At 37.5% G+C, this 115,343-nt stretch carries 118 protein-coding genes, 1 other RNA gene and 1 pseudogene (1 of these 120 running past the window's edge); 62 read left to right on the top strand and 58 right to left on the bottom strand.

Going from position 1 to position 115,343, the window contains the following annotated elements; all coding sequences use genetic code 11:
- Window positions 1-987 carry the final stretch of a TonB-dependent receptor gene (locus HHL23_RS02080; RefSeq protein ID WP_169233166.1) on the top strand. 1,452 nt of this gene lie to the left of the window's left edge, so only the last 987 of its 2,439 coding nucleotides appear in the window; its start codon lies beyond the left edge, outside the window; its stop codon occupies window positions 985-987.
- A gap of 1 nt (window position 988) precedes the next feature.
- A complete protein-coding gene (locus HHL23_RS02075; RefSeq protein WP_169233165.1) occupies window positions 989-2,173 on the top strand; it encodes a PepSY-associated TM helix domain-containing protein in 1,185 nt (394 codons plus the stop codon).
- 529 nt (window positions 2,174-2,702) lie between these two features.
- Here HHL23_RS02075 and HHL23_RS02070 read toward each other — a convergent pair.
- Window positions 2,703-4,190 carry an aminotransferase-like domain-containing protein gene (locus HHL23_RS02070; RefSeq protein ID WP_169233164.1) on the bottom strand — a complete coding sequence of 496 codons (1,488 nt, stop codon included), beginning with the start codon at window positions 4,188-4,190 and terminating at the stop codon, window positions 2,703-2,705.
- Window positions 4,191-4,255: 65 nt separating this feature from the next.
- On the opposite strand from HHL23_RS02070, the gene HHL23_RS02065 reads away from it, so the two are divergent.
- The 5 genes from HHL23_RS02065 (at window position 4,256) to bioA (ending at window position 9,041) form a co-directional block, all read left to right on the top strand.
- Entirely contained in the window at window positions 4,256-4,879 is a 624-nt protein-coding gene (locus HHL23_RS02065) for a hypothetical protein (RefSeq protein ID WP_169233163.1), read from the top strand.
- A complete protein-coding gene (locus tag HHL23_RS02060) occupies window positions 4,872-5,972 on the top strand; it encodes an aminotransferase class I/II-fold pyridoxal phosphate-dependent enzyme (RefSeq protein ID WP_169233162.1) in 1,101 nt (366 codons plus the stop codon). The genes HHL23_RS02065 and HHL23_RS02060 overlap by 8 nt, the downstream gene beginning before the upstream one ends.
- Window positions 5,973-6,010: 38 nt before the next feature.
- Window positions 6,011-6,625 (top strand): dethiobiotin synthase, encoded by a 615-nt coding sequence (gene bioD / locus HHL23_RS02055; protein ID WP_169233161.1) that lies wholly within the window; start codon window positions 6,011-6,013, stop codon window positions 6,623-6,625.
- 2 nt (window positions 6,626-6,627) lie between these two features.
- Window positions 6,628-7,614 carry a biotin synthase BioB gene (bioB, locus tag HHL23_RS02050; RefSeq protein WP_169233160.1) on the top strand — a complete coding sequence of 329 codons (987 nt, stop codon included), beginning with the start codon at window positions 6,628-6,630 and terminating at the stop codon, window positions 7,612-7,614.
- A 107-nt stretch (window positions 7,615-7,721) separates the two neighbouring features.
- Complete coding sequence (bioA, locus tag HHL23_RS02045) at window positions 7,722-9,041, top strand: adenosylmethionine--8-amino-7-oxononanoate transaminase (protein ID WP_169233159.1); 1,320 nt, start codon at window positions 7,722-7,724, stop codon at window positions 9,039-9,041.
- Here the strand turns inward: bioA and HHL23_RS02040 are convergent.
- Window positions 9,001-9,321: a winged helix-turn-helix transcriptional regulator gene (locus HHL23_RS02040; RefSeq protein ID WP_228464568.1), complete on the bottom strand. Its 321-nt coding sequence runs from the start codon at window positions 9,319-9,321 to the stop codon at window positions 9,001-9,003. The two genes, bioA and HHL23_RS02040, sit on opposite strands and share 41 nt — an antisense overlap.
- A gap of 86 nt (window positions 9,322-9,407) precedes the next feature.
- Here HHL23_RS02040 and HHL23_RS02035 point away from each other — a divergent pair, with 86 nt between their 5' ends.
- The 6 genes from HHL23_RS02035 to HHL23_RS02015 all read left to right on the top strand — a co-directional run bounded on the left by HHL23_RS02035 (window position 9,408) and on the right by HHL23_RS02015 (window position 13,807).
- The gene (locus tag HHL23_RS02035; protein WP_169233158.1) at window positions 9,408-10,172 is read left to right on the top strand and encodes an MBL fold metallo-hydrolase; all 765 of its coding nucleotides are present in this window, start codon (window positions 9,408-9,410) and stop codon (window positions 10,170-10,172) included.
- Window positions 10,173-10,292: 120 nt separating this feature from the next.
- A complete protein-coding gene (locus HHL23_RS02030) occupies window positions 10,293-11,000 on the top strand; it encodes a DUF421 domain-containing protein (RefSeq protein ID WP_169233157.1) in 708 nt (235 codons plus the stop codon).
- Between the two features lie 81 nt (window positions 11,001-11,081).
- Window positions 11,082-11,309, top strand: a complete 228-nt coding sequence (locus tag HHL23_RS22410; RefSeq protein ID WP_228464566.1) for a hypothetical protein — start codon at window positions 11,082-11,084, stop codon at window positions 11,307-11,309.
- Window positions 11,291-11,902, top strand: coding sequence for a helix-turn-helix domain-containing protein (locus HHL23_RS02025; RefSeq protein ID WP_228464564.1), 612 nt, complete (start codon window positions 11,291-11,293; stop codon window positions 11,900-11,902). The genes HHL23_RS22410 and HHL23_RS02025 overlap by 19 nt, the downstream gene beginning before the upstream one ends.
- Before the next feature lie 262 nt (window positions 11,903-12,164).
- Window positions 12,165-12,728, top strand: coding sequence for a DapH/DapD/GlmU-related protein (locus HHL23_RS02020; protein ID WP_169233156.1), 564 nt, complete (start codon window positions 12,165-12,167; stop codon window positions 12,726-12,728).
- A 104-nt stretch (window positions 12,729-12,832) separates the two neighbouring features.
- Window positions 12,833-13,807, top strand: coding sequence for an alpha/beta hydrolase (locus tag HHL23_RS02015; RefSeq protein WP_169233155.1), 975 nt, complete (start codon window positions 12,833-12,835; stop codon window positions 13,805-13,807).
- A 57-nt stretch (window positions 13,808-13,864) separates the two neighbouring features.
- Here HHL23_RS02015 and HHL23_RS02010 read toward each other — a convergent pair whose 3' ends face one another.
- Window positions 13,865-15,070: a CynX/NimT family MFS transporter gene (locus tag HHL23_RS02010; RefSeq protein ID WP_228464560.1), complete on the bottom strand. Its 1,206-nt coding sequence runs from the start codon at window positions 15,068-15,070 to the stop codon at window positions 13,865-13,867.
- 72 nt (window positions 15,071-15,142) lie between these two features.
- Here HHL23_RS02010 and HHL23_RS02005 point away from each other — a divergent pair, with 72 nt between their 5' ends.
- On the top strand, window positions 15,143-15,925 hold the full coding sequence (locus HHL23_RS02005) for an AraC family transcriptional regulator (RefSeq protein WP_169233154.1): 783 nt from the start codon (window positions 15,143-15,145) through the stop codon (window positions 15,923-15,925).
- Between the two features lie 66 nt (window positions 15,926-15,991).
- Here the strand turns inward: HHL23_RS02005 and HHL23_RS02000 are convergent, their stop codons facing one another.
- The gene (locus tag HHL23_RS02000) at window positions 15,992-16,336 is read right to left on the bottom strand and encodes a mannan-binding lectin (RefSeq protein ID WP_034725582.1); all 345 of its coding nucleotides are present in this window, start codon (window positions 16,334-16,336) and stop codon (window positions 15,992-15,994) included.
- A 452-nt stretch (window positions 16,337-16,788) separates the two neighbouring features.
- On the opposite strand from HHL23_RS02000, the gene HHL23_RS01995 reads away from it, so the two are divergent.
- Window positions 16,789-16,905 (top strand): helix-turn-helix domain-containing protein, encoded by a 117-nt coding sequence (locus HHL23_RS01995; RefSeq protein ID WP_169233153.1) that lies wholly within the window; start codon window positions 16,789-16,791, stop codon window positions 16,903-16,905.
- Here HHL23_RS01995 and HHL23_RS01990 read toward each other — a convergent pair.
- On the bottom strand, window positions 16,899-17,510 hold the full coding sequence (locus tag HHL23_RS01990; protein WP_169233152.1) for a Crp/Fnr family transcriptional regulator: 612 nt from the start codon (window positions 17,508-17,510) through the stop codon (window positions 16,899-16,901). The genes HHL23_RS01995 and HHL23_RS01990 overlap by 7 nt on opposite strands.
- Window positions 17,511-17,850: 340 nt before the next feature.
- Between HHL23_RS01990 and HHL23_RS01985 the strand changes: the two genes are divergently transcribed.
- From HHL23_RS01985 to HHL23_RS01965, 5 genes are all read left to right on the top strand, one after another.
- A complete protein-coding gene (locus HHL23_RS01985) occupies window positions 17,851-18,459 on the top strand; it encodes a hypothetical protein (RefSeq protein ID WP_169233151.1) in 609 nt (202 codons plus the stop codon).
- A gap of 77 nt (window positions 18,460-18,536) precedes the next feature.
- The gene (locus tag HHL23_RS01980; protein WP_228464558.1) at window positions 18,537-18,713 is read left to right on the top strand and encodes a hypothetical protein; all 177 of its coding nucleotides are present in this window, start codon (window positions 18,537-18,539) and stop codon (window positions 18,711-18,713) included.
- A gap of 166 nt (window positions 18,714-18,879) precedes the next feature.
- Entirely contained in the window at window positions 18,880-20,685 is a 1,806-nt protein-coding gene (locus HHL23_RS01975; protein WP_169233150.1) for a hypothetical protein, read from the top strand.
- A 236-nt stretch (window positions 20,686-20,921) separates the two neighbouring features.
- Window positions 20,922-21,866, top strand: a complete 945-nt coding sequence (locus HHL23_RS01970) for an aldo/keto reductase (RefSeq protein WP_169233149.1) — start codon at window positions 20,922-20,924, stop codon at window positions 21,864-21,866.
- Window positions 21,867-22,080: 214 nt separating this feature from the next.
- Window positions 22,081-23,349 carry a hypothetical protein gene (locus HHL23_RS01965; RefSeq protein WP_169233148.1) on the top strand — a complete coding sequence of 423 codons (1,269 nt, stop codon included), beginning with the start codon at window positions 22,081-22,083 and terminating at the stop codon, window positions 23,347-23,349.
- A gap of 128 nt (window positions 23,350-23,477) precedes the next feature.
- On the opposite strand, the gene HHL23_RS01960 is transcribed toward HHL23_RS01965, so the two are convergent.
- The 3 genes from HHL23_RS01960 to HHL23_RS01950 form a co-directional block, all read right to left on the bottom strand.
- On the bottom strand, window positions 23,478-25,322 hold the full coding sequence (locus HHL23_RS01960) for a chloride channel protein (protein WP_169233147.1): 1,845 nt from the start codon (window positions 25,320-25,322) through the stop codon (window positions 23,478-23,480).
- A gap of 379 nt (window positions 25,323-25,701) precedes the next feature.
- Window positions 25,702-26,505, bottom strand: coding sequence for an SDR family oxidoreductase (locus tag HHL23_RS01955; protein WP_169233146.1), 804 nt, complete (start codon window positions 26,503-26,505; stop codon window positions 25,702-25,704).
- A gap of 82 nt (window positions 26,506-26,587) precedes the next feature.
- Window positions 26,588-28,264, bottom strand: a complete 1,677-nt coding sequence (locus HHL23_RS01950; RefSeq protein WP_169233145.1) for an FAD-binding dehydrogenase — start codon at window positions 28,262-28,264, stop codon at window positions 26,588-26,590.
- Window positions 28,265-28,414: 150 nt separating this feature from the next.
- On the opposite strand from HHL23_RS01950, the gene HHL23_RS01945 reads away from it, so the two are divergent.
- Entirely contained in the window at window positions 28,415-28,849 is a 435-nt protein-coding gene (locus HHL23_RS01945) for a rhodanese-like domain-containing protein (protein WP_169233144.1), read from the top strand.
- A gap of 1 nt (window position 28,850) precedes the next feature.
- A complete protein-coding gene (locus tag HHL23_RS01940; protein ID WP_169233143.1) occupies window positions 28,851-29,357 on the top strand; it encodes a TlpA family protein disulfide reductase in 507 nt (168 codons plus the stop codon).
- Between the two features lie 81 nt (window positions 29,358-29,438).
- Here HHL23_RS01940 and HHL23_RS01935 read toward each other — a convergent pair whose 3' ends face one another.
- Both HHL23_RS01935 and HHL23_RS01930 read right to left on the bottom strand, forming a co-directional pair.
- Window positions 29,439-29,606 (bottom strand): lmo0937 family membrane protein, encoded by a 168-nt coding sequence (locus HHL23_RS01935; RefSeq protein WP_139222110.1) that lies wholly within the window; start codon window positions 29,604-29,606, stop codon window positions 29,439-29,441.
- Window positions 29,607-29,828: 222 nt separating this feature from the next.
- Window positions 29,829-29,975 (bottom strand): hypothetical protein, encoded by a 147-nt coding sequence (locus HHL23_RS01930; RefSeq protein WP_169233142.1) that lies wholly within the window; start codon window positions 29,973-29,975, stop codon window positions 29,829-29,831.
- A gap of 157 nt (window positions 29,976-30,132) precedes the next feature.
- Between HHL23_RS01930 and HHL23_RS01925 the strand changes: the two genes are divergently transcribed.
- Complete coding sequence (locus HHL23_RS01925; RefSeq protein ID WP_228464556.1) at window positions 30,133-30,600, top strand: NUDIX hydrolase; 468 nt, start codon at window positions 30,133-30,135, stop codon at window positions 30,598-30,600.
- A 5-nt stretch (window positions 30,601-30,605) separates the two neighbouring features.
- Here the strand turns inward: HHL23_RS01925 and HHL23_RS01920 are convergent, their stop codons facing one another.
- On the bottom strand, window positions 30,606-31,133 hold the full coding sequence (locus HHL23_RS01920) for a hypothetical protein (protein ID WP_169233141.1): 528 nt from the start codon (window positions 31,131-31,133) through the stop codon (window positions 30,606-30,608).
- 160 nt (window positions 31,134-31,293) lie between these two features.
- On the opposite strand from HHL23_RS01920, the gene HHL23_RS01915 reads away from it, so the two are divergent.
- Window positions 31,294-31,632, top strand: a complete 339-nt coding sequence (locus HHL23_RS01915) for a MerC domain-containing protein (RefSeq protein WP_169233140.1) — start codon at window positions 31,294-31,296, stop codon at window positions 31,630-31,632.
- 108 nt (window positions 31,633-31,740) lie between these two features.
- Window positions 31,741-33,138 carry an alkaline phosphatase gene (locus HHL23_RS01910; protein ID WP_169233139.1) on the top strand — a complete coding sequence of 466 codons (1,398 nt, stop codon included), beginning with the start codon at window positions 31,741-31,743 and terminating at the stop codon, window positions 33,136-33,138.
- 32 nt (window positions 33,139-33,170) lie between these two features.
- Here HHL23_RS01910 and HHL23_RS01905 read toward each other — a convergent pair whose 3' ends face one another.
- From HHL23_RS01905 to HHL23_RS01895, 3 genes are all read right to left on the bottom strand, one after another.
- Window positions 33,171-33,833 carry a hypothetical protein gene (locus HHL23_RS01905; RefSeq protein ID WP_169233138.1) on the bottom strand — a complete coding sequence of 221 codons (663 nt, stop codon included), beginning with the start codon at window positions 33,831-33,833 and terminating at the stop codon, window positions 33,171-33,173.
- Between the two features lie 10 nt (window positions 33,834-33,843).
- Window positions 33,844-35,994, bottom strand: coding sequence for a patatin-like phospholipase family protein (locus HHL23_RS01900; protein WP_169233137.1), 2,151 nt, complete (start codon window positions 35,992-35,994; stop codon window positions 33,844-33,846).
- 257 nt (window positions 35,995-36,251) lie between these two features.
- Window positions 36,252-36,854 (bottom strand): DNA-3-methyladenine glycosylase, encoded by a 603-nt coding sequence (locus HHL23_RS01895; RefSeq protein ID WP_169233136.1) that lies wholly within the window; start codon window positions 36,852-36,854, stop codon window positions 36,252-36,254.
- Window positions 36,855-37,006: 152 nt separating this feature from the next.
- Here HHL23_RS01895 and HHL23_RS01890 point away from each other — a divergent pair, with 152 nt between their 5' ends.
- Window positions 37,007-37,360 (top strand): hypothetical protein, encoded by a 354-nt coding sequence (locus tag HHL23_RS01890; RefSeq protein WP_169233135.1) that lies wholly within the window; start codon window positions 37,007-37,009, stop codon window positions 37,358-37,360.
- A gap of 15 nt (window positions 37,361-37,375) precedes the next feature.
- On the top strand, window positions 37,376-37,813 hold the full coding sequence (locus HHL23_RS01885; protein WP_169233134.1) for a hypothetical protein: 438 nt from the start codon (window positions 37,376-37,378) through the stop codon (window positions 37,811-37,813).
- Between the two features lie 78 nt (window positions 37,814-37,891).
- Here HHL23_RS01885 and HHL23_RS01880 read toward each other — a convergent pair whose 3' ends face one another.
- From HHL23_RS01880 to HHL23_RS01870, 3 genes are all read right to left on the bottom strand, one after another.
- Entirely contained in the window at window positions 37,892-38,458 is a 567-nt protein-coding gene (locus tag HHL23_RS01880) for a YciE/YciF ferroxidase family protein (protein ID WP_169233133.1), read from the bottom strand.
- Window positions 38,459-38,641: 183 nt separating this feature from the next.
- Window positions 38,642-38,881: a hypothetical protein gene (locus HHL23_RS01875; RefSeq protein ID WP_169233132.1), complete on the bottom strand. Its 240-nt coding sequence runs from the start codon at window positions 38,879-38,881 to the stop codon at window positions 38,642-38,644.
- A 10-nt stretch (window positions 38,882-38,891) separates the two neighbouring features.
- The gene (locus HHL23_RS01870) at window positions 38,892-39,119 is read right to left on the bottom strand and encodes a glutathione synthase (protein ID WP_169233131.1); all 228 of its coding nucleotides are present in this window, start codon (window positions 39,117-39,119) and stop codon (window positions 38,892-38,894) included.
- A 277-nt stretch (window positions 39,120-39,396) separates the two neighbouring features.
- Here HHL23_RS01870 and HHL23_RS01865 point away from each other — a divergent pair.
- Window positions 39,397-39,987 (top strand): annotated as a pseudogene (locus HHL23_RS01865) (exodeoxyribonuclease III); the annotation flags it as partial.
- 135 nt (window positions 39,988-40,122) lie between these two features.
- On the opposite strand, the gene HHL23_RS22405 reads toward HHL23_RS01865, so the two are convergent.
- From HHL23_RS22405 to HHL23_RS01855, 3 genes are all read right to left on the bottom strand, one after another.
- Complete coding sequence (locus tag HHL23_RS22405; RefSeq protein WP_317174662.1) at window positions 40,123-40,413, bottom strand: alpha-ketoglutarate-dependent dioxygenase AlkB family protein; 291 nt, start codon at window positions 40,411-40,413, stop codon at window positions 40,123-40,125.
- Window positions 40,414-40,479: 66 nt separating this feature from the next.
- Window positions 40,480-40,734, bottom strand: a complete 255-nt coding sequence (locus HHL23_RS22400) for an alpha-ketoglutarate-dependent dioxygenase AlkB family protein (protein WP_228464554.1) — start codon at window positions 40,732-40,734, stop codon at window positions 40,480-40,482.
- 22 nt (window positions 40,735-40,756) lie between these two features.
- Window positions 40,757-41,539 carry an XRE family transcriptional regulator gene (locus HHL23_RS01855; protein WP_169233130.1) on the bottom strand — a complete coding sequence of 261 codons (783 nt, stop codon included), beginning with the start codon at window positions 41,537-41,539 and terminating at the stop codon, window positions 40,757-40,759.
- Between the two features lie 440 nt (window positions 41,540-41,979).
- On the opposite strand from HHL23_RS01855, the gene dinB reads away from it, so the two are divergent.
- Together dinB and HHL23_RS01845 are read left to right on the top strand one after the other, a co-directional pair.
- On the top strand, window positions 41,980-43,125 hold the full coding sequence (gene dinB / locus HHL23_RS01850; protein ID WP_169233129.1) for a DNA polymerase IV: 1,146 nt from the start codon (window positions 41,980-41,982) through the stop codon (window positions 43,123-43,125).
- A 21-nt stretch (window positions 43,126-43,146) separates the two neighbouring features.
- Window positions 43,147-46,200 carry a DNA polymerase III subunit alpha gene (locus HHL23_RS01845; RefSeq protein WP_169233128.1) on the top strand — a complete coding sequence of 1,018 codons (3,054 nt, stop codon included), beginning with the start codon at window positions 43,147-43,149 and terminating at the stop codon, window positions 46,198-46,200.
- A gap of 78 nt (window positions 46,201-46,278) precedes the next feature.
- Here the strand turns inward: HHL23_RS01845 and pdxR are convergent, their stop codons facing one another.
- From pdxR to HHL23_RS01830, 3 genes are all read right to left on the bottom strand, one after another.
- Complete coding sequence (pdxR, locus tag HHL23_RS01840) at window positions 46,279-47,742, bottom strand: MocR-like pyridoxine biosynthesis transcription factor PdxR (RefSeq protein ID WP_169233127.1); 1,464 nt, start codon at window positions 47,740-47,742, stop codon at window positions 46,279-46,281.
- Window positions 47,743-47,878: 136 nt separating this feature from the next.
- A complete protein-coding gene (locus tag HHL23_RS01835) occupies window positions 47,879-48,322 on the bottom strand; it encodes a carboxymuconolactone decarboxylase family protein (RefSeq protein WP_169233126.1) in 444 nt (147 codons plus the stop codon).
- Window positions 48,323-48,388: 66 nt separating this feature from the next.
- On the bottom strand, window positions 48,389-48,835 hold the full coding sequence (locus tag HHL23_RS01830) for a DoxX family protein (RefSeq protein ID WP_169233125.1): 447 nt from the start codon (window positions 48,833-48,835) through the stop codon (window positions 48,389-48,391).
- A 263-nt stretch (window positions 48,836-49,098) separates the two neighbouring features.
- Between HHL23_RS01830 and HHL23_RS01825 the strand changes: the two genes are divergently transcribed.
- The 6 genes from HHL23_RS01825 to HHL23_RS01800 all read left to right on the top strand — a co-directional run bounded on the left by HHL23_RS01825 (window position 49,099) and on the right by HHL23_RS01800 (window position 52,805).
- Window positions 49,099-49,425: an ArsR/SmtB family transcription factor gene (locus HHL23_RS01825; RefSeq protein WP_169233124.1), complete on the top strand. Its 327-nt coding sequence runs from the start codon at window positions 49,099-49,101 to the stop codon at window positions 49,423-49,425.
- A gap of 59 nt (window positions 49,426-49,484) precedes the next feature.
- Window positions 49,485-49,958, top strand: coding sequence for a DUF6428 family protein (locus HHL23_RS01820; RefSeq protein ID WP_169233123.1), 474 nt, complete (start codon window positions 49,485-49,487; stop codon window positions 49,956-49,958).
- 29 nt (window positions 49,959-49,987) lie between these two features.
- Window positions 49,988-50,605, top strand: a complete 618-nt coding sequence (locus tag HHL23_RS01815) for an arsenate-mycothiol transferase ArsC (RefSeq protein ID WP_169233293.1) — start codon at window positions 49,988-49,990, stop codon at window positions 50,603-50,605.
- 15 nt (window positions 50,606-50,620) lie between these two features.
- On the top strand, window positions 50,621-51,652 hold the full coding sequence (gene arsB, locus HHL23_RS01810) for an ACR3 family arsenite efflux transporter (RefSeq protein WP_169233122.1): 1,032 nt from the start codon (window positions 50,621-50,623) through the stop codon (window positions 51,650-51,652).
- A 334-nt stretch (window positions 51,653-51,986) separates the two neighbouring features.
- The gene (locus HHL23_RS01805; RefSeq protein ID WP_169233121.1) at window positions 51,987-52,259 is read left to right on the top strand and encodes a bacteriocin-like protein; all 273 of its coding nucleotides are present in this window, start codon (window positions 51,987-51,989) and stop codon (window positions 52,257-52,259) included.
- A gap of 117 nt (window positions 52,260-52,376) precedes the next feature.
- Window positions 52,377-52,805 carry a terpene synthase family protein gene (locus HHL23_RS01800; protein WP_169233120.1) on the top strand — a complete coding sequence of 143 codons (429 nt, stop codon included), beginning with the start codon at window positions 52,377-52,379 and terminating at the stop codon, window positions 52,803-52,805.
- A gap of 419 nt (window positions 52,806-53,224) precedes the next feature.
- On the opposite strand, the gene HHL23_RS22710 is transcribed toward HHL23_RS01800, so the two are convergent.
- The gene (locus tag HHL23_RS22710; RefSeq protein WP_262889202.1) at window positions 53,225-53,359 is read right to left on the bottom strand and encodes a hypothetical protein; all 135 of its coding nucleotides are present in this window, start codon (window positions 53,357-53,359) and stop codon (window positions 53,225-53,227) included.
- On the opposite strand from HHL23_RS22710, the gene HHL23_RS01795 reads away from it, so the two are divergent.
- The 8 genes from HHL23_RS01795 to HHL23_RS01760 all read left to right on the top strand — a co-directional run bounded on the left by HHL23_RS01795 (window position 53,325) and on the right by HHL23_RS01760 (window position 58,171).
- Window positions 53,325-53,834: a DMT family transporter gene (locus HHL23_RS01795; RefSeq protein WP_228464584.1), complete on the top strand. Its 510-nt coding sequence runs from the start codon at window positions 53,325-53,327 to the stop codon at window positions 53,832-53,834. The two genes, HHL23_RS22710 and HHL23_RS01795, sit on opposite strands and share 35 nt — an antisense overlap.
- 38 nt (window positions 53,835-53,872) lie before the next feature.
- A complete protein-coding gene (locus HHL23_RS01790; RefSeq protein ID WP_228464552.1) occupies window positions 53,873-54,022 on the top strand; it encodes a nuclear transport factor 2 family protein in 150 nt (49 codons plus the stop codon).
- Between the two features lie 133 nt (window positions 54,023-54,155).
- Window positions 54,156-55,082 carry an MBL fold metallo-hydrolase gene (locus HHL23_RS01785; RefSeq protein WP_228464550.1) on the top strand — a complete coding sequence of 309 codons (927 nt, stop codon included), beginning with the start codon at window positions 54,156-54,158 and terminating at the stop codon, window positions 55,080-55,082.
- Between the two features lie 447 nt (window positions 55,083-55,529).
- Window positions 55,530-55,853, top strand: a complete 324-nt coding sequence (locus HHL23_RS01780) for an ArsR/SmtB family transcription factor (protein ID WP_169233119.1) — start codon at window positions 55,530-55,532, stop codon at window positions 55,851-55,853.
- Window positions 55,854-55,992: 139 nt separating this feature from the next.
- Window positions 55,993-56,451: an SRPBCC family protein gene (locus HHL23_RS01775; protein ID WP_169233118.1), complete on the top strand. Its 459-nt coding sequence runs from the start codon at window positions 55,993-55,995 to the stop codon at window positions 56,449-56,451.
- Between the two features lie 111 nt (window positions 56,452-56,562).
- Window positions 56,563-57,141 carry a YdeI/OmpD-associated family protein gene (locus tag HHL23_RS01770; protein WP_169233117.1) on the top strand — a complete coding sequence of 193 codons (579 nt, stop codon included), beginning with the start codon at window positions 56,563-56,565 and terminating at the stop codon, window positions 57,139-57,141.
- Window positions 57,142-57,158: 17 nt separating this feature from the next.
- A complete protein-coding gene (locus HHL23_RS01765; RefSeq protein WP_169233116.1) occupies window positions 57,159-57,557 on the top strand; it encodes a DoxX family protein in 399 nt (132 codons plus the stop codon).
- Window positions 57,558-57,613: 56 nt separating this feature from the next.
- Window positions 57,614-58,171, top strand: a complete 558-nt coding sequence (locus HHL23_RS01760) for a DUF4256 domain-containing protein (RefSeq protein ID WP_169233115.1) — start codon at window positions 57,614-57,616, stop codon at window positions 58,169-58,171.
- Window positions 58,172-58,323: 152 nt separating this feature from the next.
- On the opposite strand, the gene HHL23_RS01755 is transcribed toward HHL23_RS01760, so the two are convergent.
- Window positions 58,324-59,283, bottom strand: a complete 960-nt coding sequence (locus tag HHL23_RS01755; protein WP_169233114.1) for a hypothetical protein — start codon at window positions 59,281-59,283, stop codon at window positions 58,324-58,326.
- A gap of 223 nt (window positions 59,284-59,506) precedes the next feature.
- On the opposite strand from HHL23_RS01755, the gene HHL23_RS01750 reads away from it, so the two are divergent.
- On the top strand, window positions 59,507-60,007 hold the full coding sequence (locus HHL23_RS01750; protein WP_169233113.1) for a hypothetical protein: 501 nt from the start codon (window positions 59,507-59,509) through the stop codon (window positions 60,005-60,007).
- 96 nt (window positions 60,008-60,103) lie between these two features.
- Window positions 60,104-60,424: a hypothetical protein gene (locus HHL23_RS01745; protein ID WP_169233112.1), complete on the top strand. Its 321-nt coding sequence runs from the start codon at window positions 60,104-60,106 to the stop codon at window positions 60,422-60,424.
- Between the two features lie 70 nt (window positions 60,425-60,494).
- Here HHL23_RS01745 and HHL23_RS01740 read toward each other — a convergent pair whose 3' ends face one another.
- On the bottom strand, window positions 60,495-61,529 hold the full coding sequence (locus HHL23_RS01740; RefSeq protein WP_169233111.1) for a threonine aldolase family protein: 1,035 nt from the start codon (window positions 61,527-61,529) through the stop codon (window positions 60,495-60,497).
- Window positions 61,530-61,614: 85 nt separating this feature from the next.
- Here HHL23_RS01740 and HHL23_RS01735 point away from each other — a divergent pair, with 85 nt between their 5' ends.
- Window positions 61,615-62,268, top strand: a complete 654-nt coding sequence (locus HHL23_RS01735) for a metal-dependent transcriptional regulator (RefSeq protein WP_169233110.1) — start codon at window positions 61,615-61,617, stop codon at window positions 62,266-62,268.
- Between the two features lie 151 nt (window positions 62,269-62,419).
- On the opposite strand, the gene HHL23_RS01730 is transcribed toward HHL23_RS01735, so the two are convergent.
- Genes HHL23_RS01730 through HHL23_RS01720 form a run of 3 tightly spaced genes read right to left on the bottom strand, consistent with a single transcriptional unit; the run spans window position 62,420 to window position 65,461 of the window.
- Entirely contained in the window at window positions 62,420-63,559 is a 1,140-nt protein-coding gene (locus tag HHL23_RS01730) for a hypothetical protein (protein WP_169233109.1), read from the bottom strand.
- A 27-nt stretch (window positions 63,560-63,586) separates the two neighbouring features.
- The gene (locus HHL23_RS01725; protein WP_169233108.1) at window positions 63,587-64,489 is read right to left on the bottom strand and encodes a TssN family type VI secretion system protein; all 903 of its coding nucleotides are present in this window, start codon (window positions 64,487-64,489) and stop codon (window positions 63,587-63,589) included.
- A 54-nt stretch (window positions 64,490-64,543) separates the two neighbouring features.
- Window positions 64,544-65,461 (bottom strand): type VI secretion system baseplate subunit TssG, encoded by a 918-nt coding sequence (locus HHL23_RS01720; RefSeq protein WP_228464548.1) that lies wholly within the window; start codon window positions 65,459-65,461, stop codon window positions 64,544-64,546.
- Between the two features lie 399 nt (window positions 65,462-65,860).
- Between HHL23_RS01720 and HHL23_RS01715 the strand changes: the two genes are divergently transcribed.
- From HHL23_RS01715 to HHL23_RS01685, 7 genes are all read left to right on the top strand, one after another.
- A complete protein-coding gene (locus HHL23_RS01715) occupies window positions 65,861-66,652 on the top strand; it encodes a S1/P1 nuclease (protein WP_169233106.1) in 792 nt (263 codons plus the stop codon).
- A 185-nt stretch (window positions 66,653-66,837) separates the two neighbouring features.
- Window positions 66,838-67,362: a hypothetical protein gene (locus tag HHL23_RS01710; RefSeq protein ID WP_169233105.1), complete on the top strand. Its 525-nt coding sequence runs from the start codon at window positions 66,838-66,840 to the stop codon at window positions 67,360-67,362.
- Between the two features lie 152 nt (window positions 67,363-67,514).
- On the top strand, window positions 67,515-68,381 hold the full coding sequence (locus HHL23_RS01705; protein WP_055859010.1) for a sigma-70 family RNA polymerase sigma factor: 867 nt from the start codon (window positions 67,515-67,517) through the stop codon (window positions 68,379-68,381).
- A gap of 281 nt (window positions 68,382-68,662) precedes the next feature.
- Window positions 68,663-69,256 carry a hypothetical protein gene (locus HHL23_RS01700; protein ID WP_169233104.1) on the top strand — a complete coding sequence of 198 codons (594 nt, stop codon included), beginning with the start codon at window positions 68,663-68,665 and terminating at the stop codon, window positions 69,254-69,256.
- Between the two features lie 4 nt (window positions 69,257-69,260).
- A complete protein-coding gene (locus tag HHL23_RS01695) occupies window positions 69,261-69,758 on the top strand; it encodes a GNAT family N-acetyltransferase (RefSeq protein ID WP_169233103.1) in 498 nt (165 codons plus the stop codon).
- Between the two features lie 19 nt (window positions 69,759-69,777).
- The gene (locus HHL23_RS01690; protein ID WP_169233102.1) at window positions 69,778-70,896 is read left to right on the top strand and encodes an FAD-dependent monooxygenase; all 1,119 of its coding nucleotides are present in this window, start codon (window positions 69,778-69,780) and stop codon (window positions 70,894-70,896) included.
- A gap of 274 nt (window positions 70,897-71,170) precedes the next feature.
- Window positions 71,171-73,216 carry a S9 family peptidase gene (locus HHL23_RS01685; RefSeq protein ID WP_169233101.1) on the top strand — a complete coding sequence of 682 codons (2,046 nt, stop codon included), beginning with the start codon at window positions 71,171-71,173 and terminating at the stop codon, window positions 73,214-73,216.
- A 186-nt stretch (window positions 73,217-73,402) separates the two neighbouring features.
- On the opposite strand, the gene HHL23_RS01680 is transcribed toward HHL23_RS01685, so the two are convergent.
- The 8 genes from HHL23_RS01680 to HHL23_RS01645 all read right to left on the bottom strand — a co-directional run bounded on the left by HHL23_RS01680 (window position 73,403) and on the right by HHL23_RS01645 (window position 86,557).
- Window positions 73,403-76,186, bottom strand: coding sequence for a multicopper oxidase domain-containing protein (locus tag HHL23_RS01680; RefSeq protein ID WP_228464547.1), 2,784 nt, complete (start codon window positions 76,184-76,186; stop codon window positions 73,403-73,405).
- A gap of 88 nt (window positions 76,187-76,274) precedes the next feature.
- Window positions 76,275-76,748, bottom strand: coding sequence for a DUF3347 domain-containing protein (locus tag HHL23_RS01675; RefSeq protein WP_169233100.1), 474 nt, complete (start codon window positions 76,746-76,748; stop codon window positions 76,275-76,277).
- Window positions 76,749-76,861: 113 nt separating this feature from the next.
- The gene (locus HHL23_RS01670; protein ID WP_228464545.1) at window positions 76,862-77,242 is read right to left on the bottom strand and encodes an HYC_CC_PP family protein; all 381 of its coding nucleotides are present in this window, start codon (window positions 77,240-77,242) and stop codon (window positions 76,862-76,864) included.
- Between the two features lie 188 nt (window positions 77,243-77,430).
- On the bottom strand, window positions 77,431-79,635 hold the full coding sequence (locus HHL23_RS01665; RefSeq protein WP_169233099.1) for a TonB-dependent receptor plug domain-containing protein: 2,205 nt from the start codon (window positions 79,633-79,635) through the stop codon (window positions 77,431-77,433).
- 44 nt (window positions 79,636-79,679) lie between these two features.
- Window positions 79,680-80,489 carry a 3-deoxy-8-phosphooctulonate synthase gene (gene kdsA / locus HHL23_RS01660; protein ID WP_169233098.1) on the bottom strand — a complete coding sequence of 270 codons (810 nt, stop codon included), beginning with the start codon at window positions 80,487-80,489 and terminating at the stop codon, window positions 79,680-79,682.
- A 364-nt stretch (window positions 80,490-80,853) separates the two neighbouring features.
- On the bottom strand, window positions 80,854-81,384 hold the full coding sequence (locus tag HHL23_RS01655; protein ID WP_169233097.1) for a DUF1697 domain-containing protein: 531 nt from the start codon (window positions 81,382-81,384) through the stop codon (window positions 80,854-80,856).
- A 107-nt stretch (window positions 81,385-81,491) separates the two neighbouring features.
- On the bottom strand, window positions 81,492-82,982 hold the full coding sequence (locus tag HHL23_RS01650; RefSeq protein ID WP_228464543.1) for a hypothetical protein: 1,491 nt from the start codon (window positions 82,980-82,982) through the stop codon (window positions 81,492-81,494).
- An 89-nt stretch (window positions 82,983-83,071) separates the two neighbouring features.
- Window positions 83,072-86,557, bottom strand: coding sequence for a glycosyltransferase family 117 protein (locus HHL23_RS01645; RefSeq protein ID WP_169233096.1), 3,486 nt, complete (start codon window positions 86,555-86,557; stop codon window positions 83,072-83,074).
- A gap of 222 nt (window positions 86,558-86,779) precedes the next feature.
- On the opposite strand from HHL23_RS01645, the gene HHL23_RS01640 reads away from it, so the two are divergent.
- The 4 genes from HHL23_RS01640 to HHL23_RS01625 all read left to right on the top strand — a co-directional run bounded on the left by HHL23_RS01640 (window position 86,780) and on the right by HHL23_RS01625 (window position 92,603).
- The gene (locus tag HHL23_RS01640) at window positions 86,780-87,817 is read left to right on the top strand and encodes a PLP-dependent cysteine synthase family protein (RefSeq protein WP_169233095.1); all 1,038 of its coding nucleotides are present in this window, start codon (window positions 86,780-86,782) and stop codon (window positions 87,815-87,817) included.
- A gap of 77 nt (window positions 87,818-87,894) precedes the next feature.
- Window positions 87,895-89,157 carry an aminotransferase class I/II-fold pyridoxal phosphate-dependent enzyme gene (locus HHL23_RS01635; protein WP_169233094.1) on the top strand — a complete coding sequence of 421 codons (1,263 nt, stop codon included), beginning with the start codon at window positions 87,895-87,897 and terminating at the stop codon, window positions 89,155-89,157.
- A 73-nt stretch (window positions 89,158-89,230) separates the two neighbouring features.
- Window positions 89,231-90,136: a DMT family transporter gene (locus HHL23_RS01630; RefSeq protein WP_169233093.1), complete on the top strand. Its 906-nt coding sequence runs from the start codon at window positions 89,231-89,233 to the stop codon at window positions 90,134-90,136.
- A gap of 274 nt (window positions 90,137-90,410) precedes the next feature.
- Entirely contained in the window at window positions 90,411-92,603 is a 2,193-nt protein-coding gene (locus HHL23_RS01625; RefSeq protein WP_169233092.1) for a B12-binding domain-containing radical SAM protein, read from the top strand.
- Window positions 92,604-92,679: 76 nt separating this feature from the next.
- On the opposite strand, the gene HHL23_RS01620 is transcribed toward HHL23_RS01625, so the two are convergent.
- From HHL23_RS01620 to atpD, 3 genes are all read right to left on the bottom strand, one after another.
- Window positions 92,680-93,501 (bottom strand): hypothetical protein, encoded by an 822-nt coding sequence (locus HHL23_RS01620; protein WP_169233091.1) that lies wholly within the window; start codon window positions 93,499-93,501, stop codon window positions 92,680-92,682.
- 80 nt (window positions 93,502-93,581) lie between these two features.
- Window positions 93,582-93,863, bottom strand: a complete 282-nt coding sequence (locus HHL23_RS01615) for a FoF1 ATP synthase subunit delta/epsilon (RefSeq protein ID WP_169233090.1) — start codon at window positions 93,861-93,863, stop codon at window positions 93,582-93,584.
- 96 nt (window positions 93,864-93,959) lie between these two features.
- Complete coding sequence (gene atpD / locus HHL23_RS01610) at window positions 93,960-95,468, bottom strand: F0F1 ATP synthase subunit beta (protein ID WP_169233089.1); 1,509 nt, start codon at window positions 95,466-95,468, stop codon at window positions 93,960-93,962.
- Between the two features lie 214 nt (window positions 95,469-95,682).
- Here atpD and HHL23_RS01605 point away from each other — a divergent pair, with 214 nt between their 5' ends.
- Window positions 95,683-96,603: a bifunctional riboflavin kinase/FAD synthetase gene (locus tag HHL23_RS01605; RefSeq protein ID WP_169233088.1), complete on the top strand. Its 921-nt coding sequence runs from the start codon at window positions 95,683-95,685 to the stop codon at window positions 96,601-96,603.
- Here HHL23_RS01605 and HHL23_RS01600 read toward each other — a convergent pair.
- The gene (locus tag HHL23_RS01600; RefSeq protein WP_169233087.1) at window positions 96,600-96,953 is read right to left on the bottom strand and encodes an MmcQ/YjbR family DNA-binding protein; all 354 of its coding nucleotides are present in this window, start codon (window positions 96,951-96,953) and stop codon (window positions 96,600-96,602) included. The genes HHL23_RS01605 and HHL23_RS01600 overlap by 4 nt on opposite strands.
- A 99-nt stretch (window positions 96,954-97,052) precedes the next feature.
- Between HHL23_RS01600 and HHL23_RS01595 the strand changes: the two genes are divergently transcribed.
- Complete coding sequence (locus tag HHL23_RS01595; RefSeq protein ID WP_169233086.1) at window positions 97,053-97,709, top strand: NAD(P)H-binding protein; 657 nt, start codon at window positions 97,053-97,055, stop codon at window positions 97,707-97,709.
- A 121-nt stretch (window positions 97,710-97,830) separates the two neighbouring features.
- Here HHL23_RS01595 and HHL23_RS01590 read toward each other — a convergent pair whose 3' ends face one another.
- From HHL23_RS01590 to HHL23_RS01540, 11 genes are all read right to left on the bottom strand, one after another.
- Entirely contained in the window at window positions 97,831-98,406 is a 576-nt protein-coding gene (locus tag HHL23_RS01590; protein ID WP_169233085.1) for a glutathione peroxidase, read from the bottom strand.
- Between the two features lie 88 nt (window positions 98,407-98,494).
- A complete protein-coding gene (locus HHL23_RS01585) occupies window positions 98,495-99,157 on the bottom strand; it encodes a histidine kinase (protein ID WP_169233084.1) in 663 nt (220 codons plus the stop codon).
- A 96-nt stretch (window positions 99,158-99,253) separates the two neighbouring features.
- A complete protein-coding gene (gene kdsB, locus HHL23_RS01580) occupies window positions 99,254-99,976 on the bottom strand; it encodes a 3-deoxy-manno-octulosonate cytidylyltransferase (protein ID WP_169233083.1) in 723 nt (240 codons plus the stop codon).
- A gap of 321 nt (window positions 99,977-100,297) precedes the next feature.
- Window positions 100,298-101,551: a pyridoxal phosphate-dependent aminotransferase gene (locus HHL23_RS01575; protein WP_169233082.1), complete on the bottom strand. Its 1,254-nt coding sequence runs from the start codon at window positions 101,549-101,551 to the stop codon at window positions 100,298-100,300.
- Between the two features lie 48 nt (window positions 101,552-101,599).
- On the bottom strand, window positions 101,600-103,315 hold the full coding sequence (locus HHL23_RS01570) for a phospho-sugar mutase (protein WP_169233081.1): 1,716 nt from the start codon (window positions 103,313-103,315) through the stop codon (window positions 101,600-101,602).
- Window positions 103,316-103,332: 17 nt separating this feature from the next.
- On the bottom strand, window positions 103,333-103,944 hold the full coding sequence (locus HHL23_RS01565; RefSeq protein WP_169233080.1) for a DNA topoisomerase subunit B: 612 nt from the start codon (window positions 103,942-103,944) through the stop codon (window positions 103,333-103,335).
- An 18-nt stretch (window positions 103,945-103,962) separates the two neighbouring features.
- Window positions 103,963-104,664 carry a GIN domain-containing protein gene (locus HHL23_RS01560; protein WP_169233079.1) on the bottom strand — a complete coding sequence of 234 codons (702 nt, stop codon included), beginning with the start codon at window positions 104,662-104,664 and terminating at the stop codon, window positions 103,963-103,965.
- Between the two features lie 17 nt (window positions 104,665-104,681).
- Entirely contained in the window at window positions 104,682-104,969 is a 288-nt protein-coding gene (locus HHL23_RS01555; RefSeq protein WP_169233078.1) for a hypothetical protein, read from the bottom strand.
- Window positions 104,970-105,245: 276 nt separating this feature from the next.
- Window positions 105,246-105,638 carry a hypothetical protein gene (locus HHL23_RS01550; protein ID WP_169233077.1) on the bottom strand — a complete coding sequence of 131 codons (393 nt, stop codon included), beginning with the start codon at window positions 105,636-105,638 and terminating at the stop codon, window positions 105,246-105,248.
- A 2-nt stretch (window positions 105,639-105,640) separates the two neighbouring features.
- Window positions 105,641-106,591: a glycosyltransferase family 2 protein gene (locus tag HHL23_RS01545; RefSeq protein ID WP_169233076.1), complete on the bottom strand. Its 951-nt coding sequence runs from the start codon at window positions 106,589-106,591 to the stop codon at window positions 105,641-105,643.
- Between the two features lie 16 nt (window positions 106,592-106,607).
- Window positions 106,608-107,207, bottom strand: a complete 600-nt coding sequence (locus HHL23_RS01540) for a DUF4199 domain-containing protein (RefSeq protein ID WP_169233075.1) — start codon at window positions 107,205-107,207, stop codon at window positions 106,608-106,610.
- Window positions 107,208-107,337: 130 nt separating this feature from the next.
- Between HHL23_RS01540 and ffs the strand changes: the two genes are divergently transcribed.
- An RNA gene (ffs, locus tag HHL23_RS01535) (signal recognition particle sRNA small type) lies at window positions 107,338-107,435 on the top strand.
- Between the two features lie 105 nt (window positions 107,436-107,540).
- On the opposite strand, the gene HHL23_RS01530 is transcribed toward ffs, so the two are convergent.
- The 6 genes from HHL23_RS01530 to gyrA form a co-directional block, all read right to left on the bottom strand.
- The gene (locus HHL23_RS01530; protein WP_169233074.1) at window positions 107,541-108,227 is read right to left on the bottom strand and encodes a metal-dependent hydrolase; all 687 of its coding nucleotides are present in this window, start codon (window positions 108,225-108,227) and stop codon (window positions 107,541-107,543) included.
- 315 nt (window positions 108,228-108,542) lie between these two features.
- Complete coding sequence (locus HHL23_RS01525; RefSeq protein WP_169233073.1) at window positions 108,543-108,989, bottom strand: SRPBCC family protein; 447 nt, start codon at window positions 108,987-108,989, stop codon at window positions 108,543-108,545.
- Window positions 108,990-109,000: 11 nt separating this feature from the next.
- Entirely contained in the window at window positions 109,001-109,930 is a 930-nt protein-coding gene (gene menA / locus HHL23_RS01520) for a 1,4-dihydroxy-2-naphthoate octaprenyltransferase (RefSeq protein ID WP_169233072.1), read from the bottom strand.
- A gap of 81 nt (window positions 109,931-110,011) precedes the next feature.
- Window positions 110,012-110,848, bottom strand: coding sequence for a 1,4-dihydroxy-2-naphthoyl-CoA synthase (locus HHL23_RS01515; RefSeq protein ID WP_169233071.1), 837 nt, complete (start codon window positions 110,846-110,848; stop codon window positions 110,012-110,014).
- Between the two features lie 160 nt (window positions 110,849-111,008).
- Window positions 111,009-112,034: a tetratricopeptide repeat protein gene (locus HHL23_RS01510; protein WP_169233070.1), complete on the bottom strand. Its 1,026-nt coding sequence runs from the start codon at window positions 112,032-112,034 to the stop codon at window positions 111,009-111,011.
- Window positions 112,035-112,062: 28 nt separating this feature from the next.
- Window positions 112,063-114,651 carry a DNA gyrase subunit A gene (gene gyrA, locus HHL23_RS01505; RefSeq protein WP_169233069.1) on the bottom strand — a complete coding sequence of 863 codons (2,589 nt, stop codon included), beginning with the start codon at window positions 114,649-114,651 and terminating at the stop codon, window positions 112,063-112,065.
- A gap of 148 nt (window positions 114,652-114,799) precedes the next feature.
- On the opposite strand from gyrA, the gene HHL23_RS01500 reads away from it, so the two are divergent.
- Complete coding sequence (locus HHL23_RS01500; RefSeq protein WP_169233068.1) at window positions 114,800-115,114, top strand: DUF4286 family protein; 315 nt, start codon at window positions 114,800-114,802, stop codon at window positions 115,112-115,114.
- Window positions 115,115-115,343: the final 229 nt, after the last annotated feature.

Genomic DNA, 115,343 nt, shown 5'->3' with positions numbered 1-115,343 from the left:
CTGCCAATAACAGGAGCCTATGGAAATATAACCAGAGATTTAGCATTACAAAAAATTCAGACTTCTACAGCACCTTTAGTAAGAAATACAGCATCAAGCAATATATATGGAGCTTATATTTCTGATGCGGTATATATTACAGACCGTTTGGTTACTTTGCTAAGTTTACGTTTTGACCATTATGAAAGCAAAGGACAGCTTGATCTGGTTAAGAATACCAATACGGGGACATTCAATCAGAATGCGTTGTCTCCAAAACTTGGTTTATCCTATCAGATCTTCAAAGACCGTCTGTCTGCCTATGCTAACTATATGAATGGTTTCAGTAATGTAGCTCCGGTTGCTCAGCCGCTTGCAGACTTTAGTGGAGATTTCAAACCGCAGAGATCTAATCAGTGGGAAGTAGGATTCAAAGGAAATCTTTGGAGAAACAGAGTGAATTTCACGGTAGGATATTATGATATTCTGGTCGACAATATGTTACGAGCAGATGTTGTGAATCGTGAAGGAAAGCCCTATAATGTAACGATACAGGACGGAGAACAGAGAAGTAAAGGGATCGAAATTGAAACCATCCTGAACCCGATTCAAGGGCTGAACATTATGGCGGGATATTCTTATAACGACAGTAAGTTTGTAAAAGCTGCTGCCAATGTAGATGGCCGTCGTCCATCGTCTTCAGGTCCGGCTAATGTATTCAATTCATGGGTGAGCTACATATTGCCGATCCAAGGACTTTCAGGTCTCGGATTAGGTTTTGGAGTAAACCGCGTGGGTGAACAGATTACTGTAGACAATGCAACTACCGGACAGTTTATATTCCCTGCTTATACTTTAGTGAACGCTTCCGTATCTCTTGAAAAAGAAAGATACAGATTAGGATTTAAAATGAATAATTTAGGAAATGTGCAGTATTTCGCAGGACAGGGTGTTATAGTAGCCCAAATGCCCCGTAACTTTGTGGCGGAGGTTACTCTTAAGTTTTAATATGAATTCTATACTAAGAAAGACAGCATATCAATTACATCTATGGCTCGGACTAACGTCCGGGCTTATAGTTGTGATAATGGCAGTAACAGGGTGTATTCTCGCTTTTGAAAAAGAACTGAAACATGCCCTACACCCGGAAAAATATTTCGTCAAAAACATTAAAAAAGAAAAACTGCAGTTTTCCGATCTTAAACTAAAAGCTGAACAGGCACTTCCGGACAGTCTTAAGGTAAGCAGGGTAGAAATATCCTCAGATCCCTCCAGAAGCTATGCGTTCCGCTCCCTTAAAATGGATAATGAAGCTTTAACCTATTGGGGTTCCTACATTCATTATTATAGGGTTTATGTAGATCCTTACACAGGAAAAGTTCTTGAGGTTGAAAATGCCAAAAATGATTTTTTTGAAATCGTGATGGATCTTCATCGCAGACTTTTATTGGGTGAAAAAATTGGTAAAACCATTACCGGATATTCTACACTGATATTGGCTGTCATGCTTTTTTCAGGACTGGTCATCTGGTTTCCCCGTAAAATGAATAAGAAGGCACTCAAAGGGATGTTTATGATCAAGACATCAGCCAAATGGAAAAGAGTTAATTATGATATGCACAATGTCTTAGGATTTTATGCCGTCATTCCATTATGTCTTATTTCCTATGCAGCGCTAATATGGAATTTCGAAGATGTAGATAAATGGGTCAAAAAAACACTGAACGGAAAGACGAAAACTGAACAGAAAGCTAAAAGTACTATTCCTTTCGAAGAATCTTCAGACAAAAAAAACATCTTGAATATTGTAGGGGATAGAGTAGAAAAGAGCCTGGCTGATAAAAAATCTGCACTCATCAGCTTTCCGAAAACAGAAGAAGGGACTTATTATGCTGAGGTGACCTATGGTGATAAACAATATCAAAATGAGCAGTTCAATTTTGATCAATACTCAGGGAAAATACTAAAGCATCAATCCTACAAAGATAAAGACATCGGCAATGGAACCGCATTAAGAGAAAGAAATTATGACCTTCATACAGGAAGCATATTTGGAATGACAGGCCGGATTGTATACCTTTTTGCAGGCATGATTGCAGCTTCACTTCCCATCACAGGATTCATTATTTATCTGAACAGAAAAAAGAAGAAACCCAAGAAAAAGAAAGTGAAGATATTGACTCTCTCCAATTAAAAAAACAAAAAATTTTAGATAAGTGTAGCATAACTATTACACTTTTTTTATCATTCAAAATCGGCTACAAATAATTTTGTTTTTTGTCCCACAGATCGTACAGATTTCACAGATTTATATACCTCAATTATCTGCGGGATTCGTGTAATCTGCGGGAAATTTATTATAATTTACTTGTTGCGCATTGATTATCAATATTAAAATCTGCCGCCTAGTAATATGACAACCAATTCTCGTCCTACGCTTATTAAAACATTAAGATAAGTGAAGATAGTAGGGTTAGTTAAGAAAAAATCAATGATTTTTTTAGGTTGTACGCCTTAAAGCGAAACTAAAACTTAATATTCTTAAAAGCTTAATAATCCTAATCGTTTAAAATTTTCTTTGTTGTAGAAATCAGGTATATTTTTTCTTTTATAGTAAAGAAAATCAAAGATTTTCACAAAAACTTAAGTGTCCTTTTTTACAGTAGGCTTTTAAACTTTAAATAACTTAAGTGTTTCAAGAAAACTTTTGTGGTTTATAATTTTTATAACAATCTTTTCACTTGCCCAGAAAGGATTTCAATACTCTTCTCCATTTCCTCAACGTTGAGATTTCCAAAACCCAGCCTCATTGCCGTAAGATTTTTGGTCTGGTAAAGCAGTGTTTTAGGAATAAACAGATTGTTCTTCGCACAGTTCCGGCTCAGTTGCATCAGATTCACGGGAACATTCCATTCCAGCCAGAAAGCCAGTCCTCCTGAGGGTTTTTGAAATTGTATCAATTCGTCTAAATTTTCCTTAAGAAGTTCTGCAAAGTGATTGCGTCTTTCCTGATAAATCTTTAACGATTTTTTCAGATACCGGTGTATTTCCCCTTCCTCAATCATTTCACCAAGGGCTCTTTCCATTAAAATATCCCCCTGACGGTCAATGATTCCCAGATATTTCCTCATTTCAGCCATCAGATTTTCCGGAGCCACAATAAAACCGGTCCTGAATCCAGGAGCCAATGATTTTCCAAAAGATCCGATATAAATCACCATCCCTTTCGTATCCGCACTTGCTAATGGAAGAATTGGACTTTTGTCGTAATGAAATTCATAATCGTAATCATCTTCCAAAATAATAAACCCAAATTCATGGGCAAGATCCAGCAGTTCAAGCCTTCGTTGTGCACTTAACGCAACAGTAGTAGGATAGTGGTGATGCGGGGTAAGGTAAAGCATCCGGATTTTCTGTTTTTTACAGGCTTCCCGGACATTTTCCACGATAATTCCTTCTTCATCTATTGGCAGAGATACAATATTGACACCCGCTTTCTGGAAAATCATATTCACAGAAAAATAACTCAAAGCACCTACCAATACGGTATCTCCTGCGGAAAGGAGAATTTCGGAAACGATATAGATACTCATTTCCGTGCTTCGGGTGATGAGAAGATTGTTCTTTGAAATAGGCAGTCCGCGGGATAGATTAAGGTAATGTGACAAGTGTTCTTTAAAAAATTCACTGCCATCATGATTGTAATGCCCCAGCATTTTCTGATTGGATTTTCGTTTCAGAATAGAGCTGTAAAACCTTGAATGCTGCCCGATCTGAGTCAGTCTGATATCCGGAACACCATCATTAAAAACATACTCACAGTCCGAATGTTCAAAAGGATTATCTAAAATATTAGAAGTTTTAAACGAAAAACCTGTGGTTTCAGGATAATTCTGAAGGCTGTTTTTCTCAAAATCTTTAACTGTTACAGGCTTTTCCTGATTTTCTCCGATAATAAATGTTCCTTTGTTCGCAAGACTTTCTACCCAGCCCTGCGCAGACAATTCATCATAAACCGCGACGGCCGTATTCCGGTGGATTTCCAGAACTTCACTGAATGTCCGGGTTCCTGGCAGCTTGGTGCCATAAGGTAAAAAGCCCCGTTGAATAGCATTGATCAGTTGATTCGCAATCTGCATATAGATCGAAGTCTCTGAATTTCTGTCAATTTCTATAAAACTTTGATAAGGAATTTTAACCGGACTATCCATAATATTAAAACTGGCACCTTTTAACAGTCCGGCAATATACTAATTTTGGTTCAAAATAAAAATCTATGGAATTTCAACAATTGCTTGAAAGAATTGTACAGGATGGCGTAACCCATGCCAAATGGCTGAATACGCTTTCATTCATGGAAAATGCGGGCGCCCGAAAGATATCAAAGTGTGAACATCCGGTTTCAGTAACTCTGATTCAGCTGAAACATGCTGCAGAAGAACACCGCCATGCTTATTATTTGAAAAAACAGATTGGAAAAATAGATCCAGAATTGTGTAAAACTTATAAAGCAGATGAACTTCTGGCTCCAATTGCAACCCGACAATATCTTCATTCACTAGATGTTAAGGCTTGCAGATATCTTCAGACGGCCTTTGACCTGAATAAAGAAGAATTGAAATTTGCAGCTTACCTTTTTGTGACTTATGCTATTGAAGTCCGGGCAGACGAGCTCTATCCAGTTTACCAGGATATTTTAACCAAAGAATCTTCGAGAATTATGGTGAAATCTATTATCCTGGAAGAAGAGGGGCATCTTGAAGAAATGATTAATCAATTGAATGAATTTTCTCCAGATTGGAATAAACATGCAGAAAATATTCTGACGATAGAAAAAGAGTTGCATGATGAGTGGATCAATGCGATAGCTGAAGAAGTTACTCAATTAGACTATGCTTAAAAAATTTCAGGCAGCCCTCGATAAAAGAAAGGAAGCAGGAATATTAAGAACGTTAAAGCCCAAACTTAATGGTATTGATTTTTATTCCAACGATTATCTTGGCTTGGCAGGAAACGAAGAACTTCAATTACAGTTGCTTCTGAAGGTTCAGGAAAACCCTCAGCTTCTTTCAGGAAGCTCCGGCTCGAGATTGATCAGCGGAAACACCAACACAGCGACTGAAACGGAAAATTATATTGCCGAACAGCATCAATATCCTGCAGCTTTGCTCTTTTCTTCCGGCTATAATGCCAATCTGGCTTTGTTTTCTACGCTCCCGGACCGTCATGATACGATAATTGTTGATGAACAAATCCATCGCTCTGTTCATGATGCGTGCCGGATGTCTCATGCAAAGAAATTAAAATTCAGGCATAATGATCTGGAAGATTTGGAAAATATCCTGAGAAAGCAGACCGGGCCGTGTTATATTGCTATAGAAAGCCTCTATTCAATGGATGGGGATCTTGCACCTATTCAGGAAATTGCAGCTTTATCCAAAAAATATAATGCAGCGCTTATTGTAGATGAAGCCCATGCTTTCGGTGTTTTCGGATATGGTTTGATTGAGAAATATAAGTTACAGAATGATGTTTTTGCCGCCGTAATGACTTATGGAAAAGCTTTAGGAGCCCATGGTGCAGCTATTTTGTGTGATGAAACCATAAAATCCTATTTAGTGAATTTTGCATCTCCTTTTATCTATACCACTGCTGCTCAGGATTTTTTATGGATGGCTATTCAAACAAGTTATGAATTCTTAAAGCAAAAACCAGAACTGTCAGAAAGACTTCAAAAGAATATTGAAACTTTCAGTAATCAAAATATTAAAACCCCACCTTCAGAATTGAGCCCGATACAGGCCGTATTGATGCCAGATAATCAACAATTAAGAAGTTTACAGAAAACACTATCTGATAATAATTTCTTAACCTACGCCGTCTATAGTCCCACTGTAAAAGCAGGGACTGAAAGACTCAGAATATGCCTTCACAGCTTTAATACAGAAGAGGACATTGTAGCACTAACGAGAATTATTAAAGGATTTATTTAAGACGAGTATATCCAAAACCCAGCAACCTGTAACATTAAATGAATCAACTATTTATCACCGGAATTGGCACTGAAGTAGGGAAAACCGTATGCTCTGCCGTTTTAACACAATATTTTAAAGCAGATTACTGGAAACCCGTACAATCCGGGGATCTCGATTATACGGACAGCCATAAAATAGAATCGTGGACAGGGAATACCGTCTGTCATCCGGAAATCTATCGTCTTCAACTGGCTGCATCTCCGCATCAGTCTGCCAGAGAAGAAAATATAGAAATCAGTTTAGATCAGTTTCAGCTTCCCAAAACAGATAATAAACTAATCGTAGAAGGAGCAGGAGGGCTTATGGTCCCGCTTTCGGATGAGATTTTTATGATAGATCTTATAGAAAGGCTTAATCTTCCTGTAGCCTTAGTCGTAAGAAATTATTTAGGATGCATTAACCACAGTTTACTTTCCATCATGGCCTTAAAACAAAGAAAATTGAAGCTGGAATATCTGATTTTCAACGGAAATTTCCCTCCGGATACCGAAAGAGTGATCTGTAACTTTATTAAAAGAGAAACCAGAATCATCCACATTCCTGAGATCGACCAGCCAACCAAAGTCAGCATTAAAACTGCCGCAGAACAATTAACAAAAACAAATTTATGATAATGGACAAAAAAACAACCATCAGAAACAATTGGACGAAAGAAGAAATAGAAGAAATTTACCACCAACCATTACTGGAGTTGATTTATAAAGCATCAACGGTTCACCGGGAATGGCATGATCCTTCAGAAGTACAGATCTCCACTTTATTATCCATCAAAACAGGAGGATGTCCCGAAGACTGTTCCTACTGTGGTCAGGCTGCCCGTTATCATACCAATATCAAAGTGCAGGCATTACTTCCTACGGAAACCGTGATTGCCCATGCCCAAAAAGCAAAAGACAGCGGTTCATCCCGTTTCTGTATGGCAGCAGCATGGCGTGAAGTCCGTAACAACCGGGATTTTGACAGGGTAATCGATATGGTAAAAGGCGTGAATGAACTTGGGCTGGAAGTATGCTGTACGCTAGGAATGCTTACCGAAGAGCAGGCTGTCCGTCTTCAGGAAGCAGGTTTATACGCTTACAATCATAATCTTGATACTTCTGAACAGTATTATGAAGAGATCATCTCAACCAGAACCTTCGACAACAGAATCAATACCATTAATAACGTAAGAAATGCCGGAATAACGGTTTGTTCAGGAGGAATCATCGGATTGGGTGAAACACACAGAGACAGAATTTCAATGCTTTTAACCTTAGCCACAATGCCCAAGCATCCGGAATCTGTTCCTATCAATGCTTTAGCCAGGGTAGCAGGAACACCACTTGAAGATAACGAAAAGGTAGACAGCTGGGAAATGGTACGAATGATCGCCACTGCGAGAATTGTCATGCCATCCTCAATGGTCAGATTAAGTGCAGGACGAATAGAAATGAATGAAACAGAGCAGGCGTGGTGCTTTATGGCAGGAGCCAATTCCATCTTTACAGGAGAAAGAGAAACGCTTTTGGTAACGCCTAATCCGGGAGTTTCAGAAGATATGCAGATGTTGGAAAAACTGGGACTAAAGCCAATGAAAATGAAGGAGAGTAGCTGTTGCTAATCTGGTTTCGCGATACGAAGTTCGGGCCACGACTTGGCTTACAGAGCTTCCTTCTTCTAATCTCTAACCTCTAATTTCTAACTTCTAACTTCTAACTTCTAAAAAAGATGAATACATTAACACAGTCCCTCCTTGCAGAAAGAGACAAAGCTGTCAACTGGCATCCTTATACCCAGATGAAAACGGCTGGAGATGCAATACCCATTGTCAAAGGAAAGGGTGTTTATTTATATGATGATGAAGGAAAAAAGTATATCGATGCAGTTTCATCCTGGTGGGTGACTTTGCACGGCCATGCTCATCCTTATATAGCAGAACGGGTATTTGAACAGTTAAATACTTTGGAGCAGGTTATTTTTGCAGGTTTTACACATGAACCCGCTGTTCAGCTTTCAGAAAATCTGCTGAAACTGCTTCCGGAGAATCAGAAAAAGGTTTTCTATTCGGATAATGGTTCGACAGCAGTGGAGGCAGCGTTGAAAATGTGTATTCAGTACGCTTATAATATAGGTAAAGAAAAGACTAAAATTCTGGCTTTTAGAAATGCTTACCACGGAGATACTTTCGGAGCCATGTCTGTGAGCGGAAGAAGTGTCTGGACAAAACCTTTCGGGAGCATGCTTTTTGAAGTGATTTTTATAGATACACCTAACGCCAAAAATCTGGAAAGCTTAAAAGTTCAGATCAAAAGTATAGCAGAAGATACAGCCTGTTTTATTTACGAACCTTTGGTACAGGGGGCAGCAGGAATGCTGATGTATGAGGCCGAACATCTGGATGAGCTGATGAAATTTTGCAGAAGCAAAGAAATTCTGATGATCCAGGATGAAGTATTCACAGGTTTCGGGAGAACAGGAAAATTGTTTGCAGCCAATCATCTTAAGGAAATGCCGGATATTATGTGTTTCTCAAAAGGCCTCACCGGAGGAACAATGCCTATGGGAATTACCACCTGTTCTCAGGAAATTTTCAATGCCTTTTTATCCGATGACAAATATAAAACACTGTTTCACGGACATTCTTTTACAGCGAATCCTTTAGCGTGTACCGCGGCATTGGCAAGCATGGAGCTTTTATTACAGGAAGAAACGTTAACGGCCATTGACCGTATCAGTGGACAGCATTCAGGTTTTACGGAAATTTTAGCGCAGCATCCAAATGTGGAAAACGTACGTCAGACCGGAACTATTCTGGCTTTTGAATATAAAACGGATCAAAATACATCCTATTTTAATGAGATCGGAAAGATACTGTATGCTGAGTTTCTACAGCGTGGGATTATTATGCGCCCACTGGGAAATGTTATGTATTTGGTTCCGCCGTATTGCATGACTACAGAAGAGCTAAATTTTATTTACCAGAATATTCTGGAGGTATTGAATGCCTTTAAGAATCAAGATCATTTCCCCACTCATGCAGCTGATTAAGAATGGGACCTAATTTCCTTGCTTTATCCGTAAGCTTATAATATACTTCCGGAGGAAAATTATAGACTTCAACCCGTTGAATGATGTGATTTTCCTCCATTTGTTTCAACTGTTCCGAAAGCACTTTCTTTGAAACTCTGGGCATTTTACGCCACAGTTCTACAAACCTTACCTGGTCCTCCTCAAAAAGATTCTGAAGGATCAGTGGTTTCCATTTTCCGGAAAGAATATCAAGGCTTCGTCTGAGCCCGCAGTTTTTAAATTCATTAAAATTCATCATCCAATGTTTTTGTCGTTAACCTTTTGGTAACCGTCTATTATTGAGCTTCGATTTAGCCATAGTTTTGCAGGACAAAATTAAGCAAAATGAAACTAGAATTATGGCGTAATGCCACATTAGTACTCCAAATCGGAGGAAAAAATATTTTAATCGATCCCATGCTCGGAAAAAAGAATTCTATGGGGAAAATTCCAATGACGGATAATGAGCTGTTGAACCCTTTGGTTGATCTTCCGTTTAGTGAAGAGACATTAAAAGATAAACTGTCAGCAATTGATGCGGTAGCTGTAACCCATCTTCATCCTGATCATTGGGATGGAAAAGCCGTGGAACTTTTAGATAAAAATATTCCCGTGATCTGCCCTGAGATCATTGCAGGACAGATAGCCGAATCAGGTTTTACGAATATCGTTTCCATTAAAGACAGTATTATTTGGGGAAATATAAACATCTCCATTACAGAAGGACAGCACGGAACCGGAGAAATAGGGGAGAAAATGGGTCATGTCAATGGGTTTGTCTTTAAAATAGAAGATAAAACCGTCTATATTGTTGGTGACAGTATTTGGTATGAAGGAATTGCGGCAGAATTTGATCAACATAAGCCTCAGCATATTGTGGTTGCGGGTGGTGCAGCAAATTTTGCGGTGGGAGGTCCCATCATTATGACCAGCCAGGATATGATTAAGGTTTGTGAATATGCACCGGATGCTACCGTTTTGGTCACTCATCTGGAAGCTGTAAGCCACTGTAAAGAAGACAGGAAGTTTATTCAGGAGGAAATTATTAAAAACGGATTACAGGACAGATGTTTTGTTTTACAGGATGGTGAAGAATATCCTTTAGATTAAATTCTGAAACCCTAAAAATTATTCGACAATTTTTGTTTTCCTTGGTGGCTGAGGCTTCCGAAGCCACCTTCCAAATAACATATGGCTCATTTTTTGGATGTTCCTCGTAAATTAATTTCTATGCTAACTCTATTTCTATTGGAACTTAACTGGAAAGAATTGCTGATGGGGCATGAAGAATGGTCCTTTCTGCTGGAAATCATTCTGCGTACCTCCATTATGTTTCTTGCCATTATCATTGGCTTGAGAATTTTAGGCAAAAGGGGAGTCAAGCAGCTTTCGGTTTTTGAACTGGTCGTTATTATCGGTTTAGGCTCCGCAGCGGGGGACCCGATGTTTAACAAAGATGTTGGCATTGTTTCTTCGATCCTCGTATTCATTGTCATTATTCTTTTATACAGTATTATCACTTTTTTTATTGGAAGAAACAAAAAGTTTGAAAAAATGGTGGAAGGAACTTCTATATGTCTGATCCGTGACGGTGAATTTTCCATTGAAAACTTTAAGAAGGAAAACCTAGGCAGCGATGAATTTTTTGCAGAGCTCAGATTAAGAGGAATTTCACAACTGGGTCAGGTAGAAACCGCTATTGTAGAGAGCTCCGGACAAATCAGTGTGTTTTATTACGAAGAGCAAGAGGTAAAATATGGACTCCCGATCATGCCGGAATCATTACAAGATACCCTGAAGAAAGTCAATAAAGCAGGTCATTATTCCTGTACATTCTGCGGGCATACGGTATTTAAAGAAGAAGGAAATGCCGGCAACTGTTCCAAATGTCAAAAAGATGAATGGATGGGAGCAAGTAACAGGAGAAGAGTGACATAAGTCAATACTTCAGCCTCTCAGCAAATCTTTACCACTACTTTATCACTACATTTGTAAGAGTAAACAATAAATGGACACAGCATGCAACAGATAGACACATTGAGAACTTTGAACTACTCAGGTATATTTCTCTCCTGCTTTTCAGATTACAGCGAAAAATGCATCCACGCTACTCCTGAACATGTTCTGTTGTATCTGTATTCCGGAGAGCAGATCATTGAGGACAGAGGAGAGCAGATTGTTATCAAAGCAGGGGAGTGTGCTTTATCCGTCGTGATCATCGGCTCATTATGTATAAAAATAGTGTAGGAGAAAATTTATATAAAGGGATCTCGCTTACTTTTGGAAGATCTATTCTTCGCGAGTTTTACAGCAAAATGAACAGGTCTGAACTACCGGAGAAACCCTCAATTTCAGAAAAAAATATATTTAAACTTGAGATCCGACCAGATATTACCAGCCTGTTCCAGTCTTTAACTCCTTATTTTGACGGCAATATAAAGCCTACAGAAGGTGTTGCCCATCTGAAATTGCTTGAAGGAATCTATGCCATTCTCAACAGTTCTGAAGCTTTGTATCCGGTGTTATTCGATTTTACAGAACCTTGGAAAGTAGATATTCTGGGATTTCTTAATGAGAATTATACGGATGACCTTACCATGGAACAGATTGCCTCTTATACTGGCAGAAGCCTTGCCAAATTTAAACGGGATTTTAAGAAAATAAGCAGTCTGACGCCGCAGAAGTGGCTGATTAAAAAACGCCTCGAAGCTGCGTATTTTAAACTAAAAGAGGAAAATAAAAAAGTACAGGACGTTTATATAGAAGTGGGATTTAAAAATTCATATCATTTTTCCACAGCTTTTAAAAAAGAATATGGTTTTTCGCCATCCGATATATAATTATCCGCCTGTTCTTATTTTTTATCGGAAGATTTCCCTCCCGAAGACATCTCGCTTTTAATTTTCTCCCCTGTGCTGCATTCGACATCTGGTCATCGCTCCTACCAATTCTTCCAGGGTATGACTTTAGGGTAAACGTAAATAAATGGAGAGCTTAATTTTATCATGAAAATATGAGCTTCTCAGAAAGGTTAATTGAGCCTCACAAAGATGTCTTTGTGGGGCTTTTATTTTAATTTTGTTTTGTACTAAAAAGATGAAAATGCAAAATAAAAACATAGTAGAAAGACTAAAAAAAGGTGAAATTATTCATCCTCCCGATCCTGAATATTATATGATTAATGATATAGTAAACAGAACAATTGAACGGTCTCAGAAGCTTAATAATGCCACAGACATACACCAGGTGCGTGATTATATTGGTGAAATTACGGGTGTTACAATCGATGAAAGCACAACAATATTTCCGCCGTTTTACACCAATTTCGGAAAATTCATTACCCTTGGGAAAAATATTTTTATCAACCATGCTTGTTCCTTTCTGGATATGGGCGGAATTACCATAGAAGATGATGTATTGATTGGTCCTAAGGTAAACCTGATTACAGAAAATCATCCGCTGGATCCCAAAGACAGAAGAGCACTCATTACAAAACCTATTCTCGTAAAAAAAGGAGCATGGATTGGTGCCGGAGCTACCATCCTTCCTGGAATTACTATTGGGAAAAATGCTGTAGTTGCAGCCGGGGCGGTCGTTTCAGAAGATGTCCCTGATGACACTGTGGTAGGGGGAGTTCCGGCAAAAATCATTAAATCAATTTATTAATTATGAAAAAATCAATATTGGCAATAATCCTATGTCTTCTATTTTCAGGGGAAATGGTGTCACAGAACGTAAAAAAGCATCATCCAGAATCAGAAAAAAATAAAATGGAAAAAATCACCGCAGACCACTACACTACTTTTAAAGTGAACAGCAGTATTGCTATTTATAAAGTCACCTTTAAAAATCAGTACAATATGGAGGTTGCCGGACATCTTTTTATATCCGAAAATTATAACCAAAACCAAAAATACCCTGCCATCATTGTAGGACATCCGATGGGTGCCGTAAAAGAGCAGAGTGCCGATTTGTATGCATCCAAAATGGCGGAAAAAGGTTTTGTTACCCTGGCAATTGATCTTTCCTTTTGGGGAGAAAGTGCCGGAGAACCGAGAAATGCAGTTGCGCCTGATATCTATGCTGAAGATTTCAGCGCCGCCGTTGATTTTATGGGAACAAGATCATTTATTGACAGAAATAGAATAGGGATTATTGGTGTTTGTGGAAGCGGAAGTTTCGTGATCAGCGCAGCCAAAATTGATCCCAGAATGAAAGCCATAGCAACGGTAAGTATGTATGATATGGGAGCGGCCAGCCGAAATGCACTGAATCATTCCCAAAGTCTTGAACAGCGAAAGAAAATAATTGCAGATGCGGCAGAACAGCGTTACATAGAATTTACAGGCGGAAAAACCCAATATACGAGCGGAACTGTTCACCAACTGGACAAAGATACCCATCCCATCCAGCGCGAATTTTATGATTTTTACAGGACTTCTAGGGGAGAATATACCCCAAAAGGCGGTTCACCGGAGCTGACGACCCACCCAACCCTTAGCAGCAATACCAAGTTTATGAATTTCTATCCGTTTAATGATATAGAAACCATTTCTCCCAGACCAATGCTGTTCATTACAGGAGACCAGGCACATTCCAAAGAATTCAGTGAAGAGGCTTACCAACTTGCTGCCGAACCTAAAGAGCTGTATTATATTCCGAAAGCAGGACATGTAGATCTATATGATAAAACGGAATTAATCCCTTTTGAAAAACTGGAAGCATTCTTTAAAAAAAATCTTTAATAGAAAATTCCTGGATTAAATAAAAAAGTCTCTTTAAGAGACTTTTTTTTATGTTTTTTAATCTTCAACACATTTATTTCTCGCCGCCTTCATTCCGAAAAAGAACATCAGGATGACAGCAAAACTTAAAAAGTAAAAAGAACTTTTCCATGAAACATCCCAGTCATGCAGCTTTCCGAAGACCGGAGGCCCGAACGCTGCGATCAGATAGCCTACAGACTGTGCCATTCCGGATATTTTTACAGCATTAGCACTGTTTTTTGTTCTTGTCGAAAAGAACAGAATAGACAGACTGAAAGACAACCCATTAGAAATACCAATAATCATTGCATTAGCATAGATCCATTGAGATTGCAACCATACAAACATCATCGTACTTGCGAACATTAAAACACAGATAAGAACAACCAGAATTCGCTGGTCCTTCATTTTTCCGGCAATAATCGGGGCGCAGAAAGTAATAGGAATCATGGTGATCTGAATAACACACAATACCCATCCTGTACTTTCACCCTGCATATTATAATCGGTCAAAAATGACGGTAACCAAGACATCATGCAATAATAAAACAGCGACTGCAGCCCCATAAAGATGCTGATATTCCAGGCCTGTGCAGATTTAAACATATTAAAATCTGAAACACTTAATGCTGCTTTTGTCTGCCCGGGATTCTTTTTATTAAATATCAGTTCAAGAATCAGGACAAAAAGCCCCAGTCCGGCAATCACCAGCCAGATTCCCAAAGAACCTCGCCACCCAAAACCTGTCCATTCACCGATTCTTACGCTGAAACCTGAGGCCAGCGCCGCTGTAAGATTCATGGAAACCGCAAAAATTCCGATCATAAGACCGATCTGTTTTGGAAAATTATTCTTGATATAGCCAGGAGTAACCACATTTCCGATACAAATTCCGAGTCCTATGAACACAGACCCAGCAAAAAGCGTCCAAAGAGATCCTGTAATTCGTAAAAACAGACCAAAACTCAAAATAATAAGAGAATACATCAGAAATCTGCTGATACTGAATTGGTGCGAAAATCTACTGACCAAAACGGAGCAGGTGGCAAACATAAACAAAGGGATAGAAGTAAGCAGGCTGACTTGAAAGCTATCAAGTTTCAGGGCATTCCGTATATCTGTCAATACCGGAGATACAGAAATAATAGGGGATCTCAGATTACTGGAAACGAGGATTACAACCAGTACATTGATCATCATCAGAACATAAGAAGCATTCTTTCTTGTTTCATTCTTCATCATACAATAAATATTTGACGCAAAATTAATTCAGTTGTTTTGTTTAATTTTGCCAAAGTTTTAACTTAAAACGACATGAATCCACACGACACAATAGCGATTGACGAACTGGACAAGCCTTATTTTGTATGGTTTGAAGAAAACTGGCGGCATGATGATATCCTTCATACCCATGAAAAAGGCCAGCTGGTCTATGTAGAAAGCGGATTTCAGTATATCACCGTGGATGGGAAGATCTATCTGCTTCCACAAAACCACGCAGCCTGGATTCCTCCCAGCTCTATGCATAAAACCAATTCACATTCTGAGAAGATCAAACTGATGATTATGTTTGCTGATGTAGAAAAAAGCAGTGTTTTTCATCATGAAATCAATGTATTTTCTGTTCCTCCTGTTTTAAAGGAAATGATAAAATATGCGGAAAGATGGTCAAAAAGCACCTTAAAAGATCCCGATGAGATGTTATTTTTACAGGCACTTTTTAATGAACTTCCCCGTTTTGTGGAACATTCACTGAAGCTCCACATCCGTCTTCCTGAAGATAAAAGACTATCTGGTGCTATTGAATACCTTCACAACCATTATCATGAAGATATCAGGATAGAAGATTTAAGTGAAATTTCCCTGCTTTCGTTACGAACACTGGAACGTATCTTTAAAAAGGAAACCGGAATGACGTTGAGCAAGTACCAACAGATCCTGAGGATCATTAAAAGTCTGGAACTGCTGAGTTCCGGTGATCTTACGATTTCAGAAACCTCATATCAGGTAGGGTACAGGAGTGTGCAGGCTTTTACGAGAAGTTTTCAGTCTGTTATGCAGTTTAAGCCGACAGATTTTATAAAAACGACACAATAAACTGTTCTTCATAAAAAAAATCTCCAGGTTGCCCCGGAGATCAATCTATTATGAATTCAAATATTCCTAGAACTTGAATACACAGCCGCAAACGCTCATTTTGCCTTCAACGACTGTAGTCCACTGTCCGTTCCATGTACCTCCGTAAGAAGCACAGATTGAAGGACATATTTCTTTAGCATCTTCGTTGCTCCAGATAGGTCCCGCTAAAACGTCCATAGTATATTCCGTACTTCCAGATGGTTCCGTATCGTATTCAACTTCGATAACGCTCATCTGACCTTCGACAATAGTGCTCCATTGTCCAGTGAATTTTCCTAAATGTGCCGCAGCAATACGGCCTCCAATTTTTTGTGCTTCGTCGTTGCTCCAAAGCGGACCTGCAACGATGTTGATTTTGAATTTTGACATGGTGTAATGTTTTAAGTTGTTTAACATCACAAAGTTGTCACTTTAAAGAGAGATATCCTTGAGTAGAAAGTACCAAATTTATCATTCCGTATTTCCACTTAAATAAGGGGAATGGGGCGTTTTTTATTTCCACATATGGGTGAAATAAACAATTACGTATGCGCATAATGAAAAAGGCCCCCTAAGTGAGGAGGCCTTAAAAAAACACAAATGATGAAAAAAAATTATTTCGAAGCACAAATATAAGCAAAATTTGCATTATGAAAAACACTATATACGTATAAATATTAAAAAATTATTAATCCTAGTTAAAAATACGGACCTATATTAATGTTACCTTTCTTTCAGTTTTTTACAATTCCTCCCAACAATATATATTATAATTCCAAAAACCACTCATTCTATGGCTGCAATTACTGTGTATATGACACTATATAGTAAAGGAACAAGAGATGGATATCAGTGAAGTTTCTGATGTTGTAGGGTATAAAAATCCACGCCATTTTTCTACAGCTTTCAAAAAGAAATTCGGTATTGTACCCAGTCCATTAAAAAGTTCTGATCAATAGAATATTTTACCGTTTTGTATTCTTACTGTTTTCTCTTTTTCCATTTTTTTGACCACCCTGATCACGGTTTCTACACATAAGCCGGTAAGAGAAGCCAGCTGTTGCCTGGTAAACGGAAACTGATAGGAGTACTTACTGGTGTATTGATTATAAGATTTCAGACTTTCCATCACCCGTTTTACTTTGGTTCCCGGATCATGTGCTGAAATATTATTCAGCATCACATGCCTGTAATACATTCTTTCCGCCGTATAGCTGTAGAGTTTTGACATAAGGTCAGGTGAACTGTTGATAAGAGCCAGAAATTTGTTTTTATCCAGTCTTAAAATCTCACAGCCAGTCATAGCCACAGCATTAACAGGGTAGGTTTTATCAATAAACAAAGCGCTCTCTACAAGGCAATGGCCGTCAAAAGGGACACTGTGAATAATTTCCCGTCCATCTTCATGGTAGTTATTGATCTTGACGGTTCCGGTTTTGATCTGAAAATAATATTTGGGGATATCACCTTCTTTAAAAATAACATCATTGACCGCATAATTCATCAGTTCGGCTCCTGCGGAAAGTAAAAATTCTTCATCGATTATCATGAGCATATCAGGCATACAGAAGTATTAAATGTTTTTTTTATATCGAGCTTACGTTGTGGGTTGTCATTTTTTCATTCAAAAATATATATTAACTCACAAAAAGACAATATAATATTCAAACTTTAACAAATCGACAACAAAATCACCACAACATGACTCCAGTCATAAAATACATCATCCATTCTTTTTATTTTTGAATCTCAATACATTACATTTTAACATCAGGCCTCTCAATTGAGAGGTTTTTTTTGTTTCTTCAAATAACTGAATTTATAAAAAAATCTATACTGTATGTTGTGATTCTGCTCATAAAGAAATCCTTATGGTTTTCATATCTTAGTACAAATTCAATCACATGAAACCAAAGCAGATGAAAGGAGTTCCACAACAACAATCAGGTGGATTTCATGATACAGAAAGTCAAAAACAGTTTGAACCCACACTTCTTCCACTCAAATTTCAGCTTTTGAGGGACATATTTTTCGATGTTACCAAGTGGAAAAGCTATTGTGGAGAAGGATTTGCGGCGTTTAAGCTTTGTGATTCTAAAGGAAGTGAAGCTAAAAGAATTCCTCAGAAAGGTGATTTTATAAGGATTGATATTCCCGGTCCCGGAGAAAAAGAAGCGAAAGGCTATGACTGGGTAGAAATTACCGATCTCTGTTTTCAGGAAGACAGCAGCTCTGAAAGTGTTATCCTCACCTGCCGTCCATCAAGAGATCCTAAAAACTCCAAGAACCACCATATTGCTCATTTTTATAGTCCTAAATCAACATCTACTTTTATGATTTCAAGAACACCCACTCATTTGAAGGCTGCAGTTTACGGACGGAATGAAAGACCAAATTTCAATGCAGGATTTATCGATATTATCAGAAATTTGATGGTAGCCGCTGGTGGAATGATGGGCGTTTCCAAGATCCAGTGGAAAAAACTTTCAGATGGTTTTCTGGATTTTGAATAAAAAGTAGTATTCCTTTTTTGATCTGAGCCAAAGTTCCGGTGTATTGTCTGCCTATTTTCGGGGCTTAATTGTAAGCTATGGCAGAACTCGAAAAAATTATTTGGATATTCATTATTATCTCGGTAAAAGATAAGATTCTTCCTATTCTGCTTGTTTTGGCAGGGCTTGTCCTCAGCCTTACCAAACTTGTTCCTTCCATCAACATTAGTCCGGAAATGATTTTTTATGCCTTGCTCACAGGTACAAAAAAATGATATTTAGCATATTTCCGATATTGCAAAGTACTATTTATCGCATAGCTAATATTAAAATGATAAATTTAGGTAATTAAAGTTCCGGATTAAAGTGCTCGTTTCAATAGAAATAGCATATTCCGGGGTTTTAATTCATTCTTAACGAAAGAATTTTTATCAAAATAAAATGACACATAAACCATTACACAATTTTCATATTCCGGTAATGGGTCTGGCGTATACCATAGACAGCCCGATCCGCGTTGCCCAATATGGAATCTCTTCCGTTATTTCCATCATTGATGACGAGATCCTGGAAAAAATGAAAGGCTTTTATAACAAGAAATTCAATCTGGATTACTTAGGAATCTCAACAAAAACAGAAGATTACAGGGCGAAAAGAATTACGGCTTACCTGGATATGGTAGATGATATCGTAAATGAAAAGTTTGAATCTTTCAAACAGGAGATCACCAAAAACAAGGAGGCCTTAAAGAACTTCATAGCCATACTGCCCAATACTTCGGATTTAAAAAGTGGCCTTCAGAATCTGGTCAGTCAAAAAGATAATTTAGGTTCAAGCATTAAAAATTTCATTGAATCCAACTTAAAGCCGGGAAGTATCGACGTCAACATCATGACGAAAGTTGACAAAGACAACTTTATAAAAGACGAGCAGCTTCCTGTAATATTCAATGATGCGCATGCTTCGCTTCGTGGTTTTGCACAAAGTAAATTATCTTCTTCAATGGTACTTTCTGCAGGGATGAATCCCCGTTTGTACAGTTATATCGAAGAATTTGATGATTTCTTTCCTGATCAGAACGGTATTTTGAAAAAGAAGATCATCCTTAAAGTGAGTGATTTCCGCTCAGCAATGATCCAGGGGAATTTTCTGGCCAAAAAGGGACTGTGGATCTCAGAGTACAGAATAGAATCCGGACTGAACTGCGGGGGCCATGCATTTGCTACAGAAGGTATGCTGCTGGGACCTATCATGGAAGAATTTAAGCAGAAAAAGAACGATCTGATCCAGTCTGCCCATTCATTAATGATCGCTGCATTGGAACAGAAAGGAAAGCACACCGTTTCTGAGCCTTTGGAAATGAAAATTACTGTTCAGGGTGGAGTAGGAACTTCTGAAGAACATGAATTCCTGCTTGAAAACTATCATGTAGACAGTGTTGGATGGGGATCTCCGTTTTTATTGGTTCCTGAAGCGACTTCAGTAGATGCGGAAACGAGAAACCTGCTTTTAAAATCAGGAGAAAAAGATTTCTATCTGAGCAATATTTCGCCTTTGGGAGTACCTTTCAATACTGTTAGAGGAACCTCCAATGAATTATTAAAAGAGCATAAAGAAGCCGCCGGAAAATACGGAAGCTCCTGTCCAAAAAAACTGCTGGCACTAAGCAAAGAGTTTTCACCGCAGGGAACCTGTACAGCTTCCAAGAAGTACCAGAATATTAAATTAAAAGAACTTCAGGCTGATCAGGAATTAACGAGTGAAGAATTTAATAAAAGAAAAACAGAAATTACAGATAAAGCCTGTCTGTGTGTAGGATTGGTGAATGCCGCTTATATGGAGCAGAATCTCGAAATAAAAGGGGAAAAACAAGGCGTAGTGATATGTCCTGGACCTAATTTGGCTTTCTTTGATAAAGAAGTTTCATTGTCAGAGATGGTAAAACATATTTATGGAAACGCTAATATTCTTCCCAATAACCAGCGTCCGAATATGTTCATCAATGAACTGAAAATGTACGTTGACTATCTTAAAAAAGAAATTTCCAATTCATCAGCACAGATCACCCATTCCCAGACCAAAAAGTGGAATGCGTTCAAAAAAAATATGCTGGAAGGGATTGAATATTATCATAATCTCTTTCATACATCCACTTTCTTTAAAAGCGGATTGAAAACCATAGACCTGCAACTGCAGGAATACAAACTGATGCTGACAGCCATTGAAGTTCCTCAGGTTGAAAAGTAACCGTATTTTTTTAAATTGATAGATTAAACAGCTTTCATCATGGAAGCTGTTTTTTTTGTATGGTTTTGATAAGATAAAGGCATCCGGAATTTCTTCGGATAATGATAAAAAAACGAGGCAGAATAAGCTTTTCCATTTATTATAACTATAAGCGGTATGTTTATTTTGAATCCGGAATCCTCTCTGATATTCCTTACCTTAGATCCTTCTTAATATTTTAATGACAATTCTATTTTATGGAAAAAAGAAAGATAAAAAACACGGATCTATCGGTGGCACCTGTTAATTTTGGAGGAAATGTTTTTGGATGGACGCTTGATGAACAACAGTCTTTTGATGTATTGGACAAGTTTACAGATGCAGGATTCAATTTTATAGATACGGCAGATACCTATTCATGGTGGGTGAACGGAAGAGGAGGGCAGTCTGAGGAAATCATCGGAAAGTGGATGAAAAGCCGCGCTAACCGCCAGAATATTGTACTGGCTACAAAGGTGGGATCTGAAACTAAAGAACATGGTTTTGACATCAGCAAAAAGCATATTTTAAAGTCTGTGGATGAATCTTTACAGAGATTGCAAACTGATCATATTGATCTTTATTACACTCATTTCGATGATAATATCACTCCGGTAGAAGAAACACTTGCTGCCTACGATGAGATCATCAAAGCTGGAAAAGTGCGTTATATTGCCGCTTCCAATCTTTCTCCAGAGCGTTTGAAAGCCTCATTTGAAGCAGCAGAAAAAAATAATCTTCCCAAATATGTGGCATTGCAGCCTCATTATAATTTAATGGAAAGAGAAGGTTTTGAAAACAAGTATGCTCCGCTGGCAGAACAATTTGATCTCAGTGTATTTCCCTACTGGTCATTAGCTGCAGGATTTCTTACCGGAAAATACCGTACAGAAGCAGACCTGAGCAAAAGCCAGAGAGGCGAGGGTGTGAGAAAATATCTTAACGATAAAGGCCTTGAAGTTCTGAAAGCACTGGATCAGGTGAGCGAAAAACATCAGACCACACAGAGTACAGCTGCTTTGGCGTGGCTTTTGGTCAATCCTTTGATCACAGCACCGATTGTGAGCGCAACAAGTGCATCTCAGCTTGATACTTTATTCAAAGCTCCCCAACTTGTTTTAGATCAGGAAGATATTGAACTGCTTAATCAGGCCAGTAAATAATGTCAGATTAGAGATTTCATTTTAACTCAATAAAAAGATCCTTTCGGTTATACTGAACGGGTCTTTTTTTTCATGAAAAATAACGCCATAATAAAAGCTCCCACATTTATGAATATTCTGTGAATGTACTATTAAATCTGGAAAAACTACTCGTTTTTTATTTCTCATTTATAGGATTTATTAATATATTTGCGCCCTTTAAATATTAAAAAATATGAAGAAAAAAATGCTGTCGTTTTTCGTGTTGGGAGCTATGCTATCCTTATTCTCCCTGCAAGGGTGTGCTCATGAAACGTTAGAACATGAAGCTGAAACCGTGCAAGTTCAGAAAAACCCACTTTCTTACATCAGAAAAGAGTATGTAAAGGATATGGACATTATTTCTGGAAAGCAGATCGAATGGGAAAATGCCCGGACATTTAAGCATGACAACAATGTCATTCTGATTTCGGTTCCGGTAAAAAATGAAAGTGAAAAACTAATTGAAGAATTGACATTCAGAATCGACGGGGAAAAGGTTTCCGGACATTTATGGAAATTTGAATCCGTTGAAAAATTTTCTTCTGACGACCACAGACTGGGCGCTCATGAGATTATGAAAAAGATGACCGGAAATGTTACCTATATCGCATTGGAAGGCTCCATGAGGTATCAGATCCAGGTGGTTGACGGAAAAATCATATCAGATATTTCATCCGCGCGTTCAGGAGATGGAGATATGGATTCATGCGGGAAAAAATGTCACGGTTCTATTGAGGAAGTAGTCATCACAGTACCCAATCCGCCAACTAATCCACAACCTCCGACAGGTCCGCCAATTCCGCCTATCGTTATCATTCCGCCAACCAATAACCCGAATGATCCTTGTGCAAAGGCTCAGGCTGGTTCGCAAAAAGCTACAGATAACTCTAAGACACAGAAATTTAATGACGCCAAACAGGGAATTCTTAACAATTTCAACCAGAACGGAAAAGAAAATGGGGTAGGCATGGGAAGAGATACTCCAAATGGGGAGCTGAAAGCCACGGGTGTGCAGGAATTAAATGCCAACAGCGGTGATATCAATAATCCTTATGCGTATCCTGAAGCCGATATCCATAATCACCCTGGAAATACACCACCATCTGCTGGAGATGTCTACAGTATGATTAAATATTACAACAGTCACCCAAGTTTTAATACAAGATATATTGTAACACCCAACGGAACAGTTTATGCTTTGGTGATCACCAATGCGAACTTATTTGAATCATTTATCACCAATGTTCCTCCAAGTCAGGTTCCTGGTTTTGCTCCTAATTTCTCCGGAGATATGTTTGCCGACTATGTTGATATCCCAAACAGAGAAACAGGAATGGCGCATGTATTAGATAAATACAATTCAGGAATTGCATTAACCAAAATGGACAGTAATGGCAATTTCAAGAAAATCAACGCTAAACTGAACAGCAACGGAGGCTATTCTCAAAATCCTTGTCCTTAATATTAAGGATATATAAATGTATAGCAAAAGCGGTCTTTTCAGGCCGCTTTTTATGTCTTTCAAATGATTTTTTTTATTTAGGTTTCAACAGACTTCGCAGATGATACCGATTTTTTGAGTTTAAAAAATCAATCAGAATATTCTTTTAAAAGCTGTCTGTAGCTCATCAGGATCGAAGATTTTGATATAAACCCAACAAAATCATTGTATTCACTGGTTACAGGAAGATTCCAGACTCCCGTATCATCAAAAATCTGGAGGATTTCCAAAGGTTGATTTTCAGGGTAAATAACCGCTGGTGGTGCTTTCATAATCTGAGCCACAGTCTGCAGATGGTCTATTTCCTGATTAAAAAGATACGGACGGATATCATCCAGAGTAAGAATTCCTTTCAGCTTTCCGGATTCATCAATGGCGGCAAAAATATTTTTATCTCCATTTTTCACCAGCTCAAATAATTCATTAACCGAAGCATTTTCATTGATTGTTTCAGAATACTGATCGATAAAATCTTCTGTTCTTAAAGCAAAAAGAAGGTTTTTATCATGCTTGTTGGTGAATATTTTCCCTTGATCAGCCAGAGATTTAAGTTCCGGAGAGATCGGAGAGAACCATTTGGCAATAAGATAGGAAATAATGGAAACGATCATCAATGGGATAAAAAGATCATAACCAAAACTGGATTCAGCGATCAGAAATATGGCTGTAAGAGGGGCATAAAGTACACCGCTCATGGCTCCGGCCATGCCCACCAGAACAAGATTCGTCACCGGAACTTCCGTAAACCCGATATGCTGGCAGACCAATGCAAATAAATAACCCACCGTACCACCTGCAAAAAGCGACGGAGCAAAATTACCGCCATTACCCCCGCTAAAGATGGTGAAAGACGTTGCAAAAGCTTTTAAAAGGCATACCAGCACCAAAAATATAATGATGGTCCAATCTCCAATTTCAAAATATCTGAAAAAGCTGTTTTTGATGATAGAATGTGTATTTCCGTTCGTGAACGCCTTTACCGTTTCATACCCTTCTCCAAACAGGGGAGGAAAAAGGACGCACAACAGCGACAACACCAAACCTCCGAACATTGCCTTACGCATCCTGGAAAGCTTAAGTCCTTTGATGAAATGCTCCACTTTTTGAGAAATAACCACAAAATACCGTGCATATAACCCGGTTACAATCCCCAGAATAAGGTAATAAGGAACATTTTTATAGTTGAAAGGCTCTCTTGTATAGAATCTGAAAAGAATGTCTTCCTGGAGCAAAATCCTTGACAAAAGACTTCCGCAAACCGCTGCAACAACAAGAGGAATAAAATCTGTAAACACTACACCCGTCAATAGGATTTCAAAAGCAAACATAATTCCGGCAATCGGAGCATTGAATGCTGAAGCGATCCCTGCAGTGGCACCAGCTGCTAACAGAAGAGTCCGTTCTTTATAACTGAGTCTGTAGGTTTGTGCATAATTGGAACCGATCGCGGCTCCCGTAACAGCTATCGGGCTTTCTAATCCTGCTGAGCCCCCAAGTCCCACCGTAACAGCACTCTGAATGACCTGGGAATACATTTTTACCGAAGCCACAATACTGGAATTCTGAGCGATTTCATACAAAATAGCACCGATTCCTTTTCTGTCCTGTCCTTTAAACAAAGTAATAACGATCGCTGTTGTCAGTACAATTCCCAAAAAAGGAAAGACGATATAAAACAGGATCTGATACTCGAAATGAATATGGGTAATAAAATTGTGGATGGTATGAACAAGCGTTTTCAGAATCACTCCGGCAAGACCGGCAGTGCACCCCACAAGAATCCCGGAAAGCACCAGAAACTGATTTCGGCTCAATCTGTTATTGAGCCAGTGGAGGATAAGTTCATAGCTGCGTGCCTTTTCCAGTCCGTACTTTTGAAAGTCTCTTTTAAATTTTAGAAAGCTTAAATACTTTTTTTTATTGTGAATTTTCACCTGGGAACCAATTTTAAAACCGTAATGGTTTCGTAAATTTATGAAATATCTTTATAAAAATTTCGATCCGGGCAGCCAGAAAACGATAATTAAGCCAAATAAAAACCTGTTGTTCAGTATTTTGATTATTTTTAAATATTTCTTATAGATTTTATACCAGCCAGGGAAGGACTCATGTAAAAGATCCTAAGATGCTGCTTCCAGACTGTCTTTTCTCAGGTTATTGATGAATTTCTGGAACTTTTCAAATTTCTCAAGCTTTACCAGAATTATTTTGATCGTTGCATCGGTAATAGTAATGCTTTTCTCAGAAAGCCCAGTAGCTCTTCATTAAAATACAAAACCTCTCATTACGGGAGGTTTTATTACCGATCAATGATCACACTACTTTTGCTTTACGGACAATCTTTGCCAGCATAGCAGGAAAAAACCGTTTAAGATAAGTCCCCATCACTTCCTGTCCTCCTATAGTGGCTTGGTTTTTCTTTTTTTCTATAGCTACAAGCATTTTTCCGGCGAAAACATCAGCAGGCATTCCTTTCATCGTAGCATCATCCATGGTTCCCTGCAGTGAGCCATCACCCGTGACGGCATTAATAGAAATATCGGTCTGGACAAAGCCCGGGCAGATTATTGTCACAGCAATATTCTTCGTATATAATTCGGCACGCAATGAGTCAAAAAAGCCGTGAAGTGCATGTTTGGCAGCTGCATAACTGCTGCGCATCGGAGCTCCGAAAACGCCCATCAAACTGGAAACTACAGCAATATGTCCGCCCCCGTTCCTGATCATGTAGGGAAGAATGGCCTTCGTTAGTGCAACGGTACCTATAAAATCTATGTCCATTAAACGTTTATCAACCTCAATATCCGTTTCCATAGCTAAAGATCGTTGGGAAAGCCCGGCATTGTTGATCAGAATATCGATCTTTCCAAATTTTTCTATCGCTTCAGCTGCAATATCAGGCATTTTTTTATAATTTTCCAGGTCTAAAGGCAACACAGCGAAACGGTTGACATCCAGTCCCGCCTTTTCTGCAACCGCATACAACTGCTCTTTATTTCTCGAGGAAAGAATAATTCTCGCGCTGCTTTTTGCCGCCAGTTGATTAACAAGAGCTTCTCCAATGCCTGATGAAGCCCCGGTGATCCAAACCACCTTGTTATCGAAATACGTATTCATTTTTTTTCATCTAAAGTTTTTTTAATGATGGACTCTTAAAAATTCAATGTTCACTTGCAAAGCAAAAATTGATCATTCCCTTTTAAGAATCAGAATTCTTTTTTAGTCCGGCAATATATTGTCCGGCTTTCATCCCTGAGAAAATACATCCTCCCAGAAATGTTCCTTCCAGTGCCCGGTAGCCATGCATGCCACCACCGCCAAAGCCTGCTGCTTCACCAGCTGCGTAAAGACCTTCAATCACCGTATCGTCTTCCTTTAAAACCTGTCCGTCAAGATTGGTTTTAATTCCACCCAACGTTTTTCGGGTAAGAATATTGAGCCGTACAGCGATAAGAGGTCCATTCTTAGGATCTAATATTTTATGAGGAGCCGTTACACGCCCAAGTTTATCTCCCAGATAATTCTTTGTATTCCGTATATAATTGACCTGTGTATCTTTTGAATACTTATTGTCCAGTTCCCTGTCTCTCGCTTCGATCTGTTCTTTAATTTTTTCATAATTCAAAAGATGCTCACCAGACAGCTGGTTCATCCTTTCCACCAGATCTTTCAGATCATTGGAAACAATAAAATCTTTTCCGTGTTCCTTAAAAGCTTCTACAGGACCCGGTGCTTTTTTTCCAAAGATCCTTTTTAGAAAAAGAGTATAATCCTTATTGGTAATATCCGGATTCTGTTCTGACCCCGAAAGCGCAAATTCTTTCTTAATAATCTTCTGCGTGAGAATAAACCATGAATAGGAAAATCCTGTATCCTGTATATGCTTCAAGGTTCCCAACGTATCAAATCCAGGCAGGAAAGGAGCGGGGAGACGGTTCCCTTTAGCATCAAACCATAAAGAAGACGGCCCGGGCAAAATCCTGATGCCGTGTTTCGGCCATATGGGATTCCAGTTTTGTATACCTTCCGTATAATGCCACATTCTGTCCGGGTTGATAATATGGGCGCCTGAGTTTTCTGCAATACCTATCATTTTACCATCCACATATGCCGGAACACCACAAACCATATTTTCAGGGGCTTTTCCCAATCTATCCGGCCAGTTTTTCCGCACCAGTTCATGATTGGCACCAATTCCTCCGGAGGCAATAATAACATGAGGAGCATAATAGTCGAACTGAGCGATCACCTTTCTGTTGGTGGCAGCCCCTCTTTCTTTATTATCGTTTTCAAGGACATCTCCTTTGAGGCCTTTTATTTTGCCATTTTCAAGGATCAGTTCGGTCACTCTATGCCTGAATTTCATCTGAAGAAGACCTTTTTCTTTAGCTTGGTAAGCTTTGTCTAAAAAAGGTTTCACAACACCCGTTCCCGTTCCCCAACTGACATGAAAACGGGGTACGGAATTCCCGTGACCCGTTGCTGATCCATCGCCACGTTCCGCCCATCCTACCATAAACATCAGTTTGATGCCCAGCTTAGATATGTAATTGTATTTTTCATGGGCTACAAATTTCAGATAGGCCTCGGCCCACTTCCGGGGCCAGTAATCCTCTTTACGGTCGAAGCCGGCAGTTCCTTTCCAGTCCTGAAGGGCAAGTTCATAAGAATCTTTAATTCCCATTCTGCGCTGTTGGGGCGAATTGATCAGAAACAGTCCTCCAAACGACCAGAATGCCTGTCCCCCTATATTCTGCTCTGTTTCCTGATCCAGAAGAAGTACTTTTTTCCCGACATTTGTAATTTCCATAGCAGCAGTAAGTCCTGCTAATCCGGAACCGACAATAATAGCGTCGGGCTGGAATTTATCTTCCATTGTATTAATTTGCTTTTATTTGCACTTTTGTGATGTATTCTACAATAAATATATAAAATATTTACATTCAGATCATTTAAAATGTGTCAAACATAATTATGCTCATCATAGGGCTTATGGCTAAATTCATATCTTTGTTAAAAAAGAAAAATGAAATATCTACTTATGATGGCTTTTCTGGTCTCTTCCATGTTCAGTCAATTTTCTGCCCAGCAAAAACAGGATCCTTGGAATGACAGTCAGTTGATGGATCCTGCATTTTTAGCAGCAAGAATCACAGAAAACAAAACAAAAAATATGGTCATCATTTCTGTAGGTCCGGAAGCCATTATCAAAGGTTCGGTGGATATTGGTCCTACGCATGAGCCTGAAAATCTTGAAAAATTAAGAAATTATCTTAAAAATATTCCTAAAGGAAAAGAAGTGGTCATTTATTGTGGATGCTGCCCTTTTGTAAAATGCCCGAACATCCGTCCTGCATTTAAATTGCTGCAGGAAATGGGATTCAGGAATGTCAAACTTTTAAACCTGCCAAAAAACATCAAAGTGGACTGGCTAGATAAAGATTATCCTACCAATGATTAATATGAAAGTTTTTCTGACCCTCTTTTCCGTATTGATTCTTACAGGATATACAATAGCGCAACAGACCAAAATAGAAATAGGACAACAGGCTCCGGAAATCACACTGTCAAAAACGGATGGCAGTTCATTCTCTCTTTCATCTTTAAAAGGGAAGGTGGTACTGATCGACTTTTGGGCTACATGGTGCGCTCCATGCGTTGGCGAGCAGCCTGAACTGAAAACATTATATGATATGTTCTCTGATCAGGTAAAAGAGCAGACGTTCGAAATCTTAGGTGTTTCTTTAGATAAAAATAAAGAAAGCTGGCAGAAAGCCATAGACCGTTTTGGGATCAGCTGGATTCAGGTGAGTGACCTCAAATTTTGGAAGAGCCCTGTAGCAAAAGCTTACGAAATTGAAGAACTTCCTTTTAATGTAGTTATAGATGGTCAAGGTAAAATAATCGCTAAAAATCTTCATGGAAAGGAACTGGAGGAATTTATCCGGAAATATTTTACTTCAAATTAAAATATAAGTGCATAAAAAACGGTCAGAAAATATATTTCTGACCGTTTTTTTATTTGATACTCAGTAAAGCTTCAATTATAATTAAAGTGGTTTTTTACCCGAAATGATATTGTAAAGAACTACAATAATGGCAATTACCAATAAAACATGCACTAAATAACCGGTACTGATTCCCGGCACGATGTTTAACATTCCAAGAAGCCAAACGACAATACAGATGACAGCTACTAACCATAATAAATTTCTCATGACTTTAAATTTTAATGTTATTTGCTTATAATAATACACATTCTATGCCTTTATGGTAATAAAGTTAAAAATGTGGTACCTATATTATTTTATTTCTAAAAATAAAACAAGTAAAAAGTTACATCTGATCAATTATTAAAACCCTTATAAGTAGGGTATTAGAGGCTGAACCGCTTCAAAATACAAAGACCCATACACTGAAATATGTTGCTTTGTAAAAAATTACATTTTTGGGTCCAGAGAATAGCCGTTATCTTCTAATCTGTTGATCAGAATGTAAAACAATAATGCATAAATCATCTGTATTCCCATTACTTCCCAGTTTTCAACCGTACTGCTCCCAAAAAGCAGCATAATAATGAGTGCCACTCCTGCAAAACTGACTATACGGGTTTTAAAACCGAGAATAAGCAGTCATTTTAATAAAATATTCAAGGTGCATAAAAAAATCTCGCCATCAGCATTCAGAAAGGGGTTTCAACCAGGCTGATTATTGATTCATTATTAGAAAAAAGTGTATCTTAAGATGATGAAAACAAGTGCAGGGATTTTGCTGTTTAAAAGAGAAAAAAATAATTTGTTTTATTTTCTGGTTCATCCGGGGGGACCTTTTTGGAAAAATAAAGATGCAGGCGCATGGTCGATTCCAAAAGGAGAGGTTTCGCCTGGTGAAGACCTGCTGGAACGGGCTCTTATTGAGTTTAAAGAAGAAACCGGACAAACCATAGAGGGGAAGTTCACTGCATTACAGCCTGTTAAACAAAAGGGCGGCAAAATGGTGTACGCATGGGCTTTGGAGGGTCATATGGAAACGTCAGGGCTTTACAGCAATACCGTGCAGATCGAATGGCCTCCCAGATCCTCTTCAATAATTGAAATCCCGGAAGTGGACCAATGGGAATGGTTCGCATCAGAAGAAGTTAAAATAAAGATCAACTCTGCGCAGGCTGATTTTATTATGGAACTGGAAAAGAGGATGAATGAAGTAGAGTAGTGCTTTTATTTTTTTATCCCAATAGCTATTAATGCATTATTTGTCAAATAGATATCTTCAAAAACAGTCAGTGATTCAACATCGGCAAATGTAGCAGACATCATATCATTTTTATTGAAAGAAAGCTCAACCGCCTGATCATAAGAGGCAACAATTCTGACTACGGAATATCCATTATAACCTATGGTAAAGCCTTCGAACAGACAATTCTGCTCTGCCTTCTGATAGTCGATATATTCTTCAAATCCAGATGCCGCTTTTCTTTTCCCGTCATTATGGTCAAGGGAGCTCCACTCCAAATAATTTTTGGGTTCTTTCAGAACATTTCCTTTTGGGTCTACAGGAACAAACATACCCAATGTTAAAGGTTTTCTTAGAAAATTGGCATAGTTTTTCATCAGACTTAAGGTCTGGAGATCGGCATATCCTTCGTTAGAGTAATACTCAATAACAAAATCTGTCATCGGAATCAGCTTATGGGAAGCTTCAGTCAGCATAATTGGTGTTTTCTTTTCTGAAAATAAAAATAGCACTTTTATTTGCTTTACCAAACTTTAATCCATTTAAAAATCTCAACCCCGACTTGTGTATGGGTAATCATGTATTATTTTAATGCAATAATGTTGCGTTAAATAAAATTTATCTATACTTTTGCAACAAGGTTACTATAAGAAATTTAAATCCCCTTAGTTTATGAAATCAAAAATTCTTGATGCAGTAGGTATTTCTGCAGCGGTTCTGTGTCTTATTCATTGTATTGCTTTTCCTTTGTTAATGATCATTCCTTTGGGAATATCGCACAACCCTTATATAGATCTGGCATTCCTTATTATTGGCGCTGTGGTCGTTTATAGAGTCACAAAACAGGTGGCTAGCCTCCGGCTGAAATTTTTGTTTTGGGCTTCTATTCTCCTTATTTCCATTTCTGTTTTTGCAGATTTCATCTTCGAGATCCATATCCCTTTAATCTATGTTGGAGCAGCGGGATTGATTGCGGGACACATTATTAATTTTAAAAATCATAAACATTAATCCCTGGTCCATTTATATTATTCAGGCTAAAAATTCATAATTAATTAACGCAACATTATTTCATTAATTAAAATTACCTTCTAACTTGCCTTACGAAATTTTATTAAAATGGACAGACGTAAATTTTTAAAAGGTTCAGCATTACTGTCAGGCCTTCTCACTCTAAATCCGGTCGATTTTTTTGCCAGTAATGGAAAAAATATTCAGGATTCTAAGAAAAAAGCTAAGAATATTATTTTCATGATCAGTGACGGAATGAGTTCCGGGACTTTAGCAATGGCCAATCTGTATTCTCAGAATATGCTGGGTAAAAACGGGAACTGGATGAATCTGTACCATGAAAACAAAGTTTCCAGAGCTTTGATGGACACTGCTTCTGCAAGTTCTGTCGTTACAGATTCTGCGGCGGCAAGTTCTTCTTTTGGGGGAGGATTTCGCGTGAGAAATGGGGTTCTAAATGTAGGAGCCAATGGTGAAAAATATGTTCCGATCTGGCAAAAGTTCAAAAAAGCAGGGAAAAAGACGGGCTGCGTAACGACGGTGACGATTACCCATGCCACGCCGGCAGGTTTCTGTGTGAATTCAGACAGCAGAAATGCAGAAAATGAAATTGCAGAAATGTACGCTGAGATAGGTTTTGACGTAATGATGGGCGGTGGTGATGAATTCTTTAACCCTGTAAAAAGAGAAGACAAAAAAGATGTATATGGTCTGTACCAACAAAAAGGTTATCAGATTCTTAAAAATAAAAACGATTTAAAAAATACAGAAAAAGGAAAGAAAGTTTTAGGGGTGTTCAATTCCGGAGCTTTACCATATTCCATCGACAGGACTCATATGCCTGAACTGCAAAATACCCCTTCTCTGGCTGAAATGGCGCAGACAGCCATCAATCAGATGAAAGACCATAAAGAAGGTTTCGTCTTACAAGTTGAAGGCGGGAAGGTAGACTGGGCAGCGCATGCCAATGATATTGCGGCTTTGATTCACGATCAGCTTGCTTTTGATGAAGCCGTAAAAACAGTAATCGATTTTGCGGAAAAAGATGGCGATACACTGGTGATCATCACTACAGATCACGGAAATGCCAATCCGGGAACAATTTACGGACCCGATGCTACAAAAAACTTTAACAGCATCTCCAATTATCAGTACACGAATGAATATATTCTAAACGTTATTCATCCTGATTTTAATCTTCAGAAAATGAAAGACTGGATCTATGAGACGAATAAAATAAGTCTGGCGGATGATGAAGCTAAACAGTTACTCAGCTTTTATTCAGGACTTGAAAAGCAGGAAGCGGGGCTTTACAATTATAAAAAACTGCCTTTCAAAGCTTATTCAGATATTCAGAAGAAACACAATTCTGTGGGATGGATCAGTATGGATCATTCAGGCGACTATGTTGAAGTTGCGGTTTATGGTCCGGGAAGAGAGCTTCTGCCTGCTTTTATCAAAAATACAGATCTGCATTATCTGATGCTAAAAGCGGCACAGGTATAGGCTGTTTTTACTCTTTCTCCGGATCGGAATTTTCATAAAAGAAGGTTCCATAATGCAGCCAATAGGATGGCAATACTGAAAATAGCCGCCATCCATTTTAAGCCGGAAGCAATGAGTATTTTAATCCTGAATCTGCAAATTAATTGATTCTTATCGCTCTCATTTAATTTTCTGTCTTCAGAATTGGTTGTTTTTGTCAGTTTAAGAATCTCCAGTTTTTTCAGAAGGGACACTGTAAAACGATTCTCAAAGATATCCATAGCATAAGCAATTAAGGGGAAATACCAACAGTTCAGCAACCATGAAATAATGGCAGGATTGTCTTTACCGTCAAACCTCAGTAAGAAATAAGAGAATAGCAGAAGCAGAGTTCCGTAAGCGAAGGGCATAAAGAGAGCATCCGCTTTTAATGACTTATTAATAATGGTATTGGTTTTTGAATTAATGCCAAAGAGAATGTTCTTAAAATAAGATTGTCTAAACGGAAGCTGAAGATTGATTAAAGAAAATTTCTTGAGCCTATTTTTATTTTCATAGGTTTTCACCATGTAAAGAAAACCTTGCGAAAAGGAAGCCAGATAAGCACCGGTTGTAATCGTTCCAATAGATGCTAAAATGGCAAGCCACAGAACCAGCTGATCAAAATTATGAATATGAACAGGGAGATTCAGATCAAAGTTTAAGAGAGTTGTCATGACTAATTTTTTATTGAGTGAAACTTGATTTTTCTTTCATTTTAGGACTTAGATTTTTATAGATCTCAGCCATTCCTCTTTCTTTTTTATAACTTTCCCAATTGAAGAAAATATCCGGATAGATGAAGTCTTCCGTTCTAAAATCTGTGATTCCAAAGTCTTTCTGAGCTTTCTGCATCAGTTTATTTTTCTCCTCAAAAGTCAGGCTTTTCCCGGACAGAAAAATAGCTGCTGCCAACGCTCCCCGGTAGAATAATTCTATCTTTTCACTGTTGGAAGGATTAAAATTAAGCCAGCTGATGCTTCCCGTATCTACACTGCGCACTGTTTTCTTGAAATTGCTGTTTTTGATTAAAAAATCACGGTCATAGAAATACCTCATCGTTGAGATCATAGACAGCATCAGATTCATTTCATTATCAATTAATTTATATAAATCATCGCTGTCATATTCCAGCTTAATTCCAAAAGTAGGGCGGGTAGGTATAGAGTGGGTATTGCTGTAAAATACATTGATGGGGAAGTTGGACAATGCACCACCGTCTACAAAAAGAACTTCATTATTGTCCTGAATGAAATTTTTGTAGGCACCCAGTTTTACTTTCCATGTATTATTGATATTGATCAGCTGCGTGTTAGACATTGTTACTTTGTACGGCTTGAAAAAGAAAGGGATAGACATGGAGGCTCTTACATATTCTGCAGGAGAGATCGACTCGTCATTTCCCCAGTAAAATTCATGCATTCCGGGGAATTCCACCTTGATCTGATTGGTAATATCTGCTGCCACCACTACCAGTTGCTGTGGAAATTTATTACCTTCGGCACTAACTACAGTGTACGTGTTTTTAAACAATTCCCCGATAATTCTTTCTATCAATTTTTCGTTGGCATTGATAGGAATCAGGTTTTTATCAATAAGCTGATCATTGATCATTTTCAGATCCTGCCAGCTCACCTGATTGAAAAACTTAATGCTGCTTATGATTTGATTCAGCAGACCATCCACAAAAGCCTGTTCTCCGCTATTGGATTTTGTTGTTTTAAGGTAATTATCTACAATACGTATTATATCTTCATCTACCAGGGATTTTTTCAATTTTTCCCACTCGATTCCGGTTTCCGGTTTATCCGCAAGGATTTCATTGTTTTCATCCGGAGATCCGGCAGCCATTTTCAGTTTTGAATCATTGATGTCTTTAGTAATATTTAAAAGCTTTTCATTGCCTTCGCTTTTCTCGCCTACTGAAGTTAATGAAACGTCAAAAGATAGCTTCTGTCTGAGATATTCACACTTATAAAGATCGTTTTCCTTCAGCATTTTATTCTTAAGATCAGCGACACTGCCTATTTTATTCTCTTCCATGAGTGTTTTTATCCATTCTTTAAAATTATCCCCCGGATTGATCCCCATTTTTTCACTATGAAAATAAAACAGCCGTAGAACCATTAGATTTTTAATGATCATATATATGGAGATCACCAACCCAATCACTGAAACAATAAGTAAGCGGTGAACCCATATCTGCCAGTGCGCAATCTCACCGGACAATATTCCTACCCCAATGGCCGCAACGATCATCGTAAGCAGAAAAAAGGCAAAAGAATATACCGCCATCTTAGCCCTGAATTTTATTTTATCCAGAATTGGTTTTCTTTCCCGTTTGGAAAATATTTTCAAAATAAGAGATTTCCATGAAGGATGTCCATCAACAAGTTCTGTTAAATCCTTTTTAGAAAGGTATTCAAGGATCTTTTCAGATCTTGTTTCATAGTAACGCTCTATAAATTCTTCTTTTTCGCCCATCATAACAGCATCGCGTTGTGAATACACACAATTCAGCATCATGGTATTGATGGCTCCGGCACTTGTCCCGGCACTGTTTAAAAAAGAAATACCCATTTTCTCTAATATATACGTATATCCGGCCAGTGCAATCCCGTGTACTCCGCCACCTTCCTGAATAAGATCTACATACTGACGGGGTTCCTTGCTTATATTGTATTTTTCAAGAAGTCTCTCTTTTGCGGGATCATTCCAGTCAATATGGTCTATCACATCAGAAACCTTTAAAGGTTTATGTTTATAAAGTGTTTTAAGATGAGCTACGAGATGAGCAACTGCACCCGTAAATTGCTCTACTTTTAATTCTTCTTTCATGATTATTTTATTTATAGGATTATGAGTAAGGGTAGGACTAATGCTGTAAAACTCAGTTAGAGGTTACATCCGGAAATATTTTATAGTTATAAATTCTACATTAAAATTACTAAGACCATCCACACGAAGCTATTACCCAAAAGGGTAATTTTTAAGAACCTGAAAAAAGTAGTTTTTAACAGGAAAAGTATGATTGTATAGGAAAGAAAATCAATTATTGAAAAATGGAAAAGTTGAGAAAAGAAGAGTGGGTACTGTTAAGATCTGGGCTTGCTTACATATTTGTTTCCTTTAACGTAAAAACGCCATGGCAGCAAAGCATCTTCCTGAGCATAGGCCACTCCGATCCGCGGTCCTGCCACAATCTCTTCAGGAAAATATCTGATCCCGTGATCTTCAATCCATATTTCGTTTTCAGTCAGATCTTTTTTATTAAAAGAACGGTCAATACCTAAAGCTTTAGCGGCTGAACCCGGCCCGGATGATATAGCAGCTTTATCCGACGGCATATTCCGTCTGAGTTCCATGATTTCTTTGCCAACTAAAGGCTCTACAGCGCGTATCAGTACTGCATGAGGTTCGCTTTCAACAGAGGTTACAATATTAAACAGATGGTGAATTCCATAGCACAGATAAACATAAGAAATACCACCTTGATGGTACAATGTTTCAGTACGCTCCGTACGGCGTCCTCCATATGCATGGGAAGCTTTATCCACTATCCCGAAATAGGCTTCGGTTTCTACAATTATGCCTGCTGTACTATCACCGTTGATCTCCGTGAAAAGTACTTTTCCCAAAAGATCTTTGGCCAGAAACACGACATCTTGATTCAGATAATAAGAAAGAGGCAGCTTCAAGTTTTTTATGTATTTGCAGTTTGAGGTAAACAAAGTTAAACATCTGATATTGATTAACGGCTATCATGAGTTGCCTAAAAAATAGAAATGGGTATAAAAGTTTTCGTTTGAAATAATTACCTTAGATATAGTATTGATATTAAATAATATATATGGACAGTTATGACTTTTCAGATGAATCAGAACCGGATACAACAACGTTTGGATATAGGATAGCAAATCTTGTCGCAGATCAATTGCAGAGCGGTAAGATTCTGGGGTATGCCCATCGTGATTATTGCGGAATGGGCATGAAAGTAAATGAAGATCAGCAGTTTTTATATGGAGAATTATACGACGGTGAATTTCATGTTCCAACTCTTTTTGAAACCCGGGACTTATTTATCACCTGGCTTTCTGCACAATCTACAGAATCATTGGCACGTTTGGATGCTGATGAATTCTATCAAAAAAATCAGGTCATTACAAGAAAACGGTTGTTGGAATTTATAGGCTGCTCAAATTAATCATCTAAACTTCTTATGAAAATATCAAATATCTTAGAGGTGAAAAGTTATAAAAGAAGACTGCAATATATTGGAGTATCCATAATATGTGGGTCCTTTTTTCTTATTGGCTGCAAACCCGATACTTCAAAAAAGACAGTATACCAAACAGAAGCCCTTTGCTGGAAAGATCTCAGGATTGGCGAACTTCCTCCACAGGGAGCCTATGACGGTATTGATAGTCTGGTGAAAAAATGGAATTTATGCTATGAAAGAATAGAAACCGGATGTGAAGTCACCGACAGCATTACCCAATTGCAAAAACAGTATGAACGTTCCAATACCATTTATTTCAAAAGTCTTGAAAAAAAGTTGGGGAAGAGCTGGAAACTGCAGTTTGACAGAGAACTTCATTTATTGGACAGCATCAACTGGATAAAAATCAATAGGAAAATAGACCGCCTGAATCAATAATCAAACAATACTGGTTTTTAATACAATCAAAAAAGAGACCCGTTTCCAGATCTCTTTTGTACTTATATATCGATAATGCTATTTTGCTTTGCTGTTAATAGCTGTGTCGGCTATTTTTGTCAGCAATGCATCACATTTTTTCTCTTCGGAAAGTGTGGCCAACAGGTTATTAAGACAGTCTTTTTCTTTAAGAACTTTAGCATAAGCAGCCAATGATCCGTAAGTGGCAATTTCATAATGTTCCACTTTCTGAGAAGCGGTAACAATACCTGCATCTCTTACTGCTCCCGGTTCAGTTTCCTCCATAATGCTTTTTCCTTCATCCAGTAACCCCTGCATTGCATCACATTTTTTAGCCTGAGTTTTTTTCCCTATTGAAGCGAAACATTCTTCCAGTCTTTTTACATGAACCTTGGTTTCGTTAAAATGTTTTTCAATAGCTGCTTTCAGTTTTTTATCCGTCGCATTTTTGTGCATTTTAGGAAGAGCCTTTACAAGCGCTTTTTCTGCCCAGTAAATGTCTTTCAGTGAATCTTCAAACAAATCTTTCAGCTGTTTGGCGGCATCTTTTTTAGCCGGAGTTTTACCCGCTTTTTTCGCCACAGTTTTCGACACAGTCTTTTTTGCTGTTTTTTTTGTTTCCATAATAATTATAATTTAGTGATTAATGTTTAATAGCTGCAATTATAAGACCAGCTTACAGTTTCGGGTACTGATGTGGTAGGTGATATGAATATTCTAAATATCATTTTGGACCAGATTAGTCGCAATAAAAAGGTAAGACCCTAGTTTTATTAATACCTGACGTGGAAGAAGGTATTGATTCTATTATTCACCTTCTTCTTCTGTTTCTTTCCTGAAACTTACCATCTCATACTCATCATTGGAGGCGTATTTTTTGCAGCTGTTATCGTTAAAGTCCTCAGGATTTTTCGAAAATTCTTCGATGTACTTTGCACTTTCGCCGGTATCAGAAGGCGTTATGATGATATGGTAACTTTGCAGTACGGATTCATCCGCCTTTTCTAAAGCTTCTTTTTTGTATTGTAAGGCTTCACTGTATTTCATAGGATATTTTTTAGTTTTCAAAAATCAATCTGCCATCAAAAGGTTCGCTCCATTTTATAAAGATACGGTCATTCAATCTGGTAATAATAGCCTGAATGGTTTCAAACTCTCCATTTTCTTTTTTCCTTTCAATGGTTAAATTGGATCCCTGACCAATTTCTTCAATACTATATTCCAGCTGATACTGATTTTCATTATTCAATACGAATTCTGCTTTTGTGAAATTTTTATTTAACATGGTACAAGATTTTATTTTTTAATCTAATGAATAAATTATGCCAATATCAACCGGCTTATTATTTAATCTGAGTTAAGTTTAAAAAAATCAAGATTAAAGATCCTGCAGGTTAGTATTGAACTTATTATCTCTGATAGGTACAGTAGAGTTTGATGAAGTAATATTCAATACGATGGAATAATTATTGCCGTGAAAAATACGTATACAGCCTTTTAAATATGAAAATAGCAACCTATAATGTGAACGGAATCAACGGCCGTTTGCCCGTATTATTACAGTGGCTGAAAGAAGCTCAGCCGGAATTGTCTGTCTTCAGGAATTAAAAGCTCCGCAGGAACGGTTTCCTGTAAAAGAAATCAATACAGCAGGATGTCAGGCCATATGGAAAGGACAGAAAAGCTGGAATGGGGTAGCTATACTTGCAAAAGATCTCGAGATCACAGAAGTTCAGAATGCTTTACCCGGAGATGCAGAAGATCTTCAGAGCCGTTATATTGAAGCTATCATTGATCAAATGGTGATATGCTGCCTGTATCTGCCCAACGGAAATCCTTATCCGGGACCCAAATTTGACTATAAATTAGACTGGATCAAACGTCTAAAAAAGCGAACGAACCAACTGATCAAAATGGACCTTCCCGCCATAATCATTGGTGATTTCAATATTATTCCGGAACCTGTGGATGTTTACAAACCCGAGCGTTGGGAAAATGATGCATTATACAGAACAGAAGTCAGAAAAGCGTATAGAGAATTATTGAATAAAGGCTGGCTTGATTCTATACGCAAACTCTATCCTAATGAAACGGTTTATACCTTCTGGGATTACCTTTACAAAGCATATGATCGTAATGCAGGCATCAGACTGGACCACATTCTGTTAAGCCCTTATCTGCATTCAAGCCTACAGTCGGGGGGGGTGTCGACAGCCATGTCCGTGGCTGGACGAAAAGCAGTGATCATGCCCCTGTCTGGATTCAATTGGAGAAATAAATATCCATCCCTATACTTCTTTAACCAACCGGAACGTAAGATTAATCCGTGGTTTCATCATTTTTACAGACTTGGCAATGCGGTGTTCCCAATTCAACTGCAAATCACTCTTCATGATCAGCAGCGACCCATGTTGAAGCGATAAACTGTACTTGCTACGGTGGTCATCTACTTTCCGAAAATCAAAATTCCTAACCTGTCCAAGGCTTACAGAAGCTATGACAGGACGATTCCCCAATTCGCTTTCTTTGTCCCGATGCCATGCCACAGAGTCATTGCCGTCTCGGTATAAATTCAGCAGTACAGAATTAAACCGGTATCCGGATGATTTTTCTATCCGCTCTTTTAAAGTTAATAATTCGGGCAGCTAAGGATTGACATTAAAATCATTTCCACCCAGTTTGTAGGTTCTGCTTTCATCTCCATACCAGGCTGTAAGCCGCGGGGTTAAAACCATTTTATCATACATTTTCTGGGTTCTCTGCTTCCAGGGAGCTACACGAATCAGAAGTTCCTCGAGTTGAGAAGCTTCATGTTCCGGCAGAAAATGTTCAGTATATTCCAGCAGTTCTTTTGGAAACCTGAAGAATTCTTCTGAATCAAATAAACTTAGCTGGTCCATTGCCTATTATACTTTAGAATGATTAAGATTTCCGGCGCCCTGAAACTTTTCGGTCCAGATCTTTGATGTCTTGTTTCAGCTCCCGGAACATTTCTTTAAAATTATAGCTTTCATAATCACCCGGCTCAAAATCTTCCGGAAAAATTCCCGAAGCGTACTGCCAGATCTCTACAATCTCGTTAAACGGAATATCATAAGGCTCATAGAAAGAATTATCAGCACTTACGCAAACTGTATTTCCTTTTATTTCCTTAAAACGTTTGTAGGTAATCCCATCATTTAAGGTGATGAAAACATAGGTTTTTCCCGGTTTCAGTTCACTGATTCCTTCTACATATTTTCCTACAATATACGAACCGTTTCTGAATGGCGGCATAGAGTCTCCATCTGCGGGAAAAGCCCTGTATTTGCCATTCGTAAGGAAGGGTAGGGCAATTCTCTGCAGGCTTTCGATATAACCGACATCACTATAACCTTCAAGATATCCCATGGATGCTTTTTGTGGAATAATCTCAATCGTATCATTTCCAAGATGATCTACCGCTACAGGAAGAACAATTCTGTTGTCCGGAAGTTTCAGCATTTCTTCCATCGGGTATTTGCGGATGTCTACAGATACCAGAAGATCAATACTAACGTGAAAATATTTGGATATTTTTACAAGCAGTTCAATAGGTGGTTCGGATACTCCGTTTTCATACTTGGAATACCGCACACGGGAAATCACCAGTTCAGTGGCTACAGATTGCTGGGAGAGGTTTCTCTTTCCTCTCAAAAAACGAATATTATTTGAAAAAATTGACATTGATACGAAATATATCAACAAAAATACAAATTATGATTCAAAATTCCGGGTCATTGTAAGCAAATAAGCCTTGTTATCCCCGATTAATTCTGAAAATTACTCGTTTTAAGCATTTTATCTTAAAAAAGTTTCATTGAACTTAATGGTATTAAAATAGAATCTGCCCAATCTGCGAGAGTCATGATTTTATTTCCCGCAGATTTCACAAATTGAGCAGATGCTTGCACTTAAATTACTAATGAACTTGATAAGAATTAAAATAAGAATCTGTGTGATCAGAATAATTTGGGAGAAATCATTTTAGCCGTTTATTAAAACACTTTACCTGATCCTGTGTTCATAGGAAGGAAACCCTTATCATCTCTCATAAAATAAATATTGATACAAAATATATCAAATAAAATACAAAGTTTGATTCAAAACATATCTAATTTTGTATCATGGAACGTGCGATTGTACATATGGACCTGGATACATTTTTTGTATCCTGTGAGCGTCTTGTCAATTCTAAATTTAAAGGAATCCCCCTGATCATCGGAGGTGGAGACAGAGGCGTTGTGGCCTCATGTTCCTATGAAGCACGTCATTTCGGGGTACGCTCTGCCATGCCGATCAGAATGGCACTCAGACTCTGTCCGGATGCTAAAGTGGTCCGCGGAGATCATGAACTATATTCCAGACTTTCGCATACTGTAACCGATATTATCCAGGAGAAGGTACCGTTGATGGAGAAAGCAAGCATTGACGAATTCTACCTGGATCTCTCCGGAATGGATAAATTTTTCGGATGCTACAAATGGACCGATGAAATTGCTTCTGCCGTCACCAGAGAAACCGGACTTCCGATAAGTTTTGCATTATCCTCCAATAAAACCGTTTCCAAAATAGGAACCGGAGAAGCCAAACCCGGAAAAATGGAAATTAAACTACAGGAAGTCCAACCTTTCCTTAATCCTTTATCCATTAAAAAAATTCCGATGGTAGGAGATAAAACCTTCCAGTTACTATCCCGGGTAGGAATCCGTACCATTCAAACCTTATCTGAAATGCCGGTACTGGCTCTTCAGCAAATGATCGGGCAGAACGGCAGTGAACTGTGGAAAAAAGCCAATGGAATTGATGAAAATCCTGTAATCCCTTATTCTGAAAGAAAATCAATATCCACAGAACGAACTTTTACTTCAGATACTATGGATATCCCGGAACTAAAAAGGTTAATATCCGGAATGGCTGAACAACTGGCGTATCAGCTTAGAAAAGAAAAGTGGCTGACTTCCACCGTGGCCGTGAAGATCCGCTACGCTAATTTTGATACCGAAACCAAACAGTCCAGAGTTGCCTATACATCTGCAGATCACACTTTGTCCAGGGTTGCTTTGGACCTGTTTAATAAAGCATATACCCGAAGAATGAGACTCCGCCTAGTTGGATTACGTTTTACAGGGTTGGTTCATGGCAGCCATCAGATGAATCTCTTTGAAGATACGGAAGAACAGATGAGTCTTTATCAGGCCATGGATGATCTCAAAAACCGTTTTGGCTCCGATGCGGTAGGCCGGGCTTCCGGGTTTGATTTCGGAAAATAACCATCAAAAAATCTGCAGATTATGTTTCTCAACTGTCATTCCTATCACAGCCTCCGTTACGGAACCTTATCGGTGAAAGAATTGGTTGCCCAGGCAAAAACGCTTGGCATTAAAGAGCTGGTGCTCACAGATATCAATACGGTTACCGGTATTTATGAATTTAAAAAAGAATGTGGAGACAAGGGAATCAAACCCATTGCCGGGGTGGAAATCAGGAAAGACAGCAGACTTCTTTATATTACAGTTGCTAAAGAATTCAGTGGTATAGGAGAGGTGAACAGGATGATCACAGACTATAATTGCGATGGCAAAGACTTGTGTGAAACGGCCCCTGAATTCGATAATGTACTGGTCATTTATCCGATTGGAAATATCCCTGAAGTTCTGAAAAACAATGAATTCATTGGAATCCGGGAAGAAGAACTGACGCTTCTTGTCCGCCCCGAACTTCAGAAAATGATTTCCAGAATGGTGGTCCTTCAACCGATTACCTTCAGTACCAAAGAAGAATATCATCTTCACCGAATCCTCAGAGCTATTGATCATAATACACTGCTTAGCAAACTTGACGAAACTGATATATGCCGGAAATCTGAATATGTAAGGGCTGAGAAAAGCATTCTGGAAGCATTTCAGAGATATCCTGAAATCATTGAGAATACAAAAAACATTTTTAGCTGCTGCAGTTTTGAATTTGATTTTAAAAAGGTCAGAAATAAACTAAATTTTACAAAATCAAGAGAAAATGATCTGAAATTTTTGACCAGACTTGCTTATTTAGGCTTGGAAAAACGCTATGGTTTAGATCATGAAGAGGCCAGGAAAAGGGTAGAAAAAGAACTCAAAGTAATCCATGAGCTTAAATTCTGCTCTTACTTTCTTATCACTTGGGACATCATCCGTTACAGCAACAGGATGGGGTTTATGCATGTAGGACGTGGGAGCGGGGCTAATTCAATAGTCAGTTACTGTTTGGGTATTACCGATATCTGCCCCCTGGAACTGGATCTTTATTTTGAACGCTTTTTGAATCTTAACCGAAAAACACCACCCGATTTTGATATCGACTGGAGCTGGCAGGAGAGGGACACCATGTTACAGTATATTTTTGATCGGTACGGAAAAGAGCATGTGGCTTTCTGCGGAACCAATGTAGAATTCAAGTACAGATCGATATTCCGGGAAGTGGGAAAAGCTTTTGGATTGCCCAAAGAAGAACTTGATAACCTGGCCACTAAATCTGAAGAAACCTATGACCGAAATCCAGTAGTAGACATGGTATACAAATACGGCAAGCTGCTGGAAAAATTTCCCAACCAAAGAAGCATGCATGCCTGTGGGATCCTGATCTCTGAAGAACCCATCACAAACTTTACCGCACTGGAAATGCCACCAAAAGGATTTCCTATTGTTCAGTTTGATATGTACACCGCAGAAGATATAGGATTGGAAAAATTCGATATTCTTTCACAGAGAGGTTTAGGAACGATCAATGATACTGTGAAATTAATCAAAGAAACCAGAGGCATTACCATGGATATCCGGGATACAAGCATTTCTAAAAATGAAGCGGTTGCCAATGAACATCTGGCTCAAGGGAAAACCATCGGATGCTTTTATATAGAATCTCCTGCGATGCGCGGACTTTTAAGAAGATTAAAATGCGGAGATTACAGAACGTTGGTAGCCGCTTCATCCATCATCAGACCCGGAGTGGCGCAGAGCGGTATGATGCGTGAATATATTTTCCGGCATAATCACCCCGATCAATTTGAATATTTTCATTCGGTGTTTGAAGAGCATTTGAAAGAAACCTATGGCATTATGGTGTATCAGGAAGATGTGATTAAAATTGCCCAGTATTTTGGAGGATTATCCTTAGCGGACGGAGATATTCTGCGCAGAGCCATGAGTGGAAAAGGCCGTTCGATTGAAAAGCTTCAGGAGGTAAAGGCGAATTTCTTTGCATCCTGTAAAGGCAAGGGACATTCCGAGTTGCTGGCTGCTGAAGCCTACCGGCAGATTGAATCATTTGCGGGCTATTCTTTCTGTAAGGCACATTCAGCTTCGTATGCGGTAGAAAGCTATCAGAGTCTTTATCTGAAGGTGTATTATCCGCTGGAATTCATGGTTTCTGTTATTAATAATCAGGGAGGATTTTACAGAACGGAGGTTTATATTCATGAGGCCAGAATGTCCGGAGCATGTGTTCAGACTCCCTGTGTGAATACCAGTGGATACCAGACGGTATTGAGAGGAAAAGATATTTATCTCGGATTCATGCTTCTGCAGGGACTTGAAAACAGATTAGCGCATGGAATTGCTGAAGAGCGGGATAGAAACGGAGATTACCAATCACTGGAAGACTTTATCCGCCGTATTCCTGTTGGCATTGAAACGATGCAGACCCTTATTTTTATCGGAGCATTCCGTTTTACAGGTCAACCGAAGAACGAACTTTTGGTAGAAGCCAGACTGCTGCTGATCAATTTTAAAACTGAAAACAGAGGCCTGCTGCTGATTGAGGAACCTGTCCAGGAATACAAACTCCCACAACTGAAGCGGGAAGATTTTGAAGATGCTTTTGATGAAATTGAGATCATCGGGTTTCCCGTTTCCTGTAGTCCGTTTGACCTGCTAAAGACTTCATACAGGGGATCAGTATTTGTAAAAGATCTGGTCATCCATCATAAGAAGCAGGTGAAAATGATGGCCTATCTGATCTCCAGAAAGCATGTTCCGACCAAAAAAGGAACCATGTATTTCGGTACCTGGATCGATGTGAACGGAGATTATTTTGATAGCGCCCATTTTCCGGACAGCCTGAGTGAATATCCGTTTCAGGGCGGGGGATGTTATCTGCTGCTGGGAACTGTGGAAGTGGATTATCATTTTCCGACCGTCACCATTCACAAAATGGCCAAAATGCCCATGATTCCTGATCCAAGATATGCTTACGACAAAGATAAACAGTATGATATTCACCGGCAGATCAAAGAAGATGTGAGCATGACCTCAAGAAAACCTTATCCGCAGGCGCATGAGATTGGACTACCTAGGCAGAAATTCCAGTAAAAAAGACTGCTCCAATTGGACAGTCTTTCTTTTTATTTTTCCTTAAGATCTTTATTGATCTGCTTTTTGCAAAAGCAGTTAAATTATTTTCCTTAATAATTCTAATGATTTCTCGATCTCATTTTCATTAAGTGATGCGAAGCCGAGCCTGAGCCCATTCGGGATAAAAATCTCATTATTATAGAAAGATCCGTCGGCAATTTTAAGTCCCTTTTTTCCTGCATCCCATGAGAGTTTCGGAAGGCTGATTGATTGATCAAAAACTGACCAGACCGCCATTCCGCCTTCGGGAATTTTAAAGTCAATCACATCATTAAAATTACTTTGCAGAATCTCACAAAACAGATCTCTACGGGATTTATATATTTTCAGGGATTTTCTAAAGTGTCTTTCCATTTCTCCGTTATCAAACAAGGAAGAAAAAGCTTCTTCCAGAAGAGAATCTCCCTGTTTGTCTATCAGTTGACGCAAAGATGCTGCTGCCGTTACAAATTCCGGCTGGGCAATCATAAATCCTGTACGTAGTGCAGGGGCAAATGTTTTGGTGATAGATCCTATATAAATCACATTCCGGTTGTGGTCTATACTGGCAAGAGGGATATAAGGTTTTGCATTGTAATGAAAATCAAAGTCATAATCATCTTCAATGATTGCAAACCGATATTCCTTTGCGAGTTTCAGCAGCTTAAGCCTGCGTTCCATGCTCATGGTAACTGTGGTGGGAAAATGGTGATGCGGAATGATATAAACTGCTTTAACGGGCTTTTTCTTTAGCATCACTTCTAAAAAATCAATGTCCATACCATATCCGTCTACCGGAATGCGGAGCAGATTGGCTCCAACATACCTGAATATTTCATCCGCAGAACGATAATTGGACACCCCTACAGCAATATTATCAGATTTTGTAAGTAAAAGCTGTGCTGCCAGATAAATTCCCATCTGACTCCCTTTTGTAATGAGAAGGTTTTCAGGGTTTACACTAAGCCCACGGGTATTGGACAGGTAACGAGTTAGTGCTGAACGAAGATTTTCAGAGCCTTTGGGAAATCCGTACTTGAGAAAATTTTTTCCATAGAATTTTTTTGAAATACTCCGGTATTCTCTCATTAGAAGGTCTACCGGTGTTAAGCGGACGTCCGGAAAACCATCATCAATAGTGAGAACAGACTCTTGGTAATTCTCATTGATCTGTATTTCCGGAAAAGGATTGATCCATGAAAATGCTTCAGCTGAGGAATCTACTGATGCGTCAGAATTTGTTTTTTTCTTTTCTGGAAGGACAGGAAGTTTTGAAAGCACAAAAATACCTTTCCTTTCTACAGACTCAGCCCAGCCCTGACTGATAAGCTCTTCATAGGCGAGTTTTATCGTATTCCTGTTGAGCCCTGTCAATTCCGAGAGTAGGCGGGTACTGGGTAAAACATCTGACGATTGAAGGCTACCATTGGTGATAAGATTTATAAAACTGTTGCATAACTGAATATACAGCGCAACACTTGAATCTCTCTTGAGTTGTATTAGTGATTTGTAAGGTAACATTCGGGTTGCTTATTTTTTGATGTAACAAGAGTTTCATTAAATCTATAACAAAATTAAATAGTAATCAAAAGATACAAATGAAAAAACTGTCCTGCTATCAGGACAGTCGTTATGGTAAATTATTAATTTTTACTGCTTACTGATACTGTGCAGGCACCAGCAAAGTGGTAATACCTATTCTGTTCCAGGCATTGATGGTGATTATAGCGAGGATAACCTGCGCCAAATAGGTTTCTCCCAATATATTTTCTGCAGCGGTGTAAGTTTCGTCTTTCACATGATTGCTAATCAGTGTAACTTCCTCCGTAAGGGCAAGGATAGCACGTTCTTCTTTTGTGAAAAAAGGAGTATCGCGCCATGCATTAAGTGCATAGATACGCTGTTCCGTTTCACCAGCCTTGCGAGCTTCTTTGGTGTGCATATCAATGCAGAACGCACATCCGTTGATCTGAGATGCTCTGATTTTAATCAGGTCTTTATGGGTCCCTGTAAGAGGGGTGCTTTCGATAAATTTTTCAAGTCCGAGGATTGCTTTGTAACCATTGGATTCTATCTGATCCATTTTAATTCTTGTTGCCATTTTATGATCTGTTTATTTTATTTTTTAATTTAATTCTGACTTTCTTATACAGTAAGGAAAGTGTTTTTACTTTGTTTTATTGTTCAAAAGATTATCAATACTCCATTTATAATTAGGGATGAAGGAGAGCAGAAAACCGGCTGCTGAAGCCGTAAACACACCGTAGTTAACTGGCTTTTGAATTCCTACCGAAAGCGTCATAAATACAATGAAGGTCAGCGTAATGAGTGAGGCACCTATAGCAGCATATTTGGTTTTAAAGCCTATGATCAGGCAAATACCTACAAGTAATTCGCCTATTGTAGCGATACTTCCCATTACATTGACTATGGATCTTTCAAAAACCGGCATCAGTGTGGTGGTATAATCAATAAAGTTGCTCCAGTTTCCCCATTCGATGTTTCCGGTTCCCGGGGCTCCCAGTATTCCAAGTCTGTCTGCGACAGGAGTTAAAAACGTAATTCCTAGTGCATATCTTAAAAGTAACTGTGGAATCTTAAATGAATCTTCCATAAATCTTGTTTTTCTGAGCACAAAACTATAAAGAATCTGAGCCACTTTAATGACCCAGTTTTATTAAATTAGATGGCCCAGATGAAGCCCAGCCATTCTGTACTTCTGTCTCTGCCAAATTGGAAAGTTTATTTGGAGAAACTGATTAAAAGTATGGACAGGGACATATCCCGCTGATTTTTTGGGATGAAAATCAATTAAAAAGTCTAAAATTATTTGTATTATAAAATTTAATCGTAATATTGCGATATAATAATTTTATCATGGGAGCAACCAAAACGGATCATTTTACAGATCACCAAAACCAGATTGCCATTATATGCAAAGCACTGGGGCATCCTGCAAGAGTTGCCATTATCGAGTATTTACTTAAAGTAGATACCTGTATCTGCGGGGATATTGTGAATGAACTTCCCTTGGCTCAAGCTACCGTATCTCAACATTTGAAAGAACTGAAGAATGCAGGTTTGATCAAAGGCAACATCGAAGGAACTGCGATCTGCTATTGTATTGATAAGGAGGCATTTGGAATTTTGAAGGACTATTTTTCAAACATTGTACTCTCCGTTAAAGATCAGAAATGTTGTTAAGCATTTTTTTACTCTGATACATCGTAATATTGCAATTAACCAATAAAAAAAAATAAATAATGAAATTATCCGAGATCAAAGAAATTTTACCAACATTACAAAATGTTGAATTTCAATTAGAAAATGGAACTTTTGTTCCGGAACATTTCCACGTTACAGAAGTGGGGAGTATAACGAAGCATTTTATCGACTGCGGAGGAGTTATCCGAAATGAAAAAGTGGTCAATTTTCAGCTATGGAATGCTAATGATTTTGAACACAGGCTAAAACCTGCAAAGCTTCTTAACATTATAAAACTGTCAGAAGAAAAGTTGGGGATTGAAGATGACGAAATTGAAGTGGAGTACCAGGACACAACAATTGGAAAATATGATCTGGAATTTAACGGAAAAACGTTTGTCCTGAAAAATAAAACAACAGCTTGTTTGGCTCAGGAAGCTTGTGGTATTCCTGTGGAAAAACAAAAAGTAAAGCTATCAGAGATTTCTTCTAATCCTGCTTCCTGCTGCACTCCCAACTCAGGATGCTGCTAACATTCATCTAACTTCAAATTAAATCAATGATGTATTCTAAACTTCTAAAAACCATAGAACTGTTTAAAAATCAGGAGATCAGTGAAGAGAGAAAGGGCGTATTAAAATCATTGATTGATTTTATTCAAAAAAAAGTAGAAGATGAAAGTATGGCAGCTATCAATTTTATCTGTACCCACAATTCGCGGAGAAGCCATTTGGCACAAGTCTGGGCGCAGATTGCCAGTGTTCATTTTAACATTCCAAAGGTAATCTGCTATTCCGGGGGGACGGAAGAAACGGCTATGTTCCCCAAAATAGCAGAAACATTACAAGAACAAGGTTGTCAGGTCTTTACAATTTCCGATACCGAAAACCCGGTATATGCCATTAAATATGATGAAAACAGACATCCGATTATAGGCTTTTCCAAAAAATACGACAGTCCGTTTAATCCAAATTCCGGTTTCGCAGCAGTGATGACCTGTTCACAGGCGGATGGAGGATGTCCTTTTATTGCAGGAGCAGAAAAACGCATTCCTATCACCTTTGAAGATCCTAAAATATCAGACGGTACGAGTGAGCAAACAAGAGTTTACCATGAAAAGAGTTTAGAAATAGGCGCTGAAATGTTCTATGTTTTTTCACAGATAAAACAACAGCAATAGATTAAAAACAAAAGTATGCAACCCAAATTAAAGTTTCTTGACCGATTTCTTACGCTTTGGATATTCCTGGCGATGTTTTCAGGAATTGCCCTAGGGTATTTCTTTCCGAATCTTTCCCATACGACCAACTCCTTATCTATAGGAACAACCAACATTCCTCTAGCCATTGGATTAATCATTATGATGTATCCACCATTGGCAAAGGTTGATTATTCACTGTTACCAAAAGCGCTGGGAGATCAAAAAGTCATAGGAGTATCTTTGTTACTGAACTGGGTGATAGGTCCAGTCTTAATGTTCCTGCTGGCTATTCTTTTTCTTAGAAACGAACCTGATTATATGATAGGTCTGATTCTTATCGGTTTAGCCAGATGCATTGCGATGGTTCTTGTCTGGAACGATCTGGCAAAAGGCAATCGTGAGTATGGAGCATTACTGGTTGCTTTGAACAGTATATTTCAGGTCTTCAGTTACAGCTTTATGGTTTGGCTTTTTATCAATATTTTACCTGAAAAACTAGGCCTGGCTAATTTTAATGTAAGCATATCCATGAGGGATGTTACGGAAAGCGTTCTGATTTATCTTGGAATTCCTTTTTTAGCCGGATTCCTAAGCCGTTACTTTCTAACCAGAATGAAAGGCGTGGAATGGTACAACAGGAAGTTTATTCCTGTCATATCTCCGCTGACTTTATATGCCTTATTATTTACGATTGTTTTAATGTTCAGTCTCAAAGGGGATAAAATCCTAGAACTGCCTTTAGATGTTTTAAAAGTAGCCTTACCGCTCACTGTCTATTTTATACTGATGTTTTTTGTAAGCTTCTTTATCAATAAATCATTTGATGTGCCTTATGATAAAAATGCGTCTATCGCTTTTACGGCCACAGGAAATAATTTTGAACTGGCTATTGCTGTAGCCATAGCGGTATTTGGAATTCATTCTCCACAGGCATTTGTAGGGGTAATAGGGCCTTTGGTAGAAGTTCCTGTTTTAATAGTACTTGTACGGATCAGCTTATGGTTAAAGAAAAGATACTATAGCTAGGTACTTGTAAAAACAGGCTTATCAAAGTATATTTTTTCCTATACGCAGCCTTAGATTTTAAAGAGATTATTTTAGGTAAGTGGAAAATTTGGAAATATTCACATAAAGCAAAAATAAATAGGAGATTAAATCTGATTTAACAAAACACCATGTAAACTATTCATTTCCAAAAAAATAAAGAAGATAAGTCAAATAATGATATATTTATTAAATAACATTTATATTAATGAAATATTAAGTTATAAACACATTTAATTATTTTTTCCAAAAAAAATATCGCAGTATTGTAATTATTCTTATCTTAGTGATGTAATAATCATACAAATTTTATATCATGAAAAATTTTAAAAAATTAAACAGAAACGAATTGAAAACGATTTCAGGTAATGGTCTATTTGACAACATCGGAGGTGTTATCGGAGGTCTTGGTGGAGTAGTTGGCGGTGTAGGTACTATCGTTGGCGGTGTTGTAGGTGGTGTAGGTTCTACAGTAGGAACTGCTGTAAACGGTGTAGGAACTCTTGTAGGGACTACATTATGCCAGGTACAATGTGTTATCAATGGTGTAGTGCACGTTACTGTACTTTCATGTGGATCTACTTGCTAAGAACCGGCAAGCATTGAAAAAGTATACCGCTCTTTTTAGAGCGGTTTTTTTATGCTCTGGAAGTTTTTCCATTAATATTCTCTTTATTTTTTCATTTATCATTAATTCCTTACTTATATGCCTTCTGAATGGATGGAACGGCTGGCTAAAAACTTATTCCGCTATACAACTTATGGCATAATGGAAGAAGCTCCTTATCGTCTCGAAGGGCGCTATCCAAGTTTATTGCGGCTGCAATTTCTGAGAGAATACACTATTGCAATGTATGTATATGGAGATATAATTGAGGCCGGGACCAACTTTATGCTACCGAAAATTATTATTGAACATCCTGTCATCATGTGCCTGAGAACACTATTATGCAGAATCATGTCTATTCAGAATGATTGGTATACATTGGAAAAAGAGATGGCTGACGGCCAGTTTGAAGTGTGTAACCACATTCTGGTATTGATGCATCAGAATAAAATTTCCCTGCAAGAAGCTATGCAGGAAACTGAGCGTCTTCACGATTCCAATGGATGCCATACAAAAAGACCTGCCTGATTTTGGTATTTATCAAAAAGAAACAGAGAACTATGTATACCACATATTACTGAACATAACCGGACTCGATGTGTGATATAGGGAGATTTTTATATCTCCTTATAAAAGTCAAATATCGGAAATACTAATAATTTGGGATTATTTATAAAAAGATGTTATATTTTAAATCAAGGAAAACGGACAACAAACACAATTTAACATAATATAAATTATAGGACAAAATAAACTTCCGAGATTATACCCCAAAAAGACGTCTATATCAGCTACTTTTGATTTCAATACTCTAGATATGAACCACGCGAGCTGTTTGCCTCCTCCAAGATTCTAATATTTTCAAATTCATTTGAAGTATGCTCATGCCGTTAAATTTTTATCGGTCTGATCGTAACGCTTCAGATTCTGACCAAAAAAATATTAATTCAAATCTTTAAAATCATATTTGCTATTGCATCTCTGGCCGTGATATTGGCTGGCTTTACAGGCGTATTCGGAAAACTCATATCTTTCAATGAATGATTACTGGTCTGGTACAGACTTTTATTTTCCTCTGTCATTTTATTTGTTATTCTAAAACTGCTGAGAATCCCCTACACTATTTCTGCACAGGAAAAAGTGCGTATAATGAAAGCTGGGCTGCTCATCACATTCCACTGGCTATTTTTCTACGCCAGCATCAAGTACTCCAATATTTCAATTGGCGTAGTTTGTTATTGTCTGACCAGTTTCTTTACCGCCGTATTCAAACCTTTGATCGATAAGGAGAAATTCAAAATCTCAGAATTGCTTCTCAGTACATTCACATTGCTAGGAATCAGCCTGATCTTTCACTTTAACACTTCTTACCAGCTGGGAATTATTTTAGGAGTTATTTCTTCCGCTTTTGGGACACTTTATACCATTTATAATAATCGGCTGGTCAGACACTTTGACACCAAAGTCATCAACCTTTACCAGATGATTGCCGGAACTTTAGGCCTTGGCGCATTGTTGCCTGTTTACCTCCTCATTTTTTCGGCAGATAGCATATGACCTCGCAAGGTATTACAATGAAATATAACAAGGTTCATATGTTACTGGGCGAAGGCACAATGGGCGGCAAGCATACTTCATTCTATGATTTGTTCCGAATCGAAAATGGTAAAATTATGGAGCATTGGGATACCATCGAAGAAATACCTGCCAAAGAAAACTGGAAAAACAATAATGGGAAGTTTTAATTTTGCTTTTCGTCGGCCGACCCTTTAAAGAATAATGATCAGATTCCCGGTTTTTCCGTTTTTTTTAAATAATCCCGAAGTTTCTCATAAGGACTCTTATCCTATTGTTAATCAATCTCTAATTATATATTTTATGGAAAATTTATATTATATTGCAGGAACAAAAAACATAAAGAATATGGAAAAAAAAGATCAAAAAGGAAACTTCAAAACTACAGAATACGGAACTTTACAGTATTCTGTATTTATTACCAAGCGCCCCGGTCTCAATCGGGAATTACCGTCAGGCTATGAATCTCTAGCCTGGGTACCCAATTCATCTACCCTTATCTATGGGGAAAGAGATGCTGTGTTAGTTGATACTTTCCTTACCGCTGAAGCCTCACAAGCTTTGGTAGAATGGGTTGAGTCCAGTGGAAAGAACCTTACAACAATCTACATAACTCACGGTCACGGCGATCATTTTTTCGGCATAGGCCTTCTCAAGCAGCGTTTTCCTCATGCAAGAGCTGTTGCAAGACCCGATATTATAGAACATATGCGCCGTGAACTCAATCCTGTTTTCTTTAACAATTTCTGGACCTCCCGTTTTCCCGGACAACTTCCTGAACAGATTCCTGTACCGGAGCCTCTTAATGAGGATTTCATGGAACTGGAAGGGCAAAAACTAGTATTGGTTGATACTGGTTATACGGACACAGCTCTCTCAACTGGTCTGCATATACCGTCTATCGATCTTATAGTAGCAGGTGATGCCGCCTATAATGGTGTTCATCCTTATATGGCAGAAGGCAGCCCTGAAACCTGGCTTCAATGGATCGCAGCTCTTGATAAACTAGAATCGCTAAATCCTCGCACTGTAGTCGCTGGCCATAAGCGCCCTGAACTCGAAGATAATCCACAAATCATTCAGGAAACCCGTGCTTATTTTCAGGATTTCATGCGTCTTAATAAGGTAACTTCTTCTTCACTTGACCTCTTTGACCGGATGATGGAACTACATGGAGATCGCGCCAATCCAGGATCACTCTGGGGCGGGGCAGTGGCAGCAAAGTCATAACATAGAGAAATTCATCAAATTGAGAATGAAATATTTTCTCTATTTAAATGTTTTAATTATAAAATCCCTCTTGAAATTAATCAAGAGGGATTTTTACGGTAACCCTATTTTAGAACCAGTCAGTCAGAAAAATAAAATCATACAAGATATCTATTGATATGGTTTAAATTAATAGATTTTATCATTAACGTACTTTATATTCCGTTTCGTGAGCCGACCCCATATAAGCCAATTGATTAAACAAATATTTTAAAATAACCTCCCGCAGATCACGCGAATCACACAGATTATTTTAATTACTCCCAAATCCATTAAAATCAAACGCAAACATCTGAACAATCTGCGGGAGATAAAATAATAGAATATAGATTTGATAAAACAAATTTTTCAAAAAAAACTTGCGTAGTTAAATAACTTCATTTAAATTTGTAGTCAAATAACTACACAATGAATTTAAGAAGAGATGTATTCCAGGCTATCGCAGACCCTACCAGAAGATCGATTCTGATGCTGGTGGCCGCGCAGTCCATGACCGCCGGGGCCATCGCTTCCAATTTCGATACCGCCAGACCTACCGTTTCCAAACATCTTCAGATCCTTACAGAATGCGAACTGCTAAGGTCTGAACAGAACGGTCGTGAAATCATCTATCACCTTAATCCCAATAAAATGAAAGAAATAGCCGATTTTATAGAACCCTTCCGCCAAATGTGGGACGACCGGTTCAACAAGCTGGAAAGTATTATGAAAGTTTATCAGAAGGAGAATTAGATTTTAGACTTCAGATGTCAGATTTCAGACTATTGCAGCGAAATTAGAACTCACAACTCTAATACTCTAATACTCTAATACTCTAATACTCTAATACTCTAATACACTCAAACTCTCAAACCCAAAACACCCTCAAAATATGGAATTTAAAACAAAAATCCACGCCGAAGACGGCAAACAGGAAATATTCATCACCAGGGAATTTGATCTTCCGGTTGAACTGCTTTTCAAAGCCTACACCGAAGCAGAAATTGTTGAACAATGGATGAGCACCAAAGTCCTGAAACTGGAAAACCATCCACACGGCGGCTACCAGTTTGAAACGTCCAATCCTCAGGGCGCCGTTGTTTTCCGGGCCAATGGAACCATTCATGAATTTGTTCCCGAACAGAAAATTACGAGAACTTTTCAAATGGAAAATACACCTTTCCCTGTTCAGATCGATTTTTTGGAATTTGAAAAACTGACCGATACCACCAGTAAAATCACCATCCACACCATTTACAAATCCGTTGATTTCCGAGACCAAATGCTGAAACTCCCCTTCGCACAGGGACTTAATATGGCACATAACAGACTGGAAAAGATTTTTAAATAGATATCAGATGTCAGATATTAGACGTCAGATCCCAGATACTGGAAGTTAGAAGTTGACATACCCTCAAAAACACTAATACTCTACTACTCTCAAACCCTCAAACACACCACCATGAATCCAAAAGTTGATTTTTTCTTTGATAAAGCCAATCAATGGCAGAAAGAATTTGAAAAATTAAGAACCATTATTCTGGACACAGGCCTTGAAGAAGAACTGAAATGGGGCTGTCCATGCTACACGCATCACGGCAGAAATATAGTCCTGATCCACGGATTTAAAGAATACTGCGCCCTGCTCTTTTTCAAAGGTGCTTTATTAAATGACACTGAAAATATTCTGATCCAGCAAAGTGAAAATGTACAGGCAGCGCGACAGATCCGTTTTACGGTGCTTAAGGAAATCACTTATCTTCAAAAAGTAATCCCCACCTACGTTTATGAAGCCATAGAAGTAGAAAAATCAGGGATAAAAGTTCCTATGAAGAAAACAAAGGAATTTGATATGCCTGAAGAATTTCAAAATAAACTGGATAAAAATTCTGAATTAAAAGAAGCTTTTGAAGCCCTCACCCCCGGAAGACAGAGAGCTTATCTGCTCCACTTTTCTTCAGCCAAACAGTCTAAAACCAGGGAAGCAAGAATTGAAAAATATATTCCACAGATCCTTACAGGAAAAGGACTAAACGATTAACCATAAAAAATCTACTTATGGAAACACAGAACAAATCACAAAAAAGAAACAGAATCATTTACTGGATCTTCACGATCTGGATGGCATTGGGAATGGTATCAACAGCCATAGTCCAGCTGATGAAAAATAAAGATGAACTGGCCAATTTCATCAACCTCGGCTATCCCGCTTACCTGATGGCCATCATCGGAGTATGGAAAATTCTGGGCGTTATCGCTGTACTGATCCCCAAACGCCCGCTGCTGAAAGAATGGGCTTATGCCGGATTTTTCTTCGTTATGTCTGGCGCTTTTATTTCGCATATCATTATTGGAGATACTTTCGGACGAACTTTTCCGGCCTTATTATTGTTGATTTTAGTGGGTATTTCCTGGTATTTCAGACCAACAGACCGAAAAATTTCAACAGACCATTAAAATAGACATCTCAGGAACATCAGAAATATTCAAAAACAACCAAAACAAAACTTAATATGAGCCAAAAGAAACTAACAGCCGAACAAAGCGGAGAACTTTTAAAGGTATTAAAAAACCGTTTTGAGAAAAATATGAACCGCCACAAAGACCTGAATTGGGAAAAAATCCAGCTAAAACTGGAAGCCTCCCCTGAAAAACTCTGGTCATTGAACGAAATGGAGGAAACGGAGGGGGAACCCGATGTAGTCAACTATGACAAAAAAACAGACGAATACCTCTTCTTCGACTGTTCCCCCGAAAGCCCGAAACGCAGAAGCCTTTGCTACGACTACCAAGCCTGGGAAGCCCGGAAAGCGAATAAACCGGAAAGCAATGCCATTGATAAAGCTTCTGAAATGGGCATCGAATTATTAACAGAAGAACAGTACCGCCAGCTTCAGGAACTGGGAAAGTTTGATTTAAAAACATCAAGCTGGGTAAAAACACCTGCCAATATCCGTGAATTAGGAGGCGCTATTTTCTGTGACCGCCGTTATAATACCGTTTTTATGTATCATAATGGGGCAGATTCTTATTATGCTGCGAGAGGTTTTAGGGGAAGCTTGAGGGTCTGAGAGTACTAGCGTTTTAGAGTTCATGAGAAAAAAATCAAAGATTTTTAAAGAACTTTAGCGTACTTTATATACACAAAACTGGAAACTTAAGTGTTCAAAAACTTTTGTGACTTTTGTGGTTTAAAAAATCAGCTGCCGCATTTCCAACATCCTTAGGATCCTTTTAACCAGGGAGATTCTACACTCCAGAAAATAATATTCACGCCAAGATAGTTTTCAGCGTAGTCTACAAACTCTTCTTTGGTAAAATGCTTCTTAGTTTTCGGATTTTTATAGGTTAAGGTCGGCTCTTGTACCGCCATGGCCACTAGGGACAATTTTCCTTTGTACTGTTTAAAAAACGGATAGGAATTTTTCATCTGAGCATTTTTGTTCGGAACAATATCCGGCCCGCCTAATCCTATATTATTGTTATTAGCAAATTCAAATAATCTCGACATATATTGATGGTCGTTCTCCCATTCACAAGGGAAAAAGTTGACATATTGTAAAACGTAGGATTTTTTAAAAGCATTTCTAGCAAATTTTAAATTATCCAATTCAGCCTGAAAATAACGATCACAGCTGAAACCTGTTCTATCCCTTTTCATATCAATATCGATGGCCGTTTCCGGTAAATTGATTCCCTGAATTTTTCCATCAAACTTTTTAGCCAGCTCTCCTATTAACTTCTGATACCTTTCTTGAACCGCAGGATTCCACTGCTGTGTTACCCAGCCATTTCCGATAGGTTTATTTTCGCCCGGATTATCGTATTGAGGTACAAGCCCGCCGGTATATTCTTTTTCATTTAAAATGTAATCCGGAACATATCTGGCTGCCGGTTCAAAAAACCTGTCCTGAAGCTGAATGAATAATTGTCTGTCTAATTGGGTTAGATATTTTAAATCATCTTCAATTCTTGAAAAATCGTAAACATCTTTTGAGGTTTCCAATGCTCTCCAGTTGTATACAATCTGTACTCCGCCAATATCTTTCCGTGTAATCATTTTTTCGATGCTTTTCAGATCGCCTGATGAAGTGTAAATATAGTTTTGCGGAGTCTGTGCCGTAAAATAGTGTAATCCAAAAATAAGCCATCCAAAAAGGGCAAGTTGAAATGTACGTGTCATAAGTATAAAATATAAAGGTATCATTCATCACTTTTCGTGCCTAAATTCTTCCTACCCGGTAAAAATGCTTTTGAAAAAATATTATCAATCCTATGTATTGAAAAGAAATTACAAATTATTTTTATAGAAAATTATTCCTATTTGTATATAATATTCTTTCATATTTAAATACTATTACTAATTTAGTAGATTGAAATTTGAATTTAATCTAACAACATTAGGTATGAAAAAATTAATCTTACTGGGTTCAGTATCGGTTTTTCTTGTAAACTGTAATAAAAAAACAGAAACACCAGCTCCAAAGGCTGAAACCGACACTACTGCGACAGTTGAGCCTGTAGTAGATACACTGGGACCAAAATCATTCTGCTATATGGGCGTTACCGGAAAAGACAGTGTTTTTGCATCCATTGATGATAACCTGGGAACCATTACTGGAAAATTAAGCTATAAAAACAGCGAAAAAGACAGTTCAACAGGAGATGTAACCGGCTTTAAATCAGGAGACACCTTGAAACTGACTTACGAATTCCAGTCTGAGGGTACAAAAAGCAAAAGAGATATTTTCTTCATTCAAAAAGACAATATTTTAACGGAAGGAATCGGAGAACATAAAGAAGAAGACGGACAATCCAAGTATGCCGATGAGAAAAAGATCAGCTATAAAGACGGCCAAAAACTAGAGACCGCCGACTGTAAAATCGTTGCTAAGGCTTTAAAATAATCTAAAAATTATATTATTCTCTGTTATTTGAAATATTCTGCATGGTATTTGCCATTTAAGAGTTTCGCACTTATAACAAAAAAACTATCAATAATCATGCAGCACATCAATGTAAGACCCTTTTCAAAAACTGAACTCATTGAAGGATTCAGGAAGACATTTCCTAAATACAAAATCCAGACAAGTTTTGGAGCATTGCAGGTTCGGACCAGCGGTTTTACTTTAACAGGAAACGTGAAAATAGATGCTCATCCGGAATCCGGAAAAATATCTACACAGACTCAACTGGATTCTACTTTTTTTCTTATCCTGTTTTTCCCTATCGGACTTTATGTGATGATGAAAAAAGAGAAAATAAGAAGACTTGAAAATGAAGTCATTAAAGGAATAAAGAAAATACTTGCTGAAGACCAATAATTACGGTCTATCAACATTAAAAAGAATACAAATGTGGCTTAGGAACTCTAAGCCACATTTTCTTTATATTTTACTGAAGTTCTTTTTTAATGATCTCTATAAAACGTTCTACCGCTTCATCACCCGTATTCCATGAAGTGATAAGGCGGATGGCAGAAGATTTCTCATCAATTTTCTTCCACACGAAAAATTCAAAATGTTGTAACAAAATTTCAATTAGTTCATTGCTGATAATTGGAAAAATCTGATTGGTATAAGTATCAGACAGAAACTGCACTCCCCTTTCCGTCATCGCATTTTTGATTTTCATAGCCTGAACATTCGCATGTTTGGCAAGATCAAAATACAGGTCATCTTTCATCAGCTCCATAAACTGGATTCCAAGAAGTCTTCCCTTGGCGAGTAAGGCACCTTTCTGTTTAATATTAAATGCAAAATCCGGCTGTAACTCTTTATTATTAATCACAATAGCCTCTCCTATCAATGCGCCGTTCTTGGTCCCGCCCAGATAAAAAATATCCGTCAGTTCCGCTACTCTTTCAAGCGTAAGATCATTGATTTCACAAGTCAGTCCGTGTCCTAATCTGGCGCCATCCATAAACAGATACAGCCCCTTTTGACGGCAAAATTCTGAAAGTTCTTCCAGTTCCTGAGCCAGATAAACGGTTCCCAGTTCTGTAGAATTTGATATATACACCAGCTTCGGCATAACCTGATGCGGAATATTACCATGGCTTTCCAAAACAGGAATAATATCAGAAGGTCTCAGTTTCCCGTCCTGGGTATCAATACTTAAAACTTTGTGTCCCGTAGCTTCAATAGCTCCTGTTTCATTATTTAAAATATGGCCTGGTGCTGCAGATATGACACATTGATAAGGCCTCAGGATCGCAGAGATCACAATAAGATTGGCCTGCGTTCCTCCGGAAACCAAATAAATTTCAGAATCTGGTTTTTTAATTTTCTCTTTAATCAGTTTTTTGGCCTGCAGAGAATATTCATCTTCTCCATATCCGGCTTGTTGCTCAAAATTCGATTGTACAAGTGCTTGTAGAATATTCGGGTGGCATCCCTCAGAATAGTCGTTTTTAAATGAAAATTTCATAGAGTAAAATTAAAAAAAGTTAAAATAACAAGCCCTAATTTTACATAATATTTTGTTAGATTTGTATTGAAAATCATCTAACATTTTGAAAACGACATTAACAGAAGAAAATTATCTGAAAGCTTTGTTTCATTTAGTTGACAATGAAGGGAAAGTGACGATCAATGAGCTTAGCAAATTTTTAGGCGTTAAAATGCCGAGTGTCAATAACATGATGAAAAAGTTTGCCGACAAAAAATGGGTTATCTACGAAACCTACAAACCTTTGGGGGTTACAGAAAGTGGAAAACGCGAAGCTGCATTAGTAGTCCGTAAACACAGACTTACTGAGATGTTTCTTGTAAAAAAAATGAACTTCGGCTGGGAAAATGTTCACGAAATTGCAGAACAGCTGGAACATGTACATTCACAGGTCTTCTTTGATAAGATGGATGAGATCCTGGATTACCCCAAATTTGATCCCCACGGAGAACCTATTCCTGACAAAGACGGAAATATTATTGCACAGGATCTTCAGAAACTGAGCGCCTGCACAGCTGGAGAAACCGTAACCTTTGCTTCTGTTACCGTTTCTGATGATGGTTTCTTAAGTTATTTAAATGAAAGAAAACTGCTTCTGAATACCAGAATCAAGGTTATTAAAATTGAAGAATTTGATAAATCAATGACCATAGAAATTGGTAACAATAAAGAAGTGATCAGCAGAAAAGCCACTGAAATTATATTGGTAAAAAAGTAAAAAACAGGGCATCATATATGTCAAAAACTCCAATCTGGTGGCTAAGATTCTCGAAGCCACCGGATCCCAACAATATTCTATACTAATAGTTTTTTTACATAAAAAAATCCCGAAAATTGAAGTCCGGGATTGATATTATTCATTGTTTTCATTAATCTAAAACGCTCCAGCCTCTCTTCGGATTGGTATTTGAAGAAACTTCCTGTTCGTTAACGATGATATTTTCTTTTCTCTGACCGATGTAGTCAAGCTCGCTCAACTTGGAGAAAATGATTTCCAGGCTGCGAAGCATCTGCTGGATATACAGCAATGGTTCTCCGCAATTGTGGTGGTCGTAATTGGTTTCCGCCACAATAGAAAGCTGGTTCAGTAATGTATGGGGTGCAATCTCGCTCCATTCCAAACTATAATTCAGCATTTCTTCCAGTTCGGCAGGTACCAGAAGCTGGGTAGAATTATAAAGATGAAGCGCCAGTTTTGCAAATGATTCAATTAAAAATACAGGCGGCTGCCACGGAATAATATTTCTGAACTGGAAATACATATCTCCAAACGTATTCACCAGAGTAGTACAAAGGAATTTAACGTTTTGAGCCAATGCCGTATTCTGGTTTTTATGAGATGCTTTTTGAATGATCTTAAAAGCATACTGCTGCAGGTTTCCTATAGATTTTGCATAGCTGCTGTAGTAATCGATCAAAACAGGATGGCTCTGAATTGAGGTACACGGCGGAATAAAATTAGAATCTACCTGGGCAATATTCGCTTTTAAATCTACTTTTCCGATAATCAGGTAATTCCCTCCGGAATAGCTGCTGTTCAGTGAAGTAACGGGAAGCAGCTCGATGTGGTGATTGGGCTGTGCATTTGGATGACGGGGTGGAATTTCCTCAGGGTCAATATCTCCAAAAGGCACCTTATCAAAAGGATTCACAGAGATAAGAATATAGTACTCTCCATCTGCCTGTTCTTCGGCCATAGATTTTGCCAAAGATTTCACACTGACTCTCCTATCACTTAAATCTATACGGTACCCCGCCATGGTAATCGCGCTGCATCTTTTGATAACAAGCTGCACATCATTGGTTGCGGTATTATGAACATCAAAAATTGTTTTATCTGTAAATTCGTTAGAAATAGGCAGAAGACCATAATTATATGTGTTGATCCCAAGTGAACTGGAATCTCTGATCGTATCAATTAAAAAATTGTCCTGATCATTAAGGTGTCTCTGGGAAACTTTCATCCCATCAACCCAATTGATCGCAAAATGTTTAATAGGCTGTATCATATGTAATACTTTTTAAATTTTGTGTGGTTATGATTTTTTCAATACTCCTTCTTCCTCATGCTGAATCACTCTTTTGCAGATCACGACTTCATTTTCGGAAATGCTGTTGGTAGAGATATCATGGTCGAAATCAATATATTTTCTAAAACTGAAAAATGATTTTTTGGTGTAAAAAATCCAGTAATAAGGTTCTTTTTCTATATCGGAAAGATGGATGATAGAGTTTGGGTTTTTATGGTTATAATCGTCCACTACTCTATAGAACCAATCCCCGAATGTTACTCCGGTCGGCAGTGTTTTAGCTTTGATTCTAAATCTGTTTGTATCTTCCAGATTTTTGCTTAATTCAACATTCAATACCATCAACCTGTCAAAATCAACCCCTTCAAAATCAGGCAATCTCTGATCAGGAGAATATCTCCATGTCTTATAGATGTCAAAAGGAATACTGATAAACTGAACATAACAGTAATAAAATACCATGGGAACAACGAAGATCACCATACTTGTGGCAGCCATTACAGCATATCCCGCTCCTTTGCTTATCCAGTTAAAAATCAGGGTAAATAAAAATCCGCCAAAAGCAATACAAGTCAATGAAAGTATGGATTCAAACAAAATACTCATTCCTACTGAATCAATATGTTTTCTGAAATATCTGTGCAGTAAATTAACATGAATAATCCCAAAAATAAGATAGAAAACCTGTGCAATAAGGTACCAGTAAGGATTAAAAAGATTTCCGGCAAAACCAAAAATCCCGGGCAGAGCCAGACACAGACTGCAGAGAAGAACATATATAATAATTACTTTAATTTTGATCGCAGGTTTGTTTCTTCTGAGCACGCCCAAAATAAACATCATAATTACCGCGATTAAAGGCATTAAAATATACCTTAAAAAAATACCTTTTACTGAAGAAATTTCCATTAGTTTCTTTTCAAATTTATACTTGGTTGGTCGTTGTAAATATAATAAATTATTTTACAGAAATGTAGAGTATCCGAGACGGCTGGCATTTCTTTCATCATCTTCCAGACTGAATGAATATTCTTCTTTTTCTGTAACAAAATTTTCTTCCACGTCTACCGTTACAGGAAGAAAATAATCATATAAAGCCTGCAAAACATTTCTGAACGGACTTCCTGAAATATATTTTTTCATGTCCGCATAAGGAATGGGGCCAATATTTACCACCCAGTTCCGCTGTCCGTCCATATGTTTTCCGCTTGGAATATAGGTAACCCCTAATTTTGAGTTCCCCAATAACATAGAATCGTCATTCCTTTCTATTCTATCGATAATATTCGGTGCAAAAGTAACTTCTACTGGTACCTGCAGAAAAGCCGTCATACATCTTTCAAACCATCTCTTATTGCCTCTGATCTGATGGAAAAAAGGCAAAATATAGATAAAAATATAAGCATTCTGTTCGTCAAGCATTTTAATAAGAGGCCAGAGCTCGCTCACGGTTTCCAAAAGCGTATCTGTACTGCTTGAAATATCAAACTCGGATTCTTTAAGCAGAGAACTGATTTCTGTAAAAAAAACTTCAAGTTCAAAAGGACGGAAAAACTTCCGGGCATCTTCTTCTACTCTTTTCTGTTTACGGATCTCACGAACGACTGTATCCACATTTTTTCTGGAAGCTCCCAAAGACGGCGGATGAAACAGCCCTTCCGGGAGATAGTCATAAATACCCTCTCTATACGTTTCTATCGTAAAGACTTCTTCATCAAATCCTAAATAACTGCTCGAGATACTTTTGATATCCTTCAGGTAAGCACGGTCATTGATCCCGATCCGCTCTATAAATATATTACTTACCGCACGCTGATATTTCAAAAGATTCACCGCCACGGCTTCAGCTTTGAAGTCGGTCTGCAGTTTATTGTAATACATGTCTACAATATTATTCTCATACATAGTGTTTCCTGTGATTATGACTTGTAAAGATAATATATCTCATAAGTTTGAAAAAATAATTTACCAATAATTTTAGTTTAAAAGTACTAATTTATTAACATTAATGGGGATACTATATGACAAATTCCGTGAAAATACGGTAATACAGCGTTTTTCCAAGTTTAAAGATCAAAATTTTAATATCAAAGCTTCTCCTTGAGACATAGATATTTATAATGCATATCCTTTTAATTTTCGGATTTCGGAGAATTTTATACCGGGTTCCCTTTATTTAGATTAAGTTTTATTAACACATCTGGAATAAGAAATTAATTATAATTGATGGAGGTTCGGAAACCGGACCGTATCTTTGCAGCTTGTAAAATGTTATTTATAATGAAAAGTATTTATTCTAAAATTCTAATTTTAGCATTCATTTCATCTTCACTTTACTCTTTTGCATGGGGCTTAACGGGACACCGTGTGATCGCAGAGATCGCAGAAAACCATCTTTCGGGTAAAGCAAGGAGAGAGATCAAAAAAATAATGGGTAAAGAACGTCTTGCTTATTGGGCAAACTGGCCAGATTTTATCAAATCTGATACCACCGGTGCATGGAAGCAGGCTTCATCATGGCATTACGTAAACATTGATCCACAGGCAGATTTTAAAGCTTTTGACCAAAACCTGAAAATGCAGGCAGGTCCAAGTCTTTATACACAGGTGAACACTTTGTCCAGCCAGATCAAAGACGAGAAAACATCTGAAAAAGACAGAAAAATTGCCCTGATCTTTCTTATTCATATTATGGGAGACCTTTCCCAGCCTCTTCACGTAGGAAGAGCTGAAGATCTTGGTGGAAACAAAATCAATGTTACTTATTTCGGCGATAAAACCAATCTTCACTCTGTATGGGACGGAAAACTGGTAGATTCTCAGAAATACAGCTACACAGAATATGCAAAACTTCTGGACATTAAATCTAAGGATGAAGTGGCACAGATTCAGGCTGGAACTGTAGAAGACTGGTTGTATGATTCTCACAAAATCGCCAATAAGATCTATGCACAGACTCCAAACGATTCAAAATTATCGTACGATTATCAGTACAAATTCAATGAAACCCTTGAAAGACAGCTTCTTTACGGAGGTCTTAGACTGGCAAAATTATTGAACGAATTGTTTTAATGATTGTGGGTTTCCGGTTGCTCGTTAATTAAGTTACTGGTTCCTGATTAACAATTTAAACGATAAAAAGAATTTTTAATTTTTAATTATTCATTCTTCACTATAAAAGCGGGACTTTGGTTTCGCTTTTTTATTCTATTAAAACATTTTTATTTCTTATATTGAAATTTACAAATAGATAGATAATGGAATTACCAAAACAAGAGAAACATTATATAAATACTTACGAATTAAGAAAAAACCTGTTCCGTTTGCTTAACTTATTTAATGGATTTTCTGCTATTCTTGATGATAATGATAGCTTTATTGAAGATTTTAAAACTTCTAAAATATTCCAAGATTACTCCCATTTTTTTGAAGAAGAATTTTCAAAATTAATTTTAGAAATAGCTATACATACTCGTGTTCTTGATGATTCTATTAAAAAAAATAAAGGAAAGGATTTGAGCTCCTATAGTGATATTGAAATGATGGGAATTATTGATAATGTTGAATTCAATTCACCCAGAGAAGCAGTAAATAAAATAATCCACGCAGATTATGTTGGACATGATATAAGACATCATACTGCTAAACCTTCTTATATGCCAAGTCTTCAATTGATTGGTAATAAAGGAAAAAACGAATGGATTGTAGAGATTTTTTTATTACCATTTTGTAAAGTTTTATATGATTTTGCTTTTGACAACAATGTAAAAGTAAACTCCTAACATTAAAATTCTTGAACAAATGTGAGCTCTCTGAAATTATCGAGTGTTATATACAACTTACCTTAAATTTAAAAAATAATTAAAACTGGTGTAACCTTTTTACCCCTTCATACGTATAATATATAGTAACTCTTTTTTGAGGATAATAATAGATGAGACAATTAAAAATCACTAAGCAGGTAACCAACAGGGAAACTGCTTCATTAGACAAGTATTTGCAGGAAATTGGTAAAGTGGAACTGATCACTGCGGACGAAGAAGTAGATTTGGCACAGAAAATACGTGCGGGCGACAGAGCTGCACTTGAGAAATTAATCAAAGCCAACCTTCGTTTCGTAGTTTCTGTATCTAAACAATACCAAAATCAAGGTCTTTCTTTACCCGATTTAATTAATGAAGGTAATTTAGGATTGATGAAAGCGGCAAAAAGGTACGATGAAACTAGAGGTTTCAAATTTATCTCTTATGCGGTTTGGTGGATTCGTCAGTCAATTTTACAAGCTTTAGCTGAGCAGTCAAGAATTGTAAGGCTTCCGTTGAATAAAATCGGCTCCATCAATAAAATTAATAAGGCATACGCTCACCTTGAGCAGGAAAATGAAAGACCCCCTTCTCCGGAAGAATTGGCTGAAGTTCTTGACATGAGTGAGGAAGATATTAAAGAATCTATGAAAAACTCCGGAAGACACCTGTCCATGGATGCACCTTTAGTAGAAGGTGAAGATTCTAATCTTTATGACGTATTGCGTTCAGGAGAATCTCCAAGTCCGGATAAAGATTTGATGCTTGAATCTCTTCAAATTGAGATTGAAAGAGCATTGAATACTTTGACTCCAAGAGAGGCTGATCTGGTAAGATTATACTTCGGATTGAACGGAAAACACCCGATGACTTTGGAAGAAATCGGCGAAACTTTTGATCTTACAAGAGAGAGAGTCCGTCAGATCAAAGAAAAAGCGATTAAGAGATTGAAGCACAATACCAGAAGTAAGATTTTGAAATCTTATTTAGGTAAATAAATTTTAGCGCAAAACAATGTATGCGGAGTCTGTTTTCAGGCTCCGTTTTTTTATTTTTGTATCTATGAATAGTTCGAAAAATTTCACATTGTTATTTAAAACTTTTTCTAAAAATAGACATTAAGATATCTCGAAATAAAGGGAGCTACAGGCTTGGGAAATTTTAAGATCACTTTAAATTTCAAAAACAAAAACTTCGATTTGCATTCGGTTGTATAAAGGGTGTAACATTTTTTAGATTATCTTCAACTAATAAGAAATAAAAAACCAATCTAAAACTTATGAAAAAAATACTTTTTGCTTCTGCACTGGCCTTATCAATACTTTCCTGTAAAGAAAACAAATCCCGAAATGCTCCGCTTGTAGAAAATGCAGTTGATAACGCAGAATCATCTGTTTCAGGTTCTTTGAAAAGCTACCGTAAAAATAATATGATCGATCAAATTTATTCTGAACTGATCAAAAATGATAAAAGCCTGAAGACTCTGGACGACAAGCTGGTAAAACTTAATGATGAAAACAGAAAGGTTCTGGAACTCTATGCTGAAACCCTCCATAAATCCGAATCTTTTTATCTTGATGCACAAAGTCAGGCCGGAACCATTAAAGATTCTCTTCTAAAACAACAGCTTGAAAAAGAAATTAAAGTAAGTTCTGACCAATATGACCTTAAAATAAGCAAAGTGAAAGAACTGATTGCGAAAGTAAATCAAAATAGTGATGATATCAACAATCAATACACTGCTTTTAAAATCAGGAAAACGCTTCCTGAAATCGAAAAATACCAGAATGCACATCCTTTGAAAACAGACAGTCTGGAACATTTCATCAATCAACAGAATCAATTACTGAACGAACTGAAAAATTTGAAATAAAACAATGAACTACACCACAAAATGGCTTTCCGACACCGCCCGGACTGAAGAATTGGTCGACTTTTTTATCACCCATAAAACGGATTCCTACATCTCGCATGGCGAAATTATTTCAGGCAGAGCTTTGGATTCAAACCACTGGAATCCTGACCTTAAAGCGATATTAACCGCACAGTTTGAATCCGGATTTGTTGCTGATCAGAATTCAAAATTAAACATTCTGATTGCTGAAAATGAAGCAGGAAAAATCATAGGAATGCTGGTTTTCAATATTATTAATGGGTTTAAAAATTATGCGGTACTGGAAGATATGCTTTTAGACCATTCCCTCAGAGGACAATCACTCGGAAGCACCCTGTTGGAAAAGGCTGTGGAAGAATCTAAAAACTGGAATATCAGCTTTATGATTCTGGAAAGCGGGCTCAACAACACAGGAGCTCATCATTTTTTCAATAAATACGGATTTAAAAAAGTATCTGAGAATTATATTTTAACGCTTTAAAAACATCAAACCGATTCTGATGAACACCATTTCAATAATAGGCGCCGGAATCGGCGGACTGGCCCTGGGAAATATTCTGAAACAACATCAGTTTGATTGTACAGTCTATGAATCTGCATCGGAAATAAAACCTGTTGGAGCCGGAATTATGATGGCTGTTAATGCCATGCAGATCTTCGACAGACTGGGTTTAAAAGAAAAAATTGAAAATGCAGGAAATAAGATCCATGGGATTTCCATTACCGACGAGTCTTTAAAACCTATCACGAAGACCAGTATTCTTGCCCTTGAGAAAAAATACAATTCCTGTAATGTAGCCATTCACAGGGCTGAACTGCAGAAAATTCTGGCGGAAAACATCGGATACGAACATATTCAGCTCAATCACTCTTTAAGTAAGATTGAAAAGAAAGACAATTACTCCTTACATTTTGAAAATGGAATCCAGGCAGAAAGTAAAATAGTTTTTGGCGCAGACGGGATAAAATCTAAGATCAGAGATCAGATCGTGGGAACAGGAAACATCCGTAGTGCAGGACAGAAATGCTGGCGTGGACTGGCAGAATTTGATTTACCTGAAAAGTTCAATCAGGAAGCCATTGAAATATGGGGAAAGGGAAAGCGCTTCGGTTTTGTGAAGATTTCAGACACCAAGTTGTATTGGTATGCTTTGGTTAATGAAAAAAAGCACAAACGTCATTTGAAACTATGTGATTATTTTGAAGACTTTCACCCTCTTGTTTTGGACATTCTTGAAGCAACTTTAGAAGAAAATATTATTCTTAATGATATTATTGACCTGTCTCCTATTCCTTCCTGGTATTCTGATAACCTGTGTCTGATTGGAGATGCCGCCCACGCAACCACTCCGAATATGGGTCAGGGCGCCTGTCAGGCCATTGAAGACGCTTATGTCATTGGCCAATTATTGGAAAAGAACCAGGATTTTAATGCTGTTTTTCAAGAATTTCAAAAGATTAGAAGAAAAAAAGTTGATTACGTCGTAGACACAAGCTGGAAAATCGGGAAAATTTCTCAGTGGGAAAAGGGAAATACCTTGCGTAATTTTCTGATGCGATTAATTCCGGAAAGCACGAATCAAAAGCTGGCAGAAAAGGTTATTAAGCTTGAAATGTAAGATAGGTAACAAATTGAGAAATTCAAACTTTGAATGCACCATCGTCTGTTTGATTTTTAGAATAAATCTGTTTTCAATCTACTCAATACGTGATGATGATAATATAATACCAAAGCAATTAAATAAGAAAAATTAATCACATTACCGTTATTTGTAGTAAATAAATTGCGCGAATAAATATTCTAAATTAATAATTTACAATCACTTATATTAAAAAAATATTTTTTTCAACTCCATCAGGAAGCGATTTTTTTTCTTATATTTAAATAAAAAAATGAAAAAAATATTTTATTTGCTTCTTTTTATGATAGGATTTCAGACAACACAGGCACAGGAAGTCCCACTGCTGGACAGAGAATTATTTTACGGAAATCCTGAGATTTCTGGCGGACAACTGAGTCCGGATGGAAAATGGATCTCATTCATGAAACAATATGAAGGGATCATGAATATATGGGTAAAAAAGGTGGACGAACCTTTTGAAAAAGCCCGTCCATTAACTGACAGCAAACGTCCTCTGGCAGGATATTTCTGGTCAGAAAACGGAAAATATATTTTGTATGTAAAAGATAAAAACGGGGACGAGAATATGAATATTTTTGCAGTAGATCCTACGCTAAATGTGACCAAAGGCGTTCCTGAGTCTCGGAATTTAACCCCACTTAACGAAGTAACCGCTCAGATTCAAATGGTGAGTAAAAAAGATCCTGATCTGATCATGATTGGACTGAACAACCGCGATAAAGCATGGCATGATCTCTATTCATTAAAAATTTCAACAGGCGAACTGAAAAAGATTTACGAAAATAAAGACCGCATTACAGGGTATGAATTTGATTGGGATGAAAAACTTAGAGTTCTTTCCAAAACAGACGAAAAAGGAACTACCCAGTTTTTATATAAAGAAGGTGAGAAATTAAGCCCTATTTACGAAACATTGGTTACAGAGGGAGCCTATATTGCCAACTGGAATGAAGATAACTCGAAATTCTATCTCGTAACAGATAAAGGAGATCTGGATAAATCAACCTTATTTTTGATGGATCCGAAAACGAAACAAACTACAAAAATCGAAAGTGATCCGAAAGGAAAAGTTGATTTTGGAGGTTTATTTATAGATAGAAATACAAGAAAGATCATTTCGACTTCCTATACCGGAGATAAGACGGATAACTATTGGAAAGACAAGACATGGGAAGCCAACTATAAATTCCTACAAAGCAAATTCCCGGGAAGAGAGATTGATTTTTCAAGCTCTACCAAAGACTATTCAAAATTCTTAATCTCAGTGTGGGGAGACAAATATGCTTCTGAATCTTATTTCTTTGATGCCAAAACCAAAGAATTGATTTTCCAGTATACCCCAAGAACAGAACTAAAAAAAGTTGAAAAGTACTTAGCTTCTATGGCTCCAATCACGTATAAAAGCAATGATGGATTGGATATTCCTGCTTATCTGACGGTGCCTACGGGGTCAACAGGAAAAAATCTACCGGTAGTTGTCCTGGTTCATGGAGGTCCCAAAGGTCCGAGAGATTATTGGGGATATAACTCAACCGTACAGTTTTTAGCCAACAGAGGTTACGCTGTATTACAGCCAAACTTCAGAGCAAGTGGCGGTTATGGTAAAAAATTCAAAAATGGTGGAGACTTACAATGGGGAAAACTGATGCAGGATGATATCACCTGGGGGGTAAAATACCTTATTGACCAGGGAATTGCAGACAAAAATAAAGTGGTCATCATGGGAGGAAGCTACGGTGGTTACGCAACACTGGCTGGTTTGGCGTTCACGCCGGATCTGTATGCCGGAGGAGTCGACATCGTTGGACCAAGTAATATCTTTACCCTACTCGATTCTGTTCCCGCTTATTGGGAATCGGGACGTGCTTTCCTGTATGGAATGGTAGGTGATCCTAAAACTGAAGAAGGTAAAAAGCTTATTCGTGAAGCAAGTCCGTTGTTCAGTGTTGACAAAATTGTGAAACCATTATTGATTATTCAGGGTGCCAATGACCCAAGAGTAAAACAGGCTGAAGCAGACCAAATTGTCATTGCACTTCGTGACAAAGGAAAAAAAGTAAATTATATTCTGGCAGATGATGAAGGACACGGATTCAGAAAACCTGTTAATAATATGGCGATGTATGCTGAAACGGAGAAATTCCTTGCTGAGATCATCGGAGGAAGATATCAGAAAGATATGCCGGAAGCTGTAGCAAAACGTTTAAAGGAAATGACGGTTGATATCAAAAATGTCACTTACAAACCAGCAGAAAAAGTAAAAGAAACTACCGCTTCAGAGAAAGCTTCAAAATAAAACAAAAAGTATTGATTACATTCAGTAGCAAAATAAAGAAAGCCGGTTCATTGCAGTGATGAACCGGCTTTTTGTTTTTTTAAACATAAATGACACAAGTCCTGCATAAACATTAGTGTCTTTCTTATAAAATATTCGTGCTATTTGTGGTTTAAAAAAAAGACTGCCTTATCCGGCAGCCTCTCATTAGTAGGTTAAAGTTAATCCGGCTCCCCAGCCCATTTCATTATCATAATTTCCGGAAACTGACACCCATTTCTGTACAATATATCTCAGTCCTGTTGAAAATTCTCCGTCAGAATTGAAGCTGAAATTTCCTCTTATCCTTCTGGAAATGGGAATATCTTCCCTGCTTAATTCCAGCAATACTTTTCCATTCTGATCAACACTTGCATCTGCGGTAACCAGCATCGGCAACATATACTGCACACCAACCATGAATGCATATTGGTCTTTTGCTGCTTTCTGTTGTCCAAACCAGGTCTTTTTACCACGGAATTTCATTCCCATATCCTCAGTCATCTGTCTCTCCATGATCTCGTGGTTTTTCTGAATTCTGAACCCTGCATAAGGAAGTGCCCACTGGAATTTCCCCAGGAATCTTCCTACTTTCACATTGCCTTCAAAATGATCAAAATCCCAGTTAGAATGAAACTGATTCAGGTTAGCCCATCTTGGCCCAAACATCGTCATGCTCTCTGCATGTACTTTATTGCTTGCTATATCCAGCATTCCCATGGAGCTGATCATTTTATTATCCTTCAGGAAATTTTTCCAGGCTAACTTTCTGTCCGGCAGCTGTGGATTTGGTTTTGAATTTTCATAGCTAAATATTCTTCCCATTCCCGCCATCATATGGTATAAAATATGGCAGTGGAAAAACCAGTCACCGTCCTGATTGGCTGCAAACTCAATCGTATTGGTTTCCATCGGCATGATATCGACTACATTTTTCAGCGGCGAATATTCTCCTTTTGAATTGATCAGTCTGAAATCATGGCCGTGAAGGTGCATCGGATGGCGCATCATCGAATTGTTGTAGATCGTAATTCTCAGGATTTCGCCTTTTTTAACCAGGATCTTATCTGTTTCTGTTACGGTTTTATTATCCAACGTCCAGAGATACTGATTCATATTTCCTTCCAGCGTAAATTTTAACTCTCTTACATTCTCATCCGGCAGAATGGTCTTTTCAGGAGATTTTAAAAGATTGTATGACAGTCTTTTGATCGGTTTTTCTTCTTTCATATCCATCCCCGAATGATTTCCATGTTCAGTGCCTGAATGATCTTCTTCCTTGGTTTTAACGCCCATCATTTCATTCATGTGTTTCATCGTCATTTTTCTCTGGCTTTCAGAAAGTTCAGGATACATCACTTCATTCATGTCCATCATCTGGTTGCCCATCGTCATATTCATAGGCTTCATATTCCCGCTCATTTCCATCATTCCGTTCATCATTTTCATTCCTTCAAACAACAACAGTCTCGGCAGGTTCGAAGCTTCCACTTTTTCACCGGAACCCAGCCATAATGAAGCATGTCCTACCCTGTCTTCCGACGTAGAACGGAATTCAAAACTCTTATTCTCAGGAATTGTGACTTCAATATCATAGGTTTCGGAAACTCCAACAATAAGACGGTCAACTTCTACCGGAACTACATCATTTCCATCGTTTCCAACTACTTTTATTTTTCCGCCACCGTAGTTCAGCCAGAAATATGTGGATGATCCGCCGTTGGCCACTCTCAGTCTAACTTTATCTCCTGCTTTCAGATTAGAATAGTCAGAGCTGGGAAGTCCGTTGATGAGAAATTTATCGTAATAGACATCACTTACATCCATAGCCTCCATTCTTTTCCACTCATTTAAGGCTTTTGTCCCAAAATTTCCGGATTTAATGGCTTCCCAATAACTTTGTACTGCATTTTTTTTAATAGCATACCAATCCGTATTCGCCATGTGGAGCCTTCTTGCGATCTGCATTGGATCTTCATCGCTCCAATCCCCTAGCAGTACCGGAATTTCTTGTGTATAGGAAGGTTTAGGCTCGCCTTCTCTTTTATTGAATACTAAAATACCATTCATTCCAATCTGTTCCTGAAGTGCTTCGTGGGAATGGTACCAATAGGTTCCGTTTTGAGATATTCTAAACTTATACAAATGTGTTTCTCCAGGCGTTACAGGCTTTGTGGTAAGGTATGGAACCCCATCCTGTTCATTGGGAAGAATCACGCCATGCCAGTGCAGTCCCGTATTTTCCTTCAGCATATTGTGAAGGTAAATTTCTGCGGTATCTCCTTCTGTAAAATATAAAGTCGGAGCCTGCAGTTTTCCATTGATGGCAATAGCTCTACGGTTTTTTCCTGTAAAATTGACAATCGTATCTTTTACATAGAGATCATATCTTACTGTTTTCCCCCCGAAAGTTACTTTCCCGTTTTCAGAATTTCTTTTGAATATAGATGGATTTGCTTTCGGCTCTTCTGCAACAACATGCTGATAATTTTCATTTTCTACCAGTTCCATTCCGCATTTCGGGCATTTTCCTGGTTTATCCGAAGTCACTTCAGGATGCATAGGACAGCTATAGAGAGATTTACTTTGAGATTGAGAAGATTGAGGTTGATGCTGAGAATGGGAAGGTTTAGACTTTGTATCAGGCTTATTTCTTCCGGCCTCTTTCATTTTTGGCTTTGCATTCACCTTAGCCTTAGCCTCAGTCTTAACTTTAACCTTATTCATTTTAATTTCTGCAGGCTTTTGTCCTGTTTTCTGCTCTGGCTTTGTCGTAACTTTAGGTTTTACCACAACGGTTTTCCTGACCAGCGTCATTTTGCATTTTGGGCAATCTCCCGGTTTTGAAGATACAACCTCAGGATGCATGGGACAGGTATAATACGTTTTCGTTGTTTGTGCGAAAGTAAAAACAGAGAACAAAAGCACCAGAAATATGATTAGTTTTTTCATAATATTCTGAACTTTTTAAAGATATACAGCTTAAAGTCAATTAAAACTTAAGCTACACAACTTATTGTTTTAAAATTAAATACAATAATTAATTGATTTCTGACTTTACATTTCCGCAAGAAAGCATAGATTTTCCGTAGTATGGATTCGCGATCTGTTTTTCATCGCTTAACCAGCTTGAGTCGGCCATTGGACAATACTGTACGTAAACCGGTTTTTCAGAAAGTTTGAATTCTTTCGTCAAAGCGATCATATTCTCAGAAAGATTAGAAAACGTTTCTCTCTGAGAGGTAATATTTCGGGCATCCGAGATCACTGTGGCATCTTTTCTTAGAATATTAAGATTACCTTCCGAAACTAATTTATAATCAACGGTTGAGGCTGTTTTGATGAATTCTGCAGCTGCTTTTGAAGTTTTGTCGGCATCATCTGAAGCCAAAGCTGATTTAATAGCGATATAGTTCTGATATAATTTTGAAACCTGAGCGTCTTTTTTAGACTGTGCCGAAAGCGAAATAATGGAGAATAGAGATAAGGCTGCTGTAATGATATACTTTTTCATTGTTTTAAATTTTAGAATTAATTTTAGTAAAGAATAATAGAAACGCATCATGCGTTGAACCGTGTTGTCCACGAAGGAATGCTCATCTGAACACTACAGACAACAGACGGATCTTAAATTCTAAAATGACAATGATTGATGTAGATAGGAACCGGCCTGTACTCGGGCGGCCCATTGATTCTGATACGGGTAAATTTTGAAGCTGAAAAAGACTGGTCGGTAAAGAAAAACGGGTGCTGTGTTAAAGTTGGAGCAATCTGGCTTAAAAAATCGATCATCAGCAGATCAGATTTCTGTGAATCATCTACTTTTATGACTTTAACCTCAGTTTTACAACATCCTTTTTTTTCCTTAACGCCACATTTGCCACAGATATCAGTGGTTTTCTGACTTACGGAAACAAACTCTTCCATACAGAAGTGTACGCTGAAAGCTGCTCCGGAAGAAAATCCAAAGTAGAAAACAGAGAAAAATATGGCGAGAATCTTTTTCATTGATAGGACAAAGGTAAAAATATCCCTGAAACCACTGTTATAAAATTCTGTATACTTGTTATAAAATTCAGCCCAATGAAAAAGCTTCTGAATAATTCAGAAGCTTTCTTTATTTTTTAGCTTTTGGTTTGATTAGTTTCTAAGCTGTAGGAAATCCCTACTAACTTCTAATCTCTAGCTTCTAATTTCTATAATTTAAATTCCAGTTTCACATTGAAGAAACGCCCTGTAAGACGTACAGGAACGGGATACATTACATTCGTATTATAATCTGTAATCCACTGGTTGGCCACTGTATTGTTGATATTAAATGCATTGAAAACCTGAACCCCTAAGGTTAATTCTTCAAAGTTACCCCAAAAACCGGAACGATTTTTCTTGTCTTTGGAATCGATGAATACTTTGGAAAGGCCCAAATCTACTCTTTTATAAGAAGGTAATGTTTTCTGATACTGATAAGGATCTGTGAAAACAGGTGCTCCGTTCGGCAGTCCCATAGCGTACACCAAAGTAAGATTGACACGCATGGACGGGAATTTCGGCATATAATCCTGATAGAACATTGCAAATCTGAATCTCTGATCCGTAGGTCTTGGAATATCTCCTCTTCCGTCTATGTTTTCATATACTCTGGCGTAACTTGCAGACAACCAGGAATCTACTCCGGGAACGAATTCCCCGAACAGTCTGGTATCAATTCCATAAGCATAACCTGAAGCATTATTTTTACCGGAATAACGGATTCTCACATTATCCATATAGTAAGGAATCAGATCGTCCATTTTCTTATAGTAAGCCTCTGTAGTCAGTTTAAATGGTCTGTCATACATATAAAACTCGTAGTCGTTGGCAAGAATTAACTGCATGGAACGCTGAGATTTTATATTGGAGTTAAAGTTTCCGTCAAGATCCTTGATTTCTTTATAGAAAGGTGCCTGATAATAAACGCCCCCGGAAAGTTTGAAGAGCATATCGGTATCCCAGTCAGGTTTTATCGCAAACTGGAATCTTGGCGAGAAGATGGTTTCTTTGTTGAAGCTCCAGTTGGAAACTCTAGCTCCGGCATTAACAAATATTTTGCTGGCTCCCCAGTAAAATTTCTGAGAATACTGTGCATAAGCAGAAAGTCTCGAAGGTTCTATATTATTTTTCCCGGCAATATGGTAAAACAAATTAAGATCTCCCGTCCCTCCTGTTCTTGGATCATCTATTGGCCGTGGAATGCTATATCCTGCATTATCAACCAATTTCCATTCATTGGTATTATCATTCAGGTTCTCTTTTTCGTACTTAAAGCCTACTTCTATATCGGTATTGATATTGGGAGAAAACTTGGCTCTGAACTGCGTTCCGTACGTTCTTACATACAGGTCATTTCTTGCATGCTCTATCTGTCCTCCTCCATCAAAAGAAGGATTTGGAGACTGTGTTATAGGATCAAAAGTCTGGATCTCATAACCTGAAGCAATAGAATAATATTCTTTTTCCCTGTTCTGATAGGCAAAACTGTCCAAGGTAAGCTTCCATTTGTCGGACGGCTTATAGTTCATGGAGAAAGTTCCCATCATATTTTTGTACATATCCTGCTCCCGTCCGCCATAGCCAATATTCACTGTAATAGGCTGATTAAGACTTCCGAAAGTGACACTTTTCGCTTTAGGAACCATTTCGTAATCATTCTTGGAATAATATCCAATGAATGACAAGGAGAATTTATCGTTGAAATGATAGTTGATATAGGATTGAAAGTCCCAATACGTAGGGTTGAAATCCGTATCCTCATTCAATGTATTCAGAACAAGATTGGTATTTCTGTATCTGCCTGAAAACAAGGCAGTCAGTTTTTTATTTTTTGAAGCCAGACCCGCTGTCAGTCTTCCACCGATCAAACTTGCTTCTCCTGAAAGTTCAAATTTTTCAGGTTCACGGTAGTAAATATTCAGCGCTGAAGACATTTTGTCGCCATATTTAGGCTCAAATCCTCCGGCAGAGAAATTCACTGCGGAAACCATATCAGGATTGATGATGCTCATTCCTTCCTGCTGCGAATTTCTGATCAGAAAAGGTCTGTAGATCTCAATATCATTGATATAGATAAGGTTTTCGTCATAGTTTCCACCACGCACCATATATTGGGAAGACAGCTCAGTGTTGGAATTTACGGAAGGAAGTGTTTTAAGAAGTCCTTCAATTCCACCACTTATAGAGGCAACACTTTGGGCATCTTTTGCTGAAATCTTGACATTGGTAATGTCGTTCGTTCTTCCAACCACTTTTTTCTGGAAAACGACCTCCTCAATATCGGTTACTTTTTCTGCTGTATCTCTTTTTTTATTTTGAGAGAAAATAAGCATAGGAACCATAAGGCTCAACGGTAAAACTAGTTTTTTCAAAAGAAATATTTTAAGAATTTCTAAAAATAGGGATTTTTTAACAATTACAAAATTGATTCTCTGATTCTTGTTAATTTTTGTAACAAATCTTCCAATAAATCTAATCTTAACATGTTTGCTCCGTCTGATAAAGCGGTTTCCGGTGTAGGATGGGTTTCAATAAAGATTCCGTCTGCTCCTACGGCAATTCCAGCTTTAGCCACCGTTTCTATAAGATCAGGTCTTCCACCGGTAACTCCGGAACTCTGGTTAGGCTGCTGTAATGAATGGGTAACATCCAAAATAACCGGTGCGTACTCTCTCATGGTAGGAATACCTCTGTAATCTACAACCAGGTCTGTATATCCGAAAGAATTTCCTCTTTCGATGATGGCCACTTTTTGGTTATCAGAATCTGTTACTTTCTGAACAGCAAATTTCATGGATTCAGGAGAAAGGAACTGTCCTTTTTTCAAAGTAACACATTTCCCTGTTTCTGCTGCTGCAATCAAAAGATCGGTCTGACGCACTAAAAATGCAGGAATCTGTAACACGTCAACGTATTGTGCAGCCAATGCCGCATGACCGTTTTCGTGGATATCCGTCGTCGTAGGAATATTGAATGTTTCCCCTACTTTTCTAAGGATTTCTAAGGATTTTTCTTCGCCAATCGTTGTAAAAGAATCTACACGGCTTCTGTTCGCTTTTTTAAAGCTTCCCTTGAAAATATAAGGAATATTATATTTGTCTGTTATCTGGATTACTTTCTCGGCTATTCTCAATGCCATGTCCTCACCTTCAATGATACACGGACCAGCAATAAGGAAAAAGTTTTTTGAATCTTTGTGTTGGATATTATCTAAATACTGGATCATTTTTTATTTGAATTAAAAAGTTCAGTAAAAATACTTATAAAGTTTCAGAATCGGAAATTATTTTGGGGGAATAGATATAAGATTCCAGAACCAAGAACCAAGATGATAGACTGTAGATTAGAGAAAAATAATGAAGAGGGGTTGAAGATCAAAAAACATTTAGAATCAAATTATAAAAAAAAATTATATAATCATTAGTACCATTCCGTGAATTTCTGGCTGAGATTATATTTTTCCGCCCACAGATGTCATGGATTACGCAGGTTTTTATCGGTTGGTTTTACCAATAACTTATAACAGCAATCCCACTATAATAGCTGAAATCATCCCTGTAATCTGGGGTAAATAGTATTCTAAGAACGTTTCAAGAGTTCATTTTTTTCAAAATCTTTTCAAAAGTATTGATGTTTCTGCTGGTAAACTGATCTTTAAGACTTTTCTTTCCCAGGACTTTTCCAAATGATGAATCCAGAGTATTTCCTTTTGGAACCTGCCAGTACAATATGTTCTCAATGATTTCAGTTTTTTCGTTTTCAGTTTTAGAAGCCTTTGTAAACTCTTCCATTAAAACAGTTTCCACCCCGGGATTACCTACAAAAGCATACGTGTGCAGATCATCATTTTTTTCAAAAGGAACGCTGTTCCAGAACACTTCCGTTTCTTCCTGAGATCTTATGAATAAAAAAGCTTCATAAGAGAAATGTTCAGACATCGCTTGTTCTAAAATTTTCTTTAAATCTCCAGCATTTTTATCCGAAGAGAAAACAATATTTCCTGAAGCCAGCACAGAACCAACGTCATTCATTCCGGCTTCTTTGAAGACCTGACATACATCAACCATCTTCATATTCGTTCCTTTTACGTTGACGCCGCGGAGAAAAGCACAGTATTTCATATTTTTTTAGGGATTAGATGATAGGTATTAGGTTGCAGGTGAACGAGTTTGAAAGTACTAAGTGTGTACATCTAACTTCCAATTTCTAGTTTCTAACTTCTATTTTTTCAATCAATCTTCACATATAAATTATAATCCGTCCCGGATGGTTTAAGATGGTAGATCTTTTCCAGGATACGGTTGTCACTGTTCAGATTATCTTTTACTCTGAATTCTTTCAGAAGTTGGTAATGGGTTTGGTAATACTCTGCGTCATCCCCTTCAAACAGGTTTTTGTAAGAAAGAAGGTATTTGGGTTGTCTTTTCTTTACAGTATTGATCCAATAATGGGCTTTATCTTTTTTCACTTCCGTCTGGATCTGCTTGTCTACCAATCCTACTTCATCGATTGTTTTTAACCCTGAAAAATAAGGAACATAACCTGCAGGTTCCAGCAGAATCCACTGATTTTTATCTTTTTCGTAGGTATTTAAAAACAAGCCTATTTTTCTGCGGTAATTCCATTCTCCGTTTCCTGTAGCAATGGAATGAATGGTTTGAAAAACAGTCATCGGGAAAATATAGAATACAACCAGAAAAGACAGCCATAGATTTCTTTTCTCCTTCTGCTCCAGCACAAAAATAAGAACCGGAACGAAAAGCAGAAGTTGGGGCACCCAGTAATACCAGTCGAATAAGCTTTTTTGAGAGATAAAAATAATCTGTTTTACCCATCCGAAAAGGAAAATCATCCATAAAAAATAATTCCTTCTTTCTCTCTGTCTTACCAGATAAATAAAACACAGCAATTCGAAGATCAGCACAATAACTGTTACCGGATTGAAATTTCCCGGAAGTTTCAGCATTCCCCAGAAATTCCCGAAGCTTACCCAGAAATAGTTAAGGTTCTGCTCAAAAGTGAAGTTATGCTCGTAAAGAAGTTTCTTGGCTACAATGGTATTATTCACCAGTTCTCCAAAATAAAGCCAGTTAAAGGAAAGCACAGATAAAATGCCCAGAAGACCTCCGAAAACATATTTCCATCTGATCTTTTTATTCCAAAAAACATCGACCAAAAATATAATTCCAAGGAAAATGACCGTATCAATCCTTGTGAACATGATCAGAACCGGCAGGAGAATCAATGCCCATTTTTTATTTTTATTGAACCCGTAGTACAGAAGTGCCATTTCGAGGAAGAAAAGTATCCCGTACTCCATTCCTAAAATAGAGATCTTCACTGCTGGCGGCAGAATTCCTATCAGAAATATAAAAATAGCTTTATGCCAGGAATTTTTAAGCGTCAGATTCGCTAGAAATAATGTTCCTATGGTAAAAAGGATGGAATTGAAAATCAATAGTGGCTCAATAAAATATTCTTTCCCAAAGACCAGATTGAATAGATAGGATACGAAAACATACAAATGGGTGGTAGACGCTGAGACTTTGGTTTCTCCATTGAAGCCTATCACTCCATAGTCCAGCAAATTCTGAGCTACCCTCCAAGTAATGAACGCATCTTCCTGAATATAATGGGTCAATAAAAAGAGAAGTTTAAAAACTACCGTAAAAATCACGGCATAAATCGGGAGCCTGTTATTTTTAGTTTCAGTCATCATGTATTTTTAATATCACAAATATAATCTTAAAATTCATGAATCCCAATAACAAAAAAAACGGAACCGAAGTTCCGTTTTTATGAGTGAGTTTATTGTGTTACTTTGATAATCGCTGTGGTAATCTGTTCTTCTTTTTCTTTTGAATAAGTAGAATCAAAAGGTTCCATCACATCAAATAAGTATTGGTAGAAAGGAGTGATCTTCTGCACATTTTCAGACTCTTTTGTGGCTTTTTCTTTACCCATGAGCTGAAGCTCTTTGATGAACGTATTGAACTTTTTGTCAATCGGCTCTATAGATTTCACCAGATATTCATAAGCTTTATCATCCTGTCCTAATTTCTTATAAGCATCGGTAACCGCAGAAACAACAAGAGAATATTCCATTGGTTTGGTTCTCATCTGTCTTCTTGCAAAGTTCTGATCTGCCGGAGCAAGACTTAAATAATAATCATACTCTTCAAAAATTCCTTTCTTAAGGATTTCTGCCAGCTGAAGACCTTTTTTCTCCTGTCCTGCGATGATATATCCTGTTACCATAGCACTTAATGAACGTGGATCATTGAATTTCTCAGCCGGAATTTCTTTTGAAGCAAGATCTAATAATTCCAAGGCTTTAGCTTTCTGTCCGTTTAATGCCAATGCTGAAGCTGCTCTGCTCGCTGACATTCTGTAGCTCATGATATTTGAGGTAGCCGTTTCGTCAAAGTGAGTATTTAAATGTTTAAAATTACCCCATCTGAAGTTTTTCACTACATTATATAAGGAGTTGGTGTCTACTCTTCCCATATCTCCGTCTGCATTTGGAGGGGTATGAATAGGAACCAATCTGTAGCTGAATCCGTCAAACTGAAGATATTCGTTCAGATAGAAAATGTTTTCGCTATCGTAGATTCCTCCTGATGAGAAGTTAATCGGACGTTTCCAATCGAAATTCGCCAGCATATCAAGCATGATCAGGTTATTTTTATAAAGCGTGTTTCCTTTATAAGTAATCATGATCTGGTTAACAACGTTTGGAAGATCTGCCTGGGTAATGATTCCTGCTTTTAAAGCATTTTCTTTATTCACCGGAAGAATGAATTTGTTCACCGGAAGAATGTTGTATTTCTCAAACTTTTCTTCTCCGAAGTACATTTTAAGAAGTTCATCTTTTTCAGGAGACTTGAACTTGATAAAATTAACAGCCTCTTTCAAGGTTAGTGAATCCTGTGTAAGATATTTTCTAAAGGCTCCGAATTGGGTATCCGGAACGCCCTGCTCTTTTAACATAGAGAACACGCCTTCCCAGTCTTCTTTCTTCATCATATAGATCTGATCGTTCACACCATCTCTGTAATCTTCATGCGTCAATTCACTAGGAATTCCTGCTGCATTGTAAGTTTTTCTCTTAATCTGATCTAAGTTCCACGGCGTTGAAGCAAGGGTGAAGTTAACCACTTTCACGTCATCTCTGAATCTTTCAGTTTCCTGAATCGCCCATACAGGATAAGTATCGTTATCTCCGTAAACGAATAAAATATCGTTCTTCGGAAGTGACTTTAATACTGAATATGCATAATCATATGCTGTATATCTGTTGCTTCTATCGTGTACATTGTAGTTCTGGAAGCCCATCATAAAAGGAACTCCTAATAAAACCACCCCTAAAGCGATATTCGCTCCATTCGATTTTACTTTAGACTGGAGGAACCATAAAATAGCTCCGGCTCCAAGTCCGATCCAGATCGCAAATGCATAGAAGGAACCTACCATTGCATAATCTCTCTCTCTTGGTTCAAAAGGTTTTACTCCGGTATAAAAAACGATTCCCACACTTGTTAAAACAAATAATGAAAGCAATGCGTAGAATCTTCCAAAGTCTCTGTTCAACTGGAAAAAGAAACCAATCAGCCCTAATATTAAGGGTAAAAAGAAGAATTTAACGGTACTTTCATTCTGGAATTTTGCAGGCATTTTCTCCTGGTTTCCAAGTAAAGCATTATCGATAAAAGAAATCCCGGAGATCCAGTTTCCTTTTGTGTTTTCCATGTTTCCTTCAAGGTCGTTCTGCCTTCCCACGAAGTTCCACATCAAATATCTTACGAAGTAATACCCATTTTGAAACGTAATGAAATAGTCCATATTCTGAGCCAGTGAAGGCTTCTGAACATTGATTAAATTATATGGTTTCACTTTCAGATAATCTGCCGCTGTGATGGATTTATCTTCATATTTCCCTCTCAACTCATCGAATATCTGTTTTGCCTGAGGGTTATCAGCTACCTCTTCATTCGCATAATTGAAGGTAAAATCCGGAGCTCCATACATTGAAATGTAATTAGCCATCACATCTTTATCTTCATTGAACATTCTCGGCATTAAGCTTATCTGAGACTTGCTGAACGTATAATTAAATCGGTCTCCGGTTTTTCTGTACGTTCCGGTTTTCTCATCTTTTTCGTAAATTTCACCCGTTTTTTTAGTTTTGAAACTTCCGTCTTCATTCTTTTCGATTCCGTTCGCATCAAGGAAAGCCGTATAATTTTGTCCGTAAATGGTAGGCCAGTCTCCATACTGCTCTCTGTTATAATAATCCAGCATACCGATCGCGGTATCAGGATCGTTAAGGTTCATTGGTGGATTAGCATTCGCTCTGATAGGAATTACCATCCAGCATGAGAAACCAATGATCATAAAAACAATAGATAACGCAGCGGTCTGGTAGATATTTTTCTTAGCCCTTCTGGCATATTTAATAATAAAGAAACATGCTACCGTCATTAAAATAAATGCGACTATCGTTCCGGAGTGGAAAGGTAGTCCAAGTCCGTTCACAAAGAATATTTCCAGTCTACCGAACATCGTCATGATCAACGGGAATATAATTTTGAAAACAATGATCAAAATTCCCAGTGTGATCGCATTAGCCCAGATAAAGTTTTTCCAGGTAAATTTGTAATTTCTGGCGTAATATACCAGACATACGGCTGGAACCGCCAACATCCCCATCATGTGTACTCCTACAGAAAGTCCTAATACAAAGAAAATAAGGATGATCCATCTTTCACTGTCTTTCGCCAGGTATTCGTTTTCCCATTTGGTAATCAGCCATACCAGTAGCGCGATAAACATGGAGGCCATAGAATATACTTCCCCTTCTACTGCAGAAAACCAAAAGGTATCTGAAAAGGTGAAACACAATGCGCCTACCGCTCCTGCAAAAAGAATGGAGATTTCCTGGTGCTTCGTTACTTCATCAAAATCCTTGTTTAAAAGTCTTCTTACAAAATGCGTAATCGTCCAGAATAAGAATAAAATCGTAAGCGCACTGAACAAAGCAGACAACGCATTGATTACGATCGAATAATTTTCTCCTTTTCCTAAAGCAAAAATGGCTGCCACGGCACCCACGATTTGGAATAAAGCCGCTCCGGGAGCGTGCGTTACTTCAAGTTTTACAGCTGAGGAAATGTACTCACCGCAGTCCCAGAAACTGAAATTGGGTTCTATGGTCGACAAGTACGTGAAAAATGCAATGACAAAAATCACCCATCCTAAAACGGTGTTCCATTGCTTAAAAGTCCAATTTTTCATAGTATTAAATCAATTACGCGAAAATAAGGCTTTTATAGCATTCTATGGTGTTTTTAACAAAATTTAAAAAATTTGGCGTAGTATTTGTGATGGTACTTGGCGGAAGATTGCAAATCAGAAAATAAATTTTGCTGAATCGCTGGCTTGAAATCAAACAAAAGTTTAGTAATTATTTATTTTTTTGTATTTTTGCGGTCAGATTTTTATTGAAAATAACAAATAATGAGTAATGTTTACGATAATATTCTTGGCCTAATAGGACATACTCCTATGGTGAAGCTTAATACTGTTACAAAAGATATTCCTGCAACCGTTTATGCCAAGTTAGAATCATATAATCCTGGACATTCCACAAAAGATAGAATAGCACTTCATATTATAGAAAACGCTGAACAAAAAGGTTTATTAAAGGAAGATTCTGTAGTTGTAGAGACTACCTCCGGAAATACCGGTTTTTCTATTGCAATGGTATGTATTATTAAAGGATATAAATGTATTCTGGCGGTAAGCGATAAAACCAAGCCTGAGAAAATTGCTTATTTAAAAGCATTAGGGGCTGTGGTATACATTTGCCCCGCTAATGTTGCAGCAGACGATCCGAGATCATATTATGAAGTAGCTAAAAGAATAGCTTCAGAGACACCCAATTCAGTTTACATCAATCAATATTTTAATGAATTGAATATTGATGCACACTACAAGACTACCGGTCCTGAAATTTGGGAGCAGACAGAAGGTAAGGTAACGCACCTTTTTGCCTGTACTGGAACGGGTGGAACATTGTCCGGTTCGGGAAAATTTTTAAAAGAAAAAAATCCCGATATCAAAATCATCGGTGTGGATGCCGACGGTTCTATCCTGAAGAGCTTCCACGAAACCGGAGAGATCCATAAAGAAGATGTTCATCCTTATCAGATTGAGGGAATGGGGAAAAATTTGATCCCTGCAGCCCTTCTTTTTGACAAGGTAGACGAGTTTGTGCGGGTAAATGATGAGATGTCTGCCTACAGAACCCGCGAAATAGCCCTTAAGGAAGCTATCATGGGTGGATATACTACAGGAGCCGTAACCCAGGCGCTGATTCAGTATGCCCAGTCTCATGAACTTACAAAGGATGATATCATTGTCCTGATATTCCCTGACCACGGATCGAGATATATCACTAAGGTATACAGCGATAAATGGATGGCTGAACAAGGTTTTGTGAACAACTGCGTACATAATTACGATGAAGTTTTCAAAACGGAATTCATCAAATAAAAATAAATAAACCACGATACCCATAAAGTCTTTTGTGTTTTACAGGAAAGGCTTTTCACTTAAAATTACTATACAAAATGTTAGATATTTTCGAACGTATTAAACAAAATCCAGGTCCACTGGGACAATTTGCTGATTATGCTGAAGGGTATTTTGTTTTCCCGAAACTGGAAGGTCCAATTGGTCCAAGAATGAAATTTCAAGGTAAAGATGTAATTTTCTGGAGTGCAAACGATTATTTAGGACTTTGTAATCACCCGGAAGTTTTAGAAGCTGATGCAAAGGCGGCGGCAGAATTCGGAATGTTTTATCCGATGGGCGCAAGAGCTATGTCAGGGGAAACTCAGCAGCATCAGCAGTTGGAAAAAGAATTGGCAGAGTTTACTCAAAAAGAAGCTGCTTATTTACTGAATTTCGGCTATCAGGGAATGGTTTCAGCCATTGATGCATTGGTAACAAGACATGATGTGATTGTATATGACGCTGATTCTCACGCTTGTATCGTAGACGGAGTTCGTCTTCATATGGGAAAAAGTTTTACATTCAAACATAATGATATTGCAAGTTTAGAAAAAAACTTAGCCAGAGCAACCAAGGTAGCAGAAGAAAACGGAGGTGGAATCTTAGTGATCACTGAAGGGGTTTTCGGAATGAGAGGAATGCAGGGGAAACTGAAAGAAATCTGTGATCTGAAATCAAAATTCAATTTTAGACTTTTGGTAGACGATGCCCATGGTTTCGGAACTTTGGGTACAACCGGAGCCGGAGCAGGTGAAGAGCAAGGCTGTCAGGATCAGATTGATGTATACTTCTCTACTTTTGCCAAATCTATGGCAGGTTTCGGAGCTTTTCTTTCTGGAGATGAAACCATCATCCGATTTTTAAAATACAATCTTCGTTCTCAGATTTTTGCTAAATCTTTAACAATGCCAATGGTAATCGGAGGTTTAAAAAGACTTGAGCTTTTGAGAACACGACCAGAAATTAAAGCTAAATTGTGGGAAAATGTAAAAAAACTTCAAGATGGTCTGAAAGAAAGAGGGTATAATCTTGGAAATACCAATACTTGTGTTACACCAGTTTTCATAGAAGGAACTACGATTGAAGCTACTCTTTTAGCTAAAGATCTTAGAGAAAATTATGGAGTTTTCACATCCGTAGTAGTATATCCTGTAATTCCTAAAGGAATGATCTTATTAAGATTAATTCCTACGGCTTCTCACACAGATTCAGAAATTAATGAAACACTGGCTGCTTTTGACGGCATCCGTGAGAAATTAACTTCAGGGCATTACAAAGAAATGGAAAAACAAATGAATATCGAATACAAGCAAATGTAATACGATATCACCATACCATATAATAGAAAAACCACTGATTTACTTTCAGTGGTTTTTTATAAAATAAATACGAATGAAAGTAAAGGGTTATGCATTAGGCGTTTTGTCGTCAGTTTCATTTGGACTGATCCCCATCTTTATCCTGCCATTGAAGCAGGCTCATTTTTCAATGGACATTACTTTGTTCTATAGATTTTTATTTTCGGCCTTAATGGTAGGAGGATATCTTTTGTATTCTAAAGAAAGTTTCAGAATCAACAAGAAAGAAGCGTTGATCCTTTCTGTTTTGGGAGTCTGCTATGCTCTTTCTTCAGAATTTTTATTCATAGGATATGATTTTCTTACCCCGGGCATTGCTTCTACCGTATTGTTCATCTATCCGATGATTGTAGCTTTGATTATGTTTTTCTTTTATAAAGAGAAACTTACAAAACGGGCTATAGCTTCACTGTTGCTGGCTTTTGCAGGAGTCATTGTTTTATGCTTAAAGGAAAACGGTTTGGAGATCAATTTTGCGGGTCTTGGGATTGTCATGCTGAGTTCATTATTTTATGCACTCTATATGGTCCTCGTGAATAAATCGAATATGAAAGTGTCAGGGTTCAAGCTTTCGTTCTACTCTATGCTTTTTACTTCAGCATTTTTTATGATTAAAGCTTTTACAGAGGATGAGTCCTTTGAGATTCCTTCCGTATCAATCTTTTTAAATTTTATTGTTTTTGCTTTTCTTACCACCGTTATTTCCAGCCTGTGTTTAGTGTATGCGATAAAATATATCGGATCTATCCCCACTGCTATTTTAGGAGCACTGGAACCTGTTGTTGCAGTGATGGTAAGTGTTCTTATGTTTCATGAAAAGTTCACTACGAATTTACTCATCGGAATTATACTGATTCTTTTAGGGGTTATTCTTAATGTCCTTTCTAGCAACAGACAATCAAGAAGGCTTAATAAACATAAAGACTTAAAAAATGCCTGACGTTGGGTTAGGCATTTTTTTATTTCATACTAAAATACTACACGTACTACTATGAATATTTTCATTCCTACTTTATTCATATAATGAAAAAACAAGATCCACAACCAATCAACATATATATTATCAATAATCGTGCTTGCAGCATACCCTACAAATTACCTATCTTTGTGGCCGCAATCTGTGAGGAGGTTTTGAGGATAACATAATCAATAAAATACTGTTATACAATTCCTTACCTTCCGGTTGAATGTAAATAAATTAGAAAAATTTCCTGTTGAAAGATCTGCTTCTTATCACTCCGCCTTTTACTCAGCTCAATACTCCTTATCCGGCAACAGCTTATATAAAAGGCTTTCTGAATACCAAAAATATTTCCAGCTATCAGATCGATCTGGGACTGGATGTTATTTTGGCGTTATTCTCCAAAAACGGACTCCGGAAAATTTTTGAAACAGAAGTTAATCTTCAGGAAATATCAGAGAATTCGCAGAGAATTTATGCGCTTCGCGAAGAGTATTTAAAAACGATAGATCAGGTCATTCCTTTTCTACAGGGAAAAACTCCAACGCTGGCAAGACAGATCTGCAGTATGAATTTCCTTCCCGAAGCTTCCCGTTTCAACCAACTGGATGACATGGATTTTGCCTTTGGAAATATGGGACTTCAGGACAAAGCCAAGCACCTGGCTACTCTGTATTTGGAGGATATTTCGGATTATATCATTGAAAATATTGATTCAGATTTTGGATTCAGCAGGTATGCGGAACGACTTGGAAAAAGTGCCAATTCTTTTGACGAATTGTACTCTAAACTAGCTGATGAACAGACATTTATTGATCATTTCACTCTGGAAATCCTTCAAGAAACATTAGAATTGGTTCAGCCAAAGCTGATTTGCTTTTCTATACCATTTCCCGGAAATTTGTATGCTGGTTTCAGGTGTGCCAAGTTCATCAAAGAACATTATCCCCACATCAAAATTGCGATGGGCGGAGGTTTTCCCAATACCGAATTAAGAGAGGTAAAAGATCAGAGAGTTTTTGAATTTTTTGATTTTATTACCCTTGATGACGGTGAAATTCCTCTTGAACTTCTCTGCAACAGTGTATTGAATACTTCAGAAGATGAAGCTGAGTTCAAAAGAACATTTTTAATTGAAAACCAAGAGGTTACTTATAAAAATAATTCTAAAAGACACGATTATAAGCAGGCAGATATCGGTACCCCGGATTATACGGATTTAAAATTAGATCAATATATTTCAGTGATCGAAATTGCCAATCCCATGCACAGTTTATGGAGCGACGGAAGATGGAATAAGCTGACGATGGCCCACGGCTGCTATTGGGGGAAATGTACTTTTTGTGATATTTCTCTGGATTACATCAAAATCTACGAACCTATTTCTGCAAAAATATTAGTCGACCGAATGGAGGAACTGATCAGAACGACTGGTGAAACGGGATTCCATTTCGTAGATGAGGCAGCGCCACCGGCATTGATGCGGGAAGTGGCTCTGGAAATTCTTAGGAGAAATCTGGTCGTGACCTGGTGGACCAATATCCGGTTTGAGAAAAGTTTCACCAGAGATTTATGCTACCTGTTAAAACTTTCAGGATGTGTTGCTATTTCGGGTGGGCTTGAAGTAGCCAGTGACCGGTTGTTACAATTAATTGATAAAGGCGTTTCGGTAGAACAGGTTGCCAAAGTAACAAGGAATTTTACTGAGGCTGGTATTATGGTTCATGCCTACCTGATGTACGGCTACCCAACCCAGACTGTTCAGGAAACTGTAGACTCTTTGGAAATGATAAGGCAGATGTTTGAAATGGGAATTCTTCAAAGTGGGTTCTGGCATCAGTTTGCCATGACTGCCCATTCACCTGTTGGAATAAATCCCGAGAAATTTGGAGTGACTCCTGTGAAGGAAGAAATTCTATTCGCCAACAACGATATCGATTTTAAAGATAAAACCGGAATCGATCATGGTAAATTCAGTTTCGGATTAAAAAAATCTCTTTTCAATTATATGCACGGAATCAATTTTGAATTTCCACTTCAGGAATGGTTTGATTTCAAAATTCCAAGAACAACCGTTCATCCTGATTATATTCACGACTGTCTTCTGGATGATGCCCCGTTTAGTTTTAAAGGGAACTCAAAAGTCATTTTTTTAACCCAAAATGTAATCGCTGAGAATCGCGTAAAAAATAAAAAGAAATACTCTGGTTCATATACACTTCTTACATTCCACTTAAAAACCAATATCATCAAGATAGATCTGGAGCAGGATAAAGCGGAATGGCTGATGAATGTGCTGAAAGAAAATTCTATAGAAAATCCAAAAAAAGTTACAGCTCAGCAACTTAAGAATCAATTTGAGGAAAAATTTGAAGATTTTGAGTTATTTTGGTTTTCAAAACCAATGCAACAGTTGAAGGAAAATGGTATTATTTTAAGTCTGTAGTTTCTTGAACAAATTCATAAAAAATTCCCGAAATAAACCTTTGGGAATTTTTTTATCTTTTAAATCAATGTAATCTTTATTTTTCAGCATTGCCTTTTACAACATCACCGACAATTACTTTTTCCTGAACTTTAATAAAATTCGGATCCATAATGGCCATTCTTTCTGCAATAGCTTTATAGGTTGGAAATTTTAATAATGCAGCTCTGCCAGACATTTCCCTGTAGATCGTAAATATCTTACCGTTGGCTGTTTTAATTTGTTTTGTAGTGGTAATATATTTTCCAATGTACTTACTTTTAGCATCATATACTTCTATATCGATGAACGTTTTATCAGTAATCGTGTCTTCTGAACCAAAACTCACAGGAAGATTAGTAAAATACCCCACCGGAACACCATTGCTGATGATCTCTCCTACTTTATTGACCTCAATATTCAGCTTATCAATTTTATTTCTTATGGTATAGGCGTCTTTTGTTTTGCTGTCTAACTTTCTTTTCGGGGCATTTTGGAAAATTTCATCCAGATTTTTGATATTGATTCCTTTATTATCAATGACTTTTAAACCCTTTATCGATGTATAAACCGCTGATTTTTCTTCACCAGAAAATGCTGATGGGGAAATATAGTCCATCTCTATGGTTTTGTCTCTGTTGTAAACCCTGTTCAGTTTAATGTAACTGTCTCGTACGGAATCCACTATACTTTTATCTATAAATTCCATGGTATACATCGGTGTCTCCCCTAGATCCATGAATGTATAGATGTTGGATTTGTTTGAGACTTTGGCGACGTGTACTCCGTCAAGACTTACAATACCTCTTTTGGTTTTGAAATTCTGGGCATTACACAAGATTCCCAGAACGGTAAAGAATATGATTGTACTTTTCTTCATAAAATCAGACTTTTACACAACATAAAAAAAGTGTAACCAAAGTTACACTTTCTTGAAAATATATTTAGCTTTTCATTTAATTATTCACAAAGGATGATTCCTTTATCATGATTAAATTCTACAACACCGCTTTTGATAGGATAAGAAAAAACAGAGTCTTTCTCAGATTCTTTAGTGAAGTTTTTAGCATAAGCTTCTCCAATTGAACTTGTAAAAAGCTTTACTTTACCTCCCATTAAAGAAGAAACGATTCCTGCGTGGTTTTTCATGATGTGGAATTCACCATCTTTTCCAGGCAATAATACAGAGTCTACCTCTCCTTCAAAAACTACGTATTCTGGTGTTAAAATTTTTATATTCATTTTAATTTAGATTAGAAGATTAAAAGATTGAAGATTAAAAGATTTTTGACAAATAATGTCTCTCATCTCAGGTCTAAAAATCTTATGTCTAATTTATTACGCGTTTTCAGCTAACATTTTTTGTCCTGCTTCAATAGCTTCTTCGATAGTTCCTTTCAAGTTGAAAGCAGCTTCTGGTAAGTGATCTAATTCACCATCCATAATCATTGTAAATCCTTTGATGGTATCTTTGATATCTACCAATGATCCCGGAATACCTGTAAACTGTTCCGCTACGTGGAAAGGTTGAGATAAGAATCTCTGAACTTTTCTAGCACGGTAAACTACTGATTTATCTTCTTCAGAAAGTTCTTCCATACCAAGAATCGCGATGATATCCTGAAGAGCTTTGTATCTCTGAAGAATTTCTTTTACTCTCTGAGCACAGTTATAATGTTCTTCCCCGATAATCTCCGGAGCAAGGATTCTTGACGTTGAAGCCAATGGATCTACTGCCGGGTAAATACCTAATGAAGCAATTTTTCTATCTAGTACTGTAGTAGCATCCAAGTGAGCAAACGTCGTTGCAGGAGCCGGGTCAGTTAAGTCATCCGCAGGTACGTAAACCGCCTGTACTGAAGTAATTGAACCATTTTTAGTTGAAGTAATTCTTTCCTGCATCGCTCCCATCTCAGAAGCAAGAGTTGGTTGGTAACCTACCGCAGAAGGCATACGACCAAGAAGTGCAGATACCTCAGAACCAGCTTGTGTAAAACGGAAGATGTTGTCTACGAAGAAAAGTACGTCTCTACCTTGTCCGCTTTCACCACCATCTCTGTAGTACTCAGCTAATGTAAGACCAGAAAGTGCTACTCTAGCTCTTGCTCCTGGCGGCTCGTTCATCTGTCCGAAAACGAATGCAGCTTTAGATTCTTTCATAACTTCTAAGTCTACTTTAGAAAGATCCCAACCTCCGTTTTCCATAGAGTGCATGAAATCATCACCATATTTGATAATTCCTGATTCAAGCATCTCTCTCAAAAGGTCATTTCCTTCTCTCGTTCTTTCACCTACTCCGGCAAAAACTGAAAGCCCTCCGTGTCCTTTTGCAATATTGTTAATCAACTCCTGGATCAATACTGTTTTACCTACACCAGCACCACCGAACAATCCAATCTTACCTCCTTTTGCATAAGGCTCGATAAGGTCGATTACTTTAATACCTGTGAATAAAACTTCTGCAGAAGTTGAAAGTTGATCAAATTTTGGAGCTGGTCTGTGAATTGGCAGACCACCTACTTTAGAAATATTTTGAAGTCCATCGATAGCATCCCCAACAACGTTGAATAGTCTTCCGTTTACAGCATCACCGATTGGCATTGTAATAGGATTTCCGTATCCAATTACTTCCTGCCCTCTCTGAAGCCCGTCTGTAGCATCCATTGCGATACATCTTACCGTATCTTCACCAATATGTTGCTCTACTTCTAAGACTACTTTTTCACCGTTTGTTTTGATAATTTCCAACGCATCATAAATACTTGGAATTACTTCCACGTCTGTAAATACTACGTCGATTACCGGACCAATAATTTGAGAAATTTTACCTTTAATTTGGTTTGCCATTGCTAAATTTTTTCTTGGTGCAAATATAATGATTCTTCATAAACCTACAATTGGTAAAAAAAAGATTTTTATCATACTTTTTTAAAAAATGTAGCAATATAACAATGTAGCAATTTACCAATAGTAATTCAGTAAAATAGGCAATTTTATTGTTATATTATCACATTGTTATATTGTTACATTATTTCTATATTTGCATTCAAATTTTTCCGTTTTGAAAGTTTTCAAGAATTTTAAAGATTATTCCTCTCAAAAGCCTTTAGCATTGTCTTTAGGAATGTTTGACGGAGTACATCTCGGGCACAAAAGTATCATCGATGAACTGATAAAAGTGGGTACAAAGAATAATCTGGAAACAGCTATACTTACTTTCTGGCCCCATCCAAGGTTTGTTTTTAATCCGAATGAAGATCTGAAGCTTCTCAACACGGTAGACGAAAAGAAAGACCTGATTGAAAGATATAACATTGACCATCTGTTTCTTAAAGAATTTGATGAAGAATTCAGAAATCTTACCGGAGAAGAATTTGTACGCCAAATCCTGATTGACAAACTGAATGTAAAATACCTTATTATAGGCTACGATCATTCGTTTGGAAAAAATAAAAGCGGAAATTTCGAACTCCTTCAAAAACTTTCCAAAGAACTTGATTTCGATGTAGAGCAAATGGAAGCTATTAATATTCACGAAAATAACATCAGCTCAACCAAAGTTCGTAACGCCCTTCTGACAGGGAATATTAAAGAAGCCAACGAAATGCTTGGGTACACCTACTCTGTCTCTGGAAAGGTAGTTCACGGAAAAAAAATAGGCCGAACAATCGGTTATCCAACCGCCAATATTGATACAGAATCTATTAAACTCCTCCCTAAAAAAGGTGCTTATATTGTAGAAACCGAAGTGAAAGGTCAACACTATAAGGGAATGCTGAGCATCGGTACCAATCCTACTGTGAACGGTGAAAAATTAACCGTTGAAGTCTATATCCTTGATTTTGATGGTGATATTTATGATGAAAAGATCACGGTAAGGTTCAGGGAGTTTCTTCATGACGAAATTAAGTTTGAAGGTCTTGAAAAACTGATTGAAAGATTGGATGAGGATAAAAGGCTGACCCAAGAGTTTCAATTCTAACTATTGACAATTTCCTCTTTCGCTTTTTTGGTTAATGAATTAAAAACCAATTCATAAGACTGATCGATCATTTTACAGATCAAATCCCTTTTCAACCCGTCCAACTGCACTGAATTCCAGTGGGTTTTGTTCATATGAAATGCACCCGTGATCTGCGGATGCTGTTCGCGAAGTTCTGCACTCCACTCAGGATCGGTCTTTACGTTGATCCCCAATGGCTGTCTCTCAAGCCCCATGAGTAAAAACATTTTGGTCCCTACTTTCATCACAAGGGTTTCATTATCAAAAGGAAAGGTTTCTGTAACTCCTTTTTTGGCAAGGCAATAGTCTAAAATGTCGTTGGCATCCATGAATTTTTATAAATGATAAGTGATTAATGATCATTGATATTAATTTCAAATGTAGTAAATTTAAGAAAGAAAATACAATCCATACAAATCACAACTATTATGAAAGCTTTAGTCATCGGCGCAACGGGCGCTACAGGAAAAGATCTGGTTAAGCAACTGCTTAATGATAAGGAGTTTGAGGAAGTGGATATCTTCGTAAGAAAGCCCGTGGATGTTCAGAATGATAAGCTGAAAATTCATGTGGTCGACTTTGAAAAACCTGAAGAATGGAAAGATAAAGTGAAAGGCGATGTTGTATTTTCATGTTTAGGAACCACATTGAAGGATGCCGGAAGCAAAGAAGCCCAAAGAAAAGTGGATTTCGGCTACCAGTATGAATTTGCCAAAGCCGCTAAGGAAAACGATGTAGACGATTATGTTCTGGTTTCTGCCTATGGAGCCAACCCAGCGTCTAAAATCTTCTATTCTAAAATGAAAGGAGAGCTGGAAGAAGCTGTAAAACAGCTGCATTTTACTAAAATTACTATTTTTAAACCCGGAATGCTCGAAAGAAAAGACTCTGGGAGAACCGGAGAAGTCCTGGGCAGCAGAATTATAAAATTCGCCAATAAACTTGGATTGCTGGAAAGTCAAAAACCTTTGCCTACAGATATTTTAGCCAAAGCAATGATCAATTCCTCCAAAATAAAAAGTAACGGTTATTCCAGTATTAAATTGGGGAATATTTTCTGTTTTGCGGAGAAAAGCAACAACTAAAAAGCAGGTAGCTTTGAATTATAAATGCTTCGACTCTGCTCAGCGTGACATTTCTAATACTAAATGTATTGTTGAAACCGTCGTGCTGAGCAGAGTCGAAGCGTTATTTTATGCTTTTATCTTACTTCAGATATTTGATAATAGCCTCGTCAGTAGGTTTTGTTGTACTTACGAAAGTATCTACCAGTTTTCCGTTTTCATCGATGAGGAACTTTGTAAAATTCCAAAGGATGGTTGTATTTTTTACTCCGTTTAAGTCTTTTTCGGTTAAGTATTTGAAAATAGGCGCTGTATCCTCTCCTTTTACCGATACTTTTGCGGCTAATGGAAATGTTACCCCGTAATTTTTCTGGCAAAAAGCCCCGATCTCAGTATTGGTTCCCGGCTCTTGTGCTCCAAAATTATTGGCAGGAAAACCTACAATGACCAATTTATCTTTATATTCTTCGTATACTTTCTCCAGATCTGCATACTGCGGTGTAAATCCACATTCAGACGCTGTATTGACAATAAGGATCTTTTTTCCTTTAAAATCAGCAAAGTTGATTTCGGTGCCATCAAGGCTTTCAACTTTGAAGTCATATATTGTTTTTCCCATAAGTTCTTTGGTTTTAGCTAGAGAAATTTCACTTTTTTGGTTGGTACAGCTCTGTAAAAATGCCACTACAGAAAGCAGCCATAAGAAAATATTTTTCATTCTTATCAATTTTATTTGGCAGTTTTGCCGAAGTTATTTATAGCTTAATATAACGTCAATCATTTCATTAAGCTTTTATTATATTGAATTAAAACTTAAAAATATTAGAAGGAAATACTTTATTGACATCAATTCTGTTCAGAATCATCGTATAATCTCCATCTTTTTTAGTGCTTGAGGACTCAATTCTGAACGGCATCACCAGATTTCCCGCTTTTTTATAATCCGAATAGACCAGCGTTTCATCTTTTTTAACTTCTTTTAAAAGCATATATGTTTTTACGTCAAAATAATAGATGTTCTTATTGACATTTTTAGTCAGTTCCACTTTGTGGCAGTAGATCTCTCCTATTTTTTCTTTTCCAAGATATTTTGCATCAAAACCTTTGTTCTCCCAGTCAATAAAATCATTATCAAAGCTTTCAGAAACGTATTCCTTGTATTCCTGAAGCTTATTGGTTGCATAATTCATCGCATAGCCTTTAGTTCCGTCAAAGCCTTCAATTGCAGTTTCTTTTCCGTTAATGCTGATGACAGTCTTAGTGAGGTTAGGACGCTGCTGGTAAATTTTTATAGGATATTCATCTTTGATCCCCAAGATCACTTTTCCCTGCAGTAAAACTGAATTCAGAAGCTTCCAATTCGTTAATCCTCCTGACAGTTCAATATTTTTATCTATAATTTCCTTTGCGGTTTGTGCAAAAGATAACTGCGAGAATATCAGTACGAATACTAAAAGTAATTTCTTCATTAATCTTATTTATAAATTCAAATATAGGGTGAATTGGGCGAAAAAGCAAAGAAAGCAGAGATCACAACCCGTCTTATTTGCTTATCTGTACCATTTTTAAATTAATTTTCTGGCTTTTTCCAGATCTTCAGGGGTATCGATTCCCACTCCGATGAAATTGGTTTCAATTAATTTGATCTTCATCCCATATTCCAGATAACGGATACATTCTATCTTTTCTGATATTTCCAATGGTTTCATTTCCAGTTTGGAGAATTGAAGTAACGCATGTTTTCTGAACGCATAGACTCCGATATGTTTAAAATAGCTTACGTCGTAAGAAACCTCCCTGTGGAAAGGAATGACAGAGCGGCTGAAATAAAGGGCAAATCCGTTGTTATCTGTAATCACTTTTACATTATTCGGGTTTTCAATTTCTTCTTTTTCTGTCAGTTTTATTTTTAATGAAGCCAGTGAAATTTCCTGATTTTCATCTTCCTGGAAAACGCCGATAAGTTGTTTTAAAGGTTCTAACTTAAGGAAAGGCTCATCACCCTGTACATTAATGACAATATCGCAGTCGATGTTCTGTACAGCTTCTGCGATTCGGTCACTCCCCGTTTCGTGCTGACCGGTCATGACGGCTTTCCCTCCGTTTTTCTCGATTTCGTTAAAAATAATTTCTGAATCCGTAGCAACAAATACTTCATCAAACAGTCCTGTTTCTACAACATTCTGATAAGTAGTCGTAATGACTGTTTTTTCGCCTAACATCTGCATCAGCTTGGCAGGAAAGCGGCTTGCTTCGTAACGTGCAGGAATAACAGCTATGATTTTCATTAATTACTTATTATTAAAAATTATGAATTATGTGTTAAATAATTCGCCAAAAAGATAATTCGTTTAGTTTCCAAGAAAGACTTTCTGGGAAATTTCATGAATACAACTCGATTTTATTTATACTTATGAAAAAAAAGCTTCGACTCCGTTCAGCGTGACACCGCTAATACTAACTATTGGCTATAATGATGTCATGCTGAGCGAAGTCGAAGCATCTATTTTTTCTTTTAATGTAACAATCTAATAGTGTAACAGTTTACCAATATTGTAAATACCGGAATTGTTACATTGATACATTGTTATACTGTTACATTAAAAAAACTATTTAAGATTATTTAAAGCATTTTCAAGCTTTGGAAGCATCACTTTGATCTCATCAACTGCTAAACCACCTACAGAAGCACGGAACCAAGGTTCAGATTTTGCTTCTCCGAAAGCAGAGAATGGAACCAATGCAACACCTGCATCATTAATCAGATAGAAAACCAAGTCAGAAGAATTTTCAATCACAGATCCATCCGGTTTTGTTTTTCCGATGTAGTCCAATCTGATGGTAAGATATAATGCTCCCATCGGTTCGATGCTTTCTACAGCTAGCCCTTTTCCTTTCAGATCCTGGATTCCCCCGTGAAGAACTTTTAAGCTTTCTTCTAGTTTTCCTTTGAAATCTTCTACGAAAACGTTTACATTTTCAGGGTTTTCATAGAACTTCGCAGTAGCTTCCTGTTCAGGTTTTGGTGCCCACGCTCCAACATGCGTAAGAAGTGCTTTCATTTTATCAAGAATGTGTGCCGGACCGAATCCCCAACCAACACGTACCCCTGTTGCTGCAAGGCATTTAGAGATCCCGTCGATATAGATGGTATATTCTTTCAATTCAGGGAAAAGAGAAACCGGATCTACGTGTTCTGCGCCAAAAGTAAGGTTAGAATAGATCTGATCATACATCAGGTACAATGGTTTTTCATCTTCCCCTCTATTTTTGTTTTCTTCAAGAACCAGTTCGCAGATATCAGAAAGCTGCTCTTTTGTAAACATTGTTCCGGTAGGATTCAATGGTGAACATAGTGCAAGTAAAACTGCGCCGTCTAAATGAGGTCTTAAATCGTCTGCTGTCGGAAGAAAGTTATTTTCAGGAGTTGTCTTTACTTCTACTGCGTCTGCGGAAGTAAGATAAGCATAGTGATTGTTGTTCCAAGACGGTGTAGGATACACTACTTTATCACCTTCGTCAACAATTGTTTTATAAACCGCGTAGATTAAGGGTCTTGATCCGGCAGTAATTAAAATATCGTTGGGAGAATAATCCAGGTTCCATCTGTTTTTCAGGTCTTTGGAAACCTCTTTTCTTAAAGATAAAAGTCCGTTGGCTGGCGGATAATTCGTCAGATTATTCTGATATGCTTTCTGAATCTCTTCCTTCAGCAATGCCGGAATAGGATATAGATTAGAATTCAGGTCACCAATAGTAAGATTGGCGATCTCCGCTCCTTTTGCTTTTAAATCATTAACTTCATTACCAATTTTTACGATTTCGGAACCAATCAGGTTCGCCGCTAATTTTGAAACTTTCACTTTATTTTTATTTAAATTTACTAATATTATCTTCCTATCTGTAAGAAATTAATCTAACTTCAAATCCTTTCTTACATCCTCTATTTTAGCTTCCAATGATTTCAATTTATCTTTAAAATCTGCTTCAGAAGTAATGGTATCTTTTACAGAGATATAAAATTTAATCTTCGGTTCGGTTCCTGAAGGTCTTACACAAACTTTGGTACCGTCCTGAGTGTAATAAATCAATACATTCGATTTCGGAATATCGTTCATTACTTTAGTTTCGTTCTTTGAAACAGTAAAACTGGTTTGTTCTTTAAAGTCTTTCACTTCTTCCACTAATGATCCTGCCAGTTGTTTTGGTGGATTTTCGCGGAAGTTCTTCATCATATTCTGAATTTCTTCAGCGCCTTCTTTTCCTTTTCTAACGATGTTGACCAGCCCTTCATAGTACATTCCCAGATCTTCATAGATCTCGATCATATACTGATACATGGTTCTTCCATTGGCTTTACACCACGCAGCAATTTCACATGCAACAAGGATACTTCCGCACGAATCTTTATCGCGGACAAAATCTCCGGTCATAAAACCGAAACTTTCTTCACCACCACAGATGAATTTTTCTTTTCCTTCTGCTTCACGGATCATTTTTCCGATCCATTTGAATCCTGTTAATCCAACTTTGCAGTCAACTCCGAATTTCTGTGCAATATCGAAGAAAATATCTGAAGTTACGATTGTGGAACCAATGAATTCTTTTCCAGTGATTCTACCTTGCTTTCTCCACTCATTTAAAATGTAGTAAGTAAGGATTGTATTGGTCTGATTCCCATTCAGAAGCTGCATTTCACCGTCAAGGTTTCTTACGGCAATTCCCAGTCTGTCACCATCCGGATCTGTTCCGATAACGATGTCTGCGTTGGTAATTCTAGCCAGATCCATTGCCATTTCCAAAGCAGCAGGCTCCTCCGGATTTGGAGATTCTACCGTGGTAAAATTACCGCTTGGGATCATCTGCTCTTTTACCAGATCCACTTTTTTGAATCCTGCTTTTTCTAAAGCTTTTGGAATCGTTGTATACGTTGTTCCGTGGATAGAGGTGAAAACAATATTTAAATTCTCTTTCCCTACATTCTGATAGGTAGAGTTTTCAAGACAGGCATCGATGTAAACGTCGTCCTGCTCTTCCCCGATCCATTCGATCAGATCATCGTTTCCGTTGAATTTGATTTCGTCAAATTTCACAGAGTATACTTCATTGATAATTGCTTCATCATGAGGCGGTACGATCTGGGCACCGTCATTCCAGTATACTTTATAACCGTTGTATTCAGGCGGATTGTGAGATGCTGTCAACACAATTCCTCCATTACATTTTTTGTCTCTTACCGTAAAGGATAATTCCGGAGTTGGTCTGTGGTCTTTGAAAAGAAGCACTTTAATCCCGTTGGCTGTTAAAACATCAGCAACAAGCTTCCCGAATTCTTTTGAATTATGGCGAACGTCATAAGCAATAGCCACTTTGATTTCCTCTCCTTTAAACTGCTGAAGCATATAATTGGCCAATCCCTGTGTAGCCTGGCCCAATGTATATTTATTCAAGCGGTTGGTTCCTACTCCCATGACACCTCTCATTCCTCCTGTTCCGAATTCAAGTTCTCTGTAAAAAGAATCTTCCAGATCCGGAGAATTGCTGTCGATCAATGCCTGTACAGCATCTCTTGTTTCTTTATCGAAGGTATAACTTAACCAAAGTTTTGCTTTTTCTAATGTTGTCATATGTGTATTTCGTTCTTTTATAATTTGTAAAGTTCTAATTGTAAATTGGGCAGTTTTTCTTTTAATAAATTTAATTTCAACTGCAGATCATTTAATTCAAATGTTAATTCTCCAAAAACGTCCTTGTTCATTTCAAAGCTGATTTGAGTAGAATCTTTGAGAATATCGGTATCAGAAATTTCTTTAAAATCTATATTCCCTTTTTTAAAAATAAAATGGCCTTTTTGCTTCTTGTAAATTGTTTCCAGTTCACATTTATCAGAAACAGCATTGATTATAGCCATGCTTATGTGACAGAATTCATGTCCTACTTCCAGATGTTTTTTTTCATTGCTACAGGCTCCTATTTTTGTCATTATACATTCTGCTTTAGTCAAAAAGTTAGATTTTTCTAAAGACATTCCTGCATTATATTTTATATTAAATGAATTTTCACTACAATTAATAATAATATGACTACAATTGTTATCAAAAAATTCATCAATAGCATGACACAAAGCCCCAAGTACAAGTAAGTTTAAATTTCCTTCTTTAAAACAATCTTCAAAGTACATTTGAGGACGAAGCCTTACATGCTCCATTCCTTCAAGACTTTGAATATTACTTGCTGTATACTTTTTCTCTTCCATCTCCCATCTTCCTTTCTTTTATTGCAATTTCTTATTCTCTACACGAGTCGTTTTATCAATTTTAAAGACACGAATCGGGTTGTCATAATAGATAAATTTAGCCGTATTCTGAATATGTCCCTTTAAAGAATCTTTTACGTTAACTTCTGCATAGTTTCCGTTTTTAGAATCAATGTTCAGGTTTTCTATTTTCCAGTATGGCGCAATGAGACTTGCTGTGTCTGAGATCTTTATCGCTGCATTTTTTGTCAGTCCCAAAAAGTTGGCCCGGCTTTTATTCTGCATGTCTACTTCTGCTCTTCTTGTGTTCACTGAACCCATAAAAGTAGCATTATTTTTTAAATTAAGCCTAAAATTATCGGTCTTAATTTCGCTTGAAATATTCATTTCTACAGAATCTGCAACAGCTACTTTTTCAAGATTATATTTTGAGTAAATGGTCACATTATAAAAATCTACCCCTTTCGTACCTCGTTTTTCTTTGATAAAAAGCGTTTTGTCTTTTACCTCTACATCCAAATTGCCGGCTACATTGGGATATGTTTCAATTTCTACAAAATTTTTATCGCCTCTGGCATAAAATACACGGAATTTTCCTTCCAGATCCAGATTCACAAATTCTGAAACATCCACGTCTTTCTTTTCAATATTCCCTTTCGGAGAAACTTTTCCGCAGGAAACCGCCGCTACAAGCAGGGATGTGTACAATATCTTTTTCATATTCAATTTAAAATATTCTATATAAAATCGTAATTACAGCAAGGCTTTCTATTCCCATCAGAACATACAGTACCGACACTCTCCAAATCAGGCCCGGTTTTGAGTATGAATTTTTTAAATGCATTCCAATACGTAACTGCCGGAAAAAGAATAAGAAGAATGAATGAAGCCTTGTCTAAAATACCGAAAATCTCCGCTGCAGGTTTCCACAGACCGATAAGACTTACCATATCATTAAACAAAAATAGGATTAAAATTCCTAACAGGCTTACTGTTCCGATGATAAAATGCTCGGCAATATTCAATTTTATTTTTTTGAAAATGACAATGCGTTGGTTCTTTGCAAAGGCGCAAGGTTTTTATCTACTTTAAGCTGTTAAGGCGCAAGGATTTTATCTGCGATAAAATGGATCGTGTGATAAATGTAGATTTTGGTACTACTATTTTTATTTTTTGGAGAAGCCTTAGTTTGTGTATATTTTTAACAAAGAAACTAGAACAAAAAATACCCCAAAAAGTTGAGAACTCTTCAGGGTATTTTATTATTTATCAGAATTTTACACTATTGAGTAAAATCTATTTTAATAATTTTCAAGTGACGCTGAGTAAATCATCAGTGCTACAAGAATAACAACGATAACTGCGCCAATAATCAATGGTTTCCATATTGCTTTCTTAGGGTATTGCTCCTCATCCGGAAAATATTTCGGAACAAAATAATAAGAAAGAAGACTTCCTCCTGCAATACCACATAGATAAGAAAGTGAACTTTTAGGGTTCTCCGGTATATTGACAATAAAAATGGTCAAAGCTGTAATTAAAATAGAAATTCCAAGTACAATATAGGCCTCTTTCTTTTTATTGGCATCCAGCAGATTCTGAAACAATAAAACACCGCCAAAAAGCGTAGAAAGAAAAATCGAAAACCCTAAAATTGCTTTTCTGGAGTATATTTTTGGTAATTTCTCTTCCATTATTAAATTACTTCATCAATATTATAATTCTTATGTTCTCTGTTGGTTCTGATGATCATTTCCCCTAAGAATCCGGCTATGAAAAGCAATGTTCCCATAATCATCATCGTTAAAGCAATAAAAAACCATGGATTGTTTGTGATCAGATGGCCATAAATTCCTCTTGCGACATCAATAAGTTTTGAAACGCCCAGCCAAAGCGCTGAAAGAAAACCTACGATAAACATGACCGTTCCCACCGCTCCAAAGAAATGCATGGGCCTTCCTCCGAATCGGCTTACAAACCAAAGGGTTACAAGATCCAGGAAACCTCTGATAAATCTCTCGGTTCCGAATTTTGAAGTTCCATAAGGTCTTGCCTGATGCTGTACTTCTTTTTCAGTAATTCTTCTGAACCCTGCATTGGCAGCCAGAACAGGAATATAACGGTGCATATCTCCATACACGTCGATGGATTTTACCACCTGTTTTTTATAAGCTTTCAAACCACAGTTGAAGTCATGAAGATAAACTCCTGACACTTTTCTAGCCGCTGCATTGAATAGTTTTGACGGCACATTTTTCGTCATTACATTGTCAAAACGTTTCTTTTTCCAGCCTGAAACAATATCGTAGTTATCTTCAATAACCATTTTGTAAAGTTCAGGGATTTCCTCGGGAAAATCCTGTAAATCAGCATCCATGGTGATCACTACGTCCCCGTTTGCTCTTTCAAAAGCAGCGTGAAGGGCCTGTGATTTTCCGTAATTTCTGGAAAATTTTATGGCGTGAATCTGAGGGTGCTGAACCTTCATATTTTCGATAATACTCCACGACAGATCTGTACTTCCATCATCTACAAACCAAATTTCATAGGACAGACTGTTTGAATAACAGACCTTATCAATCCTTGAAAAAAGCTCTTCTAAAGAGTCCTCTTCGTTTAATAACGGAATAACTATAGATAAATTCATTTAATTTTAATAAAAATTATTCTTGATTTTCTGTTTCCTGGTACACTGATCTTGTTCTGAAAAACGCGCCAAAAAACACTGACAAAACTACGTAAAATATAAGAATTGCCGCAAAATATCCTGAAAAATGACTAGCAGTAAGCATATCTTTTCCTTTAATGGCTTCCGGAGAAAAGCTTGGTAACCTTTCTTTGTATTTCTGGTCTAATTCATCAATATCTTTCTGATGTTTCATGATTTTTCTTGCAGACTGATACTCAGTATCCAATTCTGTTTTCTGTCTCTGTACATACTGGTAGTTCAACAGTTTTTTCGCATCCGAATCTACAAAATTCAGGAAAGCATAGATACTGAAGATCGAAAGAATTCCTCCGATAAACATCGGAACGAATGCTCTTGAGAACGCATCTTTAAAACGGACTACTCTATTTTTGTTCCAGAAAGTTTTCACAGACCAGAAAGCCCCTCCCGCATAGACAATCGGGAGAACAAACGCATTGATTTTCAGTGAAGTATCAAAATAACTGATTCCCGAGAAAAAGTAATACGCTACAAAAAAGATGATCATTGTAGCGATAAAAAGTATAATTCCTAATGTTGATGGACTTTTCGTCATGTTAGATTTTTTAAAAAAAGTTGAAAAATTATTGCTCTAAATTCCAGCTGTTTAGCTTTAATACTGCATTTTTTCGACTAATTTTCTTTAATAATATTTTGAAGTTTATAAATTATTCCTACCTTTGCAACGGCAAGTCCTAAACAACCAGCTCCTGAGAACCCTCCAGGGTGGGAACGCAGCAAAGGTAATTGGTCGTAGCGGTGTGATTTAGGTAGCTTGCCATTTTTTTTTATTTTAAGTTGAAGTGAGGTAATTGAAAGATTATCTTTTTTTGTTTCTATACTTTTCAACATATCCAATCTAATTTTCAAATTACTCTTCATTCTTTATTTAAAATTCAAACTCCTCTCCTAGCTTAGGAAGAATAAGTTCTACATTTTTATCTGCAAAATGCTTCAATGCACTTTCATGATTAATCTCAATAGCAGGGAAAGTATCAAAATGACATCCGATCACTTTCGGGGTTTTCAATAATTCTGCTGCTGCAAAAGATGCTTTTCTAGGGCACATTGTGTAGTGGCTTCCGATTGGCAGGATAGACAGATCAATATTCCCATAAAGTCTTGGGAACAGCTCCATATCTGCCATGACTCCGGTATCTCCGGCCATGTAGATATTCTTACCTTCAGGCAGTCTGAAAATATAGCCTACAGGAACACCTCCGTAGCTCCCATCCGGGAACGAACTCGTATGATGAGCCGGTACCATGGAAATTTTAAGATCATCGATTTTTGCCGATCCTCCTAAGTTTACATCGTCTTTATTTTTTGCTGTTTTAAAATAGGCACAGATCTCTGGAACCGCAATAACGGTAGCTTCCGGATGAAACTGCAATACTTCCTCCACATCTGCGATATGATCACCATGCGCGTGAGTCAGTAAGATATAGTCGATCTTCTGAGCTGCTATATCAAAGCCTGATTCCGCTTTTTGGTAATTGTAAAAAGGATCACTTAAAATTGTTTTGTCTTTGTATGTAAACAAAAAACAGTTTTGTCCTAAAAATTGTATTTTCATTTTTAATTGATTTTTTATTAAGTACATGAAACTGTTGAGTTGAAAAAAATCTGATACAACAGTAAGCATGTAGGTATTATGACAAGGATCTGAAGAATTAATAAATGTTTTTGAGGCTTAATTTTTCCTATCAATAGCAAAAAAGCCAGCACTCCATTGGCAACAACTATTAAAGTGGTTAAAAACGGAAGAAAATCTATATCAAAAATTGACATGTCTTCGCGCAATTCTCTAATCAAATCGTACATAAGAAATAAAGTCAGGATAATAGATAAACAAGAAGTTACCTTATACACTACATCTCTCATTCGTCGTTTATTTCTGAGGAAATTTATCCTCAATCAGATTCAATTTGATCCCGTGTTCCAAATACGCTTTACAACCGTCTAAAACTGTCGTAAAACCGCCTGTATTGTCATTAATTGCTCTTAGCAGATCTTCACCCGATTGGGCAAAGCCATAGCTTTTAATGACCACGAGGGTTCCTTTTTCCATTTCTTTAAACTCATAATCCACCATGACTGCAGGATCTCCCCACTCCGTTTTTATCCGTTGTCCAGAAATGATTTCGTGAACCTTTACATTGGATTTCACCCCGTACATTTCCCATTCCCAGGTCACAGTTTGACCCTCTTCCAGTTTACCGGTAGATTTTGTAAACCAGAACTGAGTGGTTATTTCAGGATTGATAAATGCTTCAAAAACATCTGCAACCGGTTTTCTGATAAGCATCTGAGCTTCAACGTAGGTTTCTGCACTCATGATTGTATTATTTAGTTAAAAAAATTAAGTCCAAATGCAGTAAGAACCGCCATTACAAAGGTCATGATACCCACCTGTTTCAGATACTGATCCAACTCTTTCGGTTCTTTTACCGTCATGATTTTTCTTCTCAGTTTCATCAGCGGCAAGAGAAGAATCATGACAATAAAAACGTAATAATTCTGAGCCTGTATGAAACCGTTTACTCCTAAAAACATTAGGATCAGGATCAATGGAAGCTGCAGCAGGATCATTTCGTAGATCATTGCATTTTTGAAGCCTATTCTCAGGGCTAAACTTTTTTTTCCGGATAATCTGTCGCTTTCAATATCTCTCATATTGTTAAGGTTCAAAACCGCCATACTCATCATTCCGATGGCCGTTCCGGGAAGCAACATATCCCAACTGAAGGTTTTTGTAAACAGAAAATAACTTCCACATACGGAAACCAGTCCGAAGAATACAAATACAAAGAGATCTCCCAATCCCATGTACCCATACGGCTTTTTTCCTACCGTATATCCTATTGCTGCCAAAATACAGGCAACACCCAATCCTATGAAAATGTAAAATTCTTTCATAAAATCAGGGAAAAATGCTACATACAGAAGCGCAATTGTAGCAACAAATGACAGCACCGAGAAAATAATAACCGCATTTTTCATTTGCTTAGCTGTAATCTTCCCTGAAGCTACCGCTCTTGCTTCCGCTTCATTGATTCTTTTGGCATCAGTTCCTTTTACACCGTCACCGTAGTCATTGGCATAGTTTGATAAAATCTGATACAATAGCGTCACTAAAAGAGCCAGAGCAAAAATTCTCCAGTCCCATGTTCCACCTTCACGGTAAAGCCTCCATTTTGCAATGAAAGCTCCCATAATAATTCCGCTTAATGAAAGCGGTAAAGTTCTTAGCCTTGCGGCCTTTATCCAATCAGTCATAATTTGTATAATGTAAAATGTACGATGTACAATGTAAAAGTGTAATGCATAATACATTTTACTTTGTACTTTAATACAGTCTTAAGATATCCACTGATTTTCTCCGAAGTCCGGTTTTCTTTTTTCAAGGAATGCATTTCTTCCCTCCTGTGCTTCTTCAGTCATATAAGCCAAACGGGTTGCTTCTCCTGCAAACACCTGCTGTCCTACCATTCCGTCGTCTGTAAGGTTCATAGCAAATTTCAGCATTCTGATAGACAATGGAGATTTAGCTAAAATTTCCTGAGCCCATTCGTACGCCGTATCTTCTAATTCAGCATGTGGGATCACCGCATTAACCATTCCCATGTCCAAAGCTTCCTGAGCAGAATAATTTCTTCCTAAAAAGAATATTTCACGTGCTTTTTTCTGACCCACCATTTTAGCCAGATAAGCAGAACCATAACCACCATCAAAACTGGTAACATCCGCATCAGTCTGCTTAAAAATGGCGTGTTCCTTACTCGCTAAAGTAAGATCACAAACTACATGAAGTGAATGTCCGCCACCAACAGCCCATCCCGGAACAACCGCGATCACCACCTTTGGCATGAAACGGATCAAACGCTGAACTTCCAAAATATTTAAACGATGTCTTCCATCTTCCCCTACATATCCCTGATGTCCTCTTGCTTTCTGATCTCCTCCGCTGCAAAAAGCCCAACCTCCATCTTTAGGACTTGGCCCTTCTCCGGTAAGCAAAACAACCCCTACTGAAGAATCTTCAGAGGCGTCATAAAAAGCATCGTATAACTCGGAAGTAGTTTTGGGACGAAAAGCGTTTCGGAGTTCTGGTCTGTTGAAAGCAATTCTTGCTACACCATTACATTTTTTATAGGTAATATCTTCGTATTCTTTGACGGTTTTCCACTCTATCATCTTGTAAAAAATTTTTCTCAAAGATACGGAATTGCAAAGAATTTTTACAGTGAAATTTAACGATAATCGCTGTAAAAAACAGAGCTGTATTTTAGGTTGAAAAAACAAAAAACCGGAACATTTCTGCTCCGGTTTCATTTATAATTCAATTAAAGAGTTACTATTTCACTTTTGCTTTAAGCTCAGCTTCTTTAGCTTTTAATTCTTTAATTTTATCCATATTTTTTGTTACAACATAGATATCCTTTAATGTAGAAATTGCATCAAGATTTTCCGGCGACGCTTTGTACCATGCTTCAGCATAAGGAAGAGCTTTGGTAAATCTCTCTTTTCTTGCATCAATCAGCTTAGTCGCTTCATCCGGTTTGTCTTTTCTTGCAGCATTGATCTGGTCTACAATTTTAGAATCATCACCAATTACTGTATACACAATGTTCTGATGGGCATTATCAAAGTTAGGCTTGACCTCAATCGCTTTTTTGAATGAAGCAATTGCATCTTCTACCGTAGCAGGGGTTTTAGACTGCATGACACCAAGATTATACCAGTTGGTAGCATCTGTAGGGTTTTTAGTCAACTGCTCTTTAAGCGCACCAATGAATTTCTCTGTATTTCCTGAATCATAGTAAGCGGTAGCCTGAGCTTCTTTTAGCTTAGCATTATTGGGATATTTTGCCAATCCTTTTTCAATGATCACTAATGCTTCATTAGATTTCTTTGCATTAAGAAGCAATGTAGATAACGTTTCATATAGATCCGGCTCAACACTTGCTGTCTGTTCAGTTTTGAAATCTGAATAATCGCTATTCTTCTTCATCAATTCCCAAGTAGCCTTATCTAAATTAACTACCTGACCAGATTTTTTCTCTTTTGCAGTATATGTTGTCTGAACCCCTGTAAAACCGGAATTAACAAGATCTGTGTATATTTTGATGGATTCGTCTGTGTTATTTGCCAAAGCATAACTTAATCCTGCATAATACATGTATATCTTATCATCCTGGCCACTTGTTTTCAATAAGTTATAAACTTCTAAAAACTTAGGCGCGGCAACGGTATAATTTTTTGCATTATATGCATCCATTGCTGCTTTGTTCACTTCCTGCAATTTGGCATTCACATCACCCTTCTGTCCGAAAACGAAAGCAGAAGCCACGATTGCTATACCTAAAATGAGTTTCTTCATAATAACTATATTATATTAATTGTACATTTTATTCTTCAGAATCAGAACTCTCATTTTCCTCTGCCGGAGTTTCCTGCTCAGCCTGAGGTGTTGTATTGTCTTCCTGGTTATCAGTTACAATTACTGTTCCTTCTTCATTTTCTTCAGAATCTTCCTCTACCACATCTTTATCCATTTCTACTTTTGCAATCGCTGCAATTTCGTCATTTTTCTTAAGGTTGATCATTCTTACCCCTTGGGTATTTCTTCCCATTACTCTCATCTCGTCCATATTCATTCTGATGGCAACACCGGACTTATTAATGATCATCAATCCGTCTTCGTCTGTTACATTCTGAATAGCGATCAGGTTTCCTGTTTTTTCGGTAATGTTCAGGGTGATTACTCCTTTTCCTCCTCTGTTGGTGATTCTATAGTCTTCTACCGCAGTTCTCTTACCATATCCTTTTTCAGAAACTACAAGAACTGTTTCTTTCTCCACATCATTCACAACAATCATACCAATTGCTTCATCATCGTCATCCATCGCGATACCACGTACCCCAATAGATCCTCTACCTACTTCTCTTACTTTTTCTTCAGGGAAACGGATACATTTACCATTTTTAGTAGCAATCATGATCTGAGAAGTTCCGTTGGTTAAGTAAGCTCCTAACAATTGGTCATTATCTCTGATTTCAATAGCATTCACCCCATTCACCCTCGGTCTTGAGTACGCTTCAAGAGACGTTTTCTTGATGGTTCCGTTTTTAGTCACCATTACTACGCTCATCTGGTTTACATACTCAGCATCTTTCAGGTTGTTGGTTCTGATGTATGCTTTGATTTTATCGTCCTGTTCGATATTGATAAGGTTTTGTACTGCTCTTCCTTTTGAAGTCTTGGATCCTTCAGGAATTTCAAATACTCTTAACCAATAACATCTTCCTTTTTCTGTGAAGAACAACATATACTGGTGGTTGGTCGCAGATACGATATACTCAAGGAAATCTTCATCCCTTGTTGTTGCCGCTCTGTTTCCTACACCTCCTCTGCTCTGAATTTTGTATTCAGAAAGCGAAGTTCTCTTAACATATCCTGCGTGTGAAATCGTAAGAACTACTGCTTCATTCGGGATAATATCTTCGATAGACATCTCTCCTCCTGAATAATCAATAGCAGTTCTTCTTTCGTCACCGTATTTTTCTTTAATCTCAGCCAATTCTTCTTTGATAATCTCGAATCTTCTTGGTTCATTAGCCAAAATATCTTCCAAATTCAAGATCTCTTTCATGATTGTATCGTATTCGTCACGGATCTTGTCAAGCTCCATTCCTGTAAGACGCGCCAACCTTAGATCAAGGATAGCCTGAGCCTGAATTTCAGAAAGATCAAATGCCTCGATCAATCCTTCTTTTGCCCCTTGCGGATTCGCACTGTGACGGATGATAGAAATCGCTCTGTCTAATGAATCCTGAGCGCCGATCACTTTCATGAAACCTTCTAAGATATGCGCTCTTTCTTTCGCTTTTTTAAGCTCAAAATGAGTTCTTCTTACAATGACTTCATGTCTGTGCTCTACAAAGTGATGAATGATATCCTTTAAATTCAGCTGTTCCGGTCTTCCTTTAACCAAAGCAATGTTGTTAACACTGAAAGAAGTCTGAAGTGCTGTGTATTTATATAACAGGTTTAAGACAACATTTGGGATGGCATCATTTTTAAGTTCATAAACGACACGCAGACCATTTCTGTCCGATTCGTCTCTGATCTCATGAATACCTACAATTTTATCATCTTTTACAAGCTCCGCTGTTCTGGCGATCATGTCCGCCTTATTCACCTGGTAAGGAACCTCCGTAACGATGATAGCATTTCTGTTTCCAATTTCTTCGAAATTGACTTTTGCTCTCAACATTACTCTTCCTCTTCCTGTATGGAAAGCATCCCTTACTCCGTCGTAACCGTAAATGATACCTCCTGTAGGGAAATCCGGGGCTGTAATGTGCTGCATCAGTTCATCGATCGTAATATCTTTATTATCGATATAGGCAGAAATTGCATCTACAGATTCTGATAAATTGTGCGGAGCCATATTGGTCGCCATACCTACGGCGATACCAGATGTTCCGTTGACCAGAAGATTTGGAATTTTTGTAGGCATAACGGTAGGTTCCGTCATACTGTCATCAAAGTTATTCTGAAAATCTACAGTTTCTTTATCTAAATCAGCAAGAATATCGTCTGATATTTTTTTCAGTCTTGCTTCTGTATAACGCATTGCTGCAGGCGGGTCCCCGTCCATTGAACCAAAGTTACCCTGCCCGTCTACCTGAGGATAACGTAAGCTCCAAGGCTGAGCCATTCTTACCATTGCATCGTACACAGAAGAGTCTCCATGCGGGTGGTATTTACCTAAAACATCCCCAACAATTCTGGCAGATTTCAAATGTTTTCTATTAGAAAAAACCCCTAATCCATACATACCGTAAAGTACTCTTCTATGAACGGGTTTCAGGCCGTCTCTTACATCCGGCAACGCCCTTGAAACGATAACCGACATCGAATAATCGATATAAGACGATTTCATTTCATCAACAATGTTGATAGGAATCAGTCTTTCTCCTTCTTTTTGCATAAACAAATTTTATTATAATGACAGTCAGACCCTTAGCTGTGCGTCTGAAAATTATTTATTTCCAATTTTTATTAACGGGCTAATTTACGAAATTTTTACCGATTTTTGCACTAGAATTTATCCAGAAAATCTTAAAAATTCATAAAATATGAGCTTATTGAGTATAACTTTCCATTGCACAAAAAACAATATTGAAGAATGGGAAAATTATATTGACGAAACACTGGTCCTGATGGCAGAAAACCTAATGGATGTCAACAAATATATTCTTTCTGAAGTACACACCGACTATATTGATGAAGGTAAGAATTACAATCTTCTTTTGATCTTTGACAATGAAGACCTCAGGGAAGATTTCATCAAAAGTGAGATGCTGAATATTGCAGAAAGGGTTGAGAAAAAATTCGGATCGGAAGTGATGATTTTCAATACATTTCTGAATCCTAAAAAATCCAGATTTTAAATATAAATCAAAAGCCCTGAAAAATCAGTAGTCATGGTCGGAAGAAATTCCGGTCATTTTTTTTTGCATTCTTATGTTTTGAAAACCTTTCGTGGATCCCCTCCCGCAAATACGATTAAAATTGCAGTAATCATATCCCGAAGTTCCATTTTGATGCGTCTTTTAGCGGTTTTGTAGCCCAAATCATTTGCTTTTTTATAGATCAGGAGCAGCATAGAAGCAATCATTG

Source organism: Chryseobacterium antibioticum (assembly GCF_012927325.1).
In the GTDB taxonomy this organism is placed as follows: Bacteria; Bacteroidota; Bacteroidia; order Flavobacteriales; family Weeksellaceae; genus Chryseobacterium; species Chryseobacterium antibioticum.
This window is presented reverse-complemented; position numbering and strand designations above follow the sequence as displayed.

What these genes read in the sequence shown, in the direction of transcription:
- HHL23_RS02075 (WP_169233165.1), top strand. Translation starts at nt 989, where the DNA reads ATGAATTCTATACTAAGAAAGACAGCATATCAATTACATCTATGGCTC.
- HHL23_RS02070 (WP_169233164.1), bottom strand. Translation starts at nt 4,190, where the DNA reads ATGGATAGTCCGGTTAAAATTCCTTATCAAAGTTTTATAGAAATTGAC.
- HHL23_RS02065 (WP_169233163.1), top strand. Translation starts at nt 4,256, where the DNA reads ATGGAATTTCAACAATTGCTTGAAAGAATTGTACAGGATGGCGTAACC.
- HHL23_RS02060 (WP_169233162.1), top strand. Translation starts at nt 4,872, where the DNA reads ATGCTTAAAAAATTTCAGGCAGCCCTCGATAAAAGAAAGGAAGCAGGA.
- bioD (WP_169233161.1), top strand. Translation starts at nt 6,011, where the DNA reads ATGAATCAACTATTTATCACCGGAATTGGCACTGAAGTAGGGAAAACC.
- bioB (WP_169233160.1), top strand. Translation starts at nt 6,628, where the DNA reads ATGGACAAAAAAACAACCATCAGAAACAATTGGACGAAAGAAGAAATA.
- bioA (WP_169233159.1), top strand. Translation starts at nt 7,722, where the DNA reads ATGAATACATTAACACAGTCCCTCCTTGCAGAAAGAGACAAAGCTGTC.
- HHL23_RS02040 (WP_228464568.1), bottom strand. Translation starts at nt 9,321, where the DNA reads ATGATGAATTTTAATGAATTTAAAAACTGCGGGCTCAGACGAAGCCTT.
- HHL23_RS02035 (WP_169233158.1), top strand. Translation starts at nt 9,408, where the DNA reads ATGAAACTAGAATTATGGCGTAATGCCACATTAGTACTCCAAATCGGA.
- HHL23_RS02030 (WP_169233157.1), top strand. Translation starts at nt 10,293, where the DNA reads ATGCTAACTCTATTTCTATTGGAACTTAACTGGAAAGAATTGCTGATG.
- HHL23_RS22410 (WP_228464566.1), top strand. Translation starts at nt 11,082, where the DNA reads ATGCAACAGATAGACACATTGAGAACTTTGAACTACTCAGGTATATTT.
- HHL23_RS02025 (WP_228464564.1), top strand. Translation starts at nt 11,291, where the DNA reads ATGTATAAAAATAGTGTAGGAGAAAATTTATATAAAGGGATCTCGCTT.
- HHL23_RS02020 (WP_169233156.1), top strand. Translation starts at nt 12,165, where the DNA reads ATGCAAAATAAAAACATAGTAGAAAGACTAAAAAAAGGTGAAATTATT.
- HHL23_RS02015 (WP_169233155.1), top strand. Translation starts at nt 12,833, where the DNA reads ATGGAAAAAATCACCGCAGACCACTACACTACTTTTAAAGTGAACAGC.
- HHL23_RS02010 (WP_228464560.1), bottom strand. Translation starts at nt 15,070, where the DNA reads ATGATGAAGAATGAAACAAGAAAGAATGCTTCTTATGTTCTGATGATG.
- HHL23_RS02005 (WP_169233154.1), top strand. Translation starts at nt 15,143, where the DNA reads ATGAATCCACACGACACAATAGCGATTGACGAACTGGACAAGCCTTAT.
- HHL23_RS02000 (WP_034725582.1), bottom strand. Translation starts at nt 16,336, where the DNA reads ATGTCAAAATTCAAAATCAACATCGTTGCAGGTCCGCTTTGGAGCAAC.
- HHL23_RS01995 (WP_169233153.1), top strand. Translation starts at nt 16,789, where the DNA reads ATGGATATCAGTGAAGTTTCTGATGTTGTAGGGTATAAAAATCCACGC.
- HHL23_RS01990 (WP_169233152.1), bottom strand. Translation starts at nt 17,510, where the DNA reads ATGCCTGATATGCTCATGATAATCGATGAAGAATTTTTACTTTCCGCA.
- HHL23_RS01985 (WP_169233151.1), top strand. Translation starts at nt 17,851, where the DNA reads ATGAAACCAAAGCAGATGAAAGGAGTTCCACAACAACAATCAGGTGGA.
- HHL23_RS01980 (WP_228464558.1), top strand. Translation starts at nt 18,537, where the DNA reads ATGGCAGAACTCGAAAAAATTATTTGGATATTCATTATTATCTCGGTA.
- HHL23_RS01975 (WP_169233150.1), top strand. Translation starts at nt 18,880, where the DNA reads ATGACACATAAACCATTACACAATTTTCATATTCCGGTAATGGGTCTG.
- HHL23_RS01970 (WP_169233149.1), top strand. Translation starts at nt 20,922, where the DNA reads ATGGAAAAAAGAAAGATAAAAAACACGGATCTATCGGTGGCACCTGTT.
- HHL23_RS01965 (WP_169233148.1), top strand. Translation starts at nt 22,081, where the DNA reads ATGAAGAAAAAAATGCTGTCGTTTTTCGTGTTGGGAGCTATGCTATCC.
- HHL23_RS01955 (WP_169233146.1), bottom strand. Translation starts at nt 26,505, where the DNA reads ATGAATACGTATTTCGATAACAAGGTGGTTTGGATCACCGGGGCTTCA.
- HHL23_RS01950 (WP_169233145.1), bottom strand. Translation starts at nt 28,264, where the DNA reads ATGGAAGATAAATTCCAGCCCGACGCTATTATTGTCGGTTCCGGATTA.
- HHL23_RS01945 (WP_169233144.1), top strand. Translation starts at nt 28,415, where the DNA reads ATGAAATATCTACTTATGATGGCTTTTCTGGTCTCTTCCATGTTCAGT.
- HHL23_RS01940 (WP_169233143.1), top strand. Translation starts at nt 28,851, where the DNA reads ATGAAAGTTTTTCTGACCCTCTTTTCCGTATTGATTCTTACAGGATAT.
- HHL23_RS01935 (WP_139222110.1), bottom strand. Translation starts at nt 29,606, where the DNA reads ATGAGAAATTTATTATGGTTAGTAGCTGTCATCTGTATTGTCGTTTGG.
- HHL23_RS01925 (WP_228464556.1), top strand. Translation starts at nt 30,133, where the DNA reads ATGATGAAAACAAGTGCAGGGATTTTGCTGTTTAAAAGAGAAAAAAAT.
- HHL23_RS01915 (WP_169233140.1), top strand. Translation starts at nt 31,294, where the DNA reads ATGAAATCAAAAATTCTTGATGCAGTAGGTATTTCTGCAGCGGTTCTG.
- HHL23_RS01910 (WP_169233139.1), top strand. Translation starts at nt 31,741, where the DNA reads ATGGACAGACGTAAATTTTTAAAAGGTTCAGCATTACTGTCAGGCCTT.
- HHL23_RS01905 (WP_169233138.1), bottom strand. Translation starts at nt 33,833, where the DNA reads ATGACAACTCTCTTAAACTTTGATCTGAATCTCCCTGTTCATATTCAT.
- HHL23_RS01900 (WP_169233137.1), bottom strand. Translation starts at nt 35,994, where the DNA reads ATGAAAGAAGAATTAAAAGTAGAGCAATTTACGGGTGCAGTTGCTCAT.
- HHL23_RS01890 (WP_169233135.1), top strand. Translation starts at nt 37,007, where the DNA reads ATGGACAGTTATGACTTTTCAGATGAATCAGAACCGGATACAACAACG.
- HHL23_RS01885 (WP_169233134.1), top strand. Translation starts at nt 37,376, where the DNA reads ATGAAAATATCAAATATCTTAGAGGTGAAAAGTTATAAAAGAAGACTG.
- HHL23_RS01880 (WP_169233133.1), bottom strand. Translation starts at nt 38,458, where the DNA reads ATGGAAACAAAAAAAACAGCAAAAAAGACTGTGTCGAAAACTGTGGCG.
- HHL23_RS01875 (WP_169233132.1), bottom strand. Translation starts at nt 38,881, where the DNA reads ATGAAATACAGTGAAGCCTTACAATACAAAAAAGAAGCTTTAGAAAAG.
- HHL23_RS01870 (WP_169233131.1), bottom strand. Translation starts at nt 39,119, where the DNA reads ATGTTAAATAAAAATTTCACAAAAGCAGAATTCGTATTGAATAATGAA.
- HHL23_RS22400 (WP_228464554.1), bottom strand. Translation starts at nt 40,734, where the DNA reads ATGGACCAGCTAAGTTTATTTGATTCAGAAGAATTCTTCAGGTTTCCA.
- HHL23_RS01855 (WP_169233130.1), bottom strand. Translation starts at nt 41,539, where the DNA reads ATGTCAATTTTTTCAAATAATATTCGTTTTTTGAGAGGAAAGAGAAAC.
- dinB (WP_169233129.1), top strand. Translation starts at nt 41,980, where the DNA reads ATGGAACGTGCGATTGTACATATGGACCTGGATACATTTTTTGTATCC.
- HHL23_RS01845 (WP_169233128.1), top strand. Translation starts at nt 43,147, where the DNA reads ATGTTTCTCAACTGTCATTCCTATCACAGCCTCCGTTACGGAACCTTA.
- pdxR (WP_169233127.1), bottom strand. Translation starts at nt 47,742, where the DNA reads ATGTTACCTTACAAATCACTAATACAACTCAAGAGAGATTCAAGTGTT.
- HHL23_RS01835 (WP_169233126.1), bottom strand. Translation starts at nt 48,322, where the DNA reads ATGGCAACAAGAATTAAAATGGATCAGATAGAATCCAATGGTTACAAA.
- HHL23_RS01830 (WP_169233125.1), bottom strand. Translation starts at nt 48,835, where the DNA reads ATGGAAGATTCATTTAAGATTCCACAGTTACTTTTAAGATATGCACTA.
- HHL23_RS01825 (WP_169233124.1), top strand. Translation starts at nt 49,099, where the DNA reads ATGGGAGCAACCAAAACGGATCATTTTACAGATCACCAAAACCAGATT.
- HHL23_RS01820 (WP_169233123.1), top strand. Translation starts at nt 49,485, where the DNA reads ATGAAATTATCCGAGATCAAAGAAATTTTACCAACATTACAAAATGTT.
- HHL23_RS01815 (WP_169233293.1), top strand. Translation starts at nt 49,988, where the DNA reads ATGTATTCTAAACTTCTAAAAACCATAGAACTGTTTAAAAATCAGGAG.
- arsB (WP_169233122.1), top strand. Translation starts at nt 50,621, where the DNA reads ATGCAACCCAAATTAAAGTTTCTTGACCGATTTCTTACGCTTTGGATA.
- HHL23_RS01805 (WP_169233121.1), top strand. Translation starts at nt 51,987, where the DNA reads ATGAAAAATTTTAAAAAATTAAACAGAAACGAATTGAAAACGATTTCA.
- HHL23_RS01800 (WP_169233120.1), top strand. Translation starts at nt 52,377, where the DNA reads ATGCCTTCTGAATGGATGGAACGGCTGGCTAAAAACTTATTCCGCTAT.
- HHL23_RS22710 (WP_262889202.1), bottom strand. Translation starts at nt 53,359, where the DNA reads ATGACAGAGGAAAATAAAAGTCTGTACCAGACCAGTAATCATTCATTG.
- HHL23_RS01790 (WP_228464552.1), top strand. Translation starts at nt 53,873, where the DNA reads ATGTTACTGGGCGAAGGCACAATGGGCGGCAAGCATACTTCATTCTAT.
- HHL23_RS01785 (WP_228464550.1), top strand. Translation starts at nt 54,156, where the DNA reads ATGGAAAATTTATATTATATTGCAGGAACAAAAAACATAAAGAATATG.
- HHL23_RS01780 (WP_169233119.1), top strand. Translation starts at nt 55,530, where the DNA reads ATGAATTTAAGAAGAGATGTATTCCAGGCTATCGCAGACCCTACCAGA.
- HHL23_RS01775 (WP_169233118.1), top strand. Translation starts at nt 55,993, where the DNA reads ATGGAATTTAAAACAAAAATCCACGCCGAAGACGGCAAACAGGAAATA.
- HHL23_RS01770 (WP_169233117.1), top strand. Translation starts at nt 56,563, where the DNA reads ATGAATCCAAAAGTTGATTTTTTCTTTGATAAAGCCAATCAATGGCAG.
- HHL23_RS01765 (WP_169233116.1), top strand. Translation starts at nt 57,159, where the DNA reads ATGGAAACACAGAACAAATCACAAAAAAGAAACAGAATCATTTACTGG.
- HHL23_RS01760 (WP_169233115.1), top strand. Translation starts at nt 57,614, where the DNA reads ATGAGCCAAAAGAAACTAACAGCCGAACAAAGCGGAGAACTTTTAAAG.
- HHL23_RS01755 (WP_169233114.1), bottom strand. Translation starts at nt 59,283, where the DNA reads ATGACACGTACATTTCAACTTGCCCTTTTTGGATGGCTTATTTTTGGA.
- HHL23_RS01750 (WP_169233113.1), top strand. Translation starts at nt 59,507, where the DNA reads ATGAAAAAATTAATCTTACTGGGTTCAGTATCGGTTTTTCTTGTAAAC.
- HHL23_RS01745 (WP_169233112.1), top strand. Translation starts at nt 60,104, where the DNA reads ATGCAGCACATCAATGTAAGACCCTTTTCAAAAACTGAACTCATTGAA.
- HHL23_RS01740 (WP_169233111.1), bottom strand. Translation starts at nt 61,529, where the DNA reads ATGAAATTTTCATTTAAAAACGACTATTCTGAGGGATGCCACCCGAAT.
- HHL23_RS01730 (WP_169233109.1), bottom strand. Translation starts at nt 63,559, where the DNA reads ATGATACAGCCTATTAAACATTTTGCGATCAATTGGGTTGATGGGATG.
- HHL23_RS01725 (WP_169233108.1), bottom strand. Translation starts at nt 64,489, where the DNA reads ATGGAAATTTCTTCAGTAAAAGGTATTTTTTTAAGGTATATTTTAATG.
- HHL23_RS01720 (WP_228464548.1), bottom strand. Translation starts at nt 65,461, where the DNA reads ATGTATTACAATAAACTGCAGACCGACTTCAAAGCTGAAGCCGTGGCG.
- HHL23_RS01715 (WP_169233106.1), top strand. Translation starts at nt 65,861, where the DNA reads ATGAAAAGTATTTATTCTAAAATTCTAATTTTAGCATTCATTTCATCT.
- HHL23_RS01710 (WP_169233105.1), top strand. Translation starts at nt 66,838, where the DNA reads ATGGAATTACCAAAACAAGAGAAACATTATATAAATACTTACGAATTA.
- HHL23_RS01705 (WP_055859010.1), top strand. Translation starts at nt 67,515, where the DNA reads ATGAGACAATTAAAAATCACTAAGCAGGTAACCAACAGGGAAACTGCT.
- HHL23_RS01700 (WP_169233104.1), top strand. Translation starts at nt 68,663, where the DNA reads ATGAAAAAAATACTTTTTGCTTCTGCACTGGCCTTATCAATACTTTCC.
- HHL23_RS01695 (WP_169233103.1), top strand. Translation starts at nt 69,261, where the DNA reads ATGAACTACACCACAAAATGGCTTTCCGACACCGCCCGGACTGAAGAA.
- HHL23_RS01690 (WP_169233102.1), top strand. Translation starts at nt 69,778, where the DNA reads ATGAACACCATTTCAATAATAGGCGCCGGAATCGGCGGACTGGCCCTG.
- HHL23_RS01685 (WP_169233101.1), top strand. Translation starts at nt 71,171, where the DNA reads ATGAAAAAAATATTTTATTTGCTTCTTTTTATGATAGGATTTCAGACA.
- HHL23_RS01680 (WP_228464547.1), bottom strand. Translation starts at nt 76,186, where the DNA reads ATGAAAAAACTAATCATATTTCTGGTGCTTTTGTTCTCTGTTTTTACT.
- HHL23_RS01675 (WP_169233100.1), bottom strand. Translation starts at nt 76,748, where the DNA reads ATGAAAAAGTATATCATTACAGCAGCCTTATCTCTATTCTCCATTATT.
- HHL23_RS01670 (WP_228464545.1), bottom strand. Translation starts at nt 77,242, where the DNA reads ATGAAAAAGATTCTCGCCATATTTTTCTCTGTTTTCTACTTTGGATTT.
- kdsA (WP_169233098.1), bottom strand. Translation starts at nt 80,489, where the DNA reads ATGATCCAGTATTTAGATAATATCCAACACAAAGATTCAAAAAACTTT.
- HHL23_RS01655 (WP_169233097.1), bottom strand. Translation starts at nt 81,384, where the DNA reads ATGAAATACTGTGCTTTTCTCCGCGGCGTCAACGTAAAAGGAACGAAT.
- HHL23_RS01650 (WP_228464543.1), bottom strand. Translation starts at nt 82,982, where the DNA reads ATGATGACTGAAACTAAAAATAACAGGCTCCCGATTTATGCCGTGATT.
- HHL23_RS01645 (WP_169233096.1), bottom strand. Translation starts at nt 86,557, where the DNA reads ATGAAAAATTGGACTTTTAAGCAATGGAACACCGTTTTAGGATGGGTG.
- HHL23_RS01640 (WP_169233095.1), top strand. Translation starts at nt 86,780, where the DNA reads ATGAGTAATGTTTACGATAATATTCTTGGCCTAATAGGACATACTCCT.
- HHL23_RS01635 (WP_169233094.1), top strand. Translation starts at nt 87,895, where the DNA reads ATGTTAGATATTTTCGAACGTATTAAACAAAATCCAGGTCCACTGGGA.
- HHL23_RS01630 (WP_169233093.1), top strand. Translation starts at nt 89,231, where the DNA reads ATGAAAGTAAAGGGTTATGCATTAGGCGTTTTGTCGTCAGTTTCATTT.
- HHL23_RS01620 (WP_169233091.1), bottom strand. Translation starts at nt 93,501, where the DNA reads ATGAAGAAAAGTACAATCATATTCTTTACCGTTCTGGGAATCTTGTGT.
- HHL23_RS01615 (WP_169233090.1), bottom strand. Translation starts at nt 93,863, where the DNA reads ATGAATATAAAAATTTTAACACCAGAATACGTAGTTTTTGAAGGAGAG.
- atpD (WP_169233089.1), bottom strand. Translation starts at nt 95,468, where the DNA reads ATGGCAAACCAAATTAAAGGTAAAATTTCTCAAATTATTGGTCCGGTA.
- HHL23_RS01600 (WP_169233087.1), bottom strand. Translation starts at nt 96,953, where the DNA reads ATGGATGCCAACGACATTTTAGACTATTGCCTTGCCAAAAAAGGAGTT.
- HHL23_RS01595 (WP_169233086.1), top strand. Translation starts at nt 97,053, where the DNA reads ATGAAAGCTTTAGTCATCGGCGCAACGGGCGCTACAGGAAAAGATCTG.
- HHL23_RS01590 (WP_169233085.1), bottom strand. Translation starts at nt 98,406, where the DNA reads ATGAAAAATATTTTCTTATGGCTGCTTTCTGTAGTGGCATTTTTACAG.
- HHL23_RS01585 (WP_169233084.1), bottom strand. Translation starts at nt 99,157, where the DNA reads ATGAAGAAATTACTTTTAGTATTCGTACTGATATTCTCGCAGTTATCT.
- kdsB (WP_169233083.1), bottom strand. Translation starts at nt 99,976, where the DNA reads ATGAAAATCATAGCTGTTATTCCTGCACGTTACGAAGCAAGCCGCTTT.
- HHL23_RS01570 (WP_169233081.1), bottom strand. Translation starts at nt 103,315, where the DNA reads ATGACAACATTAGAAAAAGCAAAACTTTGGTTAAGTTATACCTTCGAT.
- HHL23_RS01565 (WP_169233080.1), bottom strand. Translation starts at nt 103,944, where the DNA reads ATGGAAGAGAAAAAGTATACAGCAAGTAATATTCAAAGTCTTGAAGGA.
- HHL23_RS01560 (WP_169233079.1), bottom strand. Translation starts at nt 104,664, where the DNA reads ATGAAAAAGATATTGTACACATCCCTGCTTGTAGCGGCGGTTTCCTGC.
- HHL23_RS01550 (WP_169233077.1), bottom strand. Translation starts at nt 105,638, where the DNA reads ATGGAAGAGAAATTACCAAAAATATACTCCAGAAAAGCAATTTTAGGG.
- HHL23_RS01545 (WP_169233076.1), bottom strand. Translation starts at nt 106,591, where the DNA reads ATGAATTTATCTATAGTTATTCCGTTATTAAACGAAGAGGACTCTTTA.
- HHL23_RS01540 (WP_169233075.1), bottom strand. Translation starts at nt 107,207, where the DNA reads ATGACGAAAAGTCCATCAACATTAGGAATTATACTTTTTATCGCTACA.
- HHL23_RS01530 (WP_169233074.1), bottom strand. Translation starts at nt 108,227, where the DNA reads ATGAAAATACAATTTTTAGGACAAAACTGTTTTTTGTTTACATACAAA.
- HHL23_RS01525 (WP_169233073.1), bottom strand. Translation starts at nt 108,989, where the DNA reads ATGAGTGCAGAAACCTACGTTGAAGCTCAGATGCTTATCAGAAAACCG.
- menA (WP_169233072.1), bottom strand. Translation starts at nt 109,930, where the DNA reads ATGACTGATTGGATAAAGGCCGCAAGGCTAAGAACTTTACCGCTTTCA.
- HHL23_RS01515 (WP_169233071.1), bottom strand. Translation starts at nt 110,848, where the DNA reads ATGATAGAGTGGAAAACCGTCAAAGAATACGAAGATATTACCTATAAA.
- HHL23_RS01510 (WP_169233070.1), bottom strand. Translation starts at nt 112,034, where the DNA reads ATGAAGAAACTCATTTTAGGTATAGCAATCGTGGCTTCTGCTTTCGTT.
- gyrA (WP_169233069.1), bottom strand. Translation starts at nt 114,651, where the DNA reads ATGCAAAAAGAAGGAGAAAGACTGATTCCTATCAACATTGTTGATGAA.
- HHL23_RS01500 (WP_169233068.1), top strand. Translation starts at nt 114,800, where the DNA reads ATGAGCTTATTGAGTATAACTTTCCATTGCACAAAAAACAATATTGAA.